General features: G+C 66.7%; 98 protein-coding genes. 66 read left to right on the forward strand and 32 right to left on the reverse strand.

Annotation, left to right across the window (positions count from 1 at the left end):
- Positions 1-149: 149 nt before the first annotated feature.
- Positions 150-1,067, reverse strand: coding sequence for an AEC family transporter (locus ACTJLF_RS25565; protein WP_440884195.1), 918 nt, complete (start codon positions 1,065-1,067; stop codon positions 150-152).
- 103 nt (positions 1,068-1,170) lie between these two features.
- Between ACTJLF_RS25565 and ACTJLF_RS25570 the strand changes: the two genes are divergently transcribed.
- The 7 genes from ACTJLF_RS25570 to ACTJLF_RS25600 all read left to right on the forward strand — a co-directional run bounded on the left by ACTJLF_RS25570 (position 1,171) and on the right by ACTJLF_RS25600 (position 7,586).
- Positions 1,171-2,145: a tripartite tricarboxylate transporter substrate binding protein BugE gene (locus tag ACTJLF_RS25570; RefSeq protein ID WP_019655958.1), complete on the forward strand. Its 975-nt coding sequence runs from the start codon at positions 1,171-1,173 to the stop codon at positions 2,143-2,145.
- A 73-nt stretch (positions 2,146-2,218) separates the two neighbouring features.
- The gene (xerD, locus tag ACTJLF_RS25575) at positions 2,219-3,133 is read left to right on the forward strand and encodes a site-specific tyrosine recombinase XerD (protein ID WP_019655959.1); all 915 of its coding nucleotides are present in this window, start codon (positions 2,219-2,221) and stop codon (positions 3,131-3,133) included.
- Positions 3,134-3,182: 49 nt separating this feature from the next.
- Complete coding sequence (locus ACTJLF_RS25580; RefSeq protein WP_440884138.1) at positions 3,183-4,154, forward strand: Bug family tripartite tricarboxylate transporter substrate binding protein; 972 nt, start codon at positions 3,183-3,185, stop codon at positions 4,152-4,154.
- 56 nt (positions 4,155-4,210) lie between these two features.
- Positions 4,211-5,203 (forward strand): Bug family tripartite tricarboxylate transporter substrate binding protein, encoded by a 993-nt coding sequence (locus ACTJLF_RS25585; protein ID WP_440884139.1) that lies wholly within the window; start codon positions 4,211-4,213, stop codon positions 5,201-5,203.
- Between the two features lie 80 nt (positions 5,204-5,283).
- On the forward strand, positions 5,284-5,859 hold the full coding sequence (locus tag ACTJLF_RS25590; RefSeq protein WP_440884140.1) for a TetR/AcrR family transcriptional regulator: 576 nt from the start codon (positions 5,284-5,286) through the stop codon (positions 5,857-5,859).
- 94 nt (positions 5,860-5,953) lie between these two features.
- Positions 5,954-7,087, forward strand: coding sequence for a thiolase family protein (locus ACTJLF_RS25595; protein WP_440884141.1), 1,134 nt, complete (start codon positions 5,954-5,956; stop codon positions 7,085-7,087).
- Positions 7,088-7,139: 52 nt separating this feature from the next.
- Entirely contained in the window at positions 7,140-7,586 is a 447-nt protein-coding gene (locus ACTJLF_RS25600) for a MaoC family dehydratase (RefSeq protein WP_019655964.1), read from the forward strand.
- Positions 7,587-7,598: 12 nt separating this feature from the next.
- Here the strand turns inward: ACTJLF_RS25600 and ACTJLF_RS25605 are convergent, their stop codons facing one another.
- Positions 7,599-8,423 (reverse strand): ferritin-like domain-containing protein, encoded by an 825-nt coding sequence (locus tag ACTJLF_RS25605; protein WP_440884142.1) that lies wholly within the window; start codon positions 8,421-8,423, stop codon positions 7,599-7,601.
- Positions 8,424-8,464: 41 nt separating this feature from the next.
- Between ACTJLF_RS25605 and ACTJLF_RS25610 the strand changes: the two genes are divergently transcribed.
- Both ACTJLF_RS25610 and hslO read left to right on the forward strand, forming a co-directional pair.
- Positions 8,465-8,989 (forward strand): gamma carbonic anhydrase family protein, encoded by a 525-nt coding sequence (locus tag ACTJLF_RS25610; RefSeq protein WP_019655966.1) that lies wholly within the window; start codon positions 8,465-8,467, stop codon positions 8,987-8,989.
- Between the two features lie 97 nt (positions 8,990-9,086).
- On the forward strand, positions 9,087-10,085 hold the full coding sequence (gene hslO, locus ACTJLF_RS25615; protein WP_019655967.1) for an Hsp33 family molecular chaperone HslO: 999 nt from the start codon (positions 9,087-9,089) through the stop codon (positions 10,083-10,085).
- A gap of 51 nt (positions 10,086-10,136) precedes the next feature.
- On the opposite strand, the gene ACTJLF_RS25620 is transcribed toward hslO, so the two are convergent.
- From ACTJLF_RS25620 to ACTJLF_RS25655, 8 genes are all read right to left on the reverse strand, one after another.
- Positions 10,137-10,358 (reverse strand): hypothetical protein, encoded by a 222-nt coding sequence (locus ACTJLF_RS25620; protein ID WP_440884143.1) that lies wholly within the window; start codon positions 10,356-10,358, stop codon positions 10,137-10,139.
- Between the two features lie 118 nt (positions 10,359-10,476).
- A complete protein-coding gene (locus ACTJLF_RS25625) occupies positions 10,477-11,454 on the reverse strand; it encodes a hypothetical protein (RefSeq protein WP_440884144.1) in 978 nt (325 codons plus the stop codon).
- A gap of 33 nt (positions 11,455-11,487) precedes the next feature.
- Positions 11,488-12,159: an AAA family ATPase gene (locus ACTJLF_RS25630; RefSeq protein WP_440884145.1), complete on the reverse strand. Its 672-nt coding sequence runs from the start codon at positions 12,157-12,159 to the stop codon at positions 11,488-11,490.
- A complete protein-coding gene (pnuC, locus tag ACTJLF_RS25635) occupies positions 12,156-12,758 on the reverse strand; it encodes a nicotinamide riboside transporter PnuC (RefSeq protein ID WP_440884146.1) in 603 nt (200 codons plus the stop codon). The genes ACTJLF_RS25630 and pnuC overlap by 4 nt, the downstream gene beginning before the upstream one ends.
- 165 nt (positions 12,759-12,923) lie before the next feature.
- Entirely contained in the window at positions 12,924-13,202 is a 279-nt protein-coding gene (ftsB, locus tag ACTJLF_RS25640) for a cell division protein FtsB (RefSeq protein ID WP_019655972.1), read from the reverse strand.
- A gap of 18 nt (positions 13,203-13,220) precedes the next feature.
- Entirely contained in the window at positions 13,221-14,504 is a 1,284-nt protein-coding gene (eno, locus tag ACTJLF_RS25645; protein WP_019655973.1) for a phosphopyruvate hydratase, read from the reverse strand.
- A 64-nt stretch (positions 14,505-14,568) separates the two neighbouring features.
- Positions 14,569-14,859: a DUF1330 domain-containing protein gene (locus ACTJLF_RS25650; protein ID WP_440884147.1), complete on the reverse strand. Its 291-nt coding sequence runs from the start codon at positions 14,857-14,859 to the stop codon at positions 14,569-14,571.
- Between the two features lie 61 nt (positions 14,860-14,920).
- A complete protein-coding gene (locus tag ACTJLF_RS25655) occupies positions 14,921-16,603 on the reverse strand; it encodes a CTP synthase (RefSeq protein WP_126184919.1) in 1,683 nt (560 codons plus the stop codon).
- Between the two features lie 124 nt (positions 16,604-16,727).
- Between ACTJLF_RS25655 and coaBC the strand changes: the two genes are divergently transcribed.
- The 4 genes from coaBC to ACTJLF_RS25675 all read left to right on the forward strand — a co-directional run bounded on the left by coaBC (position 16,728) and on the right by ACTJLF_RS25675 (position 19,538).
- Positions 16,728-17,951: a bifunctional phosphopantothenoylcysteine decarboxylase/phosphopantothenate--cysteine ligase CoaBC gene (gene coaBC / locus ACTJLF_RS25660; protein WP_019655976.1), complete on the forward strand. Its 1,224-nt coding sequence runs from the start codon at positions 16,728-16,730 to the stop codon at positions 17,949-17,951.
- Complete coding sequence (locus ACTJLF_RS25665; protein WP_132751560.1) at positions 17,951-18,409, forward strand: hypothetical protein; 459 nt, start codon at positions 17,951-17,953, stop codon at positions 18,407-18,409. The genes coaBC and ACTJLF_RS25665 overlap by 1 nt, the downstream gene beginning before the upstream one ends.
- On the forward strand, positions 18,410-18,856 hold the full coding sequence (gene dut / locus ACTJLF_RS25670; protein ID WP_019655978.1) for a dUTP diphosphatase: 447 nt from the start codon (positions 18,410-18,412) through the stop codon (positions 18,854-18,856). It begins immediately after the preceding gene.
- A gap of 181 nt (positions 18,857-19,037) precedes the next feature.
- Complete coding sequence (locus ACTJLF_RS25675) at positions 19,038-19,538, forward strand: glycine zipper 2TM domain-containing protein (RefSeq protein WP_440884148.1); 501 nt, start codon at positions 19,038-19,040, stop codon at positions 19,536-19,538.
- A 69-nt stretch (positions 19,539-19,607) separates the two neighbouring features.
- Here the strand turns inward: ACTJLF_RS25675 and ACTJLF_RS25680 are convergent, their stop codons facing one another.
- On the reverse strand, positions 19,608-20,132 hold the full coding sequence (locus ACTJLF_RS25680) for an FKBP-type peptidyl-prolyl cis-trans isomerase (protein WP_019655980.1): 525 nt from the start codon (positions 20,130-20,132) through the stop codon (positions 19,608-19,610).
- 14 nt (positions 20,133-20,146) lie between these two features.
- On the opposite strand from ACTJLF_RS25680, the gene ACTJLF_RS25685 reads away from it, so the two are divergent.
- The 3 genes from ACTJLF_RS25685 to ACTJLF_RS25695 all read left to right on the forward strand — a co-directional run bounded on the left by ACTJLF_RS25685 (position 20,147) and on the right by ACTJLF_RS25695 (position 22,157).
- On the forward strand, positions 20,147-21,289 hold the full coding sequence (locus ACTJLF_RS25685) for a JmjC domain-containing protein (protein ID WP_440884149.1): 1,143 nt from the start codon (positions 20,147-20,149) through the stop codon (positions 21,287-21,289).
- The gene (locus ACTJLF_RS25690; protein ID WP_132751558.1) at positions 21,279-21,782 is read left to right on the forward strand and encodes a hypothetical protein; all 504 of its coding nucleotides are present in this window, start codon (positions 21,279-21,281) and stop codon (positions 21,780-21,782) included. The genes ACTJLF_RS25685 and ACTJLF_RS25690 overlap by 11 nt, the downstream gene beginning before the upstream one ends.
- 93 nt (positions 21,783-21,875) lie before the next feature.
- Positions 21,876-22,157 (forward strand): hypothetical protein, encoded by a 282-nt coding sequence (locus tag ACTJLF_RS25695; RefSeq protein WP_440884150.1) that lies wholly within the window; start codon positions 21,876-21,878, stop codon positions 22,155-22,157.
- 80 nt (positions 22,158-22,237) lie between these two features.
- Here the strand turns inward: ACTJLF_RS25695 and ACTJLF_RS25700 are convergent, their stop codons facing one another.
- The 7 genes from ACTJLF_RS25700 to ACTJLF_RS25730 form a co-directional block, all read right to left on the reverse strand.
- Positions 22,238-23,014, reverse strand: a complete 777-nt coding sequence (locus ACTJLF_RS25700) for an MBL fold metallo-hydrolase (RefSeq protein ID WP_132751557.1) — start codon at positions 23,012-23,014, stop codon at positions 22,238-22,240.
- A gap of 5 nt (positions 23,015-23,019) precedes the next feature.
- Positions 23,020-24,099 carry an outer membrane protein assembly factor BamC gene (gene bamC, locus ACTJLF_RS25705; protein WP_019655985.1) on the reverse strand — a complete coding sequence of 360 codons (1,080 nt, stop codon included), beginning with the start codon at positions 24,097-24,099 and terminating at the stop codon, positions 23,020-23,022.
- A gap of 143 nt (positions 24,100-24,242) precedes the next feature.
- Positions 24,243-25,133 carry a 4-hydroxy-tetrahydrodipicolinate synthase gene (gene dapA / locus ACTJLF_RS25710; protein ID WP_019655986.1) on the reverse strand — a complete coding sequence of 297 codons (891 nt, stop codon included), beginning with the start codon at positions 25,131-25,133 and terminating at the stop codon, positions 24,243-24,245.
- Positions 25,134-25,211: 78 nt separating this feature from the next.
- Positions 25,212-25,781, reverse strand: a complete 570-nt coding sequence (locus tag ACTJLF_RS25715) for a class I SAM-dependent methyltransferase (protein WP_440884151.1) — start codon at positions 25,779-25,781, stop codon at positions 25,212-25,214.
- 13 nt (positions 25,782-25,794) lie between these two features.
- Entirely contained in the window at positions 25,795-25,935 is a 141-nt protein-coding gene (locus tag ACTJLF_RS25720; protein WP_019655988.1) for a hypothetical protein, read from the reverse strand.
- 31 nt (positions 25,936-25,966) lie between these two features.
- Complete coding sequence (locus ACTJLF_RS25725) at positions 25,967-27,193, reverse strand: MFS transporter (protein WP_440884152.1); 1,227 nt, start codon at positions 27,191-27,193, stop codon at positions 25,967-25,969.
- A gap of 110 nt (positions 27,194-27,303) precedes the next feature.
- Complete coding sequence (locus ACTJLF_RS25730; RefSeq protein WP_440884153.1) at positions 27,304-28,515, reverse strand: MFS transporter; 1,212 nt, start codon at positions 28,513-28,515, stop codon at positions 27,304-27,306.
- Between the two features lie 122 nt (positions 28,516-28,637).
- On the opposite strand from ACTJLF_RS25730, the gene ACTJLF_RS25735 reads away from it, so the two are divergent.
- The 7 genes from ACTJLF_RS25735 to ACTJLF_RS25765 are packed head-to-tail and all read left to right on the forward strand — an operon-like array spanning position 28,638 to position 36,783.
- Positions 28,638-29,528 carry a LysR family transcriptional regulator gene (locus ACTJLF_RS25735; RefSeq protein WP_440884154.1) on the forward strand — a complete coding sequence of 297 codons (891 nt, stop codon included), beginning with the start codon at positions 28,638-28,640 and terminating at the stop codon, positions 29,526-29,528.
- Between the two features lie 57 nt (positions 29,529-29,585).
- Positions 29,586-31,583 (forward strand): DNA topoisomerase IV subunit B, encoded by a 1,998-nt coding sequence (locus tag ACTJLF_RS25740; protein WP_440884155.1) that lies wholly within the window; start codon positions 29,586-29,588, stop codon positions 31,581-31,583.
- Positions 31,584-31,613: 30 nt separating this feature from the next.
- A complete protein-coding gene (locus ACTJLF_RS25745; protein WP_440884156.1) occupies positions 31,614-32,075 on the forward strand; it encodes a hypothetical protein in 462 nt (153 codons plus the stop codon).
- A gap of 19 nt (positions 32,076-32,094) precedes the next feature.
- Positions 32,095-33,003 carry a lytic transglycosylase domain-containing protein gene (locus ACTJLF_RS25750; protein WP_440884157.1) on the forward strand — a complete coding sequence of 303 codons (909 nt, stop codon included), beginning with the start codon at positions 32,095-32,097 and terminating at the stop codon, positions 33,001-33,003.
- Between the two features lie 23 nt (positions 33,004-33,026).
- The gene (locus tag ACTJLF_RS25755; protein ID WP_440884158.1) at positions 33,027-34,148 is read left to right on the forward strand and encodes a Kelch repeat-containing protein; all 1,122 of its coding nucleotides are present in this window, start codon (positions 33,027-33,029) and stop codon (positions 34,146-34,148) included.
- 44 nt (positions 34,149-34,192) lie between these two features.
- Entirely contained in the window at positions 34,193-36,589 is a 2,397-nt protein-coding gene (parC, locus tag ACTJLF_RS25760) for a DNA topoisomerase IV subunit A (RefSeq protein WP_019655995.1), read from the forward strand.
- Positions 36,590-36,591: 2 nt separating this feature from the next.
- The gene (locus tag ACTJLF_RS25765; protein ID WP_440884159.1) at positions 36,592-36,783 is read left to right on the forward strand and encodes a hypothetical protein; all 192 of its coding nucleotides are present in this window, start codon (positions 36,592-36,594) and stop codon (positions 36,781-36,783) included.
- A gap of 28 nt (positions 36,784-36,811) precedes the next feature.
- On the opposite strand, the gene ACTJLF_RS25770 is transcribed toward ACTJLF_RS25765, so the two are convergent.
- The gene (locus ACTJLF_RS25770; RefSeq protein ID WP_440884160.1) at positions 36,812-37,933 is read right to left on the reverse strand and encodes an MBL fold metallo-hydrolase; all 1,122 of its coding nucleotides are present in this window, start codon (positions 37,931-37,933) and stop codon (positions 36,812-36,814) included.
- A gap of 199 nt (positions 37,934-38,132) precedes the next feature.
- Here ACTJLF_RS25770 and ACTJLF_RS25775 point away from each other — a divergent pair, with 199 nt between their 5' ends.
- A complete protein-coding gene (locus tag ACTJLF_RS25775; RefSeq protein ID WP_440884161.1) occupies positions 38,133-39,728 on the forward strand; it encodes an esterase/lipase family protein in 1,596 nt (531 codons plus the stop codon).
- Between the two features lie 124 nt (positions 39,729-39,852).
- Positions 39,853-40,389 (forward strand): cysteine hydrolase family protein, encoded by a 537-nt coding sequence (locus tag ACTJLF_RS25780; RefSeq protein WP_126184904.1) that lies wholly within the window; start codon positions 39,853-39,855, stop codon positions 40,387-40,389.
- 6 nt (positions 40,390-40,395) lie between these two features.
- On the opposite strand, the gene ACTJLF_RS25785 is transcribed toward ACTJLF_RS25780, so the two are convergent.
- The gene (locus ACTJLF_RS25785) at positions 40,396-41,145 is read right to left on the reverse strand and encodes a metallophosphoesterase family protein (protein WP_354422029.1); all 750 of its coding nucleotides are present in this window, start codon (positions 41,143-41,145) and stop codon (positions 40,396-40,398) included.
- 103 nt (positions 41,146-41,248) lie between these two features.
- Positions 41,249-41,731: a MarR family winged helix-turn-helix transcriptional regulator gene (locus ACTJLF_RS25790; protein WP_354422027.1), complete on the reverse strand. Its 483-nt coding sequence runs from the start codon at positions 41,729-41,731 to the stop codon at positions 41,249-41,251.
- 311 nt (positions 41,732-42,042) lie between these two features.
- Between ACTJLF_RS25790 and ACTJLF_RS25795 the strand changes: the two genes are divergently transcribed.
- The 4 genes from ACTJLF_RS25795 (at position 42,043) to ACTJLF_RS25810 (ending at position 45,626) form a co-directional block, all read left to right on the forward strand.
- A complete protein-coding gene (locus ACTJLF_RS25795) occupies positions 42,043-43,689 on the forward strand; it encodes a tannase/feruloyl esterase family alpha/beta hydrolase (protein WP_440884196.1) in 1,647 nt (548 codons plus the stop codon).
- 396 nt (positions 43,690-44,085) lie between these two features.
- Positions 44,086-44,421, forward strand: a complete 336-nt coding sequence (locus ACTJLF_RS25800; RefSeq protein ID WP_440884162.1) for a hypothetical protein — start codon at positions 44,086-44,088, stop codon at positions 44,419-44,421.
- A gap of 375 nt (positions 44,422-44,796) precedes the next feature.
- Entirely contained in the window at positions 44,797-45,378 is a 582-nt protein-coding gene (locus ACTJLF_RS25805; protein ID WP_440884163.1) for a hypothetical protein, read from the forward strand.
- Positions 45,357-45,626: an ATP-binding cassette domain-containing protein gene (locus ACTJLF_RS25810; protein WP_440884164.1), complete on the forward strand. Its 270-nt coding sequence runs from the start codon at positions 45,357-45,359 to the stop codon at positions 45,624-45,626. The genes ACTJLF_RS25805 and ACTJLF_RS25810 overlap by 22 nt, the downstream gene beginning before the upstream one ends.
- A 29-nt stretch (positions 45,627-45,655) precedes the next feature.
- Here the strand turns inward: ACTJLF_RS25810 and ACTJLF_RS25815 are convergent, their stop codons facing one another.
- Positions 45,656-47,356, reverse strand: a complete 1,701-nt coding sequence (locus tag ACTJLF_RS25815; protein WP_440884165.1) for a hypothetical protein — start codon at positions 47,354-47,356, stop codon at positions 45,656-45,658.
- Positions 47,357-47,500: 144 nt separating this feature from the next.
- On the opposite strand from ACTJLF_RS25815, the gene ACTJLF_RS25820 reads away from it, so the two are divergent.
- The 8 genes from ACTJLF_RS25820 (at position 47,501) to ACTJLF_RS25855 (ending at position 54,488) form a co-directional block, all read left to right on the forward strand.
- Entirely contained in the window at positions 47,501-48,172 is a 672-nt protein-coding gene (locus ACTJLF_RS25820; protein ID WP_019656003.1) for an amino acid ABC transporter permease, read from the forward strand.
- Positions 48,173-48,211: 39 nt separating this feature from the next.
- Entirely contained in the window at positions 48,212-48,865 is a 654-nt protein-coding gene (locus ACTJLF_RS25825) for an amino acid ABC transporter permease (RefSeq protein ID WP_019656004.1), read from the forward strand.
- A gap of 62 nt (positions 48,866-48,927) precedes the next feature.
- Positions 48,928-49,725 (forward strand): transporter substrate-binding domain-containing protein, encoded by a 798-nt coding sequence (locus ACTJLF_RS25830; protein WP_019656005.1) that lies wholly within the window; start codon positions 48,928-48,930, stop codon positions 49,723-49,725.
- A gap of 137 nt (positions 49,726-49,862) precedes the next feature.
- The gene (locus ACTJLF_RS25835) at positions 49,863-50,618 is read left to right on the forward strand and encodes an amino acid ABC transporter ATP-binding protein (RefSeq protein ID WP_126184895.1); all 756 of its coding nucleotides are present in this window, start codon (positions 49,863-49,865) and stop codon (positions 50,616-50,618) included.
- Between the two features lie 11 nt (positions 50,619-50,629).
- Entirely contained in the window at positions 50,630-51,373 is a 744-nt protein-coding gene (locus ACTJLF_RS25840; RefSeq protein WP_354324130.1) for a sugar phosphate isomerase/epimerase family protein, read from the forward strand.
- 16 nt (positions 51,374-51,389) lie between these two features.
- A complete protein-coding gene (locus tag ACTJLF_RS25845) occupies positions 51,390-52,343 on the forward strand; it encodes a sugar kinase (RefSeq protein WP_132800663.1) in 954 nt (317 codons plus the stop codon).
- A gap of 5 nt (positions 52,344-52,348) precedes the next feature.
- Entirely contained in the window at positions 52,349-53,338 is a 990-nt protein-coding gene (locus ACTJLF_RS25850) for a 2-hydroxyacid dehydrogenase (protein WP_354422020.1), read from the forward strand.
- A gap of 124 nt (positions 53,339-53,462) precedes the next feature.
- Entirely contained in the window at positions 53,463-54,488 is a 1,026-nt protein-coding gene (locus ACTJLF_RS25855) for a LacI family DNA-binding transcriptional regulator (protein WP_126184891.1), read from the forward strand.
- Positions 54,489-54,793: 305 nt separating this feature from the next.
- On the opposite strand, the gene ACTJLF_RS25860 is transcribed toward ACTJLF_RS25855, so the two are convergent.
- Positions 54,794-56,533, reverse strand: coding sequence for a methyl-accepting chemotaxis protein (locus ACTJLF_RS25860; RefSeq protein WP_440884166.1), 1,740 nt, complete (start codon positions 56,531-56,533; stop codon positions 54,794-54,796).
- Positions 56,534-56,749: 216 nt separating this feature from the next.
- On the opposite strand from ACTJLF_RS25860, the gene ACTJLF_RS25865 reads away from it, so the two are divergent.
- The 10 genes from ACTJLF_RS25865 (at position 56,750) to ACTJLF_RS25910 (ending at position 67,891) form a co-directional block, all read left to right on the forward strand.
- A complete protein-coding gene (locus ACTJLF_RS25865; protein ID WP_416490575.1) occupies positions 56,750-57,454 on the forward strand; it encodes a response regulator in 705 nt (234 codons plus the stop codon).
- Positions 57,451-60,006: a hybrid sensor histidine kinase/response regulator gene (locus tag ACTJLF_RS25870; RefSeq protein ID WP_440884167.1), complete on the forward strand. Its 2,556-nt coding sequence runs from the start codon at positions 57,451-57,453 to the stop codon at positions 60,004-60,006. The genes ACTJLF_RS25865 and ACTJLF_RS25870 overlap by 4 nt, the downstream gene beginning before the upstream one ends.
- Before the next feature lie 440 nt (positions 60,007-60,446).
- On the forward strand, positions 60,447-61,478 hold the full coding sequence (locus ACTJLF_RS25875; RefSeq protein WP_126184887.1) for an ABC transporter substrate-binding protein: 1,032 nt from the start codon (positions 60,447-60,449) through the stop codon (positions 61,476-61,478).
- Positions 61,479-61,484: 6 nt separating this feature from the next.
- Positions 61,485-62,267 carry an ABC transporter ATP-binding protein gene (locus tag ACTJLF_RS25880; RefSeq protein WP_440884168.1) on the forward strand — a complete coding sequence of 261 codons (783 nt, stop codon included), beginning with the start codon at positions 61,485-61,487 and terminating at the stop codon, positions 62,265-62,267.
- Between the two features lie 10 nt (positions 62,268-62,277).
- Positions 62,278-63,147: an ABC transporter permease gene (locus ACTJLF_RS25885; protein WP_126184886.1), complete on the forward strand. Its 870-nt coding sequence runs from the start codon at positions 62,278-62,280 to the stop codon at positions 63,145-63,147.
- A 90-nt stretch (positions 63,148-63,237) separates the two neighbouring features.
- Positions 63,238-64,620, forward strand: coding sequence for an FAD-dependent oxidoreductase (locus tag ACTJLF_RS25890; protein ID WP_354324112.1), 1,383 nt, complete (start codon positions 63,238-63,240; stop codon positions 64,618-64,620).
- Positions 64,617-65,786 carry a CaiB/BaiF CoA transferase family protein gene (locus ACTJLF_RS25895; RefSeq protein ID WP_019656018.1) on the forward strand — a complete coding sequence of 390 codons (1,170 nt, stop codon included), beginning with the start codon at positions 64,617-64,619 and terminating at the stop codon, positions 65,784-65,786. Before ACTJLF_RS25890 ends, ACTJLF_RS25895 begins: the two co-directional genes overlap by 4 nt.
- Positions 65,783-66,559, forward strand: coding sequence for an enoyl-CoA hydratase-related protein (locus ACTJLF_RS25900; protein WP_440884169.1), 777 nt, complete (start codon positions 65,783-65,785; stop codon positions 66,557-66,559). Before ACTJLF_RS25895 ends, ACTJLF_RS25900 begins: the two co-directional genes overlap by 4 nt.
- A 27-nt stretch (positions 66,560-66,586) precedes the next feature.
- Positions 66,587-66,922: a ferredoxin gene (gene fdxA, locus ACTJLF_RS25905; protein ID WP_354324108.1), complete on the forward strand. Its 336-nt coding sequence runs from the start codon at positions 66,587-66,589 to the stop codon at positions 66,920-66,922.
- Between the two features lie 54 nt (positions 66,923-66,976).
- A complete protein-coding gene (locus ACTJLF_RS25910; protein ID WP_019656021.1) occupies positions 66,977-67,891 on the forward strand; it encodes a LysR family transcriptional regulator in 915 nt (304 codons plus the stop codon).
- A gap of 162 nt (positions 67,892-68,053) precedes the next feature.
- Here ACTJLF_RS25910 and ACTJLF_RS25915 read toward each other — a convergent pair whose 3' ends face one another.
- The 6 genes from ACTJLF_RS25915 to ACTJLF_RS25940 form a co-directional block, all read right to left on the reverse strand.
- The gene (locus ACTJLF_RS25915) at positions 68,054-69,064 is read right to left on the reverse strand and encodes a CbrC family protein (protein ID WP_440884170.1); all 1,011 of its coding nucleotides are present in this window, start codon (positions 69,062-69,064) and stop codon (positions 68,054-68,056) included.
- Between the two features lie 118 nt (positions 69,065-69,182).
- Positions 69,183-69,641 (reverse strand): RidA family protein, encoded by a 459-nt coding sequence (locus ACTJLF_RS25920; RefSeq protein ID WP_019656024.1) that lies wholly within the window; start codon positions 69,639-69,641, stop codon positions 69,183-69,185.
- Positions 69,638-70,606 carry a transglutaminase family protein gene (locus ACTJLF_RS25925; RefSeq protein ID WP_132800688.1) on the reverse strand — a complete coding sequence of 323 codons (969 nt, stop codon included), beginning with the start codon at positions 70,604-70,606 and terminating at the stop codon, positions 69,638-69,640. Before ACTJLF_RS25925 ends, ACTJLF_RS25920 begins: the two co-directional genes overlap by 4 nt.
- Positions 70,607-70,643: 37 nt before the next feature.
- Positions 70,644-71,465, reverse strand: a complete 822-nt coding sequence (locus ACTJLF_RS25930) for a basic amino acid ABC transporter substrate-binding protein (protein WP_132751530.1) — start codon at positions 71,463-71,465, stop codon at positions 70,644-70,646.
- Positions 71,466-71,592: 127 nt separating this feature from the next.
- The gene (locus ACTJLF_RS25935) at positions 71,593-74,397 is read right to left on the reverse strand and encodes a circularly permuted type 2 ATP-grasp protein (protein WP_440884171.1); all 2,805 of its coding nucleotides are present in this window, start codon (positions 74,395-74,397) and stop codon (positions 71,593-71,595) included.
- Between the two features lie 62 nt (positions 74,398-74,459).
- Complete coding sequence (locus ACTJLF_RS25940) at positions 74,460-77,987, reverse strand: transglutaminase family protein (protein WP_132751528.1); 3,528 nt, start codon at positions 77,985-77,987, stop codon at positions 74,460-74,462.
- A 141-nt stretch (positions 77,988-78,128) separates the two neighbouring features.
- Between ACTJLF_RS25940 and ACTJLF_RS25945 the strand changes: the two genes are divergently transcribed.
- The 9 genes from ACTJLF_RS25945 (at position 78,129) to ACTJLF_RS25985 (ending at position 98,066) form a co-directional block, all read left to right on the forward strand.
- Positions 78,129-80,576, forward strand: a complete 2,448-nt coding sequence (locus ACTJLF_RS25945; RefSeq protein WP_440884172.1) for a DNA internalization-related competence protein ComEC/Rec2 — start codon at positions 78,129-78,131, stop codon at positions 80,574-80,576.
- A gap of 160 nt (positions 80,577-80,736) precedes the next feature.
- The gene (locus ACTJLF_RS25950; protein WP_440884173.1) at positions 80,737-81,597 is read left to right on the forward strand and encodes an oxepin-CoA hydrolase, alternative type; all 861 of its coding nucleotides are present in this window, start codon (positions 80,737-80,739) and stop codon (positions 81,595-81,597) included.
- A 98-nt stretch (positions 81,598-81,695) separates the two neighbouring features.
- Positions 81,696-83,192, forward strand: coding sequence for a circularly permuted type 2 ATP-grasp protein (locus ACTJLF_RS25955; RefSeq protein WP_019656031.1), 1,497 nt, complete (start codon positions 81,696-81,698; stop codon positions 83,190-83,192).
- Positions 83,193-83,203: 11 nt separating this feature from the next.
- A complete protein-coding gene (locus ACTJLF_RS25960; protein ID WP_019656032.1) occupies positions 83,204-84,160 on the forward strand; it encodes an alpha-E domain-containing protein in 957 nt (318 codons plus the stop codon).
- A gap of 270 nt (positions 84,161-84,430) precedes the next feature.
- A complete protein-coding gene (locus ACTJLF_RS25965; RefSeq protein WP_440884174.1) occupies positions 84,431-94,009 on the forward strand; it encodes a hemagglutinin repeat-containing protein in 9,579 nt (3,192 codons plus the stop codon).
- Positions 94,006-94,737 carry a hypothetical protein gene (locus ACTJLF_RS25970; protein ID WP_132800705.1) on the forward strand — a complete coding sequence of 244 codons (732 nt, stop codon included), beginning with the start codon at positions 94,006-94,008 and terminating at the stop codon, positions 94,735-94,737. Before ACTJLF_RS25965 ends, ACTJLF_RS25970 begins: the two co-directional genes overlap by 4 nt.
- A gap of 25 nt (positions 94,738-94,762) precedes the next feature.
- Complete coding sequence (locus ACTJLF_RS25975; protein WP_132800708.1) at positions 94,763-95,365, forward strand: hypothetical protein; 603 nt, start codon at positions 94,763-94,765, stop codon at positions 95,363-95,365.
- Between the two features lie 44 nt (positions 95,366-95,409).
- The gene (locus tag ACTJLF_RS25980) at positions 95,410-97,131 is read left to right on the forward strand and encodes a ShlB/FhaC/HecB family hemolysin secretion/activation protein (RefSeq protein ID WP_132800710.1); all 1,722 of its coding nucleotides are present in this window, start codon (positions 95,410-95,412) and stop codon (positions 97,129-97,131) included.
- Positions 97,132-97,241: 110 nt separating this feature from the next.
- Positions 97,242-98,066: a hypothetical protein gene (locus ACTJLF_RS25985; RefSeq protein ID WP_295984638.1), complete on the forward strand. Its 825-nt coding sequence runs from the start codon at positions 97,242-97,244 to the stop codon at positions 98,064-98,066.
- Between the two features lie 333 nt (positions 98,067-98,399).
- On the opposite strand, the gene ACTJLF_RS25990 is transcribed toward ACTJLF_RS25985, so the two are convergent.
- Complete coding sequence (locus ACTJLF_RS25990; RefSeq protein ID WP_440884175.1) at positions 98,400-100,037, reverse strand: phosphoethanolamine transferase; 1,638 nt, start codon at positions 100,035-100,037, stop codon at positions 98,400-98,402.
- Between the two features lie 210 nt (positions 100,038-100,247).
- Between ACTJLF_RS25990 and ACTJLF_RS25995 the strand changes: the two genes are divergently transcribed.
- Positions 100,248-100,712, forward strand: coding sequence for an SH3 domain-containing protein (locus tag ACTJLF_RS25995; protein ID WP_019656038.1), 465 nt, complete (start codon positions 100,248-100,250; stop codon positions 100,710-100,712).
- 24 nt (positions 100,713-100,736) lie between these two features.
- Here ACTJLF_RS25995 and glpK read toward each other — a convergent pair whose 3' ends face one another.
- Both glpK and ACTJLF_RS26005 read right to left on the reverse strand, forming a co-directional pair.
- Positions 100,737-102,236: a glycerol kinase GlpK gene (gene glpK / locus ACTJLF_RS26000; RefSeq protein WP_440884176.1), complete on the reverse strand. Its 1,500-nt coding sequence runs from the start codon at positions 102,234-102,236 to the stop codon at positions 100,737-100,739.
- Between the two features lie 25 nt (positions 102,237-102,261).
- A complete protein-coding gene (locus tag ACTJLF_RS26005) occupies positions 102,262-103,032 on the reverse strand; it encodes a DeoR/GlpR family DNA-binding transcription regulator (RefSeq protein ID WP_019656040.1) in 771 nt (256 codons plus the stop codon).
- A 122-nt stretch (positions 103,033-103,154) separates the two neighbouring features.
- Between ACTJLF_RS26005 and glpD the strand changes: the two genes are divergently transcribed.
- The 9 genes from glpD to ACTJLF_RS26050 all read left to right on the forward strand — a co-directional run bounded on the left by glpD (position 103,155) and on the right by ACTJLF_RS26050 (position 113,273).
- Positions 103,155-104,798 (forward strand): glycerol-3-phosphate dehydrogenase, encoded by a 1,644-nt coding sequence (gene glpD, locus ACTJLF_RS26010; RefSeq protein WP_126184871.1) that lies wholly within the window; start codon positions 103,155-103,157, stop codon positions 104,796-104,798.
- A gap of 63 nt (positions 104,799-104,861) precedes the next feature.
- Positions 104,862-105,935 (forward strand): ABC transporter ATP-binding protein, encoded by a 1,074-nt coding sequence (locus ACTJLF_RS26015; RefSeq protein ID WP_416490589.1) that lies wholly within the window; start codon positions 104,862-104,864, stop codon positions 105,933-105,935.
- A gap of 2 nt (positions 105,936-105,937) precedes the next feature.
- On the forward strand, positions 105,938-107,008 hold the full coding sequence (locus ACTJLF_RS26020) for an ABC transporter ATP-binding protein (protein WP_440884177.1): 1,071 nt from the start codon (positions 105,938-105,940) through the stop codon (positions 107,006-107,008).
- Positions 107,009-107,069: 61 nt separating this feature from the next.
- The gene (locus ACTJLF_RS26025; RefSeq protein ID WP_019656044.1) at positions 107,070-107,960 is read left to right on the forward strand and encodes a carbohydrate ABC transporter permease; all 891 of its coding nucleotides are present in this window, start codon (positions 107,070-107,072) and stop codon (positions 107,958-107,960) included.
- Entirely contained in the window at positions 107,957-108,769 is an 813-nt protein-coding gene (locus ACTJLF_RS26030) for a carbohydrate ABC transporter permease (RefSeq protein ID WP_019656045.1), read from the forward strand. The genes ACTJLF_RS26025 and ACTJLF_RS26030 overlap by 4 nt, the downstream gene beginning before the upstream one ends.
- A 12-nt stretch (positions 108,770-108,781) precedes the next feature.
- Entirely contained in the window at positions 108,782-109,090 is a 309-nt protein-coding gene (locus ACTJLF_RS26035) for a DUF2160 domain-containing protein (RefSeq protein ID WP_019656046.1), read from the forward strand.
- Positions 109,091-109,199: 109 nt separating this feature from the next.
- Complete coding sequence (locus ACTJLF_RS26040) at positions 109,200-110,933, forward strand: ABC transporter substrate-binding protein (RefSeq protein WP_019656047.1); 1,734 nt, start codon at positions 109,200-109,202, stop codon at positions 110,931-110,933.
- Positions 110,934-111,145: 212 nt separating this feature from the next.
- The gene (locus ACTJLF_RS26045; RefSeq protein WP_051127614.1) at positions 111,146-112,147 is read left to right on the forward strand and encodes a hypothetical protein; all 1,002 of its coding nucleotides are present in this window, start codon (positions 111,146-111,148) and stop codon (positions 112,145-112,147) included.
- Positions 112,137-113,273 (forward strand): beta-ketoacyl-ACP synthase III, encoded by a 1,137-nt coding sequence (locus tag ACTJLF_RS26050; RefSeq protein WP_440884178.1) that lies wholly within the window; start codon positions 112,137-112,139, stop codon positions 113,271-113,273. Before ACTJLF_RS26045 ends, ACTJLF_RS26050 begins: the two co-directional genes overlap by 11 nt.
- The last annotated feature ends 107 nt before the right edge of the window (positions 113,274-113,380 follow it).

Raw genomic sequence — 113,380 nt, forward strand, 5'->3', positions numbered from 1 at the left:
CGAAGCAAAGAAAAGTAGGTCGGCCGCCGGGCCGAGACCCGGCCCCGGGAAGCAACCGCACAGCAGCACCTAACAAGAGGCACAGCCAACGCAATGAGGCAGCACAGGGACAAGAGGCGGCTGACGAGGCACCCATCCCACCCAACTCCTCAACCAGGCAACGCCAACGCAAACGGCAAACTGACAACCCCCAGCAAGGTAGACAAGGTCACCAGCCCCGCCACATAAGGCCCGTTGTACCCCATGCGAGCAGCCAGCACATAAGCACTCGAAGCAGTAGGCACAGCAGAAAACGCCATCAACACAGCCCCCTGCGCAGCATCGAGCCGCAGCATCCGGGCCAGTCCCCAGGCCACCAACGGCAGGAACAGATGCCGTATCGCCAGCACTGAAACCGCCAGCACCTTCCCCGCCCCAAGCGTAGAGAACTTCATCCCCGCCCCCGCGGCCAGCAGCCCCAGCGCCAGCGAAGCAGCCCCGATCCGCGTCAGCGTGGGCGTCGCCCATGCAGGCACGGTGAGCCCCAGCACATTGGCGAGCAGTCCCGCCACGGTCGCGACGATGAGTGGGTTTCGCACCAGCTGCCGCACGAACCCGGTCTGCGCATGCCGCGTCATCGGCCACACGGCCGCGATGTTGAAGATGGGCACGCACACGCCGATGAGCACGGCGATCAGCAGCAGGCCCTCGGAGCCTGCGAGCCTTTCGGCCAGCGCCAGGCAGATGAATGAGTTGAAGCGGAACGCGATCTGCGTGCTGGCGGCGTGGTCGCGGCGGTCGATATGTGTGCGCAGGCCCGGTACGAAGGGCAGGGCATAGGCCAGCGCGATGCCGCAGGCCCCGATGCACAGGCCCGCCGTCAGAAGGTTCGACGTGGCGCCGAAGTCGAGCGGGCTGCGCACGATCGAGTGGAAGAGCAGTACGGGAAATAGAAAGTAGTAAACGAGACTCTCGACCTGGTCCCACACGCGGCGGTCGAGGGCGGTGTAGCGGCAAAGGAGCCAGCCGATGGCGATGAGGGAGAAGTCGGGGAAGAGCAGCTGCGCGTAATTCACCGCTTCGAGGATAAACCTCCCTGACCATGGGTAATCCAGAGCACGGATACGGCCCCCGAGCCGCTAGCATCCGGGCTTCGTTTTTTCGACATACAGCCAGAACAAGGAGTTTTTGATGCAACGTCGTCAATGGAGCGCGATGGTGGGAGCCGCGGCATTGTTTGCAGTCGCGGGTCAGAGCTTTGCGCAGGGTTATCCCAACAAGCCCGTCGAACTGAGCGTGCCGTTCGCACCGGGCGGCACGACGGACATCGTGGCGCGCGTGATTTCCGATCCGCTGGGCAAGGTGCTGGGCCAGCCGGTGGTGGTAATCAACCGCGCCGGCGGCGGCGGCATCGTGGGTGCGGCCGAGACCGCCCGTGCCACGCCCGACGGCTACAAGCTCGGCATCGCCACGGTGTCGAGCACGGCGGCCAACCCGGCCATCAACCCGAAGACGCCCTACGACCCGATCAACGATTTCACGCCGATCATCAACATCGCGGCCACTCCGAACATCATCGCGGTCAACCCGAGCTTCCCGGCCAAGAACTACGCCGAGTTCGTGGCCGAGCTGAAGAAGAACCCCGGCAAGTACTCGTACGCCTCGTCGGGCACGGGCGGCATCGGCCACCTGCTGATGGAGCTCTACAAGAGCCTGACCAACACCTTCGTCACGCACATCCCGTACCGCGGCGCGGGCCCGGCGCTGAACGACGTGGTGGCCGGCCAGGTGCCGATCATGTTCGACAACATCCCCTCGGCCATGCCCTTCATCCAGAGCGGCCGGCTGATCCCGATCGTGGTGTCGGCGCCGCAGCGCCTGGCTGCGCTGCCCAACGTGCCGACCTTCAAGGAAGTGGGCCTGGAGCCGGTGAACCGCATGGCCTACTACGGCATCCTCGGTCCGAAGGGCCTGCCCAAGGAAGTGGTCGACAAGATCAGCGCGGGCGTGAAGAAGGCCGTGGAAGAACCGGCGGTGCGCAAGCGCATCGAGGACACGGGCTCGCTGATCGTGGCGAACACGCCCGACCAGTTCGCAGCGCAGATCAAGGCCGAATACGACGTGTACAAGCAGGTCGTGAAGAAGCAGAACCTGAAGCTCGACTGAGACAGGTCGCTCGCGCGACGAAGCAAGCCGCCCGCCTGCCGGGCGGCTTTTTCTTTTTGTTATCTTGCAAGGCATGAGCACAGAGGCAGCCACGCAGACGACACCCGAGATCGACGATTTCATCGACGCCCTGTGGCTCGAGGACGGGTTGTCGAAGAACACGCTGGCCGCCTACCGCCGCGACCTCGCACTGTTCGCGCAGTGGCTCGGCGCGCAGCGCAGCGGCACCGCACTCAACGCCGCGAAGGAGACGGACCTGCAGGCCTACATGGGCGCACGGCTGTCGAGCAAGGGCAAGGCCACGTCGGCCAACCGGCGGCTCACGGTGTTCAAGCGCTACTACCGCTGGGCGCTGCGCGAGCGGCGCATCGCGGCCGACCCGAGCATCCGGCTCGTGCCGGCGCGGCAGATGCCGCGGGCCATCAAGACGCTCTCCGAAAAGCAGGTCGACGACCTGCTGGGCGCGCCGGACGTCGAGTCGCCGCTCGGCCTGCGCGACCGCGCGATGCTGGAGCTGATGTACGCCAGCGGCCTGCGCGTGAGCGAGCTGGTGGCGCTCAAGGTCACCGACATGAGCCTCAACGACGGCGTGCTGCGCGTGCTCGGCAAGGGCAACAAGGAGCGGCTGGTGCCCTTCGGCGCCGAGGCGCGACGATGGATCGAGCGCTACCTGGAAGAGTCGCGCCCCGCCATCCTCGATGGCCAGCAGACCTCCGACCTGTTCGTCACTGCGCGCGGCGCCGGCATGACGCGCGTGATGTTCTGGATCATCGTGAAGAAGCACGCGGCCGCGGCGGGCATCCATGTACCGCTGTCGCCCCACACGCTGCGCCACGCCTTCGCCACGCACCTGCTGAACCACGGCGTCGACCTGCGCGCGGTGCAGTTGCTGCTGGGGCACGCGGACATCTCGACGACGACCATCTACACACACGTGGCGCGCGAGCGCCTGAAGCAGCTGCATGCGCAGCACCATCCGCGCGGTTGATCGAGGGCGCGCGGTTTTCTTTCCTCAGAAAAACCAGGAGACACCATCCATGAATAAAACGACTGCAACCATGGTCGCGGCGGCAATGCTGGCCGTCGGCGGCGCAGCTTTCGCGCAGGCATTTCCGAGCGCCAAGCCCATCCGCCTGATCGTCGGCTATCCGCCCGGCGGCGGCATCGACTTCGCGGCGCGCACCGTGCAGGTGCCGCTGCAGGAGGCGCTCAAGCAGCAGCTGGTGGTCGACTACAAGCCCGGCGCGAGCGGCATGATCGCGGCCACCGAGCTCACGCGCCAGCCGGCCGACGGCTACACGCTGCTGCTTGCCAACACGGGGCCCTTCGCCATCGCGCCGTACCTGCAGAGCAAGCCGCCGTACGACCCGATCAAACAGTTCACCTACATCGGGCAGATCAGCCAGGGCAGCTACATCGCGGTGACGCGGCCCGACCATCCGGCGAAGAACCTCAAGGAGTTCGTCGCCTGGGCCAAGGGGCAGCCGGGCAAGGTGAACTTCGCCTCCGGCGGCAACGGTACCTCCACGCACCTCAACGGCGAGCTCATGAACCAGGTGACCGGGCTCGACATGACCCACGTGCCGTACAAGGGCAGCGCCCCGGCGGTGCAGGACCTGATCGGCGGGCAGACGCAGATCCTCATCGATGCGGGCAGCGTGCTGCTGCCGCAGGTGAAGGGCGGCAAGCTCAAGGCGCTGGCCGTGACCGGCCCGGCGCGCGATCCGCAGCTGCCCGATGTGCCGACGGTCAAGGAGCTGGGACTCGCGGGCATGGAGTCGGTCGGCTTCCAGGGGCTGGTGGGGCCGGCCAACATGCCGAAGGAGGTGGTCGATCGGCTTTCCGGCGAGCTCGCGAAGGCGCTGGCGCAGCCCGAGATCAAGGCCAAGTTCTCGACGGCAGGCGCCGAAGTGCATTCGCTCGGGCCGGCCGAGTTCGCGGCTTTCGTGAAGGCGGACAATGAGAAGTGGTCCAGGCTGATCAAGGAGCGCAAGCTGCAGCTGGACTGACACCCTCCATCACGCAAGCAAGCAGGCAGACGACAAGGGCTGCCACACACGACACCATGAATTTCCTCGCTTCCTCGAAGCCCTCGCGCCGCACGGCGACCCGACTCCTCGCCGCCGCCGCGCTGTGCGCCGCATCCGGTGCCATCGCGCAGACCGTGCCAAAGACCGTGCGCCTCATCGTCGCCTACCCAGCGGGCGGCGTCAGCGACGTGGTCGCGCGTGCGCTGGGCGATCGGCTCGCGGCGCAGATGGGCGTCACGGTGGTCGTGGACAATCGCGCGGGCGCGAGCGGCGCCATCGGCATGGACGCCGTCGCCAAGGCCGCGCCCGACGGTGCGACGCTGGGCTTCTCGGCCATCAGCCCGCTGGTGCTGAGCCCGCACCTGGGCAAGCTGCCCTTCGATCCGCTGAAGGACGTGGCGCCCGTGGCCAGCGTGATGTATTCGCCGGTGCTGCTGATCGCCACCCCGGCGAGCAAGGCCAAGGACTTCAAGGCGCTGATCGACGATGCCAAGGCACATCCGGGAGCGGTGCGCTGGGCGACCTCGGGTTCGGCCTCGCTCGGCCACATCGTGCTCGAGCAGCTGCGCGCCGCGGCCGGCGTCGACATCACGCACGTGCCCTACAAGGGCGGCGGCCAGCAGCTCAACGACGCGATCGGCGGGCAGTTCGAGATCCTTTCCACCAACGCGAGCCCGACGCTCTCTTCGCACATCCAGTCGGGCAAGCTGCGTCCGCTGGCGGTGGGCGCGCCCGCGCGGCTCGACAGCCTCCCGCAGGTGCCCACGCTGGGTGAACTGGGCTACAAGGCGGCGAACATCAACTCGCTGTTCGGCGTGTTCGCACCCGCTGCCACGCCGCCGGCGCTGGTCGCGAAGTACAACGCAGAGATCAACAAGGCGCTCGCCACGCCCGAACTGCGCGCCAAGCTGACGGCCACCGATAACGTGCCTACCGGCGGCATGCCGGCCGCGTTCGCGAAGGAAATCGCCAGCGAGTTCGAGAGCAACGGGCGCATCGTCAAGGCGGCGGGCATCAAGGCCGATTGAGAAGGCCGATTGACCGGGCGGCTGACGCCTTCATGACACCCCGGCTTGTGGGTTGATCTTCCCTACCTTATAGTAGGTAGATGACCAACGCCACAGCCCTGGCCACCGGCAGCACCCGCGAGCAGATCCTCGCGGTGGCGCGGGGCCTGATCGAAACGCGCTCCTACCTGGGCTTCAGCTTCCAGGACGTGGCCGATGCGGTCGGCGTGCGCAAGGCCAGTCTGTACCACCACTTCCCGACCAAGGAGGCGCTGGGCGTCGCGGTGATCCGCGGGGCCACGCAGGGCTTCAAGGACTGGGACGCTGCCCGGGCGCGCGAGCCGAAGGACGCACTCGAATCGTATTTCCGCATGTACCGCAACACGCTCAGGGCCGGCTCGGCGATGTGTCCCGCAGGGGCGATGGCGCCTGGCTGGGGCGTCGTCAACGACGAACTGCGCATGGCGGTACAGGAGTTGCGCAACACTCAGGTGATGTGGCTCACCGGCGTTCTGAGCGCGCTGATGCCCGAGCGCAAGACCGGCGCCTCGGTGGCCTCGCTGGCCGCCTACGTGTTTTCCGTGTGCCAGGGCGCGCTGCTGTCGGCGCGCATGACGGGCCGCGTCGAAGATTTCGACGACGCCATCGCCCAACTCAGGAGTTCCTTGCCGGGCTGAGCGCCCGGCCTCGTGCAGGCACGCTTCGGCGTGCTTATTTTTCGACCTCGAAGCCTACCGATTGGAAGGTAGTCAAACCTGCTGGAGAGCATTCATGAAAGCCGTCATTTCCGCCTACGCCCGTTCCCCGTTCCATTTCGCGAAGAAGGGCGCGCTCGCCGAGGTGCGCCCCGACACGCTCGCCGCCGGCGTGGTGCGCGGCCTGCTGCAGCGCACCGACCTCGATCCCGCGCTGCTCGAAGACGTCGTCCTCGGCTGCGCCTACCCCGAGGCCTCGCAGGGCAACAACCTCGCGCGCATCGTCGGGCTGCTGGCGGGGCTTCCGCATGAAGTCGGCGGCATGACCGTTAACCGCTTCTGCGGCTCCTCGATGCAGGCCGTGCACATCGCCGCAGCGCAGATCGAAGCGGGCATGGGCGATGCGTTCCTGTGCGTGGGCGTGGAGTCGATGACGATGGTGCCGCAGGGCGGCTTCAACTTCTCCCCAAGCCCCGAGCTCAAGGAGAACACCGACGCCTACATCTCGATGGGCGAGACCGCCGAGAACGTCGCGCAGCGCTGGAACGTGAGCCGCGCCGACCAGGAGGCCTTCGCGGTGGAGTCGCACCGCAAGGCGGCCGAGGCGCGCGCGCAGGGGCGCCTGGCCGGCGAGATCGTGCCGGTACGCCTCGCCTCGGGCGACGTGGTCGACGCCGATGGCTGCATCCGACCGACCACCTCCGCCGAGGCGCTGGCGAACCTCAAGCCCGCGTTCCGCCCTGACGGCGTGGTGACGGCCGGCACCTCCTCGCCGCTGACCGACGGCGCTGCGGCGGTGCTCGTCACCAGCGACGAATTCGCGGCGAAGCACGGCCTGAAGGCGCTGGCGCGCATCCGCTCGTTCGCGACGGTGGGCGTCGACCCGGCGATCATGGGCATCGGCCCGATCCCCGCCACGCGCAAGGCGCTGGCACGCGCGGGCCTGAGCGCGGCCGACCTCGACGTGATCGAGATCAACGAAGCCTTCTCCTCGCAGGCACTGGCCTGCATCCGCGACCTGGGGCTCGATCCGTCGAAGATCAACCTCGACGGCGGCGGCCTGTCGATCGGCCATCCGCTGGGCGCCACGGGCGCGCGCATCACCGGCAAGGCGGCGTCGCTGCTGGCGCGCGAGAAGGGCCGCTATGCGCTGGCCACGCAGTGCATCGGCGGAGGGCAGGGTATCGCGACGATCCTCGAGCGCGTCTGACGCGGCGCAGCCCGCGAGAATGACGATCGCCACTGACGACAAAGGAGACCCCATGGCCAAGCTGTATCTCGAGGACCTGAAGGTCGGCGACCGTTTCCGCAGTGCCGAGCACGCACTCGACGCGGCGCAGATCAAGGCCTTCGCGCAGCAGTTCGACCCGCAGCCCTTCCACACCGACGAAGAGGCCGCCAAGAGCACCTTCTTCGGCGGCCTAGCCGCGAGCGGCTGGCACACGGCCGCGCTCACGATGAAGCTGCTGGTCGAGAGCGGCATCCCTCTGGCCGACGGCATCATCGGCTCGGGCGGCGAGCTGCAATGGCCCAAGCCGACACGCCCCGGCGACGTGCTGCACGTGGAAAGCGAGATCGTCGACATCGTGCCCTCGCGCTCCAAGCCCGGCCGCGCGATGGTGCAGATGCGTTGCCAGACGCTCAACCAGCATGGCGACGTGCTCCAGCACTTCACGCCGAAGCTGGTGGTGCATGCCCGCCCGGCCTAGGGCGGCGGACCTTCAGGCCTTGTCCTGGGCGCTGGAGAGCTGGCGCAGCTCCTCGCTGCTGAAGCCGGCACGGCCGCGCGCCTCGAGGTTGAAGGGCGGCTTCAGCCGCGGCGCCTCGTAGCGCGCCACCAGCGCGGGGTAGGTGGCCTCGGGGTCGATGCCTTCGCGCTCGCACAGCCAGCGGTACCAATGGTTGCCGATGGCCACGTGGCCCACTTCGTCGCGCAGGATGATGTCGAGGATCTCGACCGCGCGCAGGGCGTCGGGCGTGTTCACGCGCTTGAGCTTGCCCTGGATCAGCGGCGTGGCGTCGAGCCCGCGCGCCTCCAGCGTGCGCGGCACCAGCGCCATGCGGGCGAGCACGTCGTCCTTCGTCTTCTCGCACATGTTCCACAGGCCGTCGTGGCCGGGGAAGTCGCCGTAGCGCCAGCCCATGTCCTGCAGGTGCGCGTGCAGCAGCGTGAAGTGCAGCGCCTCCTCGTCGGCCACGCGCAGCCAGTCGCGGTAGTAGGCCTCGGGCATGCCGTCGTAGCGCCAGACGGCGTCGAGCGCGAGGTTGATCGCGTTGAACTCGATGTGGCAGATCGAGTGGATCAGCGCGGCGCGGCCTTCGGTGGTGAAGGGCGAGCGCTTCTGCACGGCGGTGGCGGCCACGCGCAGCGGGCGCTCTGGGCGGCCCGGCACGCCGAGATCGTCGCCGGCTGTGCGGATGGGGGCGGCTGCTATGGATTCGGTAGCGCCGTCCATAGACATGGCGCCAATGGCACGGGTGGCGGCCACCTTTTCATCGGGATCCGTAAGGCGAAGCGCGGCCAGCGCGCTCAATCGGGGGTGCATCCCTACAATTCTAGGTTTTGACCTTGCAGGGACCGGAAACAATGGCGCTCTACGAACTCGACGGTGTGGCACCCCAGGTGGGCGAAGGTGCATGGGTGGCCGACAGCGCGGAGGTGATGGGCAACGTCAGGCTGGCGGACAACGCCAACGTATGGTTCGGCGCAGTACTGCGCGGCGACACCGAGACGCTGAGCATCGGGCGCAACAGCAACATCCAGGACCTGTCGGTGCTGCACGCCGACATCGGCTGTCCCCTGACCGTCGGCGACAACGTGACCGTCGGCCACCAGGTGATGCTGCATGGCTGCACCATCGGCGACAACACGCTGATCGGCATCCAGGCCGTGGTCTTGAATAACGCGAAGATCGGCCGCAATTCGATCGTTGGCGCCGGCAGCGTGGTGACCGAAGGCAAGGAGTTCCCCGACAACTCGCTCATCATGGGCTCGCCCGCCAAGGTGGTGCGCACCCTCGACGACGAGGCCGCCGCCAAGCTGCGCCAGGGCGCGGAGAACTACGTGGCCAACGCCCGGCGCTTTGCCAAGGGGCTGAAGAAAGTTGCCTGACCCTCAGGCTTGCCCACTTCGTATGGCCGCCGGCCCGGCGAAGCCGGTTTCGCGGTATTCCGTGCGAAGACTGTTTTATTGAGAGAGGACCGATGTTTTGAGCGAGCTGCACAAATTCCTGTTCGATGGCCTGCCGGTGCGCGGCATGATCGTGCGCCTGACGGACGCGTGGCAGGAGATCCTCGCGCGGCGCGCCTCCAACACCGCCACCGGCGCCTATCCGCAGCCGGTGGTCGAACTGCTCGGCGAGATGACGGCTGCCGCCACGCTGATGCAGGCCAACATCAAGTTCAACGGCGCGCTGATCCTGCAGATCTTCGGCGACGGCCCCGTCAAGGTGGCGGTGGCCGAGTCCAAGCCCGACCTGAGCCTGCGCGCCACCGCCAAGGTGATGGGCGAACTGCCCGCCGACGCGCGCCTGCCCGATATGGTCAACGTGGGCAACAAGGGCCGCTGCGCCATCACGCTCGACCCCAAGGACAAGCTGCCCGGCACCACCCCCTACCAGGGCGTCGTGCCGCTCTTCGGCGACGACGGCGAGAAGCTCGGCAAGCTCAGCGACGTGCTCCAGCACTACATGCTGCAGAGCGAGCAGCTCGATACCACGCTGGTGCTGGCCGCCGACGACAAGGTCGCTGCCGGCCTGCTGATCCAGCGCCTGCCGGTGAAGGGCGAAGGCAACCTCGAAGGCACCGCCGACAAGGACCACGACCAGGCGAATGAAGACCAGATCGGCCGCAACGAGGACTACAACCGCATCTCGATCCTCGCGTCGAGCCTGACGCGCGAAGAGCTGCTCACGCTCGACGTCGAGACCATCCTGCGCCGCCTGTTCTGGGAAGAGAAGCTGCTGCGCTTCGAGCCGCAGGCCGGCATGCTCGGCCCGCACTTCGCCTGCACCTGCGGCCGAGAGCGCGTGGCCCAGATGATCCGCGGCCTCGGCGAGCAGGAGGCCGAGAGCATCCTCGCCGAGCGCGGCAACATCGAGGTGGGCTGCGACTTCTGCGGCAAGCAGTACCGCTTCGACGCGGTCGACGCTGCGCAGATCTTCACGCCGGCGGGCGACAGGGCGCCGGGCAGCCAGGTCGTGCAATAGAAGAAGCCGGCGGCGGTGGCGGCCGCCCATCGCTGCCGCTTCTCTCGTTGTTCAGCGCAGCACCTTGACCATCGCCGCGAAGCGCCCGTCGGCGTAGCCCGCAGGCATCGCGGGGCCTAACATCCCGGTCAGGTACACCGGAAAGCTTCCGTTCAGCCCGGGTTCGTGAGCCTGTTTCAAGAACAGCCGGCCCGAAGCCAATCGCGCCGACCATGCGGCCGAACCCACGCCCAGTCCCTCTGATTCGCAGATGCGCGTCGTGGAAAAAGCCACTCGTCGCGCCGGACATGCACGACAGCACTGCCGGTGCACGAGTAAGTGGTGCTCGCCGCGATGACGGAGCGCTCGGCCTGCGCCGAGTGCTCGGCGTCTCGCCGGGCGAAGTGCTGACTCAGCGGGAGTCGTCGTCGAAGCCACCGAACGCGATGTCCGGCGCGCTCGTGTTGTGCTTCGAAGGCAGGCTGCGCCCGAAGCGCACCTGCGTGGCCTGGAGGCTCTTCACCTCCGGCAGCGGCAGCACCTGCTGCGCCGCCTGGGGCGACGCCTGCCAGCGCACCTCGCTCACGTCGGCGTTGTCGGGCGTGACGTACATCGAGCGCAGCACCGCGAAAGGCTGGGCGTTCGCGGTCGGCTTCGACAGCGTGACGTCGAGCGCGGTGCGTACGCGGCTGATCTCGTCGACCTTCACCGCGGCACTGCCGCCGTCGGTGAAGCGCACATGGATGGCCAGCGGCCGGGGCACGATGCGGATCGACGCGATGTTCACCACCGGCCGTGCGGCGGCCTCGACCGGGCCGAGCAGGAAGGACGAGCCGTACACCCCGTCGCCGAAGCGCGCCTCGGGCAGCGGCTTGATGCGCCAGTAGCCGTCGGACGGATAGAGCACGATGGCCTCGAGCGGCTTGCCGTTCTCCTTCCTGAAGACCTGCAGCAGGTGGAAGCCGCGGTCCTTGCGCTTGCCCACCTGCACGGGCACGCGCTGCGGGCGCCAGAAGCTCGGCAGCGTCATGCCGACGACGCGCCACTGTGCGTTGTCCATCAGCACCACGGTGCGCTTGCGGAAGCGGTAGGCCGGGTCGGTGGGATGCTCGCCGCCGTCGAAGTTGCAGCCTGAGAAGTCGGGCGCGGTGACGTCGTTGCCGATCTTGTCGAGGTAGTCGGGCTGCAGCGCCTCGATGCGCATGTGGCGGATGCCTTCGCCGCGCAGGGTGAGCGAGACGTTGTCTTCCTCGGCGCAGGCGGTGGTGGTGGTGCCGTTCTCGACGGTGGCCGCGACGGGCGCCGCGTGGGCCGCACCGGCCGCCGAGAGCAGCAGAGCGGCAGGAAGAAGAGGAAGCGTGGCGATGCGCGCGAGGGTCAAAAAGGGCATCGGGTCTCCGGTAAGGGGCAGGGGGCGAGCGCGCTACTCCCGGCGCGCGATGAGATCGCTGAAGAGCCTATGTTCGCATTCCGGGTCGGAGCATTTCTCGCAAGGCCACGACCAGGAGGCGGGTTTCGCGTCGGACTTGACGCGCGTGCGCGGCCGGCCCTCGTTGCCCGCGATGGAGACGATGGCGTTCCAGGCATTGGCCAGCCGCTCGGCGCCGCTGCCGTGCACCACGGCATACGAGAGCTTCGCGCGCGCGAGCGCGGCACGCACCAGCGTGTCGGTCGGCTGCTGCGCATGCGGGCCGTCGCGCATGCCGTCGGCGACCCAGGGCAGGTCGAGCGCGGTCAGCAGCGTGATGGCGTAGCCGCGCTGGGCAGCCAGGGCGTCTTCGTAGAGCGACGTGTCGGCGAAGAGCTGCTCGCTGTAGACGGCCGTCATGAGCGCGGTGGTGTCGGCCACCACCACGCCGACGGCGGCGGCGCTCGCGATGCGGCGGGTCTGCTCGTCGGCGATGGCCTGCTGCTCGTCGGGGCGCGGCGTGCGGTTCTCGCGCTCGCACCATTCGCGCAGGTACTCGCCCACCAAGGTCGTCGGAACGCCGCGGTCCTGCAGGCGCTGCGCGATGGCGCGGGCCAGCTCGGTCTTGCCGGTGCTCTCGGCACCCACCAGGGCGATGACGCAGCCGGTCGGGAGCACGGGTGTCATGCGCGCGCCGCTTCGACGGCGGTGGATGGCATGCGCTGGCGCCAGGCAAGGTAGCCGGCCACGCTGAGCACCGCGAACACCGCATACAGGCCCACCGTGAGCCACAGGCCCTTGTGGATGAAGAGGCCCACGCTCACGACGTTCACCGCCAGCCAGATCAGCCAGTTCTCGATGAACTTGCGCCCGAGCAGGAACTGCCCGACAAGGCTCAGGCCGGTGGCGAAGCCGTCCCACCAGGGTACGTCGGTGTCGGTGAAGCGGCGCAGAAAGAGGGCGACCGCCGGCCATGCCACCGCACAGGCCAGCAGCGTGAGCGCGATGCCGCGCGACGAAAGCCGGCTGACGCGCAGCGCGCTGCCGTCGGCCCGGTGGCCGCTCAGCCACTGCGCCCATCCCCAGAGCGCGACGAGCGCGAAGAAGACCTGCAGCGAGGCGTCGCCGTAGATGCGTGCCTTGGCGAACACCGCCACGTAGAGCACGGAGCTGACGATGGCCAGCGGCCATCCCCAGTGGATCTCGCGCATGTTGCAGCCCACCATGGCGAGCGCCAGTGTCGACGCGACGAGCTCGAGCCAGCTCACGGGAGAGCCCCAGAGCATGAACGCGGGGGCCGAGAGAAGCTCGAGAATCAGATCCGCCCCCGGAGGGTGCTGTCGCGGTCTGTTCGTGGGACACCGCGGAACCGGCTTTGCCGGGCCGCTGGTGTCGCCCCCTGGAAGGGGGTTGGCGAAGCGACACGAAGTGCGCGAAGACTGGGGGTCATCCTAATGTGCTATCTGCACGAAGACCTCGTTCGGCTTCACCATGCCGAGTTCCGCGCGCGCGCGCTCCTCGACCATCTCGAGGCCGTCCTTGAGGTCGTTGACCTCGGAGGTGAGGCGTTCGTTGTTCAGCGCGGCCTTGGCGTTGGCGTCCTTCTGGTCGGCCAGCTTGGTCCGCAGCTGGGCCACGTCGCGCACGCTGCCGCGCCCGTTCCACAGCTGCCACTGCAGGATGGCCAGCAGGAGCAGCAGGACGATCGGTGGAACGAGGCGGGCGCGCATGCCGCGTGGCGTCCGGCGTTACTTCAGGTTGTAGAACGCGCCGCGGCCGGGGTACACGGCGATGTCGCCCAGATCTTCCTCGATGCGCAGCAGCTGGTTGTACTTGGCGATGCGGTCGGAACGCGAGAGCGAGCCGGTCTTGATCTGGCCGGCGTTGGTGCCCACGGCGATGTCGGCGATGGTGCTGTCTTCCGTCTCGCCCGAGCGGTGCGAGATGACGGCGGTGTAGCCCGCGCGCTTGGCCATCTCGATGGCGGCGAAGGTCTCGGTCAGCGTGCCGATCTGGTTGATCTTGATCAGGATCGAGTTGGCGATGCCCTTCTCGATGCCTTCCTGCAGGATCTTGGTGTTGGTGACGAACAGGTCGTCGCCCACCAGCTGCACGCGCTTGCCCAGGCGTTCGGTGAGCAGCTTCCAGCCGTCCCAGTCGCCTTCGTGCATGCCGTCCTCGATGCTGATGATCGGGTACTTGTCGACCCAGGTCGCGAGCATGTCGGTCCAGCTCTCGGCGGTCAGCGAGAGGTTCTCACCCGACAGCACGTACTTGCCGTCCTTGTAGAACTCGCTGGCCGCGCAGTCCAGGCCCAGGGCGATCTGCTCGCCGGCGGTGTAGCCGGCCTTGTCGATGGCTTCCAGGATCAGCTGGATGGCAGCCTCATGGCTCTCGACGCTGGGAGCGAAGCCGCCTTCGTCGCCCACCGCCGTGCTGATGCCGCGGTCGCCCAGGATCTTCTTGAGCGCGTGGAACACCTCGGCGCCGTAGCGCACGGCCTCGCGGAAGCTCTTGGCGCCCACGGGAATGATCATGAATTCCTGCAGGTCGAGGCTGTTGTTGGCGTGGGCGCCACCGTTGATGACGTTCATCATCGGCACCGGCAGCTGCATGCCGCCCATGCCGCCGAAGTAGCGGTACAGCGGCAGGCCCGATTCCTCTGCCGCGGCGCGGGCCACGGCCATCGAGACGGCGAGGGTGGCGTTGGCGCCCAGGCGGCCCTTGTTGTCGGTGCCGTCGAGGTCGATCATCGTGCGATCGAGGAAGGCCTGCTCGCTGGCGTCGAGGCCCAGCACGGCTTCCGAGATCTCGGTGTTGATGTTCTCGACGGCCTTCAGCACGCCCTTGCCGAGATAGCGGCTCTTGTCGCCGTCGCGCAGCTCGATGGCTTCGCGCGAGCCGGTCGATGCGCCCGAGGGCACGGCCGCGCGCCCCATGGTGCCCGACTCGAGCAGCACGTCGCATTCGACGGTGGGGTTGCCTCGGCTGTCGAGAATTTCGCGGCCGACGATGTCAACGATTGCACTCATCTTCTGTCTTTCTCTTTCTGGTCTCTTTGGGCGGATGAATAGATGTGAAAAGGGATCGGAAGGCTCAGAGGCCCTCGACGGCGATCATGTTCATGACCGCGGCGCCGGCACGGGCCTCGCGCGCCTTGAGGTACTCGGGCGTCTCATAGAAGGCCTTGGCCTTCTCGAAGCTGGGGAACTTGAGGATCACGACGCGCGTGGGCTTCCAGTCGCCCTCCAGGGGCTGCACCTGGCCGCCGCGCACGCACACCTCGGCGCCGTGCGCCTGCATGGCGACGGTCGACCACTTCTTGTATTCCTCGTACTGCGTCGGGTTGGTTACCTCGACGTGGGCGATGACGTAGCCGCTGCTCATTCGAATACCTCCGTGCTCCGCACTGCGGTGCGAGCTTGCCTGGCGCGGTCCGGCGCGCCGTTCATGCCACGGCCTTCAGCGTCTTGTTGGTGCTGCCCGAGCCCTTTTCCTTGTGCTCGAGCGCGGCCTTGATGAAGGCGTTGAACAGCGGGTGGCCGCCCCAGGGGGTCGACTTGAACTCGGGGTGGAACTGCACGCCCATGAACCACGGGTGCACGTCCTGCGGCAGCTCGACGATCTCGGTCAGGTGCTCGCGCTGGGTGAGCGCCGAGATCACGAGGCCGGCCTTGCGCAGCTCGTCGAGGTAGTTCACGTTGGCTTCGTAGCGGTGGCGGTGGCGCTCGGTGACCACGTCGCCGTAGATGCTGTGGGCCAGCGTGCCCGGAGCCACGTCGGAGCTCTGCGCGCCCAGGCGCATGGTGCCGCCGAGGTCGGACTTCTCGTCGCGGATCTTCACGGTGCCGTCGGCGTCCTTCCACTCGGTGATCAGCGCGATCACGGGGGTGGGCGTCTCGGGGTCGAACTCGGTGCTGTTGGCGTTCTTCAGGCCGGCCACGTGGCGGGCGTACTCGATGGTGGCGACCTGCATGCCCAGGCAGATGCCGAGGTAGGGCACCTTGCTCTCGCGGGCGAAGCGCGCGGCCGAGATCTTGCCTTCCACGCCGCGCTGGCCGAAGCCGCCGGGCACCAGGATGGCGTCGTACTTGGCCAGGCGGGACACGTCCTGCGCCGAGATGGTCTCGGAGTCGATGTAGTCGATCTTCACGCGGGCATGGTTCTTCATGCCGGCATGGCGCAGCGCCTCGTTGAGCGACTTGTAGCTGTCGGACAGGTCGACGTACTTGCCGACCATGGCGATCGAGACTTCCTTCTGCGGATGCTCGACCTCGTAGACCAGGTCGTCCCAGCGCTGCAGCTTGGCCGGCGGCGTGTTGATGCGCAGCTTGTCGCAGATCAGGCCGTCCAGGCCCTGCTCGTGCAGCATGCGGGGCACCTTGTAGATGGTGTCCACGTCCCACATCGAGATCACGCCCCATTCGGGCACGTTCGAGAACAGCGAGATCTTGGCGCGCTCGTCGTCGGGGATGCGGCGGTCGGCGCGGCACAGCAGGGCGTCGGCCTGGATGCCGATCTCGCGCAGCTTCTGCGCGGTGTGCTGCGTGGGCTTGGTCTTGAGCTCGCCGGCGGCGGCGATCCAGGGCACGTAGCTCAGGTGCACGAAGGCCGAGTTGTTCGGACCCATGCGCAGGCTCATCTGGCGCACGGCCTCCAGGAAGGGCAGCGACTCGATGTCGCCCACGGTGCCGCCGATCTCGACGATGGCCACGTCCACCTCGTGCGCCGTGCCGATGCCGGCGCCGCGCTTGATGTATTCCTGGATCTCGTTGGTGATGTGCGGGATCACCTGCACCGTCTTGCCGAGGTAGTCGCCGCGGCGTTCCTTCTCGAGCACGGACTTGTAGATCTGGCCGGTCGTGAAGTTGTTGGCCTTGCGCATCCGCGTGTTGACGAAGCGCTCGTAGTGGCCGAGGTCGAGGTCGGTCTCCGCGCCGTCGTCGGTGACGAACACTTCCCCATGCTGGAAGGGCGACATCGTGCCGGGGTCGACATTGATGTACGGATCGAGCTTGATGAGGGTGACTTGGAGGCCGCGCGATTCGAGGATCGCGGCGAGCGAGGCGGAGGCGATTCCCTTGCCAAGGGAAGAAACGACACCACCGGTGACGAAGACAAATTTGGTCATGCCAGTTCCGGATGCTGTGAATCCGGGCAGTGGGAAATTGCGATTATAGGTGTGCCCTTCGCGACACCTTCCGCCAAGGGCTTGTTGGCGTGGGGCCGATGGCATGTGAGCAACAATACGTCCCATGCAAGATCTCGCCGGCAAACACATCGTTCTCGGTCTCACGGGCGGCATCGCCTGCTACAAGTCGGCCGAACTGTGCCGGCTGTTCGTCAAGGCGGGCGCGACCGTCCAGGTCGTCATGACCGAGGCGGCGGAGCAGTTCATCACCCCGGTGACCATGCAGGCGCTCTCGGGGCGCACCGTCTACACCTCGCAGTGGGACACCCGCGAGCCCAACAACATGCCGCACATCAACCTGAGCCGCGAGGCCGACGCGATCGTGCTGGCGCCCTGCAGCGCCGACTTCATTGCCCGGCTGGTGCAGGGCCGCTCCGACGACCTGCTGAGCCTGATGTGCCTGGCCCGCCCGATGGACCGCATCCCGCTGCTGATCGCCCCGGCCATGAACCGCGAGATGTGGGCCCATCCGGCCACGCAGCGCAACCTGATGCAGGTGGCCGCCGACGGCGCGACCGTGCTGGGCGTGGGCAACGGCTGGCAGGCCTGCGGCGAGACCGGCGACGGCCGCATGCTCGAGCCGGCGCAGCTGCTGGAGGACGTCACCGCCTTCTTCAGCCCCAAGCTGCTGGCGGGGCAGAAGGTGCTGGTCACGGCGGGGCCGACCTTCGAGGCGCTGGACCCGATCCGCGGCATCACCAACCATTCGTCGGGCAAGATGGGCTTCGCCATCGCCCGGGCAGCCCGCGAGGCCGGCGCCGAGGTCACGCTGGTGGCCGGCCCGGTGCACCTGCCCACGCCGCGAGGCGTGACGCGCGTCGACGTGCTGTCGGCGCAGCAGATGCTCGACGCGACGACCCGTGCAGCGCAGAGTGCTAGCATTTTCGTAGCTACGGCTGCCGTCGCCGACTGGCGCCCCGCCACGCAGAGCGAGCAGAAGATCAAGAAGGACGGCAGCGGCAGGACGCCGGTGCTCCACTTCACCGAGAACCCGGACATCCTCCTTTCCGTCGCGAAGAGCGAGCGGGCCCAGTCGAAGAAGCTTTTCTGCGTAGGCTTCGCCGCCGAGAGCGAGAATCTCGCCGAACATGCCAAGGCCAAGCGCGAACGCAAGGGCATCCCGCTGCTGGTGGGCAACATCGGTCCGCTGACCTTCGGGCAGGACGACAACGCGCTGCTGCTGGTCGATGCCAATGGCGTGCGCGAGCTGCCGCGCGCCCCCAAGCTCACGCTGGCGCGCGAGCTCATGACCGAGATCGCAGCCCGTCTTCCCGACTGGAGGGTCTGATGAATCCCCAATGGAACACGCCGCCGAACGGCGATTTCGCCCGCTATGTCGAGCGGCTGTCCGCGCAGGCGGCGTTGCCGAGGCGAGCCGCTTCGCCCGGCGAGCATGGCCTCGACGTCGGCATGACGACGACTGCCGGCCCCAATGCACAGGGGCCGGTCTCGGCCGCGATGCAGCGCGCCGAACTCCCCAACGGCGAGGTGCCGAAGAAGGAGCCCGGCTCCTTCGACCCGGCGCTGCTCAAGGTGCTGGGCATCTTCGGCGCGGTGGCATTCCTGGTGCTCTGGGCGGCGGGCGTGCCGTTCGGCGTTCTGATCGTCCTGGCGGCGGCTGCCGCCTGGTTCGGCAGGAAGTTGAAGGGCCTCAAGCTCACCCCCGGCGTCGCCAAGTGGCAGCAGGTGCTGGAAGAGGCGGCCCGCAAGCAGAGAGAACAGCAACAGAAGCAAGGCAACAACTAAGTGAAAGTCGACGTCCGCATCCTCGATCCGCGCATGGTGGATCAACTGCCCGCATATGCCACCCCCGGAAGCGCCGGCCTCGACCTGCGAGCCTGCCTCGATGCCCCCATCACGCTGGAGCCCAACGGCTGGCAGCTGGTGGGCACCGGCATCGCGATCCACCTGGCCGATCCGGCCTATGCGGCGCTGATCCTTCCTCGCTCGGGGCTGGGCCACAAGCACGGCATCGTGCTGGGCAACCTCGTCGGCCTGATCGATAGCGACTACCAGGGCGAGCTGAAGATCAGCGCCTGGAATCGCAGCGACACGCCCTTCGTGCTGAATCCGATGGAACGGCTCGCGCAGCTCGTGATCGTGCCGGTGGTGCAGGCGCAGTTTCGTGTGGTCACAGAATTTGCACCCACGCAACGCGGCGAGGGTGGCTACGGCTCCACAGGCAAGCATTGAGCGAATCCTGAAGACCGGCCGGTTTCCGGGCGGTAAAGAACGGAACCGGCTGGGGCCGCCCACCTCGAAGGTTTCAGTGTGTGAACGGCGTCATCGCGGCCGATGCTGCGGCGTTAGTCAGGCACACGCAGGGTGCATGCATACATCATCCTTGCACCGTTCTTTCCGAGGAGCCTCCAACATGAAGATCTCAATGCGCTTTGTTTCCGTCATCGCTTCCGTGCTGGCCCTGGCCACGCTAACGGCTTGCGTGGCACCGGCGCCGGTCTACACGACCTCGCGCTATCCCTACCAGGCGCCTCCGCAGGCCATTCCCTACCAGGAAGCCTCCTATGTCGAATACGGCCACGTGGCCAACATCGAGGTGCTGCGCAGCGAAACTGCCGGCACCGGCACCACGGGCGGCGGTGCCGTCGCGGGTGGCGTGATCGGCGGCGTGGTGGGCAACCAGTTCGGCCGAGGCAATGGCCGGGCCGCGGCGACAGCGCTGGGCATCGTGGGCGGCGCCCTGCTGGGCAACACCATCGAGGCGCAGCAGAACGGCCCGCGCGTCTACGAGATGTACCGCGTGTCGGTGCAGACCGACCGCGGCGGCTACCGCGCCTTCGACGTGCAGAGCCCCGGCGACCTGCGCATCGGCGACCGCGTGCGCATCGACAACGGCCAGATCTCGCGCATGTGAGTTGTTCCCACATTGGGCATGAAAAAAGCCGGGCAATGCCCGGCTTTTTTCATGGGGCGGGCGCGGCAGTCAGTGCAGCGTCTGGTTGCCCGGCGCCATCGGCGCAATCTTGAAGAAGCCCGTGCCCGCCGTTCCGCGGCCGACTTCCTCTTCGGTGGCCTCGCGCACCGAACGCACGGTGATGTCGAGACGGATCGCGATGCCGGCCAGCGGATGGTTGCCGTCGAGCACCAGGTGGTCGGGATAGATCTCGGCCACGGTGTAGATCGCATCCTTGGGAATGTCGCCGCTCACGCCCTTGGGCAGGGCGGAGCCGTCGAAAGTCATGCCTTCTTCGGTGCCTTCGGGGAAGAGCGAGCGGGGCTCCAGGAAGAGCAACTGGTCGTTGAAGTCGCCGAAGCCTTGCTCCGGCTCGATCTGCAGCTGTACCCGGGCGCCGGGCTCATGGCCCTGCAGGGCCGCTTCGATCACGTCGAAGAGGTCGTCGCCGCCGACCAGGAATTCCACAGGCTCCTCGAGCACGTCCAGCACGTCACCGAGCGTGTCCTTCATCGTCCAGGTCAGGCCGACCACGCATTGTTCAGAGATTTCCATTGCAGAATTCTCCCATGGAGATCAACAAACCGCTGCCCCTGCTGGGCGGCCTGAGCGCCGCGCAGTTCATGCGGCGACATTGGCAGAAAAAACCCTTGCTCGTGCGGCAGGCGATACCCGCGATGGTGCCACCGATCGAGCGTTCCGAGCTCTTCGCCCTGGCCGAGCGTGAGGACGTCGAATCGCGCCTCATCCGCCACGGCAAGAACGGCTGGTCGCTCAGGCACGGCCCTCTTGCCCGGCGCGCCCTGCCGTCGCTGAAGCAGCCGGCGTGGACGCTGCTGGTGCAGGGTGTCGACCTGCACCATGAGGGCGTGCACGAGCTGATGAGGCAGTTCCGCTTCCTTCCCGATGCGCGCCTCGACGACCTGATGATCAGCTACGCGAGCGACACCGGCGGCGTGGGCGCGCATTTCGACAGCTACGACGTGTTCCTGCTGCAGGCGCACGGGCGCCGGCGCTGGTCCATCGGCAAGCAGAGCGATCTGCGGCTGCAGCCGGGCCTGCCGCTGAAAATCCTCGAGAACTTCGAGCCCGAGCAGACCTTCGTCCTCGAACCCGGCGACATGCTCTACCTCCCGCCGCGCTACGCCCACGACGGCGTCGCAGTCGGCGGCGACTGCATGACGTATTCCATCGGACTGCGCTCGTCGGCCCTGGGCGAACTCGGCGCCGACCTGCTGGCGCGCATGGCGCAGGCCTACGCCGAAGACCTGGAAGACGCCGGGCCGGCCGAGCTCGCGCGGTATCGCGATCCTGCGCAGCCCGCCGTCGATGCGCCGGCAGCCATGCCCGCGGCCCTGCAGGCCTTCGCGCGCAAGGCCATCGAGGCCGCGCTGCGCGACGCGGATGCCGTCGACCGTGCACTGGGTGAATCGCTCACCGAACCCAAGGCCAATGTCTGGTTCGGCGAAGGCGGCGAGACGCCCGCGGCCATGCAGCAGGTGAAGCTCGACCGCCGCACGCGCATGCTCTACGACGCACGTCACATCTACATCAATGGCGAGAGCTTTCGCGCAGGCGGTGCCGATGCGACGCTGATGCGCAGGCTGGCAGATCGCCGCGAACTCGGTCCGCGCGAACTCGCACGCGCCAGCGAGGGCGCGCTGGCGTTGCTGGCGGAGTGGTGCGAGGCGGGGTGGCTGCATGCCGGATGAAGCAGCCGCTTCGCCGCTGCCCGAAGGGCGCTTCGATGGTCGCGAGGCCTTCGACGTACTCCTGCGCAATGCGTTCGCGGCTGCAGCGCGCGAGGGCTGGAAGGAAATGGTCTTCAGCGACCTCGACTTCGCCGACTGGCCGCTGGGCGAACGCGCGACCATCGACGCGCTGCAGGCCTGGGCCGCGAGCGGCCGCCGTCTGATGCTGTTCGCGCAGCGCTACGACGTTCTCGAGCGCGGCCATGCGCGCTTCGTTGCATGGCGCCGCATGTGGGACCACATCATCGAATGCAGGGCCGCAGGCAAGGCATCGGGCACGGAAGTGCCGAGCGCCATATGGACGCCCTCGTGGTTCGTGCATCGCATCGACCCCGAGCGAAGCAGGGGCGTGAGCGGCGCAGAGGCACGCGCTCGCCGCGAATTGCGCGAGGCCATCGAAGAGTGCTGGCGCAACGGTCGACCTGCGTTTCCTGCATCGACACTCGGCTTGTAAGCCAATGCCGCGAATGCGGCCGCGAGACATATTCGGACGGATATGCAGGTCTAGAATTTTTTTGTCCAGACCTTCATAGCCAAAGGAGATTCCATGAAGAAGTCATCGTCCGTCCTGATCGCCTCACTGATTGCCGCTGCCGCGCTCGTCGCCTGCGGCAAGAAGGAGGATGCAGCGCCGGCTGTCGTGACGCCGCCTCCTGCGCCCGTGACTGAACCCGCGCCCGCACCTGCTGCTCCGGCTCCTGCGCCATCGGCCGATCCGGGCGCATCGTCCTCGTCGTCGACTGCCCCGTCTGCGGGTTCTCAATCGGCACTCGATGCTGCGAATGCAGCCACCGAGGCCGCGAAGAAGAACGAAGCGCCGAAGCAGTAAACAGACCCTGCATCAGCCATGCATAAAGCCGCCGTGAGGCGGCTTTATTTCTTAGCAGAGCGTGAGGCTGGCGGAAGTGCTCAGACGTCGAGCCAGGGCGAGCCGGTGGCGGCCGTGGCGGTCAGCATCTCGGCCTCGTTGCCGCCCAGTGCTTCGGCCATGAGGCGCCGCACGATCTCGGGCCGGTTGTTCTGCTCGCTCAGGTGTGCCGCGACCACGTGCCTGAGGCCGTCATGCAGCAGTGCGCGTGCGATGTCGGCCGCGGCCATGTTCGACAGGTGCCCGTAGTTGCCGCCCACGCGGTGCTTGAGGAAAGGCGGGTAGCTCGAGTTGGCCAGCAGTTCGCTGTCGTGGTTGAACTCCAGCAGCAACGAATGCACGCCGCCCAATCGGGCCAGCACGTGGGCCGTGGCATGGCCGAGGTCGGTCAGCACGCCCAGCGTCCGATTGCCGTCGGTGCAGCGCAGTTGCAGCGGCTCGCGCGCATCGTGCGGAACGGTGAAGGGCTGCACGCAGATGTCGCCGACCGTGAACTCGGCATCGTCGCGCGCGAGGTTGAGCCGTCCCTCAAAATCGCGCCCGCCGGTGGCGAGCCAGGTGCCTTCGCTCATCCAGACGGGAATGCGGTTGCGCCGCGACAGCGAATGGGCACAGCCGATGTGGTCGCCGTGCTCGTGTGTCACGAAGACCGCGTCGATGTCGCTGGCTGCAAGGCCCGCCTGGGCCAGGCGCAAGTCGAGCTGCTTGAGGCCGAAGCCGCAGTCGACGAGGAGGCGGGAGGTGCGGCCGGCGCTGGTCGTCTCGACCAGCGCGGCGTTGCCCGTGCTGCCGCTGCCGAGGCTTCGGAAGCGGAGCATGCGGGTTATCTCAGGTCGTCTGCGATGACCTTGACGATGCGCTCGGCGTTGACCGAGGTCTCGGGCGCGCCGGCTTCGTTGAGCACGGACACGGTGGTGGATTCGCCCTGGCCCTTGACCGAGATGCGGAACTTCGCGGGCGCTTCGGCCTTGCTCGAACCGCCGAACAGCTTGCCGAAGAAGCCGGGCTCCTTCTTGTCGGGATTCGGCGGCACGTAGCGCACGAAGTAGACGCCGGCGCTGCGGTCGCGGTCTTCCACGGTGAAGCCGGTGCGGTCGAGCGCGAGGCCGACGCGGCGCCATGCGCGGTCGAAGCCTTCGCTGATCTGCACGACCGGCTGGTTGCCGACCTTGGCGATGGTGGCGGTCTTGGGCGTGGAGTTGGTCGCGGCCAGGATCTTCGACTGCTCCTGCGAGACGCCGAGCTTGACCATCAGGCGGCGCAGGAATTCGGTCTCGAGCTCAGGGTCGCTGGGGCGGGGCTGCCACACGGTCTGGTCCTGGCGGGAGTTGTTGTAGACCTCCTGCATGCCGCGGTGGCTGATGAAGATCTCGGTGCCGGTCGACGTGCGTTCCAGGCGGGTGCGGAAGCGGTCGAGTTCGCCGGTGGAGTAGACCGAATCGACCAGCTTGCCCAGCGTGCCCCGGATGATGTCCTGCGGCAGCTTGGCGCGGTTCTCGGCCCAGTCGGTTTCCATGATGCCCAGGTTGCGCTGGTCGGTGGTCAGCAGGAAGCCGTTCTCCTGCCAGAAGTCCTTCACCGGGTCCCAGAGCTGGTCGGGCGTGCGGTTGACGACGATCCAGCGCTGCGTGCCCGAGCGTTCCATGCGCACGTCGCCGATGTTGGCCACCGCGGTGGGAATGCCCGGGGCGTTGGCGATGCCTGCCTGGTACGAGTTGGCGCTCACGGCACCGCCGGGGATGGCGTAGCGGTTGTCGCGCGAAAGCTGGGAGAGATCGGGTGGGACTTCGAGCGTCGGGGCCTTGCCGGCGCTCTTGTAGTCGATCTTGTCGCTCTCGAGCACGGAGCAGGCGGCGAGGCTGGCAACGAGGGCCAGCAGAGCAAGTCGCGAAAGGTTCTTCAACGTCGTCTTCCTTGTTGGAATGGTTCGGTCAATCTAGGGGCCGCAGTGCCCGCCGCCATCTCTGAGCGCGGTTCGGGCAAAAGGTTGCTTAACCTTGCTGCGGCCGGGGGAAAGGCAGGTCCGGGACGTGCTGGAAGAGGCGTTCAGCCCTTGAGCAGGCCGGTGGCGCGCAGGGCGCCCTCGACCGCCGGGCGGCTCGCTTCGCCGAGTTCGGTGAGCGGCAGGCGCAGCGTACCGCCGCACAGGCCGAGCCTCGCCATCGCCCACTTCAGCGGGATCGGGTTGGGCTCCACGAACAGGTTGCGATGCAGCGGCATGAGCTCGAACTGGATCTGCATGGCGCGCTTCACGTCGCCAGCCAGCGCAGCGACGCACAGCTCGTGCATCTTGCGCGGCGCGATATTGGCCGTGACGCTGATGTTGCCCTGGCCGCCGCAGAGCATGAGCGCGACCGCGGTCGGGTCGTCGCCGGAATAGACGGCGAAGTTCTCCGGCACTTCGCGGATGAGCCACTGGGCCCGCTCGATGTTGCCGGTGGCTTCCTTGATGCCGATGATGCCGGGCACCTGAGCCAGGCGCAGCACGGTGTCGTGCGCCATATCGGCGACGGTGCGGCCGGGCACGTTGTACAGCACGATGGGCAGGTCGCCCACGGCCTCGGCGATGGCCTTGAAGTGCTGGTACTGGCCTTCCTGCGTGGGCTTGTTGTAGTACGGCACGACCTGGAGCTGCGAGTCGGCGCCCACGCCCTTGGCGAACTTGGCGAGCTCGATGGCTTCCTTGGTGGAGTTCGCGCCGCAGCCGGCCATCACGGGCACGCGGCCCTTGGCCTGCTCGACCGAGACGCGGATGATTTCGCAGTGCTCTTCGACATCGACCGTCGGCGATTCGCCGGTGGTGCCGACCACGCCCAGGCAGTCGGTGCCTTCTTCGATATGCCAGTCGATGAGCCGCCGCAGGGCGGGGTAGTCGACACTGCCGTCGTCGTGCATCGGCGTGACGAGCGCGACGATGCTGCCTGTCAGTTGCTCCAAGGGGAATCTCTTTGTCGGTGGACGAAAGCGCCGATTCTACTTACTCCGGCGCCAGGCCAGACAGCAGCCCCGGGCCCCCTAGTTTCCCTTAAGGACGCGGCGCGCCGGCAGCCCGGAATCGGCCGCGTCCGGGCGGACGGCGGCGATGCGCTGCACGAAGCGTGCGGGCTGCCCGATGAAGCCGTCCTCGTAGGCCACGACGCGCAGCCCGTCGCACGCCGCCAGCAACTCACCCGGCTGCAGCAGGAAATCGGGTCGCGAGGGCTTGCCGACGGTCTCGTTGCCGACGGCGAAGGTTTCGTAGAGCAGCACGCCGCCCGGCGCCACCGCGGCCACGATATCGGCCATGCGCGGACGCCAGAGGTAGTTGGTGACGACCACGGCGCCGAAGGCCTGGCGGGAGAAGGGCCAGTGACCGGATTCGATGTCGGCCTCGACCACCTTGCCGAACGCGCCGGCGGCCTCGACGGCTTCGGGAGAACGGTCGACGCCGGTGACCGCGTGCCCGCGTCCCGCGAACCACTTCATGTGCCGGCCGGCGCCACATGCCACGTCCAGCACCGACGCGCCGGGCGCAAGCAGGTGAGACCACCGGACGACCCACTCGGAAGGTGCCCCCAGGCCGTGTACCGGTGCTATCTCTTTCATAGCGATCCGAGGCTCAGAAACAGGACCAGATCTGGTCGACCAGCGTCACGAGGAAATCCGGATGCACGTACAGGGTGAACACGCCGCCCAGCACCGCGAGCGCGGCGGCCAGCCAGCCGGCGTGGACGATGTGATGGCGCATCCGGGGAGTCATGGTCCTGTTTTACACGCAAACCGGCTGCGGATCAGCCTGCGGCGCCCACGGGTTGCGGACCGCGCGGAATGGCGCTTTCCTTCACCGGCAGGTTGACCAGCGCCGCGAACACGCCCAGGGCGATCGCGATGTACCAGACGATGTCGTAGCTGCCCGTGGTGTCGTACAGGTAGCCGCCCAGCCACACGCCCAGGAAGGAGCCGACCTGGTGGCTCAGGAACACGAAGCCGCTGAGCATCGAGAGATGCGCTACGCCGAAGATGCCCGCCACGATGGCGTTGGTGGCCGGCACCGTGGACAGCCACAGGAAGCCCATCGCCGCGGAGAAGAGGTACACGCTCATCGGCGAGATCGGAGCGATCAGGAAGAGCGCGATCGACACCGCCCGCGCGAAGTAGATGGCCGCCAGGATCTTGCGCTTGGCCAGCTTCTGCCCCAGCAGCCCCACCGTGTAGGTGCCGAACACGTTGAAGAGGCCGATGAGCGCCAGCGCGTAGCCCGCCACCTCGGCCGGCAGGCTGCGGTCGCGCAGGTAGGTCGGCATGTGGATGCCGATGAAGGCCAGCTGGAAGCCGCAGACGAAGTAGCCCGCCATCAGCAGGCCGAAGCTCGGATAGCGGAATGCCTCGCCCACCGCCTGCATCACCGACTGCTCGCGGTGGCCGGTCTGCGCCGCCGTCTTCGGCTCGCGCAGCCCGAAGGCCAGCGGAACGATCACCAGCGCCAGCACCGCCACCACGGCCAGCGCGGTCTGCCAGCCCAGGTGGCCGATCAGCCGGCCCTCGACGGGCGCTAGGAGGAACTGTCCGAACGAGCCTGCCGCCGCCGCCACGCCCATGGCCCACGAGCGCCTCTCGGCCGGGATCTGCCGGCCGATCACCCCGTAGATCACCGCGTAGGTCGATCCCGCCTGCGCCGCACCGATCAGGATGCCCGCACTCAGCGTGAAGAGCAGCGGCGTCGGCGAATGCGCCATGCCGAACAGGCCCGCCGCATAGAGCAAGGAACCGCCGATCAGCACCCGGAACGCACCGAACCGGTCGGCCAGCATGCCCGCGAACACGCCGAAGATGCCCCACGAGAGGTTCTGCACCGCCAGCGCGAAGGAGAAGGTCTGCCTGCTCCAGTCCTGCGCCTGCGTGATCGGCTGCAGCCACAGGCCGAAACCGTGGCGTATGCCCATCGACAGCGTGACGATCATCGCCCCGCAGAAAAGGACTTGCTTGACCGAGAGGGCGGGGGTGGCTGGGGATTGCATGACTTCGAATGTAACTATTCGCCTGCTCGAGCAGGTGGCGCGCCGGCCAAAGCCATTGATGATTTATCGGCCGGCTTTCGATGCGGCGGACGCATCAAAAGCCGCAGGCTTCAGCGTGCTGTCGCGCCGGCGACAGACCGCGTTCCAGGAAAGCCGTACGCGCAGGCTCGCCAGGTCAGCCACAGCGCCGGCGCCAGCAGCATGAGCAGCGACCAGGGCAGCGCCCCGGCACCACCGGCCTGCAGCAGCAGGCCGCCGATCAGCCCTCCGCCCGCGATGGCGATGTTCCACACCGTGACCACCATCGACTGCGCCACGTCGGCCGATTCACCCGCCGCCTGCGCAGAGGCGGTCTGGAACAGCGTGCCAGCGCCGCCATAGGCCAGGCCCCAGATGGCCACGCCCAGGTACACCGCTGCCGCCGATCCGGTGGCCGACCCGAGCAGCAGCGCCGTCAGCCCGAACGCTGCCGTGCTCGCCAACACCAGTTCGCGCAGCCAGCGGTCGATCAGCACGCCCGTCACCCAGATGCCCGCCAGCGAGGCCGTGCCGAAGACCAGCAACACCAGGTCGACCCGCGCTCCCAGCCCGGCGTGCACCAGGAACGGCGCGATGTAGGTGTAGAGGATGTTGTGGGCCAGCACGAAGGCCAACATCACCCCGAGCACCGGCCGCACGCCCGGCAGCAGGAACACGAGCCTCACGCTGCGGCGCCGCGCGGCTTCCTGGCCGGGAAAGTCGGGCACCTTCCAGCGCACCCAGCCGAGCAGCAGCACCGACAGCGCCGACATCACCAGGAAGGCCGGACGCCAGCCCACGCCGGTGCCCAGCAGCGTGCCCGCCGGAATGCCCAGCGACAGCGCCAGCGGAGCGCCCAGCATCGCGACCGCGATCGCGCGGCCCTGCATCGACGGCGGCACCATGCGCCCGGCGTGTCCGGCCACCAGCGCCCAGAGCAGCCCCGCGAACACGCCGGCGAAGAAGCGCGCGGCCAGCGTCAGCGGATAGCTGTGCGAGAGGGCTGTGATCGTGTTGACGACCGCGAAACCGCCGATCGCCAGCATCAGCAGCGGACGCCGCCGCCAGCCGCGCGTGAGCGCCACCAGCGGAATGGCCGCGACCAGCGAGCCCAGCGCATAGACCGTCACCAGCTGCCCGACCAGCGCGGGCGTGACGGCGAGGCTCGCGCCTATCTGCGGCAGCAGGCCGGCCGGCATGGCTTCGGTGAGGATCGTGATGAAGCTGGCGGCCGCCAGGGCAAGCAGGCCGGACAGCGGCAGCCGTGCCCGGGACGAGGATGGATTCGGATGAATGAGTGACATGCGGTCGACGATAGGAAGAAGCCAACTCCGGAAAAAGGGGGATACAGTTCCGCTCAATGCGGACATCGGATTCCGCAATACGGCCATCCCGGCTTCCTCTTCTCTTCCATCCTTCTTTTTCCATGGACAGCCTCAGCGGTTTCACCGTCTTCATCCAGGTGGCCGAGACCCGCAGCTTCGTCACAGCCGGCCGCGTGCTCGGCGTTTCCGCGTCCGCGGTCGGCAAGCGCGTGGCGCGGCTCGAGGAGCGGCTGGGCGTGCGGCTGTTCCACCGCAGCACCCGCAGCATCACGCTCACCGCCGAGGGTGCGCTGTTCCTAGCGCGCAGCCGCCGAGTGCTGGCCGAGATCGAGGCCGCGGAGCAGGAGCTCTCCTGTTCGGCCGGTTCGCCGCGCGGCAAGCTGCGCGTGAGCCTGCCGCTGGTCAGCTCGCTGGTGCTGCCGCTGCTTGCCGACTTCATGTGCGAGTACCCGGATGTCGAACTCGACCTCGACTTCAGCGACCGGCTCGTCGATGTCATCGAGGAGGGCTTCGACGCAGTGGTGCGCACCGGCGAACTCACCGATTCACGGCTCTCGGTGCGTCGGCTGGGACAGTTCTCGCAACTGCTGGTGGCTTCGCCCGATTACCTGGCGCGCCGCGGCGTGCCTCTGGTGCCGGCGGACCTGGCGCAACACGCCTGCCTGCATTACCGCTACCCGGCCACGGGCAAGGTGGAAGTCTGGCCGCTCGTGCCGGGGCCCGACGGTGCGGAGGTGAAGCCACCGGTCTCCATGATCTGCAACAACATGGAAACCCGCCTGTGCTTCGCGCTGCGCGGACGCGGCATCGCCTTGCTGCCCGACTTCTGCGTGCGCGAGGCGCTGACCACGGGCGGGCTGTGCAGCGTTCTGGCGGAACACGTGCGCCCGCATGCCATCGACCTCGGCGTTCTGTGGCCTTCGGGGCGCAATCCGGCGCCGAAGGTGCGCGCCTTCATCGACTTCCTGGGTGCCCGCATGTTCGTGTCGTAGGAGCCCTCCTGTATGGGTATCCAGTTGTTTGGCGGCGACTGACTACAATCCGCCCCCATGGCGACTCCCCCCAAGACTCCCCCCAGTTCATCGTCCGCCTCCTCCGGCTATTCGGAAGGCTCCATCCGCGTGCTCAAGGGCCTCGAGCCCGTCAAGCAGCGCCCGGGCATGTACACCCGTACCGACAACCCGCTGCACATCATCCAGGAAGTGCTCGACAACGCCGCCGACGAGGCGCTCGCGGGCCACGGCAAGAAGATCAAGGTCACGCTGCACACCGACGGTTCGGTCAGCGTGGAAGACGACGGCCGGGGCATTCCCTTCGGCCTGCATCCGGAAGAGAAGGCGCCCGTGGTCGAGCTGGTCTACACCCGGCTGCATGCCGGCGGCAAGTTCGACAAGGGCTCGGGTGGCGCCTACAGCTTCTCGGGCGGCCTGCACGGCGTGGGCGTGTCGGTGACCAACGCGCTGTCGAAGCGGCTCGAGGTGGCCACGCACCGCGAGGGCTCGGTCGCGAAGCTGGCCTTCAGCGGCGGCGACGTGATCGAGGCGCTTGAGGTCCGCAAGCTGGAGTCCGGCGAGCGCAAGCAGGGCACCACGGTTCGCGCCTGGCCCGACGCCAAGTACTTCGAGACCGCCGCGCTGCCCATGGGCGAGCTCACCCACCTGCTGCGCAGCAAGGCCGTGCTGATGCCGGGCGTGAGCGTCACGCTCATCAACGAGAAGACCAAGGAAACGCAGCAGTGGCTCTACAAGGGCGGCCTGAGCGACTACCTGATGCAGACGCTCAGCAGCGACCCGGTCATTCCGCTGTTCGAAGGCAGCGGCCACGCCGACAAGAACGCCGACAACTTCGCCGAGGGCGAGGGGGCCGACTGGGCCGTCGCCTTCACCGAGGAAGGCCAGCCGGTGCGCGAGAGCTACGTCAACCTGATCCCCACCAGCGCCGGCGGCACGCACGAAAGCGGCCTGCGCGACGGCCTGTTCAATGCGGTGAAGAGCTTCATCGAGCTGCACTCGCTGCTGCCCAAGGGCGTGAAGCTGCTGCCCGAGGACGTGTTCGCGCGCGCCTCGTACGTGCTGAGCGCCAAGGTGCTCGACCCGCAGTTCCAGGGCCAGATCAAGGAGCGCCTGAACTCCCGCGACGCAGTGCGCCTCGTGTCCAGCTTCGTGCGCCCCGCGCTGGAGCTGTGGCTCAACCAGCACGTCGACTACGGCAGGAAGCTCGCCGAACTGGCTATCAAGGCTGCCCAGACCCGCCAGCGCGCCGGCCAGAAGGTCGAGAAGCGAAAAGGCTCGGGCGTGGCCGTGCTGCCCGGCAAGCTCACCGACTGCGAGAGCAAGGACATCAGCCACAACGAAGTCTTCCTGGTCGAGGGTGACTCGGCCGGCGGCAGCGCCAAGATGGGCCGCGACAAGGAAAGCCAGGCCATTCTTCCGCTGCGCGGCAAGGTGCTCAACACCTGGGAAGTGGAGCGCGACCGGCTGTTCGCCAACACCGAGATCCACGACATCTCGGTCGCCATCGGCGTCGATCCGCACGGCCCCGACGATTCGCCCGACCTCAGCGGCCTGCGCTACGGCAAGATCTGCATCCTCAGCGATGCCGACGTGGACGGCTCCCACATCCAGGTGCTGCTGCTCACGCTTTTCTTCCGGCACTTTCCGAAACTCATCGAAGCCGGCCATGTGTATGTCGCGAAGCCGCCATTGTTCCGGGTCGATGCACCCGCGCGCGGCAAGAAACCGGCGTCCAAGGTCTATGCTCTGGACGAAGGCGAACTGACCGCCACGCTCGACAAGCTCCGCAAGGACGGCGTGCGCGAAGGCGCCTGGAGCATCAGCCGCTTCAAGGGCCTGGGCGAAATGAGCGCGGAACAATTGTGGGAAACCACGCTCAATCCTGACACCCGGCGCCTGATGCAGGTCCAATTGGGCCGCTTCGATTTCACGTCCACCCAGGGCGAAATCACCAAGCTGATGGGCAAGGGCGAAGCGGCGGCGCGGCGCGAGCTCATGGAACTGCGCGCCGATGACGTCGATATCGACGTCTGATTCCGGCTGGAACATTTCTCACGACAGGGCATGAACGGGCACAAGATCATTTGCGGTTCGCTGGCATGGGTCTGCGCTGCTGGCGCGGCAGGACTGCTGCTGGCTCAGCGCGACCCGGTCGGGCAGGTCGCGAACATGTTCCTCGCCGGCGTCTGCATCCTGCTGGCATTCGTGTTCGTCTGGATGGGCTGGTGGGACGACGCGGTCAACGACAACGCCGAACCCAGCTGCGTCGAACGGGTTGCCGCCACCACGTGGCTCTGGACGCGCCGCATCATTTGCTGGAGCGCTGCGCTGGTCTTCCTTGGACTGGCCGTGTCGATGATCTTCACCGGCGTCGAGCTCGAGCACGTGCCCGTCTTCCTCTTGGTGCTCGCACTGGGCGGCATGTCGCTCTGGGTGGGACTGAAGGGGGGCGGACATGCACAAAGCATGAGCGACGACGCTGCAGTCCACGCCGAGCGCCGCAAGCGCTATGGCTGGTGGTTCTGAGGACGGAGCCCGCATCGCCATGAAACGCTGGTTCCGCCCATTCATGCTGTCCGCAGCCCTCGTGCTGCCGCTGCAGGCCGCGCACGCCACCGACATCTACGGCTACATCGACAGCAAAGGCAATGCGCACTTCGCCTCCGAGAAGATCGACGAGCGCTACCAGATCTTCTTCCGCGGCGGCCAGAGCTTCGATACCGCCAACGGCATCTCGCCGCTGGGCCGTGGCGCTGGCAGGCTCGACGGCAAGGTGCCGCCCGCCTCGCAGAGCCTGCTCGCCATGTTCGAGGCCTCGCCCAGCTACAAGACCGCCAAGTCGGCGCTGCGCGACGCGGCGAGCAAGCACGCGATCGACTACGAGCTGCTGCAGGCGTTGGTCGCCACCGAGTCGGGCTTCGACGCGCAGGCCGTCTCGCCCAAGGGCGCGATGGGCCTGATGCAGCTGATGCCCGCCACCGCGCAGCGCTATGGCGTGTCGGCGGACAAGCGCGCGACCATCGAGAAGAAGCTGTTCGACCCGCGCATCAACATCGCCGCCGGCTCGCGCTACCTGCGCGACCTGATCGCGATGTTCCCTGGGCAGATCGAGCTCGCGCTGGCCGCCTACAACGCCGGCGAGGGCGCGGTGCAGCGCGCGGGCAACAAGATCCCGAACTACAAGGAAACGCAGAACTATGTGCAGACCGTGCTGCAGCTGTATGCGTACCTCAAGCCCTCGGTTGCCTCGGGCAGTGGCAGCGGCGCCGTGCGAGGCGGCAAGACGCCGGGACGCATCCGCATGGAACTGACCGTGCCGCAGGGCGGCGCGCTCGGCCGCGGCAACATGCCGTCGGATGGCCCGCGCAACATGCCGGCCATGCCCGACATCCCCGAGCCATCGGCAGTGCCTACGGGCGCGGCCGATGCGCCACCGGGCACGCCGCTGTCCTGATCGGCAGGAGGAGGGAGGAGGCCATGGATCGTCGAAGCTTCGTTCTCGCGACCGCCGCCGGCATGGTGACGGGCGGCGCACGCGCGCAGCATCCAGCCACGCACGACACGCTGCCGCCCGTGCCTTCCTCGGCCGAGCCCTATGCGCGTCTGCAGGGCGGTGTGCCGCACCACATGACGCCCGAGCAGGAGGCCCAGCGCTTCACCGACAGCTCCGCACCGCCCGGTCCGCAGGGTCGATGGGAGCCGCGCGCCGCATTGCCGATTCCCCGCAGCGAGATGGCCTGGGCCACCGCGGCGATGGGCCGCATGCATGTGGTCGGCGGCTATGGCGAAGGCAAGGTCAACCGCGACTACCACCACATCTACGACCCCGAGGCCGACCGCTGGCTCGACGGCGCGCCGCTGCCCCGCGGTGCCAACCACGTCGCTGTGACCGCCGATGGCGGCCGCGTCTACGCGCTCGGCGGCTTCGTCGAGCAGAACCGGCGCTCGGACACCAACGCCTACGTCTACGACATCGCCGCCAATCGCTGGAGCGCGATCGCGCCGCTGCCGCGTCCGCGCGGCGCTGCCGCCGCCGTGATGCTCGACGGCGCGCTGCACCTGATCGGCGGCGCTTCCGAACCTGCCGCGGAGCGCGCTAGCGTGGGCTGGCACGAGGTCTACGACCCGAAGGCCGACCGCTGGTCCGCCCGCAAGCCGCTGCCGGGTGCGCGCGACCACGTGGGCTGCGTGTCGCACGGCGGCCGGATCCACGTGATCGGCGGGCGCTTCAACACCTTCGAATACAACACCGACCTGCACCACGTCTACCTTCCCGCACGCGACACCTGGGAGCTGCGCTCGCCGCTGCCCACCGCGCGCTCGGGCCATGGGCTCGTGGCGTATCGAGGCCGCTTCTTCGCCATGGGCGGGGAGGGCGGCATCCTCGTCGACGGCGTGCCGCGCCAGGCGAAGGTGTTCGGCCAGATGGAAAGCTACAACCCCGTCGACGACACCTGGCAGCGGCATGCCCCGATGACCACGCCGCGCCACGCGGTGGGCGCGGCCGTCATCGGCGACTGGATCTACGTGGCCGGCGGCGGCGCGGTGCTCGGCGGCGCCGTACAGTCCGCGGTCCACGAGGCTTTCACTCTTGGCTGAACGCCCAGCCAGCAACAACAAAAGTTTTTCTCACCAGCTCTTTCATGGATTCCCAACCTCCGCTCGATCTCCAGGGTCCCACCGACGGCGACACGACCCTGACCCTTGCCGACTACGCCCAGACTGCCTACCTCGAATACGCGCTGAGCGTGGTCAAGGGCCGTGCGCTGCCCGATGTGTCCGACGGCCAGAAGCCGGTGCAGCGCCGCATCCTGTATTCGATGTCGCGCATGGGCCTGGGCTTCGGTGGCACCAACGGCACCGTGGGCGCCAAGCCCGTGAAGAGCGCGCGCGTGGTCGGCGACGTGCTCGGCCGCTTCCACCCGCACAGCGACCAGGCCGCGTACGACGCGCTGGTGCGCATGGCGCAGGACTTCTCGCAGCGCTATCCGCTGGTCGACGGCCAGGGCAACTTCGGCAGCCGCGACGGCGACGGCGCAGCCGCCATGCGCTACACCGAAGCGCGCCTGGCGCGCATCACCAGCCTGCTGCTCGACGAGATCGACGAAGGCACGGTCGACTTCATTCCCAACTACGACGGCAGTACCGAAGAGCCGCGACTGCTGCCTGCGCGGCTGCCGTTCACGCTGCTCAATGGCGCGAGCGGCATCGCGGTCGGCCTGGCCACCGAGATCCCGAGCCACAACCTGCGCGAGATCGCCGATGCCTGCGTGGCGCTGATCAAGTCGAACGGCAAGCTCAGCGAGGAAGAACTCTTCGCCATCGTGCCCGGCCCCGACTATCCGGGCGGCGCGCAGATCATCAGCAGCGCGGCCGACATCGCCGACGCCTACCGCACCGGCCGCGGCTCGCTCAAGGTGCGCGCGCGCTGGAAGATCGAGGAACTGGCGCGCGGCCAGTGGCAGCTGGTGGTCAACGAGCTGCCGCCGGGCGTGAGCTCGCAGCGCGTGCTGGAAGAAATCGAGGAAATCACCAACCCCAAGGTCAAGGCCGGCAAGAAGGCGCTGAGTGCGGAGCAGACGCAGCTCAAGGCCTCGATGCTGTCGGTGCTCGACGTGGTGCGCGACGAATCGAGCAAGGACGCCCCGGTGCGCCTGGTGTTCGAGCCCAAGACCTCGCGCATCAGCCAGGAAGAGTTCATCACCACGCTGCTCGCGCAGACCTCGCTGGAAACCTCGTCGCCGGTCAACCTCACGATGGTCGGCATCGACGGCAAGCCCACGCAGAAGTCGCTGCGCCAGATGCTCAACGAGTGGATCGCCTTCCGCGAGATCACCGTCGAGAAGCGCTCGCGCTTCCGCCTGGGCAAGGTGCAGGACCGCATCCACATTCTCGAAGGCCGGCAGCTGGTGCTGTTGAACATCGATGAGGTGATCGCGATCATCCGTGCGGCAGAAGACCCGAAGGCCGCGCTCATCGCGCGCTTCAACCTCAGCGAACGCCAGGCCGAGGACATCCTTGAAATCCGGCTGCGCCAACTCGCGCGGCTCGAGGCCATCAAGATCGAACAGGAACTCTCCAGCCTGCGCGACGAGCAGAAGAAGCTCGAAGACATCCTCGCCAGCCCCGCCGCACTGCGCCGCCTGCTGGTGAAGGAAATCGAAGCCGATGCCAAGAGTTTCGAAGACCCGCGCCGCACGCTGATCCAGGCCGAGAAGCGCGCCGTGGCCGAGGTGAAGGTGGTCGACGAACCCGTCACCGTCATCGTGTCGCAGAAGGGCTGGGTACGCACGCAGAAGGGCTGGGCCAGCGAGAAGGCGGCAGGCGCCGCGAACGGCTCTGCGCCCGAGTACAGCTTCAAGTCGGGCGACTCGCTCTACGGCGCCTTCGAGTGCCGCAGCGTCGACACGCTGCTGGTGTTCGGCAGCGCCAAGGACAAGAGCGTGCGCGTCTACACGGTGCCCGTGGCCTCGCTGCCGGGCGGTCGCGGCGACGGCCAGCCCGTCACCACGCTCATCGACCTGGACGCCGGCACGCACGTCACGCACTTCTTCGCGGGCCCGGTCGGCGCCAGCCTGCTGCTGGCCAACACCGGCGGCTACGGCTTCATCGCCACGGTCGAGAACATGATGTCGCGCCAGCGCGGCGGCAAGGCCTTCGTCGACGTGGGCGAAGGAGAGCAGCTGTGCCGCCCCTCGCTGGTGGGCGGTGCGAGCGGTGCCGAGCCGATGCCGGCGGCCACGCACGTGGCCTGCGCCTCGACCGGCGGACGCATCCTGACCTTCGACATCGCCGAGCTCAAGAGCCTGCCCAAGGGCGGCCGCGGCCTCACGCTGATCGACCTGGAAGCCAAGGACACCCTGGCCGGCGCCGCCGCCTACACGCGCAGCGTGAAGATCGAGGGCATCGGCCGAGGCGGCAAGGAACGCGAGGAAACGCTGGAGATCCGCACGCTGAACAACGCCCGCGGCAGCCGCGCGCGCAAGGGCAAGGCGGCCGACCTGGGCTTCAAGCCCACCAGCATCGTCCGGGTGCAGTAGCCATGGGCGGCATCGACATCAGCGTCATCGGCGTCTTCATCGCCGTGGTCACCGGCATCGGCAGCTATGTGCTGGGCCGGCGCATGCGCGAGAAGCGGGCTCTGAAGAAGCGCGAGAAGGACCGCATCGCCTCGCAGGCCAACGAGACGCGCCAGGTGCGGCGCGCCCGGGAGCGCAAGGAGCGCGGCGAGTAAGTCCGCCCTGCCTGGGGGGAGAGGGGCGTCAGCGCAGGTCGACCCACCAGCGCGTGTTGGTCCGCGCTGCTCCCACCGTCACCACTTCGCCGATCACCGGCGTGGCCAGTTCGATCTTCCTGGCCTCCGTGAGGGCCGCGATGCGGTCCAGCGGATCGCGCCAGGCGTGGAAGGCGAGGTCGAAGGTGCTGTTGTGCACCGAGAAGAACACCTTGCCGCGCAGGTCCTCGAAGGCCTTCACGCTCTGCTCGGGCGTCATGTGCACGGCAGGCCACATGCTGTCGTAGGCGCCGTTCTCCATCAGCGCGATGTCGAAACCGCCGAAGCGCTCGCCGATCTGCTTGAAGCCCGGGAAGTAGCCCGAGTCGCCGCTGTAGAAGATGCGCTGGTCGCCGCTTTGCACCACCCATGAGGCCCACAGCGTGCGGTCGCGGTCGCCGAGCGTGCGGCCCGAGAAGTGCTGTGCGGGCGTGGCGGTGAGCTTCACTCCGTCGTGCTCGGCGGACTGCCACCAGTCGAGTTCGGTCACGCGGTCGGCCGGCACGCCCATCGCCAGCAGCCGCGAGCGCACGCCCAGCGGCACGAAGTAGCGCTTCACTTCCTTCGCGAGGTATTCGATGGTCGCCACGTCGAGGTGGTCGTAGTGGTCGTGCGAGAGGATCACGCCTTCGATGGGCGGCAGATCCTCCAGCGCGATCGGCGTCTTGTGGAAGCGCTTCGGCCCCGCCCACTGCACGGGCGATGCGCGGTCGCTGAACACGGGGTCGATGAGCCAGTACTTGTCGCGCAGCTTCAGCAGGTGCGACGAATGGCCCAGGCGCACCACGTGGTTGGTTCGGGTGTCGAGCGCGTCGAGGGTGGGCCTGTCCAGCGGCTTCACGGGAATGGGGTCGACCGGCACCGTGTCGATCTTGCTGCCCACGATGAAGCGCGACCAGATGCGCCATGCGCTGGCCTGCTGGGGCAGGTCGGGGTTGGCCATGTTGTGGAAGCCGCCGTCCTTGAACTGGGGCGAGTTCTCGTAGCGGGTCTCGCCGCCGCCTGCGGCGCTGCAGCCCGCGACGAAGGCGCAGCCGGCCGCGGCGAGCGCGGTGCCGCGGCGCAGGAGTTGCGGCAGGTAGGAGCCTTGCGAGTCCGGGTTTTCAGCCATGGGAAAGCCTTCTGGATTGTGTTTGTCGGATGGCCGGAGACTATCGAAGGCGCATGTTTCAATGGTTTCAGCGATAGAAACATTCAGGCAGGAGGGGCATTCCAGGCTCTATGCCATGCGCCGTATGGCGGGCGCGGGGCTGGCCCGGCACACTGCCGGACTTCATCGGTTCGACCGAAGCTGAGGAGGCTGAAGATCCATGAGCACCAACCGCTATCCCATCATCTACGTGCGCGGCTACGCCATGACCGAGTCGGAGCGCGACGAGACCGCGGCCGACCCGTTCTGCGGCTTCAACATCGGCTCCACGGTGTATCGCGCGACCGTGAAGAAGGAAGCGCCGGCGCAGAAATTCGTCTTCGAGTCGCCCATGGTGCGGCTGCTGGCCGACTTCCAGTACCAGAGCGTCTACCAGAACGGCCTGGACATCCTCGACCCCGACTGGAAGCCCTCGCCCGATGCGAACGGCAACGACGTCGACGGCATTCCCTCGGCCTCGGTCATCATCTACCGCTACTACGACTCGGGCTCCGAACTGCTGGGCGACGGCAAGGCGAAGGACGTCAAGGTGTACGCGCAGGGCCTGAGCCAGCTGATCCTTCGCGTGCGCGACCTCGTGGTGCAGCGCGAAGGGCCCTCGGGCTTCACGGCCGACGACTTCCGCTGTTACCTCGTCGCGCATTCGATGGGAGGCCTTGTGGTGCGCGCCTTCCTGCAGAACCCCGGGCTGGGCGACGCGGCCGCGCGCGCCTGCGTCGACAAGGTGTTCACCTACGCCACGCCGCACAACGGCATCGACATGGGCGGCATCAATGTGCCGGCTTGGCTCACGGTGAACGAGATGAACACCTTCAACCGCGAGAAGATGTCCGAGTTCCTGGCCACGCCCGCCGTCAACGGCCGCATGGACTACCTGCCGGCCGCCGCCTTCCCGCCCGAGCGCTTCTTCTGCATGGTCGGCACCAACCGCGGCGACTATGAAACCGCCAAGGGCCTCTCTCGCATGTTCGCGGGCCACGGCAGCGACGGGCTCGTGCGCATCGAGAACGCATCGCTCTGGGCCATGGACGACGCTGGCAAGACGCAGCCGGTGGCCACCGCGTACACCTATCGCTCGCATTCGGGCTACTTCGGCATCGTGAATTCCGAGGAGGCCTACCAGAACCTCACGCGCTTCCTGTTCGGCGACGTGCGCGTGGACCTGTGGTTCGACGTCGACGGCGTCACGCTGCCGCCCGACCTGCCCAAGGACGCCGACATCGACGCGCTCTACCAGGTCGAACTGCTGGCCGCGCCGCGCGGCAAGCGCTGGTACCTGAGCCGCCGCATCGCCGAGGAAGACTCGCCCGCCTGCCGCACGCACAAGGAACTCACAGACCCGGCCACGGCCGGCCGCCGCTCGATCTATCTGTCGACCGTTTTCCTCGCCAACAGGGCGCGGGTGAAGCAGGACCGGCCCACGCTGGCCTATGCCATGACGCTGGGCGTGCGCGTGCCCGACTACCAGGTCAACAACAAGTTCTGGCTCGACGGCCACTACGAAGGCAGCTCGCTGTTCCGCGACACGCTGATCATCGAGATCGCGCCGCCGCAGCCCGACGACGCGGCGCAGAACTGGAACGTCAAGTACGGCTGGCAGACCGACACCGCCGGGCGCGCCTCGCTGCCCATGAGCCCCAAGCAGCTCGCGAGCGGCAAGCTGCAGTTCGTGGTGCCGCTGTCGAGCCTGGGTGCCGCGCCGGCCGCGCCCGGCATCAGCGGCAAGGTGAGGCTGGAAGTGAGCGCCTGGCAATAGAGGCGCCTGGAAGCAGGGGGCAGCAGGGGAGGCAGTGAGGGCGGCAGTGAGGGCGGCAGTAGGGCGCCCGTCAGGAACGGTCGGGCACAATCGCGCCGGTCAAGAACCCGCCGATTCCGGACCCATGAAAACTGCCGTTCTCGTCATCGATGTCCAGCGTGGCCTTTGCGACGATCCGCCGCGCCCCCATGAGGCCCACGAGGTGATGCAGCGCATCAACGCGCTCACCGGGCGCGCCCGCGCTGCTGGCGCGCCGGTGGCCTTCATCCAGCATGAGAACGCGATCGACCTCGAATTCGACTCCGAGCGCTGGCAGCTTGCGGGCGCCCTCGACACCGACTCGCGCGACGCGCGCATCCGCAAGACCACGCCCGATTCCTTCCTGCGCACGCCGCTGGAAGCCTGGCTCTCGGAGCATGGCGTGAAGCGCGTGGTGGTCTGCGGCTATTCGTCGGAGTTCTGCGTCGACACGACTGTGCGCCGCGCCGCCGCACTGGGCTACCACGTGGTGCTCGCGGCCGATGCGCACACCTCGCACGACAAGCCGCACGCCACGGGCGCGAAGATCCGCGAGCATCACAACGCCACGCTCGCGGACATCACGAGCTTCGGCGTGCCGATCCGCGCAATCGCCAGTGCGGAAGTCGTCTTCGGCGACTGAGTGAGATCAGCCCTGGGGAAGGCGGCCGGTGGCGAGGGCACTGGCCCAGTCCGGCCTGCCGTTGGCCATCGCGAGCGCCGCCATGCTCGCATGGTCGTAGGGCACCGAGATCAACGTGGAGGCCCAGCCTCCAGCCAACCGCTCCACGATGGCATAGCGCGCATCAGGCGCCCCGGTCTCGACGACATGTGGATGGGGATGGATGTCGTCATAGGCCTGCAGCCCCACGCTGCCTGGATTGACGATCAATTGCCCGCTCGAGGCACGAACCACCCGCGGCACATGCGTGTGCCCGCATGCGACGAGCTGCACCTGCGCATCGATCCGGCCCAGCCGCGCATCGATCTCGGCCATCTCGGCCGGCCTGAGCAGCGACGGTTCGACCGTCTCCAGGAAGTAGTGCAGGTCGCTGTCCGGCGTTCCGTGGCACAGCAGCACTTCGGCATTCCAGCGCAGGCTGGGCCCTAGCGAGGCCATCCACGCGAACTCCTGCGGTCCAAGCCGGGCATGGGTGAATTCGTCCGATGCGCCGCGCCTGCCGGCGGGCAGTGTGAGCAGTTGGCGCTCGTGGTTGCCCGCGAGGTGAATCCAGTCCTGCGCCATCAGGAAGCGTGCCGTTTCCAGCGGCATCAACGGGCCCGAGAGGCTGTCACCGAGGTTGACGACGGTGCCCACACCACGGCGACCGATGTCCTCGACGACGGCTTCCAGTGCGGGAAGGTTCCCGTGGATGTCGGAGACGATGGCGATGCGCATCGTGCCTATTCTGGCGGAATCACGAGCACAGCCTGCACCCACCGCGCGGCACTCGCGCGTGTCCGCGGGCGAAAGGCCCTGCATAAGAGGGATGCCTGAACGCTCACACGCCGCGCGACACGGCAACCTTGTGCAGAAGCTCGACCAGGATCAATTGCTCGCCCTTGGAGAGGTTGCCGAGCGCGAGCTGCTCTCCTTCGATGACCGATCGCGTAGCGCTGCTCGCAAGAGTGGCGCCGGTCGGGGTGGTGCGTAGGTATTGCGCCCTTCGATCCGTTGCGTGCGGCGTGCGGCGGATCAACTCTCGCCTTTCCAGCCGCTCGAGCCATGCCGCGATGTTGGGCGCGGTGACCGCGAGTGCCTTCGCCAGGCGGGCGGCCGACACGTCGGGATTTTCGTGGATCAGGCACAGCACCGTGAACTCGACGGGGCGCAGGTCGAAAGGTGTGCCGACTCGCTCGGCGAACACCGCGTCGGTGACGATCGTCGCCTGTGCGAGCTGGTAGCCGAGCACGTGGTGCAGGGACGCTTCGACCAGCCGGCCGGCTGGTGTGGCATCTACCGGATTGCTTCTGTTCTTGGGCATTCCGGGCATTGTCGTTCGCCCTCCAACTGATTCACTGCCTGATCTAAATGGATTGCTTCGACATCGGAAGAGTGAAAACTGCTTAATGGAAAACCATAAATGGTTATCTTTGATAGTTAAGTAGATTAACCAATAGGCGCCGCATCCAGGCGTCGAAGGAGACACGCTTGAAGACCCCTGTATCCCTGTTCTTCGTCGCTTCACTGCTGGCCGCCTGCGGCGGAGGAAGCGGCGGTGGCGGCGGCTTCGTTGCCTCGCTTCCCACGACCGGCACTCCGTCGGGCACACCGCCGGCCGGCAACGGCAATCCCGTGACGCCTCCTCCCGACAATCCGGCGCCGCCCGTGGAGACACTGCCCGTGCTTGGCGCGGCCACTGGCGCGGCGCTCATCGATTGCGCCTCGCTTGCCGGCTTCACCTTTGCCAACACGACGATCACTGCAGCCAATTCGATCGCCGCCGGCACCCTGAGCGTCGCGGGCAAGCCGGTGGGGGCGCATTGCCAGGTGCGCGGATCGATGTATCAGCGCACGAGCCCGGTCGACGGGCAGAGCTATGCGATCGGCTTCGAGATGCGTTTGCCGGTGAACTGGAACGGGCGCTACTTCTACCAGGCCAACGGAGGCCTCGACGGCAGCATCGGTACTGCCACCGGGCCGGTGGGCGGAGGCGGCGTTCTGGACAACGCCCTGAACAAGGGCTTCGCCGTGATCAGTTCCGACGCGGGGCACCAGGCGCCCACGCCCTTCTTCGGCATCGATCCGCAGGCCCGCCTCGACTACGGCTACCAGGCCGTCGGCAAGCTCACGCCGATGGCCAAGGCGCTGATCGCGTCGGCCTACGGGAAGGGCCCGGACCGCTCCTATATCGGCGGCTGCTCCAACGGCGGGCGCCACACGATGGTTGCCATGTCGCGCTACGCGGACGACTACGACGGCTTCCTGGTGGGCGACCCCGGCTTCCGCCTCCCCCTCGCGGCTTCCGCAAACATCGTCGGCGCCCAGAACTACAACGCCCTGGCAACCACCCCCGGCGATCCGGGCACGGGCTTCACGCTCGCCGAACGTACCCTGGTCTCCAATGCAGTCCTTGCCAAGTGCGACGCCCTCGATGGCACGACCGACGGCATCGTGCAGGACACCGGCGCATGCCAGGCGGCCTTCTCGCTCGACCGCGACGTTCCCACCTGCAGCGGTTCGCGCGATGGCACATGCCTGTCGGCAGACCAGAAGCTTCGCATCGGGCAGCTCTTCGCGGGTGCGCTCGACGGCGGCGGGAAGAAGTTCTATGCGAGCTTCCCCTTCGATGCGGGCCTGAACACGACCGGCTGGTCGTCGTGGAAGTTCTCGAATTCATTGAACCTCGATTCGGGCGCGGTCGCCTTCGTCTGGCAGGTCCCGCCTGAAAACACGGCCGGCTTCAATGGGCCCAACTTCACGCTCACGGCCAACATCGATTCGATCCTCGCGAAGATCACCTCGACCAACGGGCTCTACACCGAGAACTCGCTTTCGTTCATGACGCCGCCCAACCCGACCAATCTGAGCCGCTTGAAGAAGCGTGGCGCCAAGGTCATGGCCTACCACGGGACGAGCGACCCCATCTTCTCGAGCGACGACACGCAGCACTGGTATGACCAACTGGCCGCAGCCAACGGCGGCGATGCCTCCAACTTCGCACGCTTCTATCGGGTGCCCGGAATGAATCACTGCTCCGGCGGGCCGACCACCGACCAGTTCGACATGCTCGCACCGCTCGTCAACTGGGTGGAGAAGGGCGAGGCCTCCGATGCCGTCGTCGCTTCGGCGCGCGGTGCAGGCAACGCAGGCGGCGTGAACGGGGATGTGCCCGCGGGCTGGTCACCCACCCGCACCCGGCCGCTCTGCGCCTACCCGAAGGTCGCGCGCTACAAGGGCACGGGCGATATCGAGAAGGCCGAGAATTTCAGCTGCCAATGAAAGGCTTTTGAGGCTGGCTTGAACTCCAGCCTGTCGTTCGACCGCGTGGCGATGCAGTGCGAATCTTGTAGATCGTTAGCCACGCCGTTGCGACAAACACCGGGCCGAACCACTCGGTCGTGAGCGAACTGCGTGGCTATACTGCGCCCGTCACGTCGAACAAGGCGTGATCGGGTTTGACAGCCTGAAGCAATCTCTGCGACGTGAGCCGCAGTTTCCCGCAGGATCTGCGGCTTTTTCGTTCGCGCCTCCAGTTTTGGCGGCTCGGATGGGAGGGCTCGCGCCCTGCCGGTTTCTCGCAAGAGGTTGCCCGGTCTGTCAACCCGTCCGAGCTGCCGCCCTTGTTTGACAGCGAGAGCAGCAGTTTTTGCAAATCGCAACCTCTGGAGGTCGTCCGTGACCAAGTCTGCTCGCGTGCCCAAGCACCCGCCGAAAACCGATACCGCTTCAACGCCGAAGCCGGTTCATCCCCATTCAGATGCAAACGCCGAGTCGGCTGCCCTGCAGGCAGGCGACGATGTCGAGGGCATTCGCCAGGTGCACAGCGCCTATGTGTGCCTCGAAAAGCTCGTCGTTCCGATGCAGGTGAACGAGCGCGAGGAGATCTACCCGACGCGATCCGAATTCGGCGCACTGTTCCGCCTGGTCAACGAGGAGATGCATCGGCGAATCGAAGCTGCGGACAGCACGATTGGTGCGTTGCGCGACGCTCTGAGCAAGCAAATTCTCTGAGCCTTATCGATGACGGGATCGGCGCAAGCGTCGGTCAATCCGCCCCAGGTCGCCACACCATCGTCAGCGCGAACGCGTCGGACGGTCCTCGCCGGTACGGGGCATTGTCAGCAGCTATCTCGATGCACGATTCGCTTTTAATTGTGAACAATGAATTGCATTCATAGAACATTCGGATGCACGCAATAAGGTCACAAGGATTGCGTTGACAGCGGCAATTGGATTGCATTTAATCCGTGTCGGCAAATAACCTCACTCACGATGAACTGACCCGAATCGGGCGTATGGCGGCGGTCCCGCATGCGAGTGCATGCAGGAGACCACTGCTGATGTCGAAATCGGATTTCTTCGGAGAGATGCAGGGAAGGATTTGCAATGGAGTTTCGCCAATGCAGCGCGGCAATCTTTGCTGCCGCCGTGGTGCTTGTGCCCGCCTCGAATGCCCGATCCATACAACGGGCCGAGTTGATGCTCGAAGTCGGAAGGTGGAAGGTATTCCGGGCGGATGCCAAAGAAGGCTCCGGATCAAGTTGTTTTGCCATCTACGGGCGTGAGGCGGATGTCCAGATGTGGCCCATCGGCCTCTTCCTGAAATTCCCCGAACCTGTGGATCAGGTCGATCTTGCTTTTGACCACGGCGCATTTCGCGGATTGCGGCATACGTCTGCGGTGGAGCGAAAATTCAATCTGGTTCGGCTCGCGGATGAGGAACTCAAAAGCCTCCTCGGAGCGACGGAAGTGCGGGTAAGGATATTGACCGAGAGCAAGCAAAAGCTCAGCCGCACGCTCGAGGTCTCGGGGGCCAACGAGGCGCACGCGTACCTTGTTTCCGGCTGTCCCGGCAAGTCGCCGCAGGCCACGCCCAAAGGATGTGAGGCGGGACTGGAGCAAACGCTGCGAGGTCAAGGCGTATCCGAAGACGATATCGCTGGACTTTGCGGCGAGCCGTCTGTGTAGGCGTCTCGAACCTTTCCGGACAAAAGCAGAGGATTCTTCTGGCGCGTGCGCTCTACAAGAAGCCGACCCTGTTGGTCATCGATGAAGGAACGGCACACCTGGACGCGAAGACCGAGGAAATCGTCTCGAACAATATCGCGAAGCTCGGCATCACGAGGGTCATCGTCGCGCATCGACTGGAAACGATCCGCGCAGCGAAAAACGTGCTCGAGTTCTCAGCCGGCAGATTGACGCCTCGTGAGTCCTGAAATGCATGGCTGGAATCGACAGCGCCTGTTCAGTCTTCCCCCGGCCGCCACACCTTCGCCAGCGCCGCCAGCTTGCCCCTGAACCCCAGCCTGTCGTTCGACAGTGCATCGATGAAGTCCGAAAGGCGCTGCGACTTCACCATCGTGTAGATGGTGAGCCAGGTCGTCGCGACGAACACCACGCCGAACCACGCGGCCTTTCGCCACAGCGGCGCCTCGGCCTCGGCCAGCAGGTTCATGCCGAGGAAGCCGGTGGTGATGGTGCCGATGAGACCGAAGAGGGTGACCACGGTGAGCCGCACCACGGTGGCGGCCTGGCGGCGAAGGCTGTCGGCGTCGAGGTACGTGTTCATGTCGGCGATGCGCGCCTTGACCTCATCGTAGAGCGGATCGAGCCCGAGGTGCGTGGCGCACATGTGGGAAAGGGCGCGCACCTGCGCCTGCTCCGAGATCTCGTGGAACCAGTAGCGGTGCGTGAAGCGCAGAAAGCGCTCGAAGCTCGCGCGGATGGCGCGCTTGAACTGCTTCACGCTCGGCGTGCTGCGGATGTCCAGCCGCTTGAGCGCCTCCACCAGCTGGTCGGAGAACATCAGCAGCGAGGCCTTCTGGAAGTGCGCGATGAGGAACAGCAGGAAGTGCTGGTGCCTGAACTGGGCGAGCACGCCGCGGTCGCGGCAGCAGAAGAACTCCGAGCGTGCGTCGCCCACCACGATGAGCGCATGGCCGTTGCACAGGTAGCGCGTGTTGGGCGCCGCGCCGGCGTTCACCCAGAAGCGGTCGTAGCAGTACTTGTGCTCGAAGTCGGCGAGGTGGTGCTCCGCATACGGAAGATGCGCCTCGCTGGTGCCCGAGCCCACGCCGGTGACGAGCGCGAGCCGAACGAAGTCGTCGCGCCTGAGGCGGCGCGGGTCGTCGAGCGACAGATAGGCCATGACCGGCATGCGGTAGTACTCGATCTGTCGGTAGCGCAGCACGCCTGCGTCTTCGGAATGGTCGCTCACCAGCGGCTGCATCAGATAGGCCCAGTGCGCGGCGATGCGCGGCGCGCGGTGCTGCGCCACGTGCGAGAGGAAGGCCTCGCGCTGCTGCGCGTCCGAGCTCGCGAGCACGCGGCCGTCGGCGCCCAGCCATTCGACGCTGGCCATGCAGTGCAGCGCCGAGCCGTCGGCCTCCCAGCCCGAGGGGTAGGCGCGGCCGAAGCGGTAGAGGATGTCCTGCGCCTGCGCGAGGCTCAGGTCGCTCGCGCCGACTTCGAGGTTGAGCATCACCACGTCGACGTCGAAGAAGAAGTACAGGTCGCAATGGATCACGTCGAGCGTGACCGGCGCATCGCCCGGCTTCGATACGAGGCGCACCGCGGCGACGTCGTGGCGGCGGAAGATGCGCATCGGCGAGTCGCCGTCGCTGTCGGTGCCGCCTTTGCGCGAACGCCCCTCGCCGTAGAGGAAGCGCTGCACGTACGGCAGGAAGCTCACGAACTCGTTGTAGTGGCGCTCGTGGAAGCGGCTGCTGTCGCCGGTGTATTCGTCGACTTCCTCCCGCCAGGGCGATGCGTCGCCCATCTCGCGCAGCACATGCCAGGGGCCGTGGTGGTGTCCGGGCTGCGCGCCCGGCGGGGGCATCAGGCGCAGCGGCCAGAGCAGCGCCTGCCTGAAATGCTGCACGGTGGGAGCGCTCGTGGAGAGCGCGTTCGCCTCTGAGGGGATGTCGGCCGCGGGTGGGTTCAGCATGACATTGAAGTAGGCAGAAGGTGGGACAAAACGACCACCTAGGGGAATCCCTATGAAATCCTGAAACCGGTTTCATATAAGCTGCAAGCATTGCTTTAAGGGTATGCGCGCGTCCGCGCCGCGCAGCTTCAGGGCCCGCCCACCATGAACTACCAGTTTCAATTCGACGCCGTCTTCGCCGCGTGGCCGCTGCTGCTCAAGGGCACGTGGATCACGATCCAGCTCTCGCTCGTTGCCACGGTGCTGGGGTTGGTGGTGGCCATCTTCTGCGCCTGGGGCAAGACCTCGGGGCCGGGCTGGCTGCGCTTCATCATCAATGCCTACATCGAGGTGATCCGCAACACGCCCTTCCTCGTGCAGCTGTTCTTTTTCTTCTTCGCGCTGCCGGCCATCGGGCTGCGCTGGTCGCCGCAGACGGCCGCGCTGGTGGCCATGGTGGTGAACCTGGGCGCCTACGCCACGGAAATCATCCGCGCGGGCATCGAGTCGATTCCCAAGGGGCAGATCGAGGCGGGCAGGGCGCTCAACCTCAAGCCCTGGGAGATCTTCCGCTTCGTCATCATCAAGCCGGCGCTCAAGGCCATCTACCCGGCGCTCACGAGCCAGTTCATCTTGCTGATGCTGAGCTCGGCGGTGGTGTCGGTCATCTCGGCCGACGACCTCACCTCGGTGGCCGCCAACCTGCAGTCGCAGACCTTCCGCAGCTTCGAGATCTACATCGTCGTGGCGGCCATCTACCTCGCGCTGGCACTGGCCTTCTCGGCCATGTTCAAGCTGATCTACAAGCGCACGCTCGACTATCCGGACCGCCGGTAATCCACCAGAGACAGAGACGACGGACGGAGCAACAACACCATGCGCACCTTCGGCTTTCCCGAATTCCTTTTCATCCTCGAAGCGGCCAAGTGGACGCTCGCGCTGTCGGCCATCGCCTTCGTGGGCGGCGCGATCCTGGGCCTCGCCATCGCGCTGATGCGCACGTCGGAATCGACGTGGGCGCGCGGCATCTCGACCACCTTCATCCAGATCTTCCAGGGCACGCCGCTGCTGCTGCAGCTGTTCCTGGTGTTCTTCGGCGCGCCTGTGCTGGGGCTGGACATCAACCCGTGGATCGCCGCCGGCGTCGCGCTCATCCTCAACAGCGGCGCCTTCCTCGGCGAGATCTGGCGCGGCTGCATCCAGGCCATTCCGCGCGGCCAGTGGGAGGCGGCGCAGGCGCTGAACCTCCGGTACTTCGACCGCATGCGCGACGTGGTGCTGCCGCAGGCCTTCAAGATCGCGCTCGCACCCACCGTGGGCTACCTGGTGCAGATCATCAAGGGCACCTCGCTGGCGGCCATCATCGGCTTCGTCGAGGTCACGCGCGCGGGTCAGATCGTCAACAACGCCACCTTCCAGCCGCTCATCGTGTTCTCGGTGGTGGCGGCGATCTACTTCGCGATCTGCTGGCCGCTGTCGCTGCTGGCCGCGAGCATGGAGCGCAAGCGCGCCCGGGCCCTGGCCCGCTGAACCCTTTCGGTTTTCTTCGTTTTTTCGTTCTTCGTTTCTCTTTCTTCATCAGGAGACATCCAATGACCCGTACCTCCACCCGTCGCGTCGCGCTCGCAGCTCTCGGCCTCGGCGCCGCCCTCACCGTGTTCGCTCCCTTCGCCTCGGCGCAGAGCGTGGCCGACATCAAGAAGAAGGGCGAGATCACCATCGGCATGCTGGTCGACTTCCCGCCCTACGGCACCACCGACGCGAAGAACCAGCCCGACGGCTACGACGCCGACGTGGCCAAGCTGCTGGCCAAGGACTGGGGCGTGAAGGCCAACATCGTCCCCGTGACCGGCCCCAACCGCATTCCCTTCCTGCTGACCAACAAGGTCGACCTGCTGGTCGCTTCGCTTGCCATCACGCCCGAGCGCGCCAAGCAGGTGCAGTTCTCGCAGCCCTACGCGGCCGCCACCATCGTGCTGTACGGCGCGACCAAGACCCCCATCAAGGCCGCGGGCGACTTGAAGGGCCTGCGCGTGGGCGTGGCCCGCGCCTCCACTCAGGACGTGGCCGTGACCAAGGCCGCCCCCGAAGGCACCGAGATCCGCCGCTTCGACGACGACGCCTCGGCCATGCAGGCGCTCATCTCGGGCCAGGTCGACGCCATCGGCTGCTCGGTGACCGTCGCGGCCCAGATCGCCAAGCGCGTGCCCGCCAACACCTTCGAGAACAAGTTCACGCTGGTGCAGCAATCGATGGGCATCGCGATGCGCCCCGGCCAGGAAGAGCTGCACAAGGCAGTGAACGACTTCGTCCAGAAGAACACCGCCAACGGCGAACTGAACAAGCTCTACCAGAAGTGGCTGCAGGCCGACCTGCCGAAAATGAACTGACCACCAGGCTTCGCGCACTTCGTGTCGCTACGCCAACCCCCTTGCAGGGGGCAACACCTGCGGACCGGCAAGGCCGGTTCCGCGGTGTTTCTTGAGAAGGCGCAGGGCGCCCCACAGTGAGTATCGGAACAACGAGCATGACGACGGAATCGATCATCCGCATGGAAGCGGTCAACAAGTGGTACGGCGAATTCCAGGTGCTGACCGGCATCGACCTGAGCGTGCGCCAGGGCGAGCGCATCGTGATCTGCGGGCCTTCGGGCTCGGGCAAGTCCACGCTGATCCGCTGCATCAACCGGCTCGAGACGGTGCAGAAGGGCCGCATCGTGGTCGACGGCATCGACCTCACGGCCGGCGGCAAGAACGTCGATGCGGTGCGTGCCGAGGTGGGCATGGTGTTCCAGCAGTTCAACCTGTTCCCGCACCTCACCATCCTCGAGAACTGCACGCTGGCGCCGATGCGCTCGCGCGGCATGACGAAGGCGCAGGCCGAGGAGGTGGCGATGAAGTACCTCAAGCGCGTGCGCATTCCGGAGCAGGCCAACAAGTACCCCAGCCAGCTCTCGGGCGGCCAGCAGCAGCGCGTGGCGATCGCGCGGGCGCTGTGCATGGCGCCCAAGATCATGCTGTTCGACGAGCCCACCTCCGCGCTGGACCCCGAGATGGTCAAGGAAGTGCTCGACACCATGATCACACTGGCCGAAGACGGCATGACCATGCTGTGCGTGACGCACGAGATGGGCTTCGCCCGCAGCGTGGCCGACCGCGTGATCTTCATGGCCGAAGGAAAGATCGTCGAGCAGGCGCCGCCGCAGGAGTTCTTCGGCAACCCGAAGGACGAGCGCACGCGCCAGTTCCTCGGCCAGATCCTGAGTTCGCACCAAAACCACTGACCTGCCCACTGATGTCCTTCGAGGTTCTCGTTTCCCTTTCGTCCTTCGGCGCGGCCGAGGTGGGGCGGCACGGCCAGCTCTGGTGCTCGCAGCTCTCTCGCGCGGCAGGCGCCGACTCGGTGGAAGTGCGCGGCGAGATGCTGCGCGACGCCGATGCGGAGCTGCCTGCGCTCAACGGTCTGGCTTCGGTCTACTCCAGCCCCGAGGGCTTGTGGGCCGAAGGCGGCTGGCTCGACAGCGCCGCGCTCAAGCGCGGCATCTCCGCGGCCACGCGCGTGGGCGCGAAGCGGCTGAAGATGTCGATCGGCGACTTCCGGCCTTCGTCGCACGGCTCCCTGTGGGGCCTCAAGGTGGAGCTGGCCGAAACCCGCGTCGAGCTCCTGATCGAGAACGACCAGACCGTGCGCGCCGGCACGCTGCCCGCGCTGCAGGCCTTCTTCGATGCGGCCGACCGCGCCGGCCTGACGCTGGGCATGACCTTCGACATGGGCAACTGGCACTGGCTCGGCGAGTGCCCGCTGCAGGCCGCGCAGGCGCTCGGCCATCGCGTGCGCTACGTGCATTGCAAGGGCGCGCAGCGGCTGCCGCACAAGTGGGTGGCGGTGCCGCTGGGCGATTCGGTCGCGCCGTGGCGCTCGGTGTTGCGCGCACTGCCGGCCGACGTGCCGCACGCCATCGAATACCCCCTGGTGGGCGACGACCTGCAGGCCGTCACCCGCGCACAGATCGACTTCATCCGCGCCGCGCGCGCATAAGCACACAAGAAAACACATGACGGAACCTGCTGCCTTCGACGTCGCGCTCTTCGGCGAGGCCATGCTGCTGCTGGTGGCCGACCGGCCCGGCCCGCTGGAAGACGCGCAATCGTTCTACAAGCGCACCGCCGGCGCCGAGACCAACGTGGCCATCGGCCTCTCGCGGCTCGGCCTCAAGGTGGGCTGGGCCAGCCGCCTCGGCACCGACTCGATGGGCCGCGCGCTGCTGGCCGCGATGCGCGCCGAGGGCATCGACTGCTCGCACGTGATCACCGATGCGACGCAGCGCACCGGCTTCCAGTTCAAGGGCCGCGTCACCGACGGCAGCGACCCGCCCATCGAATACCACCGCAAGGGCTCCGCCGCGAGCCACATGGGCCCGGCCGATGTCGACGAGGCATGGCTGCGCTCGGCGCGCCACCTGCACGCCACCGGCGTCTTCGCCGCCATCTCCGACACCAGCCTGCAGGCCGCGCTCAAGAGCATGGACGTGATGCGGGCCGCCGGCCGCACCATCTCCTTCGACACCAACCTGCGCCCGACCCTGTGGTCGTCCACCGAGACCATGCGCCACTGGGTCAACGAGCTCGCCGCGCGCGCCGACTGGGTGCTGCCCGGCATCGAGGAAGGCCTGCTGCTCACCGGCCACAGCAAGCCGGAAGACGTGGCGAAGTTCTACCGCGAGCGCGGCGCGAAGCTGGTGGTGGTCAAGCTCGGCGCCGAGGGTGCCTACTACGACAGCGACGTGGCCGGCACCGGCCGCATCGACGGGTTCCCGGTGAAGGAAGTGGTCGACACCGTGGGCGCCGGCGACGGCTTCGCGGCCGGCGTTGTGAGCGCATTGCTCGAGGGCCGCAGCGTGCCCGACGCCGTGCGCCGCGGCGCATGGATCGGCGCGCGCGCCGTGCAGGTGCTGGGCGACACCGAGGGCCTGCCGACGCGGGCGCAACTCGACGAAGCGGGGCTCTGAACGCCATGGCGAACGCATCGAAGAAAAACGTCCTCGTCTTCCGTCCGCTGCCGCCGGACCAGCTCGCGCGCCTGCAGGCCGTGCACCATGTGGTGGTGGCCGATCCGCGCAAGGAGCCCGAGGCCTTTGCCGCCGCGCTGCGCACCGCGCACGGGCTCATCGGCTCCAGCCACCCGGTCGATGCCGCGCTGCTCGACGCCGCGCCGCAGCTAGAAGTGATTTCGAGCGTGTCGGTCGGCGTCGACAACTACCCGCTGGCCGAACTGCACAGGCGCGGCATCGTGCTGTGCCACACGCCCGACGTGCTCACCGAGACGGTGGCCGACACGGTGTTCGCGATCCTCATGGCCACGCAGCGCCGAGTGGTCGAGCTCTCGACCATGGTGCGCGAAGGCCGCTGGACCAGGAACATCGGCGAGGAACTCTTCGGCACCGACGTGCACGGCAAGACGCTGGGCATCCTCGGCTTCGGCCGCATCGGCCAGGCCGTGGCGCGCCGTGCTGCGCTGGGCTTCGGCATGCCGGTGCTGTATCACTCGCGCCGGCCGGTCGACCTGGCAACGCAGGCGCCCGAGCTGCAGGGCCGCGCCACGCACACGCCGCTGGACGACCTGCTCGCGCGTTCCGACATCGTGCTCGCGATGCTGCCGCTGACCGATGCCACGCGCGGCATGATCGACGCCGCCTTCTTTGCGCGCATGAAGCCCGGCGCCGCCTTCATCAACGGCGGCCGCGGCGCCACGGTGAACGAAGGGGCGCTGTTGAATGCGCTGGACCATGGCACGCTGCGCGCCGCCGGCCTCGACGTGTTCGCGAAGGAGCCGCTGCCTTTCGATTCGCCGCTGCGCACGCACCCGCGCGTGACGCCGCTGCCGCACATCGGCTCGGCCACGCACGAGACTCGGCATGCGATGGCCGAGCTGGCGACAACCAATCTGCTGCAGGTGCTGGCCGGCGAGAAGCCCACGGCGCCGTACGACACGGCAAGCGCATGACCGGTGCCAGGCTTTTCTCCCTCCCCCGCTGGGGGAGGGCAGGGGTGGGGGCAAGCGGCGCATCCTCCGAGCGCTCTGCCTGCCCCCATCCCGACCTTTCCCCAGAGGGGGAAGGAGAAAGACCATGAAGCCCACCGGCCGCGCCACCATCGCCGACGTCGCCGAAGCGGCCGGCGTCTCCAAGGCCACCGTCTCGCGCTTCTTCAACCATCGCGAGCGCCTGCTGAGCCCCGACATCGCCGCGCGCGTCGAGGTCGCGATCGCCAAGCTGGGGTACTCGCCCAGCCCGATGGCGCAGGCGCTGAGCCACGGCCGCTCGCGGCTGGTCGGCCTGATCGTTGCCGACATCACCAATCCCTATTCCGTCGCGGTGCTGCGCGGTGCCGAGAAGGCCTGCCAGGACGCCGGCTACCTCGTGATGCTGTTCAACCTCGGCAACGAGAGCGAACGCGAGCGCGAGGCCATCGACGCGCTGGCGGGCTACCAGGTCGACGGCTTCATCCTCAACACGCTGGGGCGCGGCAGCAACGTGGTCGACGCGGTCACGCTGCACGGCAAGCCGGCGGTGCTGGTGGACCGTCGCCATGCGGGCATGCACACCGACTTCGTCTCGCTCGACAACGATGCCGCGATGGCTGCCACCTGCGGCCACCTGGTCGAAGGCGGCTATCGCGAGCTGCTCTACGTCACCGAGCCGCAGAAGGGTGTGAGCTCGCGGCGCGAACGCACGGCTGCCTTCGGTACCTGCGTGGCCGCACACGAGCCGCGCGTGGCGGGCGAGGTGTTCGAGAGCGTGGAAGGCGAGACCGACGCGCTCGACGAGGCCCTGCGAGCGTTGCGCCGGCGCGCCAGGCGCGGCCGCCGCGCGGCGGTGGTCGCGGGCAACGCGGTCGTCACGCTGCGCATTGCGCAGGCGATGGCGCGGCTGGGCTGGCAGTTCGGTGCCGACCTCGGCTTCGTGGGTTTCGACGATCCCGAATGGGCCTCGCTCATCGGCCCCGGCCTGAGCACCGTGGCGCAGCCCACCGATGCCATCGGCCGTGCGGCCGCCACATGCCTGATCGAACGGCTGCGGGGGCTGGATGCACCTGCGCGCCAGCTGCTGCTGCCTGGAGAACTGGTGGTGCGAGGATCTTCGCGGGTCGTCTAGCGTCGAGCTCCGCACGAAGGAAGGTGAGCGGGGCGCACTCCTGGCATCCGCCCGTGGGCTGCCGTTGCGCAGCCTGTGTCTGTGTGTTGGTCGAATGACGACAGAAGCGCTCGATCCAAGAGTCTTCTGGAGCAGCCGGTGGATCGACAGCCCACGATTGCGCGTCGTGCATGCACCGATGACGCTACCGAGCGGGCAAGAGTCACCGCTCGACACGCGCGGTGTCACGCCGCGCAGGCGTACCTGACAAGGACGTCGGCCTGTGGGAAGGGGCAGTCTCTATCGAGTTCGCACCGGCTCCTCTACTAGGTGTTGAGCTCGGGCATCGCATGCATGGCCGATACGCCGTCGATACGCGGCGCCCGGGCGGGCGCTGGCATTCTCAGTTCGCCGATGAGGGATATCTGGTTGTCGGCGTGATGTGCTCGCGAGGACGCATTCCCCAGTTGAAAGAACTCGACAAGCGAAAAGAGCCGGTCCGCCTGGCCCTTGAGGCTCGCCGCGGCGGCCGCCGATTCCTCGACGAGCGCTGAGTTTTCCTGGGTCATCCGCTCCAGTTGTGCCACCACCGAATTGATCTGGTCGATTCCGGCCGCCTGTTCGATCGCGCCTGCGCTGATCTCTCCGACCGTGCTGGAGACGCGTTGAACGCTCTCGACGATTTTGCTCATTGTGGCGCCTGCGTCGTTGACCAGCTGGGAGCCCGATCCCACCTTGTCGACCGATGCTTCGATGAGGATCTTGATCTCCTTCGCCGCGACCGCGCTGCGTTGCGCGAGATTGCGAACCTCGCTGGCCACCACCGCGAACCCGCGGCCCTGTTCACCCGCCCTGGCCGCCTCCACGGCGGCGTTCAGCGCCAGGATGTTGGTCTGGAATGCGATGCCGTCGATCGTGCCGATGATGGCTGCAATCTTCTGCGAGCTGCCGTGGATGTCGCGCATGGTCTCGACCACTTCGGAGATGACCTCGCCGCCGCGTACCGCGATCTTCGATGCGGACAACGCCAGCTGGTTCGCCTGAGAGGCGGCCTCTGATGCCGTCTTGACGGTGGAAGTGAGTTCCTCCATCGACGCCGCGGTCCGCTGCAGGCTGCTCGCCGTCTGCTCCGTGCGGCTGGAAAGGTCGGAGTTGCCCGAGGCGATCTGGGCGCTCGCAGTGGCAACGGAGTCACTGCTCTCCCGCATGCCGGTCAGCGTCTTGACGAGGTTGCCGCGCATCGCTGCGAGTGCCCTGAGCAAGTCGCCAACCTCGTCCTTGCTGTCGGAATTCAGGCGCTGGGTGAGGTCTCCGCCCGCCACGGCCTCCGCCAGGCGAACCGCGTCTTTCAGCGGCACCACTATTCCCCGGGCGACGCCCCACGAGAGCAGCACGGCCAGCAGGAAGGCAAGGCCGGTGCCCGAGGCGATCAGCATCGACCCGGTGGTGAACGTCGCGTTGCTCTCTTCTGCCTCGATCTGGGCGCGGTCCTCATTGTGTTTGACCAGCTGGGCCAGCGGCTCCTTCAATGCCAGGAAGGCCTCGCGGGCTTCGCCGTTCAACAGGTTCACGGCGTCGGTACGGCGGTCTTCCTCGACCAGCTTCAGGATCTTGGCATGCGCCGCAGTCCATGCCGGATGCCGCGCCTTCACCCGGTCGTAGATGGATTGCTCGGTCGGATCGCCGATCGAAGCGGGATAAGCCTTGTCGACGGCGTCGTATGCCTTCAGGGTGTCTGCGATGGCACGCTGGGTTTCTGCGGCTTCGCTTGCCGGACTGGTGGCCATGCGGAACTCGAGCATGCGCACCCGGTTGACGGACTCGCTCATCTGGCCCGCATCGCGAACGCTCGCCATGCGCGCGGTCACCATGAAATTGGTCTGGTCATTCAGGCGATTCAAGCGATGGACCGAGAAGACGGCCATCGCGATCATCAGCAGCACGATGCTGAGAAAGGCGATCGCCAGCTTGGTGGAGATTCTGAGATTTCTGAAAGATGGCATGACGATTGAGTCCAGGTTTCGAAGGGAGGTCGGCACGGCATCTGGCGACGCGCCCGTGTCCATTGCTTCTCATCTATCGGCGGCGGAACTCCGCAGCGCACCTGACATATGTCATGGCTGGTGAGGGATTCGAGTGGGATGCCCTGATAACTGTCATCCGGCCCCTGGTGCCCTGCTAGAGTCTTCGCGGTTCGCGCGTTCGCCGCGACAGAGGTGCCCCGCGTGGCCAGGCGGGGGTAATCGGTGGCTCAGGTGGCGACGGCGATGGCGCCGAGGAAGATGGAAAACGGAAACTTCGACCGGCAGACGATGGCCGACGTGCTGATCGTCGAGGACCAGGCGCTCGTGAGTGCCGGTATGCGGGCCCTTCTGCAGAAGGCGGCACCGCATTACCGGGTCCATGAGGAACCCTCCAGCCAGGGGGCGATTGCACGGCTGGCGGCAGGTTCGTTCCAGTTCGTCTTCATCGACATCCACCTTGGATCGGGAGCTTCCGGTCTGGACGTCTTGCGCTTCGTGCGGGAACGCGAAATGCCTTGCCACGTCATCATGCTGTCGGGTGACGATGACCTTGCGACGGTGCGTGCCTGCATCTCTCAGGGCGCGTCGGGCTACATCACGAAGGCGGCGGGGGATGGGAGCGTCTTCTCTGCCGCCATCGAGACCGTTCTCGACAACCGGGTCTATCTGCCAGCGTCGATCCTCGAACGCGCTCCCCGCAACGACGCCGCCGCAGGCGCCTACGGCCGTAGCGCCGCCTCCCTGGGGCTGACGCCAAGGCAGTGCGAGGTTCTCTACTACCTGTGCCAGGGCCTGCCCAACAAGGCCATCGCCAACCGCATGGGCATCAGCGAGGGCACCGTCAGAAAAGGCTATGTGTCCGAACTGCTGCGATTCTTCGGCGTGGCCCGGCGCACGGAACTGCTGATCGAGGTGTCTCGCCGAGGGATACGGATTGCCGCAGCGGGCTCGGAGGGGCCGTGACCGCAGCGATCGCGAGACTCCTGCTTCTGCATTGCTTCGGTGCGGGTCTTCTTAGGGCTCTGTGCTGCGCCGTGCTGGCGCTTGTCTGCGGCGCCGCATCGGCGCAGGGCGATCGGGGCACCCTGCCGCTGGTGCCGGAGGTGGGCGTCGAGGGGCACAGATTGCTGCAGGGGGACTACCTGGTCGAAGACGGCGTTCCGCTGTCGTTGTCCGACGTCACCGCGCTCCCCGGGAGTGCCTGGAAGCGCAGGCCCGTGTCTTCCGCCAGCTACGGCTTCGCGACGGCTCCCCATTGGTTCAGAAGCGACCCCTTGACCGCGAGTCCCGACGGATCTGGAACCCTGCTGATCGAGGTGGGCGACCCCTTGCTCGATCACCTCGATCTGTATGTCCGGATCAACGCGGCCGCCTCCTGGACCCGGTGGAAGCTCGGAGACAAGCAGGTCTTCGAGCGACGCCCCTACGCCGCACGTAGCTTCGTGGTCCCCGTTGCCGTGCAGCCCGGCGACAAGGTCGAGATTCTCGCGAGGGTCCGGACCGGAGGCGCGATGCGCTTTCCCTTGAGCATGTGGGAGCCGCAGCAATTCGAGAAGGCCGAACGCCAGTCGCTGCTGGCCAACGGTATCTGCATCGGGCTGATGGGTGGCATCTTCCTCTATCACCTCATCGTCTTGCTGCTCGTTCGCGAGCGCATCTATCTGTACTACATCGGCTGGGTCCTTGCGACCGCGGGATTCTTCCTGAGCTACAGCGGCATCGCATTCCAATACGTCTGGCCTCGGGCGACGGCATGGAACGACTGGTCCCAGATCGCTTTTCTCTTTCTCGCGGCCGGGCTGTTCACGTCCTTCGCCATCCAGTTCAATCCCGCGCCCGCCCCGAGGCGATGGCACGCAGCGCCCGTGCTGCTGGCGGTCGCCTTGGCCGTGGGATCGAGCTGGCTGACCTTTCCGCAAGCCATGCGCGTGGCGCTTCTGTTCCAGTTCGCGGGCGCCCTGGTCGGTTTCGGTCTCGCCATCGGTTCCGTCCGGGCCGGCCATCCTTTCGCCCGCATTTTTCTTCTGGCGTTCTCTGGCGTCCTGATCGGCGTTGCCCTGCAGGCGCTGGACATGCTGGGCGTCACGGCGTACTTCGGGGCTTCGATCGATTTCGGGGCGGCAGCCCAGGCGGACTTGGCCGTCTCGGTCCTGCTGCTCTCGCCGGCGCTGGCTCGCGGCGTCCTCGATGCGCGCCGCCAACGCGCCATTGCGACGGAACTCGCGCAGGCCAACGTCGAACTGGCGGCCTCCACGCGCCTGGCGCAGGAGCGAGCCGAGTTCCAGCTGAAGATCAACGAACGTTTGCGCACGGATGCCGAGCGCCGGGACCGGGACAAGTCCCGATTCCTGGCCAATGCCGTCCACGACTTGCGCCAGCCGCTGCAAGTGATCGGGAATGCACTCGATCTCACCGGCGAAGCGATTCAGGCAGGTCGCACCGACAACGCCCTGGGCCTGGTGCGGATGGCGACCCGTGCAACCGGCAACATGCGGTCCCAGCTGACTGCCATCCTGGATCTCTCGAGGCTGGAGTCGGGCTTCGTGCGGGCGCAACTGTCCGACTTCGACCTGGTGCCGCTGATCAGGGATGCGGTCGAGCAGACCAGAGGCATCGCCCACGCAAGCGGCACCTCCGTCGAATTCGAACCGCTCCTCGACAAGCCGGTCTTCGTGAGAAGCGACCGTCACTTTCTTCAGCGCATTCTTCTGAATCTGATCAGCAACGGCGTGAAGTATCGGTCTGCGCAAGGAGGGCGCCGCAGCCACGTGCGGCTTCTGCTGACGGGGCATGGCAGTCTCACGCGCCTGGCCGTCGAGGACAATGGCCTTGGAATCTCCGAGGAAGCTCTGCGCAGCGCCACTATCTTCAAGCCCTTCTTCCAGTTGAACAGTCGGCATGCGGAGGCGGACGCGGGAATGGAGACGGAGAAGGGCGTGGGTCTGGGGCTGTCCATCGTCTCGGCGATGCTCGGCCTGCTCGACGGCCACAAGCTTTCCATCCAGTCCGAGGTGGGCGTGGGAAGCACCTTCACGCTGGAGATCCCGGCATCCGTCGTCGCGCCGGTCTTCGAAGCCATTCCGGCCGTTGACTTCAAGGCAGCCGGCATCGAGGCGGTACGCGGAAAGTACGTCGTGCTGCTCGAGGACGACGAGCTGGTGAGGGCGACGCTCGCCGCGGTCTTCGACGTGCACGGCGTCCTGTACGAAGCGTGGGGATCGATCGAGGAGATGCGGCAACAGTTGCCTTTCACCGAGAGGGCGCCCGACGTCCTGCTGAGCGACTATCGCTTGCCGGATGGAAAGACCGCGCTGGATGCGATCGAACTGATGCGTGCGCACTGGAGCGACGTGCCCACGCTCATCCTGACCGGGGAATCGCTGAATTCGTATGCGGTCGCGTCATTGCGAGGCGCTGCGATCTGCTACAAGCCCGTCGCCCCACTCGACCTGCTCCAGCGCATTGCCGCGAGTGCGATGCGAACGGCTGCGCCGTCGAGCTTCGGGGTGTTCTAGCACCGCGCACGCGGCGTTCGTTCACCAACGCGAGGCGCATGAGACCGCTTCCGCGCGGCATCGGCCCCCTTGCTGGTGCATCGTTCTTCGAGGCCGTCGGGCGCGCGGCGCATGAGGACGGCCGCGCCGCTGCTGCTCCAGCTGCATGAGGCCGCATCGCTCGCTGCAGGACGCCTGAGCGTCACTTCGCGTTCCTGTTCCTTCCTATCGTTTTCCCGAAGATGGTGCGCGCCGCAATGGCGCATGCACCGCGATGTCACGGGAACGCGCGTGGAGGACTATTTTTTAGTTCGCCCGTTGCGAAAAACGGTGCTTGGTGCGCTCGCACCCCGCTTCTAGCATTCGCTCGCCAGCCTCATCGACGCCCGCTGCATCGCAGGCCGGCACACAAGCACAGCCGAATGCCTTCACCTCATCGCATCGAAGAAAAGGAATCCGCCATGGCCCATCTCCGCGATCCCGGTCGCCGAAGCCTGCTCAAGACATCTCTCATCGCCGGCGGGCTCTCCGCCGGTGGCCTGCTCTCGGTCGACGCCTTCGCGCAGGGCAAGGCGCGCATCAACATGCAGCTGGGATGGATCGTCGGCGGCAACCAGATCGGGGAGGTGGTCGCCAAGCGCATGGGCTTCTATGAGCAGGAAGGCATCGACTTCGCGATCCAGCCGGGCGGGCCGAACATCGACGGCGTGGCCATCATCGCCTCGGGCCGCTACGAGATCGGGCAGGTGTCGTCGAGCCCTTCGATCATGCTGGCCGTGTCGCAGGGCCTGCCGATCAAGTGCTTCGCGGTCGGCGCGCAGAAGCATCCGTACACCTACTTCTCGCTCGCGAAGAACCCGGTGCGCAAGCCGGCCGACCTGGTGGGCAAGCGCGTGGGCATTCCGTCGACGGCGGCCATCCTGCTGCGCGCGCTGCTCGCGAAGAACAAGATCGCCGAGAAGGACGTGAAGGTGGTCACCATCGGTGCCGACATGTCGCCGCTGCTCACGGGGCAGGTCGACGTGGTGACGGGCTGGCTCACCAACACCACCGCCATCAAGGTGCTGGGCCCCGACATCGCCACGCTCACGCAGTGGGACGCGGGCGTGCGCCTCTATGCGCTGCCTTACTACGCATCGACGAAGACGCTGGAGACCCAGCCCAAGGTGATCGAGGCCTTCCTGCGCGCCACCGCCAAGGGCTGGCACCACGTGCGCGCCAACCGCGACCAGGCGGTGGACATGCTGGTCAAGGAGTACCCGAACCTCAAGCGCGACGACGAGCGCGTGGCGCTCGATGCGATGCTCGAATACGCCTTCGGCGGCGCGGCGCAGACCCAGGGATGGGGCGCGATGGACACGGCCGTGTGGCAGGAGCAGATCAACACCTACGCGGAGCTGGGCCAGTTCACCGCGCGCACGCCGAAGGTGGAGGACCTGATCTCGCTCGACGCGCTGAAGGCCACCGCCGCAGTGCGGGCCATGAAGGGCTGACGCGCGATGTCCGCCGTTCTCTCCGCTGCGCCGGCCATCGCCTGCCGCGACATCGGCGTGCGCTTCTTCACCGAGCGCCGCGACGTCACCGCCATCAAGAGCCTCGACCTCGAGGTGGCGCAGGGCGAGTTCCTCACCTTGCTCGGGCCCTCGGGCTGCGGCAAGTCGACCTTCCTGCGCGTGGTGGCCGACCTGCTGCCGCCCAGTCGTGGCAGCATCGAGGTGCTTTCCTCGACGCCGCAGGCCGCGCGCAAGAACCGCGACATCGGCTTCGTGTTCCAGGACGCGGCGCTCCTGCCCTGGCGCACCGCGCTGCAGAACGTCGAACTGCCGCTGCGGGTGGGCGGCGGAGCGGGGCGCAAGGGCCGCCGCTCGCCGCAGGAGCTGCTGGAGCTCGTGGGGCTGAAGGACCGCATCAACGCCTTTCCGCATGAGATGTCGGGCGGGCAGCGCCAGCGCGTGTCGATCGCACGCGCACTGGCGAGCGACCCGAAGATCCTGCTGATGGACGAGCCCTTCGGCGCGCTCGACGAGATCACGCGCGACCGGCTCAACGAGGAGATCCTGCGCGTGTGGCGCGAGACGGGCGTGACCATCCTCTTCGTCACCCACAGCATCCACGAGGCGGCCTTCCTCGGCCAGCGCGTGCTGATGCTCGCGGCCAACCCGGGGCGCGTTCGCGAGATCGTGCCGGTGGATCTGCCCGCGCAGCGCACGCTCGACGTGCGCGAGACACCCGAGTTCGTCCGGCTCACGAGCCATCTGCGGCGCGTGCTGGAAACCTGCTGAGGCCGAGGTCATGAATACACGTTCCATCGATACGGCAGTGCCTGGCACAACGGGCGCGCTCGGTGCGCCGGCTGCATCGGCCGATCCCGAGTACGTCGCCTGGGCCGCCGCGCGGCAGAAGCGCATCTGGCGCAGGCGCATCCTTCCGGCGCTGGGCATCGTCGGCCTCATCGCGCTCTGGTGGCTGGTGATCGTCGCCTTCGGGGTCAAGCCCTTCATCGCGCCCACGCCATGGGCGGTGCTGGAGACGCTCTACGCCAAGCGCGACGTGCTGCTCGACAACCTGCTGCCCACGGCCTTCGAGGCGGCCGGCGGCTTCGTGCTGGGCAACCTCGCGGCCATCGTCGTCGCGACCATCTTCGTGCACAACAAGACGCTGCAGGACATCTTCTTCCCCGTGGTGCTGATGTTCAATGCCGTGCCGCTGGTGGCGAAGGCGCCCGTGCTGGTGCTCATCATGGGCAACGGCGTGGAGCCCAAGATCACCATCGCCGCCCTGGTGTGCTTCTTCCCCACGCTGGTGAACATGGTGCGCGGGCTGGAGTCGGTGAACCCGCAGGCGATGGAGCTGATGCGGGTGCTCTCGGCCAGCAGGACAGAGATCTTCTTCCGCCTGCGGCTGCTCAACGCGCTGCCCTACCTGTTCTCGGCACTGCGCATCGCGGCGTCGATGTGCGTGATCGGCGCGGTGGTGGGCGAGTGGGTGGGCGCTACGGTCGGCATCGGCGCAATGATCCTGCAGGCTACCTTCAACTTCGACTCGCCGCTGCTCTACGCCGCGATCGTGATGAGCGCGACGCTCTCCGGCCTGTTCTTCCTGCTGGTGACGCTGGCGGAGCGCTGGGTCATCCGCTGGCAGCCGGAAGAGGGCGCGCACTGAGTTCGCAGTGAACACGACAGGCGACCGGCGGGCGACGGACCCGGCCGGCGCATTCCAGACACATCCAAACATTTCAAACAGGAGATTTCTATGAGCCGTATTGGCGACTGGATGCAGGAGCCCGCGCACGACGTGCGCGTGGCAGCCGAATCGGACGTGGTGGTGGTCGGCGGCGGCCCCGCCGGGCAGGCGGCGGCGCTGGCCGCGGCGCGCAACGGCGCGAGCGTGACGCTGCTGGAGCGCTACAACCACCTGGGCGGCCTGGCCTCCGGCGGCATGGTGCTGGTGCTGGACGACATGTGGGACAGCCACCAGCAGGAAATCTCGGTGCGCGGCATCTGCCTGGAGATGATCGAGCGCATGTCGGCGCTGGGCCTGGCCGAGTACCCGCGACAGCACGAATGGGGCACGCTGCCCGAGTCGGTGCGGCGCTGGAAGCGCTGGGGCACCTACGACTTCCACAGCAAGACGAAGCCGCACCCCATCTGCTTCGCCGCCGCCTTCGACCCCGACGCATGGAAGCGCACCTCGCTCGAGATGGTGCTGCAGGCCGGCATCGAACTGCGGCTGCACTCCTGGTTCTCGCGCACGCTGGTGGAGGACGGCAAGGTCAAGGGCGTGGTCTGCGAGACCAAGGGCGGGCGCGAGGCCATCCTGGGCAAGGTGGTGATCGACACGACCGGCGACCTCGACGTGGCCGCCTCGGCTGGAGCGCCGCACATCAGCGGCAGCTACATCGTGACCACCGTGTTCCGCCTCGGCGGCGTCGACACCGAGGAGGCCGAGCGCTTCGAGCGCGAGGAGCCCGAGGCCTGGCAGGCACTCGACCGCGAGATCAAGCACATGCTCGGCGGTGCCTGGGAAGCCTGGTGGCTCAAGACGCCGCTGCCGGGCGTGGTGTGGTGCAACTGCCCGCACATGCCGGGCCTCGACGGCCTGAAGGTGAGCGACCTCACACGCGCCGAGGTGCTGGGCCGCGCCACCATCCAGAAGGTGATCGACTTCGTGCGCGCGAAGCTGCCGGGCTTCTCGAAGTGCACGCTGATCGACATGGCGCCGCAGACCGGCATCCGCCAGACCCGCCTGCTCGAAGGCGCGTACGTGATGACCAAGGAGGACGTGGCCCAGCGCACCCGCTTCGAAGACAGCGTGGCGCGAGGGCGCGACTACTACTACCCCTACCGCACGCTGCTGCCGCGCAGCGTCGAGAACCTGCTGGTGGCCGGCCGCCACTACTCGGCCACCTCCGCAGCGCAGAAGATCTCGCGCGAGATCCCGCCGTGCATGGCGATGGGCGAGGCCACGGGCACCGCCGCCGCGCTGGCGCTGGATGCCGGCGTGACGGTGCGCGAGGTCGACATCGCGAAGCTGCAGAAGACACTGCGTGCGCAGGGCGCCGACCCCGGCGACCAGAAGGGGCCGAACGCCGATGTGCCGACCATCGCCCGTTCTTTCACGAAGGAGGCCGCATGAGCACCGGCACCGACGCACTGCCGCTGGACGGCATCCGCATCATCGACTTCACGCAGGTGATGATGGGTCCGGTCTGCACGCAGATGCTGGCCGACCATGGCGCCGACGTCGTCAAGATCGAGCGCAAGGGCGCGGGCGACCTCAGCCGATCGACCTTCGCGCCGGTGGCCGGCGAGGACAACCCCATCTTCTGCAGCCTCAACCGCAACAAGCGCAGCGTGGAGATCGACCTGCGCGACGCCGCGCAGATGGACTTGGTGAAGGCGCTCATCGCCGGTGCCGACGTGGTCACCAACAACTTCCGCGCCGGCGTGATGGAGCGGCTGGGCCTGGGCTACGAAGACTGCAGGCGACTGAACCCGCGCATCATCTACGCGGTGGGCACCGGCTACGGCGAGACCGGCCCCTACGCCCACAAGGGCGGGCAGGACGTGCTGGCGCAGGCGCTCACCGGCGTGATGGCGCGGCGTGCCGATGCCTCGGTGCCGGTGTCGATCTACCCGACTGCGCTGGCCGACTACACCGCCGGCATGCACATGGTGCAGGGCATCCTGCTGGCGCTGCTGCAGCGCGAGCGCACGGGCGAGGGGCAGAAGATCTCGGTGTCGCTCTACAACTCCATGCTGGCCATGCAGATGCAGGAGGCGGCCATGGTGATGATGGAGGACTCCGAGGTGAACTGGGCCGCCATGCCGCTGTCTGGCGTGTTCGACACGCGGACCGGGCCGCTGGTGCTGGTGGGCGCCTTCAAGGCCAACCCGCTGCGCGACATCTGCACCGCGCTGGGCATCGACGACCTCTCGCTCGACGCGCGCTACGCCACGCTCTCGGCGCAGTTCGAGAACAAGGCCGCGCTGCACGCCATCTTCCGCGAGCGCTTCGCAAGCGATACCCGCGAGCACTGGCTTGCGAAGCTGGAAGAGCAGGACCTGCTCTCGGCCCCGGTGCGCGACATGCGCGAGGCGCTGGTCGATCCGCAGACGCTGCACAACGCAATGATCCTGGAAGGCGGCACACCCTCGGGCCGTGCGCTGAAGTTCATCGGGAGCCCCATCCACATGTCGGGCGCCAGGGCCGGCCTGCGCCGGGCACCGCCACGGCTCGGGCAGCACACGGCCGAGGTTCTCGCCGAGGCGCGCGCGCTGATCGAGGAGGCCGGCGCATGAGCGTTTTCCTCGAAGTCGCGGGCCATGTCGCGACGGTCACCATCGACCGGCCCGAGGTGCTCAATGCCGTCGACCTGCCCACCGAGGCAGAGCTGCAGCGCATCTGGAGCGAGATCGAGTCGCGCGACGACATCCGCGCCGTGGTGCTCACCGGCGCCGGCGAGCGCGCCTTCTGCGCCGGCGCCGACCTGAAGAACACCTCCAGCCTCAAGGGCGTGGAGTACTGGGCGGCGGCGCGTCCGGGCGGTTTCGGCGGCATCGCGCTGCGCGAGACGCTGGACGTGCCGGTGATCGCCCGCGTCAATGGCCTTGCCCTGGGTGGCGGCTTCGAGATGGTGCTGGGCTGCGACATCGTGGTGGCCTGCGAGGAGGCCAGCTTCGGCCTGCCCGAACCGCTGGTGGGGCGGCTGCCGCTGGACGGCGGCATGCTGCTGCTGCAGCGGCAGATTCCCTACCGCCAGGCCATGGGCATGATGCTCACCGGCCAGCGCGTGAAGGCGCAGCGCGCGCTGGAGATGGGCCTGGTCAACGAGGTGGTGCCCCGCACGGAGCTCGATGCGGCCGTCGACCGCTGGGTGCAGCAGATGCTGGCCTGCGCGCCGCTGTCGCTCAAGGCCATCAAGCAGGTGGTGCGGCGCACCGGCACCCTGGCGCCGGCCGAGGCGCATCGCATGCGGCTGCCGGCGCTGGTGGCGGCGCTGCAGTCGCAGGACGCCGACGAGGGTGTGCTGGCCTTCCAGCAGAAGCGCAAGCCGCAGTGGCTGGGCCGCTAGACCGGCCCGCCAGCGAAGGTGCATGCCATGCCCCACGTCATCACCGGTGCCTGCATCGACATCAAGGACGGCGCCTGCGTCAAGTGCTGTCCTGTCGATTGCATCTACGAAGGCGCGCGCACTCTGTACATTCACCCGGATGAATGCATCGACTGCGGCATTTGCGTGTCGGCCTGCCCCACGCAGGCGATCTACGAAGACCTTCGGCTGCCGCCCGAAATGGCACATTTCGCGGCCATCAACCGCGACTTCTTCGCCGCCGAGGTCAGCGGGCTGGGCTCGCCCGGCGGCGCGGCGGACGCCGGCCCCGTGGCCTGCGACCACCCCGCCATCGCAAAGGAGGGCGCGCGGCTGGCCGGATGAGCCCCGGGCCACGCGCATGCGTATGCGCATGCGCATGCGTGGGAGGACCGGCTGATGCACGCCAGCATCCTCAAGTACTTCATCGAGGTGGCGAGCTGCGGTTCGGTGCGCAAGGCTTCGGAACGGCTCTACGTGGCCGCCAGCGCGGTCAACCGGCAGATCCACAAGCTGGAGGACGAGCTCGGCGTCGAGCTGTTCGACCGCATGCCCAACGGCCTGCGGCTGAATGCGGCCGGCGAGCGCCTGCTCAAGCACGCGCAGGAGACGCTGCACCAGTACCAGGTGATGCGCACCGAGCTCGATGCGCTCAAGGGCGAGCGCACCGGCCACGTGAAGGTGGCGGCGATGGATTCGTTCTTCGAGGAGCTGCTGCCCTCGGCGGTGGAAGACTTCCTGCAGGTGTTCCCCGCCGTCACATACACCATCACCGCGGTGCAGCCCATGGACGTGCCGCAGATGGTGATGTCGGGCCAGGTGGACGTGGGCATGACCTTCGTGAGCCGGCTGCCGGGCGGCGTGGCGGCGGTGGCGCTGGCGAAGCTGCCCATCGGGCTGGTGATGGCCCCGGGCCACCCGCTGGCCAAACACGCGAGCGTTTCGCTCAAGGAATGCGCGCGCTATCCGTTCCTGCGCTCCAGTTCGCACCCGGTGATCAGCGCCGCGCTGTCGCCCGAGTTCGCATCGTTCTGGGACGACATGGAGCCGGCCGCCACCTGCAACTCGACGCCGATGCTCAAGCGGCTCATCATGGCCGGCAAGGGCATCTCGTGCTTCTCGAAGATCGCCTTCATCGAGGACTTGAAGCGCGGCGACCTGATCTGGCGGCCCTTCGAGCTGCCGGCGCTCGACCAGCTGCAGGTCGGCATCGTGGTGCCGTCGCAGCGCGTGCTGCCGCATGTGACGCAGAACTTCGTCGGCCGCATGGCGCGGCGGCTCGCCCAGCTCGAAGTCGCAGCCGCCGCCGTGTGAGCGCGGCTGGAACGACCTGAAGGACGAGGCGTTGCCGGGCGCGGGCATCGGCGCGGTGGTGGGCGACGCGCATGCCGGCCTGCGTCCCGTCGTCGAGACGCATCGCCGTGGCGAGACAGGCGCGGCGTTCTTGCGCTGACAGAGCTGGCAGCGCTGGCTGCGTCAGCTGTGGTCGACGTAGCCGCCGAGCTTGCCGCAGTGCAGGCAGCCGAAGACGAACACCGCGAAGCTGCGCTCACCCGAGGGCGTGTCCAGCAGCGACTGCCAGCCTTCGCCGGGTTCCAGGCGAACCGCCTCGCATGTCTCGCGCACGAAGTCGGCGGCATTTTCCGATGCGAGCAGCGTCCGGTCGACATGCTCGATCTCGCCGAGGAAGCGGGCCGCGTCGTTGCAGTGCGCCCACCATTGCTCCTGCTGCCAGCTGAAGAAGCTGGGCGTGCGCTGCGACACCTCCTCGATGATGGGCGAGGGCAGCTCGACCTCGCCCATGCCCACGCCGGCTGCGTCGTTGAATTCGCCGTCGAACTTCGCCGCCGCCGAGCCGTCGGCGATGCACCATGGGCAGAAGTGCGATTCGCTGCCGACGGCGTAGAAGCTGCCGCCGTAGATGTAGCCGGTGGCCTTGCCGCAGCACTCGCAGGTTTCGCTCGAAACGCGCATCACGCCCGATTCGAACGGGTCGGCGTAGTAGCGGAACACGGGCAGCGCTCGTGCGGGGTCGGGCTGCACGGCTTCGGGAATGCGGTCCTGGTCGATGGCCGCCTGCAGGTCGGCGGCGTAGGGCGCACACCACTGGCCGGTGAAGGCGTCGAACAGGAAGACCTGGTCGGAGATGGCACCGCTTGCCTCGTCGCGCAGCACCAGCAGCTGGCGCGCCAGCGTGTAGTCGTGCGCGATGCTGATGCCATGGCGCGGAAAGCGCTCGTCCTTCAGCGCCAGCTTCGTGTAGTGGACGATGTCCTCGCCGGTGCGCTTCATCTGCTTGCGGTCGGTGGCGTCGAACACGGGGTGGAGCTGCCATTCGCAGTCGCGATTGCGCGGATCGCCGAACCTGCCGCCGTTGCTCGTCGCAAAGCAGGCCCTGAGAACCGGCGGCAAGGCAGCGCCGAGCTTGGCTTCGAGCGCGCGCAGGGCGCTCTCTGGGGCGGGCGGTGGCGGAACGTGTCTGGACATGCGTGAGGGCCCGGAAGAGAAAAGGCCCGACGGCCATCGCCGTCAGGCCTCTTGCATGGGGTGCCGCGGATGCGGCCGGTTGCGGGTGCGCGCGTGGATGTGCGCGGATGTGCGAGCTTCAGCCGATCTCGGCGATCAGCTCGATCTCCACGCAGGCGCCCAGCGGAATCTGTGCCACGCCGAAGGCGCTGCGCGCATGCGCGCCCTTCTCGGGGCCGAAGACTTCGGCGAAGAACTCGCTTGCGCCGTTGGTCACGAGGTGCTGCTCGGTGAAGGTGCCGACCGAGTTGACCAGGCTCATCACCTTGACGATGCGCTTGACCTTGTTCAGGTCGCCCACGGCCGCGTGCAGCGTGCCCAGCAGGTCGATGGCGATGGCGCGTGCGGCCTGCTTGCCTTCCTCGGTGCTGATGTTGGCGCCGAGCTGGCCGGTCCAGACCTTGCCGTCCTTCTTGGCGATGTGGCCCGAGAGGAACACGAGGTTGCCGGTCTGCACGAAGGGCACGTATGCGGCGGCGGGTGCGGCGACGGGCGGAAGGGTGATGCCGAGGCTGGAAAGTTTGTCGTAGACGCTCATTGGGACTCCTTGTCTTGGGAAGGCGATTGTGTCTGTGTTTGCGGCAGGCCCTCGACCACTTCCCCCACCGGCTGCACGGTCACGCCGACGCTCAGCGTGTGCCTTGCGCCGCCATGCAGTACGCCGCGCATCGGCGAGACGTCGGAGTAGTCGCGGCCGATGGCCAGCGTGACGTAGTCCTCGCCGGGCTGTCGGCCGTTGGTGGGGTCGAAGTCGACCCAGTCGCCGGGGCTGCCGCCGGTGCCGTCGTCCTCGCCGGGCAGGTACACCGACACCCAGGCATGCGAGGCGTCGGCGCCCACCAGTCGGGGCTGGCCGGGCGGCGGCTGCGTCAGCAGGTAGCCGCTGACGTAGCGTGCGGGCAGGCCCATGGTGCGGAAGCACGCGATCATGATGTGGGCGAAGTCCTGGCACACGCCCTTGCGCTGCGCGAGGGCCTCGACGGCGGGGGTGTTGATCTCGGTGCTGTCGGCGTCGTAGATGAAGTCTTCGTAGATGCGCGTGGTGAGGTCCATCGCCACGTCGAAGGCGGCGCGCCCGGGCACGAAGCTGGCGCGGGCATAGGCGGCGAAGTCGTCGTGGCGCGGCACGTAGGGCGAGGGAAAGACGAACTCCGACGCCGCGTCGAAGGTGGCGTCCTTGCGGAAGCGGAAGCGCTCTCGCACGGCCTCCCAGGGCAGGTCGCGCGCCACGGCGGGCGAGAGCACGGGCTGCGAGGTCTCGACCACGCTCTCGGCCGTGACCACCAGCCGGTCGTGCGTGGCCTCGAGCGCGAAGAAGGCACGCGCGTTGCCGTACAGGTCGGCCTGCTCGCTGCGCTGTGCCGGCGCGGGCTCGATGGAGAGCTTGTGGCTCACGAGCTTCTGCGAGCCTGTGACCAGCGGCTTCAGGTGCGCGAGATGCTGCGCCGTCTCGACCGGCGGCGAGTATTCGTAGCGTGTTTCGTGGGTGACGTGCAGCAGCATGGCGAAGCCAGTCGGGTGAGTGCGTCGCTCTGGCCGCCTACTTCGACTCTGCGCCGAAGTACGAGGCGTAGATCTTCGCGTAGGTGCCGTCGGCGCGGATCGCCTCCAGGCCCTGGTTGATCTTGGCGAGCAACTCGGCGTTGCCCTTCTTCACGGCGATGCCGTACTTCTCGACCGGGAAGCTGGTGTCGCTCACCGTCTTGAAGCCGCCGGCGGTGTTGTTGGCGAGGTAGTGCACCACCACGCCGTTGTCGGCCACCACGGCCTGCACGCCGCCGGCTTCCAGTTCCTTGAGCGCCAGCGGCGTCGACTCGAAGCGCTTGATGGCGGTGCTCGATTTGCCCAGCAGCTTGCCCACCACCTCGTCGCCGGTGGTGCCGTTCTGCACGCCGACCTTCAGGGGCTTGAGGTCCTCGAAGCTGTTGATGGGCGCGTCGTTGCGCACGGCGATGAGCTGGCGCGCGTCGAAGTAGGGCTGCGAGAAGTCCATCGTCTGGCGGCGCTCGTCGGTGATGGTGATGGCCGACACCAGCAGGTCGCGGTCGCCCTGGGCGAGCGAGTTGAAGATGCCTTCCCATGGCGTGTTGACGAACTTCACCTCGAAGCCGGCTTTCTGCGCGACCGCCTTCACCACCTCGATGTCGAAGCCCACGATCTCTCCCCGGTCGTTCTGCGACTCGAAGGGCGTGTAGGCGGCGTCGGTGCCCACCACCAGCACGCGCGCTGCTGCCGGCGGTGCCGCGGCAGCGGCCGGCGCCGATGCGGGCTCCTGCTTGCCGCAGCCGGCGATGGCCAGGGCCGCGAAGACGCTCGCGGTGGCGAGTGCGAAGCGGCGGTTGATGGTGATATGGCGAGGCATGGCGGTGGTTCTCCTTGAACTTATTGTGGAACGCCGCGGAACCGGCTTTGCCGGGCCGCAGGCGTTGCCCCCGGCGAGGGGGTGTGCGTAGCGACACGAAGTGCGCGAAGCATGGGGGAGTACCTGTTCAGGCGCCGACCGAGCGCAGCGACTCGGAGGTCAGCGTGAAGTAGCGCGTGCCGATGGCGTCGGACACGTGGTAGGCCGCCGTCTCGCAGCCGGCGAGCAGCTTCACGAGCTCCGGGTAGTCGGCGTCGGGCCCGGCGGCGCAGAGGTGCTCGAGCGTCCAGCCGGACGGATCGGGCAGCTCGTACGAAAGGGCCGTCAGCTTGCCCGGCGCGCTGCCGGCCAGCCGCGCGATGCGCCCGCGCAGGGTCTGCGTGACCCAGGCCAGCGAGCGCGGGTTCTCGGCGTCGAGCACCAGCAGGTCGACCATGGTGGCGACGTCGCGGCGCTGCTGGTAGCGGGCGTGGAAGGTGATGGTGCTGTCGAAGAGGGCCACCATGGCCTCGAAGCCGCTCACCTCGTGCACCGCGCCGTTGTCGAAGCCGGCCTCCAGCGCATTCGCGAGGAAGCCCAGCCGCTCGATGTGGCGGCCGATGGACAGGAGTCGCCAGGCGTCGTCGCGCGTCATGCGGTCGGTCTGCGCGCCGGTCATGGCGGCGAGGGCGTTGCTGGCGGATTCGAGGGCGCGCAGCGCAGCGCTGGCGGCGAAGCTGCCTTCGTCGGCCTGCTCGGCGCAGCGGCGCAGGAAGTCGGCCTCGGTGCGCACGATCTGGTTCCAGGTGTCCTGCGAGAGCCGCTCGCGCACCGCGGCCGCGGCCTGTCGGATGCAGCGCAGGCTGAAGCCCACGCTGCCGCCGCGCGCCACGTCGCCCAATTCGGCGATGAGCGCGCGCTCGAACACGCGTCGCGACTGCGGCGCGCTCGGCACGCCGGCGGGCACCAGCGCATTGCGCAGCGCCATGCGGTGCAGCCATTCGAGCAGCGGGCGTGAGGACTGGTCTTCGCTGCCCAGCAGGCTCAGCGTGAGGCGGGCCAGGCGCACCGCGTTCTCGGCACGCTCGGTGTAGCGGCCCAGCCAGAACATGTTCTCGGCCGCGCGGCTGGTGACCGGCGCGCGATGCCGCGCGAGCGACGCCGGCGTGCTGTGCGGCTGCAGCAGCGTGGTTCGGTCGACCTCGCCGTGCGTCTGCACCCACACGTCGGCACTGCTGCCGCCGCGCTGCATCGAGGCGAACTGCGCGTCGGGCTCGGTGAGCCGCGCCAGGCCGCCGGGCAGCACGCGCCACGACTGCGCGCCATCGCTCACCGCGAACACGCGCAGCATCACCGCGCGCGGCGCGATGTGGCCCGGGCCGAGGTCGTTGGCCCAGGTGGGCATCTGCGACAGCGGCATGTAGCCCTGCACGGTGTGGACGTCGCCCTCGCGCACGATGCGGCCGGCCCATTCGTCGAGCTCGCGCCGGCCGAGGTGGCTGCCGAGCACGGCGTCGAAGCTCGCGCGGCCGTCGAAGCCGGGGTAGGTGGGCTTGATGGCGCAGTCGCCCAGCTGCGGCAGCACCGATTCGAGCGCGGCGCGCTCGCCGCACCACCAGGTGGGCAGGGCGGGGAGCATGAGCTTCTCGCCGATCAGCCGGCGCGCCAGCCCGGGCAGGAAGCCCAGCAGCGCGGGCGATTCGAGGAAGGCCGAGCCCGGCATGTTGGCCACCAGCACGTTGCCGGCGCGGATGGCCTGCAGCAGGCCGGGCACGCCGAGCGTGGAGTCGGGGCGCAGCTCCAGCGGGTCGAGGAACTGGTCGTCCAGCCGCTTGATGAGGCCGTGCACCGGGCGCAGGCCCTGCAGCGTCTTCAGGTAGAGCCGCTGGTCGCGCACCGTGAGGTCGCTGCCCTCGACCAGCGTGACGCCGAGGTAGCGCGCGAGGTAGGCGTGCTCGAAGTAGGTCTCGTTGTACGGGCCCGGCGTGAGCAGCGCGATGTGCGGCGGCACGCCGGCCGGGCACATGCGCTGCAGGCCTTCCATCATGGCGCTGTAGGTGGCGGCCAGCCGCTGCACGTGCAGCGCCTCGAAGGCCTGCGGAAACTGCCGCGTGATGGCGAGGCGGTTCTCCAGCAGGTAGCCCAGGCCCGAGGGCGCCTGCGTGCGCTGGGAGACGACCCACCAGTTGCCGTCGGGGCCGCGCGCCAGGTCGAAGGCGGCGATGTGCAGCCAGGTGTCGCCCGGCGGCTTCACGCCGTGCAGCGCGCGCAGGTAGCCGGGGTGGCCGCGTACCAGCGCGGGGGGAATGAGGCCCTCGGCCAGCAGCTGCTGCGGGCCGTAGGCGTCGGCCATCACGCGGTCGAGCACGCGCACGCGCTGCAGCACGCCGGCCTCGATCCGGCTCCAGCTCTCCGGCGAGACGATCAGCGGGAACAGGTCGAGCGACCAGGGCCGCTGCGGGCCGTTGGCGTCTGCGTACACGTTGTAGGTGACGCCGTTGTCGCGGATCTGCCGCTCCAGGCTGGCCGCGCGACGGGGCAGGTCGTTGAAGCCGCCCGGGCCCAGCTGCTCGAAGAAGGCGTTCCAGGCCGGGGTGAGCGGCGGTGGCTCGCCGGAGACCTGTGTCTGCGCCTGGGATTGCGACTGGGTGGTCGGCTGGGAGGGCGACTGCGTGGGTGACTGCGTGGGTGACTGCGAAGGGGGCTGGGGATTGGGCTGTGCCTGGGATTGGGACTGCGACTGGCCCGCCGCGGCATCGTAGAGCTGCGGGGCGGCCGGGGCTGGGGCCGTTGTCGAAGGCCCGGGCGCCGGCCGGAGCGGCGCCGCCGGCGTGGCCAGCCCGCGCATTTCGTCGAAATGGCCGGGCAGGGCGGGCGGGGCGAGCGCCGACGCCAGGGCCGCCGGAAACTCCAGTGCCTGGGCGTCGAACAGGGATTCGTTCAAAGGTTCCACAGGGGGGTAATTGTCACACTGCCGTCACGGGGGGCCGTTCGGGCAGTGTGACGGATGTCCCCTCAGCGCCGCAGATCGAGCGTGAACGGGAATTCGCGGCTGCCCGGCAGCTCGATGGTGGCCGGCGGCGTGCGCAGCAGGCCGGGAGTGTGGCCGGTGCGGGTGAAGCGCGAATGGCGGCGGCTTTCGGCCTCGTAGGCATTGACCGGGAAGGTCTCGTAGTTGCGCCCGCCCGGGTGGGCCACGAAGTACTGGCAGCCGCCCAGCGAGCGCTTCATCCAGGTGTCGACCAGGTCGAAGGTCAGCGGTGCATGGGCCTTGATGCTCGGGTGCAGCGACGAAGGCGGGTTCCAGGCCTTGTAGCGCACGCCGGCAACGAATTCGCCGGTCACGCCCGTGGGCTGCAGCGGCAGCACCTTGCCGTTGACGGTGACGACGTGGCGGCTCTCGTTGAGGCCGGTCACGCGCACTTCGATGCGCTCCAGCGACGAATCCACATAGCGCACCGTGCCGCCGACCGCGCCTTCCTCGCCCATCACGTGCCAGGGCTCGAGCGCATTGCGCAGCGACAGCTCCACGCCCATCGCCTGAACCTGGCCCACCAGCGGGAAGCGGAACTCGAAGTGCGGCGCGAACCAGTCGGGATCGAAGGCGAAGCCGGCCTGGCGCATCTCGCTGATGACGTCGTCGAAGTCCATCTTCACGAAGGTCGGCAGCAGGAAGCGGTCGTGCAGCTCGGTGCCCCAGCGGGTGACGGGCGCCTTGTAGGGCTCGTCCCAGAAGCGGGCCACCAGCGCGCGGATCAGCAGCTGCTGCGCGATGCTCATGCGCGCGTGCGGCGGCATCTCGAAGGCGCGCAGTTCCAGAAGGCCGAGGCGGCCGGTGCTGGAGTCGGGCGAGTAGAGCTTGTCGATGCAGAACTCGCTGCGGTGCGTGTTGCCCGTGACGTCGATCAGGATGTTGCGCAGCGTGCGGTCGACCAGCCAGGCCGGCATGTTCTGGCCGTAGATCTCGCGGTTCTTCGCGATCTCCTTCAGCGCGATCTCCAGCTCGTAGACCTGGTCGTTGCGCGCCTCGTCCACGCGCGGCGCCTGGCTCGTCGGGCCGATGAACATGCCCGAGAACAGGTAGCTCAGCGATGGATGGTTGTGCCAGTACAGCAGCAGGCTGGCCAGCAGCTCGGGCCGGCGCAGGAAGGGGCTGTCGGCCGGCGTCGCGCCGCCCAGCACGAAGTGGTTGCCGCCGCCGGTGCCGGTGTGGCGGCCGTCGGTCATGAACTTCTCGGCCGACAGGCGGGTTTCGAAGGCGGCGTTGTAGAGGAACTCGGTGTGGTCGACCAGTTCCTTCCAGTTGTGGGCCGGATGGATGTTGACCTCGATCACGCCCGGGTCGGGCGTGACCTGCAGCAGCTTCAGGCGCGGATCGCGCGGCGGCGGATAGCCTTCCATCACGATGCGCACGCCCAGGTCGCGCGCGGTGGCTTCCACGGCGGCGACGAGGTCGAGGTAGTCCTCCAGGCGCGCAAGCGGCGGCATGAAGACGTAGAGCACGCCCGAGGCGCTGCCCTTCTTCTCGGCGGCGGGGCCGTTCGCGCGGCGCGGGTCGCGCACTTCGACGCACAGCGCGGTGCGGGTGATCCAGTGGGCGGATTCGCCGCGCCGTGGCTGGCGGTTGACCGTCGGATCGACGGAGTTGGCGGTGTCGTTGTCGTCCACGCCATGGCCTTCGCCGTCGCTCGCGGCGCCCGGCGTCTGCATGCGCAGCGAAGAGGGCACGGCGGGCGGAGCGCCGAAGGTATAGGGAACGGCACCCAGCCCCGTCGCGGCGCCGCCGGCATCGCCCGCGGCCATGGCGTAGCGCGCCTGGTAGTCGGCCCCGCTCGGCAGCGCGCCGCGCTGCGCGTTCGGGTCGCGCTCGATCATGTAGGGGTAGTCGCCCTTGCTGGCCCACGGTTGCGAGTCGAGCGGCAGGCGGTAGCCCATGGGCGAGTCGCCCGGAATGAGGTAGAGCCGGTCGTCGCGCAGGAACCACGGGCCGGTCTTCCAGGCCGGGCCTTCGAGCGCGGGGGCGTCGCGGTTCGCGTTGCCGGGTTCCAGCGGCAGCATGTAGCCGATCACCGCGTCGAGCTTCTGCGTGAACACGCGGCGCAGGCGCATGCGCTCCAGCTCGTCGTCGAGCTTGGAGTCGAAGGGGTCGACGTTCACCGGCAGGCGGCGTTCGCGCCAGAGGTAGTAGTAGATGTCCTCGTAGCCTGGCTGGATGTAGCGCTCGGTCAGGCCGAGCTTCTGCGCGAGCAGGTTGGTGAAGCGGCGCGCGTCCTCGCTCGTGTAGTGCGTGGGAAAGCGCTCGTCGGCGAACAGGTCGGGGTCGTGCCAAAGCGGCTGGCCGTCGGCGCGCCAGAAGATCGACAGCGCCCAGCGCGGCAGCTGTTCGCCCGGGTACCACTTGCCCTGGCCGAAGTGCAGGAAGCCGCCCTTGCCGTATTCGGCGCGCAGCTTGTGCACGAGCTCGGTGGCGTAGCCGCGCTTGGTGGGGCCGAGCGCGTCGGTGTTCCATTCGGGCGCGTCGCGGTCGGTGGTGGCCACGTAGGTGGGCTCGCCGCCCATGGTCAGGCGCACGTCGCCGGCCTTCAGGCGGGCATCCACTGCCTCGCCCAGCGCGAGCACGTCGGCCCACTGGTCTTCGGTGTAGGGCTTGGTGACGCGCGGCGATTCGTAGATGCGCGTGACCTTCATGTCATGGCTGAACTCGACCTCGGATTCGTCGACGCCGCCCTCGATGGGCGCGGCGCTCGAGGGCGTGGGCGTGCAGGCCAGGGGGATGTGGCCCTCGCCGGCCAGCAGGCCCGAGGTGGCGTCGAGGCCGATCCATCCCGCGCCGGGCAGGAACACCTCGCACCAGGCGTGCAGGTCGGTGAAGTCGACCGTGGTGCCGCTCGGGCCGTCGAGCGCCTTCACGTCGGGCGTGAGCTGGATCAGGTAGCCCGAGACGAAGCGTGCGGCCAGCCCGCAGTGGCGCAGCAGCTGCACCAGCAGCCAGCCCGAGTCGCGGCAGGAGCCGCTGCCGTTGGTGAGCGTTTCTTCCGGCGTCTGCACGCCGGGCTCCATGCGGATGAGGTAGTTGACGTCCTTCTGGACCTGCTGGTTCAGCCCGACCAGGAAGTCGATGGTGCGCTGCTCCTTGCGGTCGATCTTGTCGAGGTAGGCCTGCAGCAGCGGCGTGACCGGGTCGGCCACGAGGTAGGGAGCCAGTTCCTCGGCCTGCGAGGGCGTGTACTTGAAGGGAAAGTTCTCGGCCTGCGGCTCGAGGAAGAAGTCGAAGGGGTTGTAGACCGCCATCTCGACCACGAGGTCGACGGTGACCTTGAACTCGCGCGTCTTCTCTGGAAACACGAGCCGCGCCTGGTAGTTGGCGAACGGGTCCTGCATCCAGTTGACGAAGTGTTCGGCCGGCTCGACCCGCAGCGAATACGAGATGACGTTGCTGCGGCAATGCGGCGCGGGCCGCAAGCGCACGACCTGCGGGCCCAGCTGCACCAGGCGGTCGTACTTGTAGTGGGTGACGTGGTGTAGAGCGGCGTGAATGGACATGCGTTTTTTTGTGCTGTGCTGGCAGATTGCATCGAGAAGATGTCTCTGGTGAGACGCATACTAGCCGAGATGCTTAGCAATTAACGCGCCATTGAGCGCGGGTTCGGGGAGGGTTTGCATCATGGGTTCGGGAGTTGTCTGATGACGCGGAATCGCGCGTCACGCCGGGCCGTGGGCGCTGCCGGCGCATTCGCGGCGCTGGGCGGTTCGCTGTTGGGAGCGGCCTTGCAACTGCAGCAACCGGTGCTGTGGCCGGCATGGGTCTATGCCGGTTTGCTATGGGCCGCAACGGCCGGAATGTGTTGGCGGCTGCTGCCGGGAAGGGCGCTTCTGCTCATCGCCCTGGCCTGCGGGGCGATGGCCGGCGCGGGGCTCGCGGGGTGGCGTGCCGTGGCCTACGCCGCAGGCGCACTGGCCCCTGCGCTCGAAGGGCAGGACCTGCGCGTCACGGGGGTCGTGTCCGAGATGCCCCAGCGCAACGAGGCCGGCACGCGCTTCACGCTGGATGTCGAATCCGCCCGTTGGGCCGATGCCGGCATGCGGGGCCTGCCCGTCGTCCCCGATCGCATCGCGCTCGGCTGGTATGCCGAGGGCTCCAGCCTCTGGAGCCGCGCACCCCGGGCCGTCGCCGACGTCGCCTTGCTCCATGCGGGCGAGCGCTGGAGCCTGACGGTGCGCCTGAAGGCGCCGCACGGCAACCGCAACCCGCATGGCTTCGACGGCGAACTCTGGATGTGGGAGCAGGGCCTGCATGCCAGCGGCCATGTGCGCAGCGGCACGCGCGACGTGGCGCCGGTGCTGGTCGACTCCACCTGGCGCCACCCCATCGAGCGGGCCCGCGAGGCCGTGCGCGATGCGATCTTCGAGCGCGTGCCCGACCGCGCCCGCGCAGGCGTGATCGCGGCCCTCGTCACCGGCGACCAGAACGCCATCGACCGCGCCGGCTGGGACGTGTTCCGTGCCACGGGCGTGGCGCACCTGATGTCGATCTCGGGCCTGCACGTCACGATGTTCGCCTGGCTCGCTGCGCACGTGGTCGGCCTGCTCTGGCGCCGCAGCGCAAGGCTGATGCTGAGGCTGCCCGCCCAGCAGGCGGCGCTGGTCGGCGGCGTGCTGCTGGCCGCACTCTATGCGCTCTTCAGCGGCTGGGGTGTGCCGTCGCAGCGCACGGTCTGGATGCTCGCGACGGTCGCGCTGCTGCGTCTCACCGGTCGGCGCTGGCCATGGCCTAACGTTTGGCTGCTGACCGCCGCCGTGGTGGTCGCGCTCGATCCGTGGGCCCTGATGCAGGCTGGCTTCTGGCTGAGCTTCGTCGCGGTGGGCGTGCTCTTCGCGACGGACGCCGGAATGCCGGGCGAGCAGCAGGCCGCCGGGGCCGCTCGGCTGCTGCGCTTCTTCCGCGAGCAATGGACCATCACGCTGGCCATCACGCCGCTGAGCCTGCTGCTGTTCCAGCAGGTGTCGCTGATCGGGTTGGTGGCCAATGCGGTGGCGATTCCCTGGGTCACGCTCGTGATCACGCCGCTGGCGATGCTCGGCGTGGCGGTGCCGCACCTGTGGGACGCTGCTGCCTGGGCCGTGCATGCGCTCGCACTCCTGCTGCAATGGCTGGCCGGCCTGCCGCATGCCACGCTGTCGATGGCAGCGCCTCCGCTGTGGATGGCTGCCTGCGGCGTGGGCGGCGGCGTGTTGCTGGCGATGCGGCTGCCGTGGTCGCTGCGCAGCCTTGGCGTTCCTCTGCTCCTGCCGGTGCTGCTGTGGCAGGCGCCCCGGCCTGCTGTGGGCGAGTTCGAGCTGCTCGCCGCAGACATCGGCCAGGGCAACGCGGTGCTCGTGCGCACCGCCACACACAGCCTGCTCTACGACGCCGGCCCGCGCTACAGCCTCGAAAGCGACGCGGGCCACCGCGTGCTGGTGCCGCTGCTGCGGGCCTACGGCGAGCGGCTCGACACGCTGGTGGTGAGCCATCGCGATGCCGACCACATCGGCGGCGCGCCCGCGGTGCTCGCGATGCAGCCCGAGGCCGAGCTGCTGAGCTCCATCGAGGCCACGCACCCGCTGCAGGCGATGCGTGCGTCGAAGCGCTGCGAGGCAGGGCAGTCGTGGAGCTGGGACGGCGTGCGCTTCGAGGTGCTGCATCCCTTCGAGAGCGATTACCGCAGCTTCGGCAAGCCCAATGCGGTTTCGTGCGTGCTGCGCGTCGACAACGGACGCGCGGCGGCACTGCTGGCCGGCGATATCGAGCGGCTGCAGGAAGCGGCGCTGGTCGTGCGCACGCCCCAGCTGCTGCATGCCGACGTGCTGCTGGCGCCGCATCACGGGAGCAAGACTTCCTCGGGGGAGGCTTTCCTCGACCAGGTCAGGCCGCGCATCGTGCTCGTGCAGGCGGGGTACCGCAACCGTTTCGGCCATCCGGCCCGGGAGGTGGTCGCGCGCTACCTCGACCGGGGCGTGCGGCTGATCGAGAACACCCGTTGCGGCGCCGCGCATTGGAGCAGCCTGCATCCTGCCGACGTCGCCTGCGAACGGGAGCGGCGTGCCCGGTACTGGCAGCACCGCCTGCCCCCTTCGGAGCTCCCGGGCTCTTGAAACTGTGAATTAATTGTCAAAAGTAGCTTAAAGGTATTCATTTTCACGAATCCAAGCCGAAGAATCCTGCGTTTTACTGGGTAGCTACAACTCGGCAACAAGGGGGCAACATGTACAAACGTCCACGCTCGCAGCGGGGCGTGACCGCAGGGCGGGTTTCATGACGACAGCGGTTGCGGCCATCACCAGCGCGAGCGCCGCGCCCGCGTCGGGCGCCAGGCTCGACATGCACCGCGAAGGCCCGGTGCTCATCCTGACGCTCAGTAACCCGGAGGCGCGCAACGCCATCAATCCCTCGGTCTACCGTGCGGCGGCCAAGGCGATACGCGCCACCGCGGGCTTCCGCACGGTGCGCGCCATCGTGCTGCGCGGCGAGGGCGATCACTTCAGCGGAGGCGGCGACCTGCGGCGGCTGGCCCGCCAGCGAAAGCTGCCGGCCGCCGAGCAGCGCGGCCACATCGACGCGCTGCACGAATGGCTCATGGCGATCGAGGAGGCGCCGCAGCCCGTGATCGCCGCGGTCGAGGGGGCGGCGATGGGCGGCGGCTTCTCGCTGAGCCTGGCCTGCGACCTCATCGTGGCCGCCGAGGACGCGAAGTTCGCGATGTCGTACATCAACGTCGGCCTCTCGCCCGACGGCGGCGGCACCGATTCGCTGGCCCGCGCTCTGCCGCCTCAGGCCGCGCTGGAAATGCTGCTCGACGGCACGCCGTGCACTGCCCGGCGGTTGCATGAGCTGGGCGTGGTCAACAAGGTGGTGCCGCACGGGGAAGCCGGTGCCGCCGCGCTCGCCTGGGCGCAGCAGCTTGCGCGCGGGCCGTTCGAGGTGCAGGCGCGCATCAAGCAGCTCGTGTATGCGGCGCGCGGACGCAGCCGGCGCGAGCAGCTGGAGGCCGAACGGGAGTCCTTCCTGACGAGCCTCTACAGCGACGAGAGCGGGGAGCGCATCAAGGGATTCCTGTCGCCCCGCAAGAAGCAGGAAGCGAGCGAGGCGGGGAGCGAGGAGGGCTCCGCCGGCTGAGCGAGGAAAGATCATCCGGCCCGTCTCCGGCCTTGGCATCAGGGGTTCTACTGGCCCTGAACTTGCTAAGCTACGAGCTCAAGGAGATTGGTCGTTCCATGCACAAATTTGACGAGATGTACGAGCAGCTTCCCTACGCTGGAGCTGCGATTCGACAGCATTACAAGCGCTACGACCAATGGCTCGCGAAGCAACCCGGTGAGGTGATGCGTTCGCGACGCGAAGAGGCGGAAATGATCTTCCGCCGGGTCGGCATCACCTTCGCGGTGTACGGCGCCAAGGACGAGGACGGCTCCGGCACCGAGCGGCTCATACCGTTCGACCTGCTGCCTCGCATCATTCCCGCCCACGAGTGGGACAGCATGGAAAAAGGGCTGGTGCAGCGCGTGACGGCGCTCAACCGCTTTCTTCACGATGTCTACCATGACCAGGAAATCATCAAGGCCGGCATCATCCCGGCCGAGCAGATCCTGAACAACGCCCAGTTCCGCCCCGAGATGATGGGCGTGAACGTGCCGCACAACGTCTACTCGAACATCTCGGGCATCGACATCGTGCGGGCGCCCGACGCCTCGGGCAACGGCGAGTACTACGTGCTCGAAGACAACCTGCGCGTGCCCAGCGGCGTGAGCTACATGCTCGAGAACCGCAAGATGATGATGCGGCTCTTCCCCGAGCTCTTCAACCAGAACCGCATCGCGCCGGTCGCGCACTACCCCGACCTGCTGCTCGAAACGCTTCGCGCCAGCGCGCCGCCGGCCACGGCCGAGCCCACGGTGGTGGTGCTCACGCCGGGCATGTACAACAGCGCCTACTTCGAGCACGCCTTCCTCGCGCAGCAGATGGGCGTGGAGCTGGTCGAGGGGCAGGACCTTTTCGTGAAGGACAACTTCGTCTACATGCGCACCACGCGCGGGCCGAAGCGCGTCGACGTCATCTACCGCCGCGTGGACGACGACTTCCTCGACCCCGAGGTGTTCCGCCCGACTTCGACCCTGGGCTGCGCGGGCCTGATGCGCGCCTACCGCGAAGGCAACGTCGTCATCTGCAATGCGGTGGGCACCGGCGTGGCCGACGACAAGTCGATCTACCCCTACGTGCCGAAGATGGTGGAGTTCTACCTCGGCGAGAAGCCGATCCTGAAGAACGTGCCCACCTACATGTGCCGCAACAAGGACGAGCTGCAGTACACGCTCGACAACATGAAGGACCTGGTCGTCAAGGAAGTGCACGGCGCCGGCGGCTACGGCATGCTGATCGGCCCCGCCGCGACGCAGGCGGAGATCGAGGACTTCAAGAAGGCCGTGATCGCCAAGCCCGACGGCTACATCGCCCAGCCCACGCTGAGCCTGTCGACCTCACCCACCTTCGTCGACGCCGGCATCGCGCCGCGCCACATCGACCTGCGCCCCTTCGTCCTCTCGGGCAGCGAAGTGCAGATGGTGCCCGGCGGCCTCACGCGCGTGGCGCTCAAGGAAGGCTCGCTGGTGGTGAATTCGTCGCAGGGCGGCGGCACCAAGGACACCTGGATTCTCGAAGCCGACCGTGTGCCCAAGTCCAAGGCTCCCGCACAGTCGCAAAGCCAATCGCAGTAGGAGCACGAACGATGCTGTCCCGCACCGCAGACCACCTCTATTGGATGTCCCGCTACACCGAGCGCGCCGAGAACACGGCGCGCATGCTGGACGTCAACTACCAGACCTCGCTCCTGCCGCAGTCCGCCGAAGTCGCCAAGTACGGCTGGCAGGGCGTGCTCTCCATCAGCGAGCTGCTGCCCTGGTACAACCAGAAGTACGACCAGATCGCGCCCAAGGAGGTGATGGAATTCATGGTCAAGGACGAGAGCAACGCCTCGTCCATCGTCTCCTGCCTCAAGGCCGCTCGCGAGAACGCACGTGCCGTGCGCGGCGCGCTCACCACCGAAGCCTGGGAAACGCAGAACACCACCTGGCTCGAAGTCAACCGCATGCTGCGCTCGGGCGACTTCGAGCGCGACCCCGGCCAGTTCTTCGAGTGGGTCAAGTTCCGCTCGCACCTGTCGCGCGGTGTCACGCTGGGCACCATGCTGCAGGACGAGGCCTTCTACTTCTCGCGCCTGGGCACCTTCCTGGAACGTGCCGACAACACAGCGCGCCTGGTGGACGTGAAGTTCCACGCCCTCAACAGCGAGTTCTTCGGCGCCGCCACCGAGGAAGATCAGGAATACGACTTCTATCACTGGAGCGCCATCCTGCGCAGCGTCTCGGCCTTCGAGGTCTATCGCAAGGTTTACCGCGATGTGATCAAGCCCGAGCGCGTGGCGGAGCTGCTCATTCTTCGCGCCGACATGCCGCGCTCGCTGCACGCCAGCCTGGTCGAAGTGGTCAACAACCTTGCGAAGGTGCAGAACGAGCAGAGCGCTGAAACCCAGCGCCGTGCCGGGAAGCTCCTGGCCGATCTGCAATACGCGCGCGTCGACGAAATCCTGGCGACGGGTCTGCATGCGTATCTCACGCAATTCCTCGATCGGGTGAATGAGCTGGGGGTGCGGATCAGCCAGGATTTTCTGGTTCCGGCGCATTGATCTTCTAGCGAAATGAGGGAGCATCGCCCTTCTGGCAAAGGCGATGCTTTGCCTGTTTCGCATCAATTTTTGACAATTGTTGACGTTGTGAAATATCAACAATATTTAATCCATAAGAATTAATCTTTCTGATAAGGCTAACCTAAGTCGTTGAAAAGCATGTATTAATTCCTTGAACGCAAGCGCCGCTCTTTCATAATCGCGCCCCGTAGCTTTCATTTCGTCACAGATTTGAATGTGACGTGACAACTATCAGGGAGCGTCAGAACAATGAATCGGCACTTGCACCGCGTGGTCTTCAACGCGGCCAGAGGGATGCGCATGGTGGTCCAGGAAACGGCCGCCAGCACTGGAAAGGGCGCCAGCAGGGCGACGACCGCCGCAGGCGCTGCCGCCCTCGCAGGTGTGCTAATCGCAGGAGCCGCACACGCCCAGATCGTCGGTGCCCCGAACGTCCCCGGCAACCTTCGCCCGACCGTACTGATGGCACCCAATGGCGTGCCGCTGGTCAACATCCAGACGCCTTCCGCCGCGGGCGTCTCGCGCAACGTCTACAACCAGTTCAGCGTCGGTTCGAACGGCGCCATCCTGAACAACAGCCGGGTGAACGTGCAGACCCAACTGGGTGGGTTCGTTCAGGGCAACCCCAATCTGGCCACGGGCACGGCGCGCATCATCCTCAACGAGGTCAACGGCGGAACGCCCAGCCAGCTTCGCGGCTACATCGAAGTGGGCGGCCAGCGCGCGGAAGTGATCATCGCGAACCCGGCGGGCATCAGCGTCGACGGCGGTGGCTTCATCAATGCCAGCCGCGCCACGCTCACCACCGGCACGCCGCAGTTCAACGCCGTCGGGGGGCTCGACAGTTTCCTGGTTCGTGGCGGAACCATCACCATCGACGGCGCGGGCCTCGATGCAAGCAAGACCGACTACGCTGCCATTCTTGCGCGTGCTGTGCAGGCCAACGCGAGCATCTGGGCGAGCGAACTCAAGGTGGTGACCGGCGCGAATCAGATCAGCGCCGACCATAGCCAGGTCACACCGACGACGGGCACGGGTACCGCCCCGACCTTTGCGCTCGACGTTGCTGCCTTGGGTGGCATGTACGCAAACAAGATCGTCCTGATCGGAAGCGAAGCCGGGCTGGGCGTGCGCAACGCGGGCAGCATCGGTGCTGGTGCGGGGGGGCTTGTCGTTACGGCAGCAGGCCGCCTCGAGAACATCGGCACGCTGGAAGGGCAGCGCGTTGAACTGACCACGCCTGGCGATATATCGAACCGCGGCGGCACGATCCGCCAGGGTAGTTCGGCGGGCCTGACGATTGCCTCGCCGGTGCTGAGCAATACCAATGGCGGGGTAATCGGTGCCGAGCCTGTGAGTGCTGGTGCAAGCGGTGGGGGAACAGCAAGTCCTGGGACTTCGACGCCGAGCAGCGGTGGAGGCACGGCCACGGCCCCGACAACGGATTTGGGGGGCACCAGTACCGGGGGTAGCTCCACCCCCGCGACCTACACACCTCCCGCACCAGGCTTCATCACTGCTGGTGGCACCATCTCGAACGACGGGGGCAAGATCTACGCGGGCGGTCCTATCACGCTCAATACACCGCAGGTCAACAACGCGGGTGGCTCGCTCAATGTGGCGACGATGGCTGTCGCAGGACCGAGCTTCAGCAATGCGGGCGGTACGTTGAATGTCAGCCAGAGCTTCGGCGCGAACGTCGGCTCGTTCGACAACACTGGCGGCAAGCTCAATGCGGGCAGTTTGAGCATTACCACCACTGGCGATCTGCTCAACGTCGACGGTGCGCTCACGAGCGCGTCCGATACCAATCTGGCGGTTGGTGGCATTGCCGATAACACACGCGGTGCCATCTCGGCCACGGGTGCTCTGACCGCCAACGTTGCTGGCGCGATCCAGAACACCTCCGGCACGCTGGCCTCGAACCAGAACCTCAATGTCACCGGTCAGTCCCTGAACAATAGCCAAGGCAACACCTCTTCAGCAGGCAGCAATCTTCAGCTCAACGTCGGCCAACAGTTGCTGAACACTAGCGGCCATATCTCCAGCGGCGGGACGCTTGCGATCCAGACCGGCAGCCTCGACGGCAGCGGCGGCAACCTGCAAAGCACCGGCGACATGACCATCACGGCCAGCCAGGCGCTGACCTCCACCGGCACCAACGTCGCGGGCGGCAACGCCACATTCAAAGGGGCCTCCGTCGACCTCTCCGGCAGCCAGACCGGTGCAACCAACATTGCGATCACAGCCGCTCAGGGCAACGTGACCACCAGCGGTGCCACTGTCGCGACGCCGGGCACGCTCGCCATCTCGGCCAATGCACAGCCCGGCCAGACGCTGGTCAACAGCGCAGGCAAGCTCAATGCGGCCCAGTTGCAGATCGACGCCTCGAACATCGCCAATACCAACGGCGGCCAGATCGTGCAGACCGGCACCGGCGCGACCGTCCTTGCCGTCAGCGGCAGCATCGACAACTCGAACAGCCAGATCGCAACCAACGGCCAGAACCTCACCTTGCAGGCCGCGTCCATCACGAATATTGCCGGCAAGATCGACCATGCCGGCACCGGTACGTTGACCATCGCCGGTGGCAGCTTCAACGGTGCGCGCGGCGCGATCACCGGCAACGGCGCATTGGCCGTCAATCTGTCCGGCGCGTTCAATCAGGACGGCGGCACCACCTACGCCAAACAGATTGACATCACGGCGGGTTCGTTGAGTAACCAAAGTGGCGGCAGCATCGTGCAGGACGGCACCGGCACCACGACGCTCAATGTCGGCGGCGCTCTTTCCAACAACGCGGGAACCATCGCCAGCAATGGCGCCATCACCGCCGGTGCGGGCTCGATGGCCAACCAGGGTGGCAAGCTGCAGGCAGCAGGCGAGTCAGACCTGAACCTCACCGTTGCCGGTCAACTCGACAACTCCGCAGCCGGACAGATTCTGGTGGGCGGCAATGCCACCGTCGCGGCCAGCAGCCTCAAGAACGACGCGGGTAACCTGACCGCCGTCGGCAATCTCAATGCAACCGTCTCGGGTGCAGCCACGAACGCAGGCGGCACACTGGCCGCGAACGGCAACACCACGGTCACCTCCGCCAGCCTGGACAACAGTGCAGGTACGACCGCGGCCGTCAATGGCAGTCTGGCCGTCACGACCACGGGCACCACGACCAACACTGGTGGCACGCTGCAAGCCGGTGGCGCCACGACGCTGAGCACTGGCGGTCTGAGCAGCGCCGGCGGCAAGGTCTTCGGCAGCAGCCTGAGCATCGACACCCACGGGGGAGCACTGGACAACAGCGCCAAGGGGACCATCGCCGCAACCACCACCGTCGACGTGAAGTCTGGTGCGCTGAACAACGACACCGGTCTCATCCAGTCGGGCGCAGCGATGGTCATCGACACGAATGGCCAGGCACTCACCAACACGAACGCCGCCGGGTACATCAATGGCCAGGGCGGTATCACTAGCGCCGACACCCTGACGCTCAACGCTGGCGCTGTGAGCAGCAGCGCGGGCTTCATAGGCGCAAAGGGAGTCCTCACAGCCAACACGCAAGGTGTCTCAAACACCGCCGGCGGACAAGTCATCGGACAGGCCGCGGTCACGATCAATACCAACGGCGCGACCTACGACAACAGTGGCGGCAAGACGCAGGCGGTCGGTGCTCTGACGATCAATGCTGGTGCAGTCAAGAACGTCGGCGGCCTGCTGCGCTCCAGCGACACGACGACCCTGAATGCGGCGAGTGTCGACAACGCCAACACCAGCGGCACGAATCAGGGCATCGAGGGCACGAACGTCACGATCAGTTCCGGGGGGCTCGGGAACCAGACCGGAGCCATTCGCGCCACCCAGAACCTCACTGTGACCAGCGGCGGGACAGTGGACAACTCTGCGGGTGGTCTTCTGTCGGTGGGCGATGCCCTCAAGATTGTCGATCCGAACGCAGGGAACCCAGGCGCCAAGACGCTCAACGTCGTGAACACCGGGGGTACGCTCACAGCCAGCAACAGCCTCCAGATCGACGCCGCCAAGTTCAGCAACGACGGCACCTTCACGACGGGCAAGGACATGTCCGTGGCGCTGACGCAGGACATCGTCAATAACCGCGACGTTAGCGTCAGCGGCAATCTCACCTACGGCACGACCGGCAACCTGACCAACAACGCGAAACTGCTCGCAGGCCAGACGCTCACGGTCAACGGCAATGTGGTCGGCAACACAGCTACGGGCGAGATGTCGGGCACGAACACCGTCGTTAACGCGGGTACGCTGAACAACCGTGGCCTGATCGACAGCCAAGGCAACACGCAGGTCAATACGGGCACGCTGAACAACATCGGCACAGGGCGCATCTACGGCAACGCCATCTCGATCAGCACTGGCACCCTGCTCAACGACACCGAGACAGTCGGTGGCACGACAACCGCCGCGACCATCGCTTCGCGTGGTGACCTCGACATCGGCGCGACCAACATCACGAACCGCGAGCATGCGCTGATCTTCGGCAGCAACAACATGGCCATTGGTGGTGCGCTTGATGCGAACCGCAAGGCCACCGGCCAGGGCGGCACGCTCGACAATCTGAGCGCGGACATCCAGTCGCTGGGCAACATGTCCATCTCGATGGCCAACGTCAACAATCGCGACGTGCACATCCAGTTGGGCACGCCCACTTCGGTCTCGAGCGTCATGGTCGGCGTGGCCCCTGTCACCCCGATGGGCAGTGGCATTGGTCGGACCACCCAGTACACGCTCGCCGAAGTCAACCTCGATCCGGCCAACGGTTTTGTCTACCGCAAGGACACCGGCGAGTTGGTAGGCACGGGCGGCTACGGTCTCTGGACCAACAACATCACGACGGTCACAGACACCGCCATCAATGCCGATCCCGCACACCTGATAGCAGGCGGCAACATGACGGTCAATGGCCGTCTGTACAACCAGGACAGCCAAGTGCTGGCTGGAGGCACGATCACCGCCAGCGACTACCAATCCAGCCAGCTCACCGGTTCGGTGAACGTGTCGGGGCTGGCGAGCGTGATCAACAACCAGGGCCAGGTGCAGGGCACCAACATTCCCATCGTGCTCGCTCCGGTGAGCATCCCGCTGGGCGCCTACAAATACCAGCCGAACCTCAATGCGACCACCGGCTACAACGCTGGTACTGCGGCCACAGGGTCCGGTAGTGCGACCGGTGGCGGCGCCAGTGGTGCAGCCGGCGGTCCTGGCGCGGGCGTCATCGTGGAGGTGGCGGCCAACGTAGGCACGGTCGTCGGCGCGGGCGGTAACGGGGCCGGCGCATCGGGCGGCACGAATGCCGGAAGTACCCGGACCGTCCCGACGGTGGTGCGCACCAGCACGCCGAACCTGAACGTACCGCAGGCAAGCCTGTTCCGCACGCAGGCCGGCGGCCACTACCTGATCGAGACGGACCCGAGGTTTGCGAATTACCGCAACTGGCTGTCCAGCGACTACCTCCTGAGCAACCTCGGGCTCGATCCGAACAACATCCTCAAGCGCCTGGGCGACGGCTTCTACGAGCAGAAGCTCATTCGTGAGCAAGTCGCTCAGCTCACGGGCTATCGGTATCTGGACGGATTCAACAATGACGAGGACCAGTACGCCGCATTGATGAATGCGGGGGTGACCTTCGCGAAGCAGTATGGCCTGCGTCCGGGCGTGGCCTTGAGTGCAGCCCAAATGGCACAACTCACCAGCGACATCGTGTGGCTGGTCGAGCAGACCGTCACGCTGCCGGATGGCTCTACGCAGCGAGTGCTCGTTCCGCAGGTCTATGTGCGGGTGCTGCCGGGTGATATTGATGGGTCGGGGTCGCTGCTTAGCGCAGACGCTACGGTCATCAAGAGCGCGGGTGATGTGATGAACAAGGGAACCATCGCTGGGCGCACGATGGTGTCGATCAGTGCCGACAACGTCAATAATCTCGACGGCGGTCGGATTGCGGGCGGCGGCATCGGTATCAATGCCCAAAATGACCTAAACAACATCGGAGGAAGCATCACCGCGCGAGACGCGATGACCCTCAAGGCCGGGCGAGATCTCAACATCCGGACGACGGTACAAACAGCCGCCGGCAACACGGCAATTGATCGTGTTGCTGGGGTATATGTCACCAATCCGGGCGGTGAATTGATCGCTTCGGCCGGACGTGATGCCAATCTTATCGGCGCGGCAATGGTCAGCGCCGGAAGCGTGTCGATGGGGGTGGGCCGCAACATCAATCTCGGCACCGCCACCGAGGGATACACCATTTCGTTCGCCAACAAGAACGTTGCAGGTATTTCGTCGCAGAGCCGGGAGGTGGGTTCGGTCATCCAAGGTCAAGACAATGTACGACTTGCGGCTGGCAATGACCTGAACATCCGGGCGGGCGCGGTCGCCAGCGTGGACGGCGCCTTGGTCGCTACAGCCAAGAACGACATCAACATCACCGCAGGCCAGGCGACGAGCAGCGTGGCCGCGGTCGCACAGAAGTCTTCCCATGGCCTGTTCAGGAAGAGCAGTTCCAGCACCATGGCCAGCACCAGCACCGTGGACGTGCTGTCCAGCAGCCTGAATGGCAAGACCGTGGCTCTGGTCGCGGGCAACGACATCAACGCCCAGGCTGCGCAACTGAGTTCGCAAGACGCGATGAGCTTGTCGGCCGGACGAGACATCAACCTCACCACCGCCGATCGGACCACTCAGGAACTGCACGCAAGTCAGCAGCGCAGCAGCAGCACAGGGTTGTCCAGGGCTTGGGCACTGGCCTCCGATGCCGGAGGACCGGTCGGCGGCTACGGCAATCGCCAGTTCTCGGGGAACAGCGCCAGCGCCGACATCAAGACCCAAGCCGTCGGCACCACCATCTCGGCGGGCAGCCTGCAAGCCGTCAGCGGTCGTGACACGACTCTACAAGCGGCCACCGTCGTGGCCGACAAGGACATCACTATGATGGCCGGGCGCAATCTCACCATCGAGAGCGCTCAGAACACTGAACTCAGCAGCAGTTCCTCGGCCAACGGCAAGAGCGGCTTCATTGGCTCTTGGTCGCAACCTGGATTGGGCAACATCAAGGACTTCGGTGCCCAGGCGACCATCAGCACTACCCAACAGGCCAGCCAGGTGGCCAGCCTCACAGGTGATGTGACTCTGGTGGCCGGCAACGAATACCGCCAGACGGCCAGCAGTGTGATGGCTGCGGGACAGGCCGGTCCGCTCGCGGGCGGCGATGTGAACATCTTCGCGAAGAACGTCACCATCAACGAGGCCTACAACACCGAGCAGAGCGTGAGCATGCAGCGCAGCTCCAGCACCAAGTTGGGCGGCAGCGCGAGCTTCATGGGCGTAAGCACTGACAGCCTTCGCAACGCCCAAAGCACCGTGCGGGCGATGGGAGACACCGGTGGCGATGGCCGCATGCAGGCCCTGGGCGCAATCAATCTTGCTATGAGCGGCAAGCAGGCGTATGACGCTGTGCAGGCCATCGGTGGCACGGGTCCACTGAGCTATGGCGTCAGCGTGAGCCTGAGCCGCAACACCAGCCAGGGCACCAGCTTCACCAACAGTTCCACGGCTGTGGGTTCCAGCGTCACGGGGGCCAACAACGTCAACATCGTGGCCACCGGCGCTGGCGCTGGCTCCAACATTCATGCTGTGGGCTCCACCATCGCGGCGGGCAATACCGTCAACATGGCGGCGGACAACGACATCACGCTGGAGGCCAGCAAGAACACAAGCGTGACCGTAGGTCAGAACACCAGCCATGGTGCCAATGTAGGGGTGACCTTCGGCGCCGGCGCGCAGAACGGCTTTAGCATCCAGTTGGGCGTGCAAAACGGCAAGGGCAGTGATAACCAGAACGAGACGAGCTACAACGCCACCCAGGTTTCTGGCGGCAACGCAGTGAACGTCTCCAGCGGCCGCAATCTCACGCTCAACGGGGCGACGATCGAAGGCAACCGGGTGACGGCGGATGTCGGTGGCGACCTGAACATCACCACCTTGCAGGACGTGAGCGTGGGCCAGAGCCGTCAGTCCAGCAGCGGCTTCGGGGTGAGCCTGTGCATCCCGCCAATCTGTTATGGGGCAGTGGCTACCGTCAGCGCCAGCGCCGCAGGAGCCAAGGCCGATGGCGTCTTTATCAGTCCGAGCACTCAGGCAGGCATCAAGGCGGGGGATGGCGGCTTCGATGTGAAGGTCGCGGGCAACACGAATCTGACTGGTGCGGTGATCGAGAGCACCCAGGCGGCCATCGACAACAACAAGAACCGCTTCTCTGCCGGTGGCACGCTCACGATGCGCGATTTGCAGAACGTGAGCCAATCAAGCGGTAGCAGCTATTCAGCCAGCGGAAGTGTGGGCATCGGGTACACCGTGGCGCCAAACGCTGCCACCGGTGCTACCACGCAGGTGGCATGGAGCGGGCCTAACAATACGCCAGGTGGAAGTGCTGGGGTCGGCAGCTACTCAGGCAACAATCAAGCGAGCACGACCAAGTCTGGCATCAGCGGAATCGCGGGTGATCAAAGCGTAAGAACTGGAGACAACTCCAGCGCAGGCACCTTGATTAAGGACTGGAACACCCAGAGCGTCATTAAGAATGTACAAGCGCAAGCGCAGCTCACGCAGCAGTTCAATCAAGATGCCGCCCGCGAGATCGGGACTTACGCAAACAAGAAATACAACGAGCTGAAAAATAGTGACCCGATCGAAGCCGCGAAATGGGCAGAGGGTGGCGAATACAGAGTGGCCGCACATGCTGCCGCGGGCCTATTGAGCGGCGGCATCACAGGGGCGATTGGCGCTGGTGCGAGTGCGGCACTCATGCCCCGGATCGGTGAGGCTATTGACGGAATGGGGCTACCGGTGCCTGTAGCTCAAGCGGTTGGAGCCGCGACGGCTGCGGCTGTGGGAGGCCTCGTCGGCGGACCAGCTGGAGCAGCAAGTGCATACAGCGTCGACATCAACAATCGGCAATCAACGCCGGCTGAACAACGTCGGCTCCAAGCCCTAAAGGAAGGCAAATCCGCCGCTGACCAGCAGCGCCTTGATGACGCCGCCTGCGCGTTGACCCATTGTGCATACGGAAAGAGCCCCGACGATCCAGATTATGGCGCTGCAATTTCATCGCAAAATCGGGGCGCCGACTACCTCGCTGAACAGACAGCTTTGAAAGCCACTGGACTGTTTAAGTACAGTTTATGGGATACGCTTACTGATAGTACAGACGCAATAGGACGTGCGACGTCACTTACTCTCGGCAAGGAATTGAGCTCAGCTGGACGAGGCGCGGTTAATCTAGCTGAAACAATTGCTCAAAACGGCCCCTATGCCCCGAATCTCCCGTCTAATGACGAAGGAAGCGGTCCTAGTACGGGTGGAGGGGCCGTAGCCACAGTCGTGCCCGTGGCGGTCTGTTTACCGCCCATCTGCGTTCCAGTGGGCGTACCAGTCGTTAGTGTTACGCCGGGCAATGTAATGATGTCGACCGGCAGTGGATCCGACGACTCTAATGGTGAACCAGCGACGCCCGCAGCGCCGCCCGCAAAAGGTCCGAAGCCGGACTTCACTCCGCGAAATGAGAAGTTGACAGTTCAGGTGGCTCGAGACGGGACAGGTGTGCCTCGGATCGATCCAGCTACAGGGAGGCAAACTGTGTGGGAAGGAAGAACCTATCCCGAGTGGACGGGGGCCGTGGAATATTCGATACCTGGGTTGGATAACAATTTTCGATATCTTGAGCTGACTAAACCTGATGGCACGATTGTGCGGGGGTATAGCTTCAATCATTACAAGAAAATAATTACTTTAAAATGATGCAAATAGGTCAATTATCCATTCGCGACGAAACGGCAGAAGATGGTGCTCTTTTGGGGCTCGATCTAGTTCAAGGACTTCCAGAATTCGCGGGAGACGGCGATTTTGACGGAGGGGGTTTTATTGTTTCACTTCACGGACTCAAACTGCCTTATGTCGGATTCACGCTTCCTGATGGCCGTGTATTTTCGTTGCTCATTGATATAAACGGTCGACCTATTCAGATCGCCAACTTCTATTGTGTCAAACTTCTCTCTATCAAAAATGATGTTCATCGATATTTGATGCAAATAGGTCGAACAAGTCTGCCGAAATTGAGAATTTTTGAAGCATGGGCCGATGGAGATGCCTTAAGTTGGCAGGACCTCGACGTTCGATATTCCGATTTTTGGATTGATGCATGCATGGACTTGGCAAATCCTAGCGATTGGGTGCAAGAATGCGTTGTCAGTGGTGAAATCCATTTAAATTCTGATGGCTTGCGCTCCGAATCGGATTTTTACTGCCTTCTTGGAGAAAAGATTTTTGGATATCGAGGATACGCGGGCAGCAACCTGGCAGCACTATTCGACGTGCTAATGGTTAACAAAGTCAAGAAGAAATTTTTATTTGAAGATGAAGGGAAATTTTCGAATTTTTTGAGCATGATTTCTGGCGAAGCAGATTATTTTTCGAGGTTTAAATCCGTCTTGCTGGATTCAGGTTCCAGTTTTGCTGAAGGTGCTTAATCAAATTCATTTGGATTGAATATCAATGAAAAGATCGCACATTTCAACGTGCCGCATCACGGTCATTGCAACGATTGCCGCCACAGCCGCGAGTTTGATGGGCTGTGCCACCAAGCTTCCCCAGCCGATCACCGGCTACACCTGTTGCAACCTGCGCCCGGACTACGGCTGGGTTTCTAGCGCCAACATGTTGGGCGGTGCCATCGTGCCCGCCGGCGAGCCCGTGGTGATCGACACCATGAAGCGCGATAAATACGCTTACGGCACGATTGGCGGCGACTACGTCTCTCTGCGAGATGACACAGCTCGCAGCAAGGAAGACATGCAGCGTTGGATGCGCCAGATCGTTGTTCCGACAGACCCCAAGCAGACGCTTGCAAGCTGGAGTTCCGACGTACAGAAGGCTATCTACTCGGCCAAGGTCGTGGTCGGCATGACCCGACCTCAGGTGCTGATGTCGCTGAGCTACCCATCGCGCAACGACACCAAGGACCTGAACGCCAACGCATGGCGGTACTGGACGACCCAGGAAGATGAGCCGGTGGACATCCTCTTTGGCGCCGATGGCGCCGTGAGCGGCTTCTCCGGCAAGCCGTCTGCTGTCCGCACGGTCGAGTTCAAGCGCTGATCATGATTCGTCCCGCTGGCGTGCCTCGACGCACGCGCTTGGCTATGGCCGCGGCCGCAGCCCTTGTCGTCTCCCCGCTGATGGCGCTGGCCCAGCAGTCACCCACCACACCGCAACCCTTCGTCGAGCAGCAGCGCCAGCAAGAGCGCGAGCGAGCCCTGCGCGAACAGAACGAGCGCACTGTCGACCAGCGTCCGCAGGCCGCGCCTCCGGCGCCGGCGGCTCGCATCCCCAATTCCGAGTCTCCGTGCTTTCGCATCGAGCGTGTGCTGCTCGTTGGCGAACAGTCTGAGTCTTTCCAATGGGCTGTTGCCGATCTGTCCGGCCCCCAGGGCAACGATTCCCCGGTTGACCGCTGCCTTGGTACTGTCGGCGTCAATGTCGTGTTGGCGCGTGCGCAGCAGGCCGTCATTGCTCGTGGGTTTGTCACCACCCGGGTGCTGGCCGCCCCGCAGGACTTGTCGACTGGCACGCTGACACTCTCCCTGGTGCCCGGCCGCATCGCAGCCATCCGCACGACGCCTGATTCTTCCTCCACGCTGCTTGGCAACTCCGCCTTGCTGGCCACATCCATTCCTGCGCGCCCAGGCGATCTCCTGAACTTACGCGACGTTGAGCAAGGCTTGGAGAACCTCAAGCGCACCCCCACCGCCGAAGCCGACATCCAGATCGAACCCTCGACCGCCCCCAACGCCAAGCCCGGCGACAGCGACCTCGTCGTCAAGTACGTCCAATCCAAGAAGTGGCGCGTCACTCTCAGCCTCGACGACAGCGGCACCGAAGCCACCGGCCGCTATCAGGCCGGCGCCACCCTGTCCCTCGACAACCCCTTCGGCCTGAACGACCTGTTCTACGTCAGCGCCAACCACAACATCAACAACCACCTCTTCGGCGACCCGGCCAAGGGCACCGAAGGCCAGACTGTTCACTATTCGCTGCCGTACGGCTACTGGCTGCTGGGCCTCACGGCTTCCAACAGCCAGTATCACCAGAGCGTGGCCGGCCTGAACCAGAACTACGTCTACGCCGGTAAGACCAACAACGCCGAGGTCAAGCTCTCGCGCCTCATCTACCGCGACCAGAGCCGCAAGACAACGGTGGCGATCAAGGGCTGGCGCCGGGAATCGCGCAACTTCGTCGACGACACCGAGGTCGAGGTGCAGCACCGTGTGGTTGGCGGCTGGGAGCTCAGCCTCAATCACAAGGAGTACATCGGCGAGGCGACGCTCGAAGGCACGCTGGCCTACAAGCGTGGCACCGGCGGCCTCGGTTCGCGCACCGCGCCGGAAGAGGAGTTCGGCGAAGGCACGTCGCGGTTGAAGCTCTACACCGCCGACATCAGCTTCAACGCACCGTTCAAGCTCGGCGAGCAGAAGATGCGCTACTCCGGCCTGATCCGAGCCCAATGGAACCGCACGCCGCTGACGCCGCAGGACCGCTTCGCCATCGGCGGGCGCTACACGGTGCGCGGCTTCGACGGCGAGACGAGCCTGATGGGCGAGCGCGGCTGGCTCATCCGCAACGACATCGGATGGGCTGTTGGGCAAAGCGGGGCAGAGTTGTACGTCGGCGCAGACTACGGTCGTGTCGGTGGTCGTTCCACAGTCGACCTGCTTGGCCGCAGCCTGGCCGGCGCCGTCATCGGCGTGCGCGGCCAGTGGACCAAGCTGAGCTACGACTTCTTCGTCGGCGCGCCGATCAGCAAGCCCGAGGGCTATCGCACTGCGAAGGTCACGCTCGGGTTCAACTTGAATGCGAGTTTCTAAGCAACTGGAAGTCCATTGCGCTGTACTGCATCGAGAAAAAGAACTCTGCCGTCGATATCGACAACCTGTTACGCCAAGAATTCCCGCATCTTGATAGGACGCGAATACCCATGAAAAAAAGAACCTTATGCCTGCTCCTCAGCACGCTGCTGACCGCGTGTGCGAATCAACGGGAGGTCGTGCCCTCCGCAGACACTGAAAACTTGGCAAGCAAGCTCGTCGGGATTTGGCAGATGGCTCCGTTGCGCAACGGCATTGCCAATGTCGTCGAGTTCACCCAAGGAGGTGAGAGCAAGCTCTACTCATTCAACTGCATAACCTCGTCCTCGGAGGTGCCAGAGGTCAGTCGCTACACGGTAGATGGCGCAAAGAAGCAGATCAACCTTTCCACCGACGGCACTGAGCAGTCGCTCAAGATAGTGAATATCACGCCAACCAGCATGATGCTCAGTCAAAAGGTCGGTGAGGAAAACCTTCGATTCTTGTATCGGCGCAGCGATCGAGTTGCGCCGCTGTGTGGCTCGGAGAACAAATGGGCAACGGAGAAATCGAGAAGAACACCGTTCTCGCCTTCAGATTTCGACACTAACCCCTACATACCTGCCAACCCAAACATCGAAAGATATGCGGGCAAGTGGGCGAACGAGCGTGGGGTTATTCAGATCGAGGTTCTACAAGACGCCGCTGGCGGGAAATACAAGCTGAATCACGACCCCAGTGAGAACTGGCGATATCTCTACGGGTCAGTGACATGGCGAGGTGACGAGCTTCACTTCAGGAGCTTTGCATACTCTGAGAAGAAGGAGTTGTTTGATCATCCATATCACAAGTCGGAGTCACCAGCTTTCCTCACTCCACTCGCAGACCCAAATAGGATCAAGTGGACGTTTTTCACCAATGGTAAGCCGTCCGAGTACACGTTGACTAAAAAATAAGTCTTGCTGAAAGTTCTACACGAGTGGCGGAATGTGAAACCTCCGTTGGGGCAGTCATCTACAACTTCGGCTGGGCAATCTCCTAGCTGCGGGGCCGAGTTCTACGCAAATATGGGCTGCGGATAGGTCGGTGGCGCTTCATCATCGACCTGCTCGGTCGCAGCCTGGCCGGCGCAGTCATCGGCTTGCGGGGCCAGTGGAGCAAGCTGAGCTACGACTTCTTCGTCGGTGCGCCGATCAGGAAGCCCGAGGGCTATCGCACTGCGAAGGTCACGCTGGGCTTCAATCTCAACGCAAGCTTCTGAGGCGGCAGGGGATCGTGCGGCTTGCCAACTATCGCAAGAACGACTCAACCTTCACCGGAATCCCCGGCTCCTCCCACCGATAGGCATCCCCCAGCACATCCCGCTCCGGCTTCTGCCCAGTCCATCGAATATTGAGCAGATCCATCAAGGTCCACCCCGTCCAGTCCGCGCGAAACGGCTGCATTGCGGCAGCCTGCGAAAGCGGCTGCCCGTTGCGCCACACCACTGCCGGAATGCGGTAGCCCGAGGCCGTCGACGGGCTATGCCCCGCGCGGTCGCTCACATGACCGACCTCCTGCCCGTGGTCCGACAAATACATCCACGCCCGGTACTCGCCCGGCTTGCCCGGGGCACGCGTCTGCTGCAGCAACTCCGACACCACGAAGTCGTGATACAGCAGCGCTGCGTCGTACTCCTGCCGAAAGCGCCGCACCCAGGCCGAGCGACCGTCCTTCACCAGGCCGTTCTCCACCGCATCGACGTTGTCGTCGAACGGATTGGCGTTTGCGGGAAAGCGCAGGCTGTAGTGCGGGTGCGCGCCCATCAGGTGGACGACGATGAGCTTGCGGTCCGTGCTTGTGTCGGCCAGTGCTTCCTGCACGCAGTCGAGGATCTCGCCGTCGAGTGAAGCACTCGCGCGGCCCGGCGTGCGGTTGACCATGTCGACGACGTCGGCGAGGCGTGCGTGCTGCTGTTCGATGGCGAGGTCGTCGTGGTTGCTGATCCACCAGACCTTGTAGCCGGCGGCGCGTGCGAGTGCCAGCACGTGGGGCGGGTTCTCGGCCTCGGGCAGGCCGAAGTGGAACATGTTGCGCAGCGCGGGCAGGGTGCTGGCGTCCACCGACCATGCGTTCTTCAGCACCGCCATCTGGTCGCCGGTCTGCGCCTTGTGCGCGAGCAGGCGCGGCGTGGTCGGGCGGCCGTAGCCGTAGAGGGCCATGTTGTCGCGGTTGATGCTGTCGGTGATGACGAGCACCACGGTGGAGGGGCCGGACTGCGTGATGACGGGCGCGATGGCCTTGGCCTGCGCCATCAGGCGGTCACGCTGCTTCTGCTGGTCGGCCCAGGCGGAGCGCAGCGTGTGGAGGGAATCGAACCATTGGGTCCAGAAGATCGCCGGGTGCAGCCTGCGCCAGGGCTTGCTGGCGTAGGCCACGCAAGAGAGCAGGAGCAGCAGCGCGATCAGCGCCACCATCCATCGCGAAGGCCGGGCCGACGGGGGCGCGCCTGCCGCAGCACCGCGCCGCGCGAACATGCCCACGAGCACGCCCGTCACCACCAGCACCGCGCCCCACACGGCGGCCGAGCGCCAGTGCATCCACAGGTATTCGGTGCCTTCGCGCGCGTTGGTGTTGGCCGCTGCGCCCAGGACCATCGCGCCGTCTGGCGCGGCCTGGTAGGTGTCGAGCAGGTAGGCGCGCACCGTCCCGTCGATCGCGAAGCCCATCGCCCAGAGCCACACGAGCATCGTGCGCACGCGACGCATGCGGGCGCTGCGCAATGGCCACGCGAGCCACAGCACCATCGGCAGGGCGAGCACCGCGAGCTGCGCGATGCGACGGCCGTCATGGCCCAGCGCGATGAGCGCCAGCAGCGTCGCGCCGACCACGCCGCAGGCGAGCAGCGCGTTGCGCGACGGAGAAGCTTGTGGGGTCAGAGTGGTCAAGCAGGCGGCGCAGCGAGGCGAATCGGGGGAACGGGGGAGGGGAGGGCGCGCGCATTCTGCCCCGGGCCCTGCGCTGAGGCCTCCAGTGCCCCGATGGCGACGAGGCCCTTTGGCCGGCCGGTGCGCTCAGGGATATCCCCGCGGAACTTATCGGGCCTCTGGTGCCCAGACGGGCTTTTCCATCAATCCACAGAAAGGAATTTCCGCTCCATGCTCAGATTCAGCCGGCTGCCCGCGCTTTTGCTCGCTTTCGTTCTTTCCTGGGTGGCTTTGCTGCCGTCCGCGACTGCCGCCCAGACACAGATGGTCAGCGCGGCGGTCAAGACGCTGAACATGCGAACCGGTCCCGGCCAGCGCTACGAGACGCACTGGACGGTCAGCAGGGGCTATCCGTTTCGCGTGATCGGCAGGAAGGGCGCCTGGCTGCACGTCAGCGACTTCGAGGGGGACAAGGCCTGGGTCTTCCGTTCGATGACCGACAAGACGCCGCACTACGTGGTGAAGGCGCAATCGGCCAACCTGCGCCGCGCGCCCGGCGCGCGCAGCCCGGTGGTGAAGCGGGCGGGCTATGGCGACGTGCTGCGCACCATCGAACGGCGCGGCAACTGGGTCAAGGTGCGGCACGAAGGCGGCGCCACCGGGTGGGTGCAGCGCAGCCTGGTCTGGGGCTGGTAGGGCGAGGGCGGCCCTGCGAGCGGTTCAGGTCGCCGTGGCCTGGCGCACGGCGCGCTCCCAGCGCGCCATCGATTCCTCGGCCTGCGCGCGGCCCATGGTCGGCATGAAGCGCCGCTCGATCTTCCACAGCTTCGACAGCTGTCGTGCGTCGGTGTAGACGCCGGTCGAAAGGCCGGCGAGGTACGCGGCGCCCAGCGCGGTGGTCTCGATCACTTCGGGCCGCACTACCGGAATGCCCAGCAGGTCGGCCTGGAACTGCATCAGCAGATCGTTCACGCTGGCGCCGCCGTCCACGCGCAGCTCGGCCACGGGCTTGCCGCCGGCGGCCACCGCGTCGCGGCTCATGGCCTGCAGCAGCGCGGCGCTCTGGTAGGCGATGCTTTCCAGCGCGGCGCGCGCGATGTGCGCCACGGTGGTTCCGCGCGTGAGGCCGGTGATCGTGCCGCGAGCTTCGGCATCCCAGTAGGGCGCGCCGAGGCCGGTGAAGGCCGGCACCATCATCACGCCGCCCGCGTCGGGCACGCTCTCGGCGAGGGACTGCACCTCGGCGCTGCCCTTGATGGCCTTGAGGCCGTCGCGCAGCCACTGCACCACGGCGCCGCCGACGAACACGCTGCCTTCCATGGCGTACTGGGGCTTCGCGTCGGTCTGCGCCGCGCTGGTCACGAGCAGGCCGTTGTGCGAGGGCTGGAACTCGCCGCCGGTGTGCATCAGCAGGAAGCAGCCGGTGCCATAAGTGTTCTTGGCCATGCCGGCCTCGAAGCAGGCCTGGCCGAAGAGGGCGCTCTGCTGGTCGCCGGCCACGCCGCCGATGGGCAGCGCGTGGCCCAGCAGCGCTGCGTCGGTATCCGCGAAGTGCGAGCTCGAGGGCTGCACCTTCGGCATCAGCGAGGCGGGAATGTCGAGCGCCTTCAGCAGGTCGGCGTCCCACTCGTTGGCGTGCACGTTGAAGAGCATGGTGCGCGAGGCGTTGCTCACGTCGGTCACATGCACCTTGCCGCCGGTGAGCTGCCACATGAGCCAGCTGTCGACGGTGCCGAAGGCGAGTTCGCCGCGCGCGGCCTGCGCGCGCGCGCCGGGCACGTTGTCGAGCAGCCATCGCAGCTTGGTGCCGGAGAAGTAGGCGTCGATGACGAGGCCGGTCTTTTCGCGGATGGTGTCGGTCATGCCTTCTTCGCGCAGCTGCGCGCACAGCGGCTCGGCGCGGCGGTCCTGCCAGACGATGGCGTGGTGCACCGGCTGGCCCGTCCTGCGGTTCCACAGCACGGTGGTCTCGCGCTGGTTGGTGATGCCGATGGCGTGGATGTCGGTGGGCTTGAGCTTGGCCTTCACGAGCACTTCGCGCGCGGTGGCGAGCTGGCTGCGCCAGATTTCCATCGGGTCGTGCTCGACCCAGCCCGGCTGCGGATAGATCTGCGTCAGCTCCTTCTGAGCAATGGCGACGATGTGCCCCTCGCGGTCGAAAACGATGCTGCGCGAGCTGGAGGTGCCCTGGTCGAGGGCGAGCAGGTAGGTGGTCGTCATTCGTTCTTGTTCCTTCTGTTCGTCTTCAGTTGTCGCGCGCGATCTCCAGGCGCACCTGGGCGGCGTTCAGCAGGTCGCTGAAGGGCGCGGGCGGCTCGGCGTCGGTGAAGAGCCGGTCGATCTGCGAGAGGGTGCCCAGCTGGATCATCGCCGGCCGGTTGAACTTGCTCGCGTCGGCGGCCAGCCACACTTCGCGCGCCTGCGCGATGATGGTCTGCGCCACCTTCACCTCGCGCAGGTCGAAGTCGCGCAGCGAGCCGTCGGCCTCGATGCTCGACACGCCGATGAGGGCGATGTCGACCTTGAACTGGCGGATGAAGTCGATGGTGGCTTCGCCCACCACGGCGCGGTCGCGCGGGCGCACCGAGCCGCCCGCCACGATCACCTCGCAGGATGCGTTGCCGCTGAGGATGGTGGCCACATTCAGGTTGTTGGTGATCACGCGCAGCCCCGTGTGGCGCAACAGCGCCTTGGCGATGGCCTCCGTGGTGGTGCCGATGTTCAGGATCAGCGAGCAGTCGTTGGGCACCAGCTGCGCCACGCGGCGGGCGATGCGCGCCTTGCCTTCGGCGTGCAGCGTCTCGCGCTGCTGGTAGCCGATGTTCTCCGTGGTCGAGCTGGGCACGCGCACGCCGCCGTGGAACCGGGTGAGCAGCCCCTCGTCGGCCAGCCGCTGCACGTCGCGCCGCACGGTCTGCAGGGTCACGCCGAGCATGTCGGCCAGTTGCTCGACGGTGACGGAACCGCGCGCGCGCACGGTGTCCAGGAGGTTGATCTGTCGGGGGTTGGAGTTCACGGAGGCGTCGTGGAAAGCGGGAAGACTGAGGCCAAGAGTACTCGGCGCGCCACTTTAAAGCGAACAAAAACGAATCGACCTAAGGGAAAACTCGGAGGAAAATCGCGCCAAAAGGAATCCAAATGAAAAAACTCGAAAATACAATGGCCGCCGTCAGTGACCAAAGTCACGCATCAACGGACCCAATTCCTGTGAGCGCTTCTTCTTCCGCATCGCCCGCGCCTGCCACCGACTGCGACGTTCTGATCGTCGGCGGCGGCATCAACGGCTGCGGCATCGCGCGTGACCTTGCCGGCCGCGGCTGGCGGGTGGTGCTGTGCGAAAAGGACGATCTCGCCTCGCACACGTCGTCTTCGTCCACCAAGCTGATCCACGGCGGCCTGCGCTATCTCGAGTACTACGAGTTCTCGCTGGTGCGTAAGGCGCTGCAGGAGCGCGAGGTGCTGCTCAAGAGCGCGCCGCACATCATGTGGCCGCTGCGCTTCGTGATGCCGCACGACCCGTCGATGCGCCCGGCCTGGATGATCCGCATCGGCCTGTTCATGTACGACCACCTCGCCCGCCGCGAGGTATTGCCGGGTTCGCGCAGCGTCGACCTGCGCGCGCATGCGGCCGGCAAGCCGCTGAAGGCGCAGTACAAGCGCGGCTTCATCTATTCCGATGGCTGGGTCGACGACGCCCGCCTGGTGGTGCTCAACGCCCTCGACGCGAAGGCGCGCGGCGCCGAAGTGCTGACGCGCACCCGCTGCGTGCATGCCCAGCGCGACGCCGACGGCTGGACCGCCACCCTGCTGGGCGCCGACGGCACCAAGCGCACGCTGCGTGCCCGCGCGGTGGTCAATGCCGCAGGGCCGTGGGCCGAATCCTTCCTGCGCGGCGTGGCCCGGTCGGCCAAGGGCGAGGCGCTCGCCACCAAGAGCCTGCGCCTGGTGAAGGGCAGCCACATCGTGGTGCCGCGCCTCTTCGAGCACGACCACGCCTACATCTTCCAGAACCCCGACAAGCGGATCATCTTCGCCATTCCCTACCAGGACGAGTTCACGCTGATCGGCACCACCGACATCGAACTCACCGGCGACGACCCCGGCGCCGCGCGCATCGCCGAGGAGGAGGTCGAGTACCTCTGCACCCAGGCCAGCCGCTATTTCGAGAAGCCCATCGCGCCTTCGGACGTGGTGTGGACCTATTCGGGCGTGCGCCCGCTGCTGGACGACGACTCGGGCGACCCTTCCGCCGTCACGCGCGACTACATGCTGGAGTCGAACACCGCGGCCGCGCCGCTGCTGTCTGTGTGGGGCGGAAAGATCACCACCTTCCGCAAGCTGGCCGAGGACGCCGCCGACGAGGTAGGGCGGATGCTGGGACAGTCTGCGCAACAGCGCCCGGCCTGGACCGACGGCGCGTTCCTCGCAGGCGGGGACCTGTCGTCCTGGATCGGCCCCGCCAGGCGCCCCGACGAGGATTTCGAGCGCTTCGTCGAAGCCGTGCAGGCAAGGTATCCGTGGCTCGGCAGCCAACTCGCGCGCCGCCTCGCGCGGGCCTACGGTGCGCGCATTGCCGATCTGCTGGGCGACGCGAAGGCCATGGCAGACCTGGGCCTCGAGGTTGCGCCCGGCCTGCACGAGCGCGAGCTGCGCTTCCTGCAGGACAACGAATGGGCCGTGAGCGCCGACGACGTGCTCTGGCGCCGCTCCAAGCTGGGGCTGCACTACACGCCGGAGCAGCGCGAGCAGGTCGCGCGCTGGCTGCAGCAACAGCAACATTGACAACAAGCCCGTGCCGGCGACAGCCGGGCCGGACGCAGGGACGAGAGAAGGGGAAGAGCGCCAATGCAATTGACACTCGAGCGCGTCACCAAGAAGGTGGGTGCGCAGACATGGCTCTACGAGCAGAGCATCGCGCCGAAGAGCGGCGCGGTCACCGTGCTCCTGGGCGCCACGCAGGCCGGCAAGACCAGCCTGATGCGGCTGATGGCCGGGCTCGACACGCCCACCACCGGCAAGGTGCTGGTCGACGGCAAGGACGTGACCGGCATGCCCGTGCGCGAACGCAACGTCGCGATGGTCTACCAGCAGTTCATCAACTACCCGTCGCTCAAGGTGGCGGACAACATCGCCTCGCCGCTCAAGCTGCGCGGTGAATCGAACATCGATGCGCGGGTGAAGGCGCTGGCCGACAAGCTGCACATCGGCATGTTCCTCGACCGCTATCCGCAGGAGCTGTCGGGCGGCCAGCAGCAGCGCGTGGCCCTGGCGCGCGCGCTCGCCAAGAACGCGCCGCTGATGCTGCTCGACGAGCCGCTGGTCAACCTCGACTACAAGCTGCGCGAAGGCCTGCGCGAGGAGCTCACGCAGCTCTTCGCCACCGGCGATTCGACCGTGATCTACGCGACCACCGAGCCCGGCGAAGCATTGCTGCTGGGCGGCTACACCGCGGTGATGGATGCCGGCGAACTGCTGCAGTACGGCCCCACGGCCGAGGTCTTCCACGCGCCGCAATCGCTGCGGGTGGCGCGCGCCTTCAGCGATCCGCCGATGAACCTGCTGGCCGGTACGGCCAGCGCCGGCCGCGTGCAGATGGCTGGAGGGCCCGCGCTTTCGCTGGCGTTGCCCGAAAGCGTCTCGGGCCCCGTCACCGTGGGCCTGCGTGCGAGCGCGCTGAACGTCGATGCGGGGGAGGGCGACATCGCCCTGACCGGCAAGGTGGAGCTGGCCGAGATATCGGGCTCCGACACCTTCGTGCACGTGGAGACGGCCGTCGGCGAGCTGGTGGCGCAGCTCACCGGCGTGCACCGCTTCGAGCTAGGGGCCTCGCTCACGCTGTATTTCAGCGCGTCGCAAGCCTATGTGTTCGATGCCAGTGAAAAGCTGGCGCTGGCGCCCGCGTGGCGCAAGGGAGACTAGCCATGGCACGCATCGACCTCGACCTCGCCCACGCCTACCGCCCGAACCCCACGCAGGACAGCGACTACGCGCTGCTGCCGCTGAAGATGAGCTTCCGCGACGGCGGCGCGTACGCCTTGCTCGGCCCCTCGGGCTGCGGCAAGACGACCATGCTCAACATCATCTCGGGCCTGCTCGTGCCTTCGCAGGGCACCGTGACCTTCGACGGCCGCGACGTGACGCGCGCCACGCCGCAGGAACGCAACATCGCGCAGGTGTTCCAGTTCCCGGTGATCTACGACACCATGACCGTGGCCGAGAATCTCGCGTTCCCCTTGCGCAACCGCAAGATGCCGGCCGACCAGATCAGGAAGCGCGTCGGCGAGATCGCCGAGATGCTCGACATGAGCGGGCAGCTCAACCAGCGTGCGGCGGGCCTCGCTGCCGACGCCAAGCAGAAGATCTCGCTCGGTCGCGGGCTGGTGCGCAGCGACGTGTCGGCGGTGCTCTTCGACGAGCCGCTCACCGTGATCGATCCGCACCTGAAATGGCAGCTGCGCCGCAAGCTCAAGCAGATCCACCGCGAGCTGAAGCTCACGCTGATCTACGTGACGCACGACCAGGTCGAGGCGCTCACCTTCGCCGAAGAGGTGGTGGTGATGACGCGCGGCAAGGCCGTGCAGGTGGGCAGCGCCGACGCGCTTTTCGAGCGGCCGGCCCACACCTTCGTCGGGCATTTCATCGGCTCGCCGGGCATGAACTTCCTGTCGGCGCAAAGCGACAACGGCACCATCGAAGTGGCGGGAACGCCGCTGGTGCCCACGCGCGAACTGCCGCACGGTCCGCTGAAGATCGGCATCCGCCCCGAGTACCTGCGCCTGTCGAACGCGGGCGCGGCCGGCGCCGTGCCTGCCGTGGTGAAGCAGGTGCAGGACGTGGGTACGCACGTGATGCTGACGGTGGAGGCCGGTGGCAGCCTGCTGAAGGTGCGGCTGCATTCGGACGACCGCCCTCCGGCGGTGGGAGACACGGTGTGGGTGCGGGTGCTCGACACGCACACCTGCTATTACAAGGATGAGGAGCTGGTCGCATGAGCGCAGTGCCGGGCCGCCCCAAGCAAGCTCGCACCGGAGTGCGAAGCACGGAGGTATTGCAGTGAACGCTACCAACAAGCCGATCAACCAGAAGGCATGGTGGCTGGTGCTGCCGGTGCTGGTCTGCGTGGCCTTCTCGGCCATCGTGCCGCTCATGACGGTGGTCAACTACTCGGTGCAGGACATCATCTCGCCCGAGCGGCGCGTGTTCGTGGGAACCGAATGGTTCGCCGCGGTGATGCGCGACGACGAGCTGCACCAGGCGCTGTGGCGCCAGCTGGGCTTCTCGCTGTCGGTGCTGCTGGTGGAGATTCCGCTGGGCATCGGCCTGGCGCTGTCGATGCCGGCCAAGGGCTGGAAGTCTTCCGCCGTGCTGGTGGTGGTTGCCCTGTCGCTGCTGATTCCCTGGAACGTGGTCGGCACCATCTGGCAGATCTACGGCCGCGCCGACATCGGCCTGCTGGGCCACGCGCTGCAGAAGCTGGGCATCGACTACAACTACACCGGCAGCGCCGCCGACGCGTGGCTCACGGTGCTGGTGATGGACGTGTGGCACTGGACGCCGCTGGTGGCGCTGCTTTGCTATGCGGGCCTGCGCTCCATTCCCGACGCCTACTACCAGGCCGCGCGCATCGACGGCGCGAGCAAGTTCGCGGTGTTCCGCTACATCCAGCTGCCCAAGATGCGCGGCGTACTCATGATCGCGGTGCTGCTGCGCTTCATGGACAGCTTCATGATCTACACCGAGCCCTTCGTGCTGACCGGCGGCGGGCCGGGCAACGCCACCACCTTCCTGAGCCAGTACCTCACGCAGAAGGCCGTGGGCCAGTTCGACCTGGGGCCGGCGGCGGCGTTCTCGCTGATCTACTTCCTCATCATCCTGCTGCTGTGCTTCGTGCTCTACAACTGGATGCAGCGGGTCGGCACGCAGGAAGCGGAGGTGGAGAAATGAACGAGAAGAGATTTCACAAGCGCAGCATCTTCCTGGTGCTGTACATCCTGTTCGCGCTGTTGCCCATCTACTGGATGATCAACATGAGCTTCAAGACGAACGAGGAGATCCTGTCGAGCTTCTCGTTCTTCCCGCAGCAGCTCACCTGGGCGAACTACGCGCGCATCTTCACCGACGAGTCGTGGTACTCGGGCTACATCAACAGCCTGATCTACGTGGCGATCAACACGGTGATCTCGCTCACCGTGGCGCTGCCGGCGGCGTACGCCTTCTCGCGCTATTCGTTCCTGGGCGACAAGCACGTCTTCTTCTGGCTGCTGACCAACCGCATGACGCCGCCCGCGGTGTTCCTGCTGCCGTTCTTCCAGCTCTACAGCACGGTCGGGCTGATGGACACGCACCTGGGCGTGGCGCTTGCGCACCTGCTGTTCAACGTGCCGCTGGCGGTGTGGATCCTCGAAGGCTTCATGAGCGGCATTCCGCGCGAGATCGACGAGACGGCCTACATCGACGGCTACTCGTTCCCGCGCTTCTTCCTCACGATCTTCCTGCCGCTCATCAAGGCCGGCGTGGGCGTGGCGGCGTTCTTCTGCTTCATGTTCAGCTGGGTCGAGCTGCTGCTGGCGCGCACGCTCACCAGCGTGAACGCCAAGCCCATCGTGGCGACGATGACGCGCACCGTGAGCGCATCGGGCATGGACTGGGCGACGCTGGCCGCGGCCGGTGTGCTCACCATCGTGCCGGGAGCCATCGTGATCTGGTTCGTGCGTCACTACATCGCGAAGGGTTTCGCGATGGGTCGTGTTTGAGGAGGCACGGATATGTTCGATTGGATGGTCTGGACCACTCCGGTGGCCGTGTTCTTCATCTGCATCGCGCTGATGCTGGTCGGCATGACGATCTGGGAGTTCAAGTCGCCCACCACGCTGCGGCGCGGCTGGCTGCCGATGGCCACCACGCGCGGCGACCGGCTCTTCATCGGGCTGCTGTCGGCGGCCTACGTGAACCTGATCTTCGTCGGCCTGGCGGGCAAGTTCCAGGAGTGGTTCAGCCTCGAGGCCGAGCCCTCGGTGTGGATCAGCTTCGTGCTGTCGATGGGCCTGCTCGCGCTCATCATGCGCAAGGGCTGAGGGGCCCGTTCCGCTTCTTTCCTGATTCCAAAAGCGTTCCGGCTCTCCGCCTCCCCGGAGCCGTGATCGGACAAAACACCGGGGAAGCAACAACCGAGGAGACAGTTCCATGAAGATGCGCTACACGGCATTGGCACTTGCGGCGGCGATGTTCGCCGCGCATGGTGCGGCAACGGCCGGCGAGGCCGAAGCCAAGAAGTGGATCGACAGCGAGTTCCAGCCATCGACCTTGTCCAAGGACAAGCAGATGGACGAGATGAAGTGGTTCATCGAGGCAGCCAAGAAGCTGCAGGCCAAGGGCGTGAAGGAGATCTCCGTCGTCTCCGAGACCCTGACCACCCACGAGTACGAATCGAAGACGCTGGCCAAGGCCTTCGAGGAAATCACCGGCATCAAGGTCAAGCACGACCTGATCCAGGAAGGCGACGTCGTCGAGAAGCTGCAGACCTCGATGCAGTCGGGCAAGTCGATCTATGACGGCTGGGTCTCCGACTCCGACCTGATCGGCACGCACTACCGCTACGGCAAGATCATGTCGCTGACCGAGTACATGGGCGGCGCCGGCAAGGAGTTCACCAACCCCGGCCTCGACCTGAAGGACTTCATCGGCACCAGCTTCACCACCGCGCCCGACGGCCAGCTCTACCAGCTGCCCGACCAGCAGTTCGCCAACCTGTACTGGTTCCGCGCCGACCTGTTCGCGCGCAAGGACCTGCAGGACAAGTTCAAGGCCAAGTACGGCTACGACCTGGGCGTGCCGCTGAACTGGAGCGCGTACGAGGACATCGCCGAGTTCTTCAGCACCGACGTGAAGACCATCGACGGAAAGCCGATCTACGGCCACATGGACTACGGCAAGAAGGACCCGTCGCTGGGCTGGCGCTTCACCGACGCATGGCTGTCGATGGCCGGCGCGGCCGACAAGGGCATCCCCAACGGCATGCCGATCGACGAATGGGGCATCCGCGTGGCGGCCGACAAGTGCACGCCCACCGGCGCCTCGGTGGCCCGTGGCGGCGCGACCAACTCGCCGGCCGCCGTGTATGCGCTGACCAAGTACATCGACTGGATGAAGAAGTACGCGCCCAAGGAAGCCATGGGCATGACCTTCGGCGAATCCGGCCCGGTGCCCGCGCAGGGCCAGATCGCCCAGCAGATCTTCTGGTACACGGCCTTCACCGCCGACATGACCAAGAAGGGCCTGCCAGTGGTGAACGACGACGGCTCGCCCAAGTGGCGCATGGCCCCCGGCCCGAACGGCCCGTACTGGAAGCAGGGCATGCAGAACGGCTACCAGGACGTGGGCTCGTGGACCTTCTTCAAGGGCCACGACGCCAACAAGACGGCCGCCGCATGGCTCTACGCGCAGTTCATCACCGCCAAGACCACCTCGCTGAAGAAGTCGATCACCGGCCTGACCTTCATCCGCGACAGCGACATCCGCTCGGATTACTTCACGCAGAACGCCAACAAGTACGGCGGCCTGATCGAGTTCTACCGCAGCCCCGCGCGCGTGGCCTGGACCCCGACCGGCACCAACGTGCCCGACTACCCCAAGCTGGCCCAGCTGTGGTGGAAGAACGTGGCAGAGGCCGTGACGGGCGAGAAGACGCCCCAGAAGGCCATGGACAACCTGGCCGACGAGATGGACAACGTGATGGCCCGCCTGGAACGCGCCGGCATGGCCAAGTGCGCGCCCAAGCTCAATCCGAAGGGCGATCCGGCCAAGTACCTGAGCGACGACCACGCTCCGTGGAAGAAGCTGGCCAACGAGAAGCCGAAGGGCGAGACCATCGACTACAACAAGCTGCTGACCGCCTGGAAGGAAGGCAAGGTGCGCTGAGCGCCCGGCGACTTGCTCGTCCGGCAGCAACAGCCGGCAGCAACCCGGCAGACAGGGCCGTGCCGCGAGGCGCGGCCCTTTTTTTGCCTGTTTTCCGCATTGCCGGCCTTTCCGGTGCAATTTGGCCGCTTCGAGCGTCTGATTGCCGCGACGCCATGACCATTGGCAGATGCGCTAGCCCAAGGCTTCGCTTACATTCGACGGCCCCCGAAATGCCCGAGCCAGTGAATTCCAGTCTTTCCAGCCCTTCCAGCGTGCCTGCGAGCGTCAAGCGCGTCCTGGTCCTGCGCTATTCGCAGTCCGGCCAGCTCGACGAGGTGGCCGACCGGATCGTCGCGCCGCTGAAGGCGGACCCGGCCATCCAGGTGCACGAGGAGGTGCTGCGGCCCCTGAAGCCGTACCCCTTTCCCTGGCCCTTCCTGACCTTCTTCGACGCCTTCCCCGAATCGGCTCACATGAAGCCGCAGCCGCTGGCGCCGCTCTCGCTTACGGGCGACGAAGACTTCGACCTCGTCGTGCTGCCCTACCAGGTGTGGTTCCTGGCGCCTTCGCAGCCGGTGGCGGCCTTCCTCAAGCATCCGGTTGCGGCCCGGCTGCTCAAGGGCAAGCCGGTGGTCACGGTCATCGCCTGCCGCAACATGTGGCTGCTGGCCCAGGAAAAGCTCAAGGGCATGCTCGACGACGTGGGCGCGCGGCTCATCGACAACGTGGTGCTCACCGACCCCGGCCCCACGCTCGCCACCTTCTTCACCACCCCCGCCTGGCTGATCTGGGGCCGCAAGCGCGGCTTCTGGGGCATGCCCGACGCCGGGCTCAGTACCGACCAGATCGCGGGTACGGCCCGTTTCGGCCGGGCCCTGCGCGACGCGCTGCACCAGGGCCTGGAGCGCGGCACGCAGCCGCTGCTGGCCGGCCTCGGGGCGGTGCAGGCCGATGCCCGCCTCCTCATCAGCGAGAAGGCCGGCACCCGCAGCTTCTACCTCTGGGGCAAGCTCATCATGGCCGCGGGCGGCCCCGGCGCCTGGCAGCGCAAGCCGCTGCTGCTGCTGTACGTGCTGTTTCTGCTGGTACTGATCATTACGGTGGTGCCCGTGAGCCTGAGCCTGCAGGCGCTTCTGCGACCGCTGTTCAGGGGGTGGCTGACTAGAATGACGGCCAAATTCGAGTGCCCGTCGGGCTCAGCCACGGACCGCACCCCTCTCTATGACGACTGATGTCTTCCTGACCCGTACTGCCGCTTTCCTGCCCTTTTCCCCGGTCAGCAATGAAGACATCGAAGACGTCCTCGGTCGCATCGGCGGCAAGGCGTCCCGTGCGCGGCGGCTGATCCTGCGCAGCAACGGCATCCAGTCGCGCCACTACGCCATCGACCGCGCCATCGGCGAGCTGGCGATGACCAATGCGCAGCTCACGGCCAGCGCCATCCGCGCGCTGGGCGACGTGGGGCAGGTCGACTGCCTCGTCACCGGCACCTCGCTGCCCGACCAGCTCATGCCCAACCACGCGGTGATGGTGCATGGCGAGCTCGGCTGGCCGCGGCTCGAAGTGGTGGCCTGCGCGGGCATCTGCCTGGCCGGTGCCGCGGCGCTGAAGCATGCATGGCTGTCGGTGCGCGCGGGCGACGCACGCCGCGCGGTGGCCACCGGCTCCGAGCTGGCCTCGGCCGTGATGCGCGGCTCGCGCTTCGAGGCCGAGTTCGAGCACAAGATCGAGGCGCTGGAGGCGCGGCCCGAGCTCGCCTTCGAGAAGGACTTCCTACGCTGGATGCTCTCCGACGGTGCAGGCGCCGTGCTGCTGGAGAACGCGCCACGCGGGCCGCTGTCGCTGCGCATCGACTGGATCGATCTTTCCTCGGCCGCGCACGAACTGCCGGCCTGCATGTACGCCGGCGCCGAGAAGAACGCCGAAGGCGGCCTCGACGGCTGGGCGCGCAAGTCGCCCGACGAGTGGCGCAGCGAGTCGACCTTCGCCGTGAAGCAGGACGTGCGCCTGCTCAACGAGAACATCGTGCGCGCCACGCTGTCCGAGCCGCTGGCGCAGGTCATCGAGCGCAGGGGCCTCAAGCCGGCCGACGTCGACTGGTTCCTGCCGCACCTCTCGTCGCAATACTTCGTGGAGCCGGTGAGCCGGGCGCTCGAGGCGCTGGGCTTCCCGATCCCCCGCGAGCGCTGGTTCAGCAACCTCGCGACCAAGGGCAACACGGGCTCGGCGTCGCCTTACATCATGCTCGACGAGCTGTTCCGCTCAGGCCGCATCAAGCCCGGCCAGAAGCTGCTGATGTTCGTGCCGGAAAGCGGTCGTTTCTCCAGCGGCTTCATCCACATGGAGGCGGTGGCATGAAGTACTCCCCCGGGCTTGCCCACTTCGTGTGGCCTCCCACTCCCTCGCCGTGGGCAACGCCGGCGGCCCGGCAGAGGCGGTTCCGCGGTGCTCCCGGACCAAGGCCT

The sequence above is a fragment of the Variovorax sp. 22077 genome (genome assembly GCF_052044195.1).
GTDB classification, from domain to species: Bacteria; Pseudomonadota; Gammaproteobacteria; order Burkholderiales; family Burkholderiaceae_C; genus Variovorax; species Variovorax atrisoli.

Excerpts from the sequence above, each read along its gene's own strand:
- ACTJLF_RS25570 (WP_019655958.1), top strand. The coding sequence starts at position 1,171 with ATGCAACGTCGTCAATGGAGCGCGATGGTGGGAGCCGCGGCATTGTTT.
- xerD (WP_019655959.1), top strand. The coding sequence starts at position 2,219 with ATGAGCACAGAGGCAGCCACGCAGACGACACCCGAGATCGACGATTTC.
- ACTJLF_RS25580 (WP_440884138.1), top strand. The coding sequence starts at position 3,183 with ATGAATAAAACGACTGCAACCATGGTCGCGGCGGCAATGCTGGCCGTC.
- ACTJLF_RS25585 (WP_440884139.1), top strand. The coding sequence starts at position 4,211 with ATGAATTTCCTCGCTTCCTCGAAGCCCTCGCGCCGCACGGCGACCCGA.
- ACTJLF_RS25590 (WP_440884140.1), top strand. The coding sequence starts at position 5,284 with ATGACCAACGCCACAGCCCTGGCCACCGGCAGCACCCGCGAGCAGATC.
- ACTJLF_RS25595 (WP_440884141.1), top strand. The coding sequence starts at position 5,954 with ATGAAAGCCGTCATTTCCGCCTACGCCCGTTCCCCGTTCCATTTCGCG.
- ACTJLF_RS25600 (WP_019655964.1), top strand. The coding sequence starts at position 7,140 with ATGGCCAAGCTGTATCTCGAGGACCTGAAGGTCGGCGACCGTTTCCGC.
- ACTJLF_RS25605 (WP_440884142.1), bottom strand. The coding sequence starts at position 8,423 with ATGCACCCCCGATTGAGCGCGCTGGCCGCGCTTCGCCTTACGGATCCC.
- ACTJLF_RS25610 (WP_019655966.1), top strand. The coding sequence starts at position 8,465 with ATGGCGCTCTACGAACTCGACGGTGTGGCACCCCAGGTGGGCGAAGGT.
- ACTJLF_RS25625 (WP_440884144.1), bottom strand. The coding sequence starts at position 11,454 with ATGCCCTTTTTGACCCTCGCGCGCATCGCCACGCTTCCTCTTCTTCCT.
- ACTJLF_RS25630 (WP_440884145.1), bottom strand. The coding sequence starts at position 12,159 with ATGACACCCGTGCTCCCGACCGGCTGCGTCATCGCCCTGGTGGGTGCC.
- pnuC (WP_440884146.1), bottom strand. The coding sequence starts at position 12,758 with ATGCTCTGGGGCTCTCCCGTGAGCTGGCTCGAGCTCGTCGCGTCGACA.
- ftsB (WP_019655972.1), bottom strand. The coding sequence starts at position 13,202 with ATGCGCGCCCGCCTCGTTCCACCGATCGTCCTGCTGCTCCTGCTGGCC.
- eno (WP_019655973.1), bottom strand. The coding sequence starts at position 14,504 with ATGAGTGCAATCGTTGACATCGTCGGCCGCGAAATTCTCGACAGCCGA.
- ACTJLF_RS25650 (WP_440884147.1), bottom strand. The coding sequence starts at position 14,859 with ATGAGCAGCGGCTACGTCATCGCCCACGTCGAGGTAACCAACCCGACG.
- ACTJLF_RS25655 (WP_126184919.1), bottom strand. The coding sequence starts at position 16,603 with ATGACCAAATTTGTCTTCGTCACCGGTGGTGTCGTTTCTTCCCTTGGC.
- coaBC (WP_019655976.1), top strand. The coding sequence starts at position 16,728 with ATGCAAGATCTCGCCGGCAAACACATCGTTCTCGGTCTCACGGGCGGC.
- ACTJLF_RS25665 (WP_132751560.1), top strand. The coding sequence starts at position 17,951 with ATGAATCCCCAATGGAACACGCCGCCGAACGGCGATTTCGCCCGCTAT.
- ACTJLF_RS25675 (WP_440884148.1), top strand. The coding sequence starts at position 19,038 with ATGAAGATCTCAATGCGCTTTGTTTCCGTCATCGCTTCCGTGCTGGCC.
- ACTJLF_RS25680 (WP_019655980.1), bottom strand. The coding sequence starts at position 20,132 with ATGGAAATCTCTGAACAATGCGTGGTCGGCCTGACCTGGACGATGAAG.
- ACTJLF_RS25685 (WP_440884149.1), top strand. The coding sequence starts at position 20,147 with ATGGAGATCAACAAACCGCTGCCCCTGCTGGGCGGCCTGAGCGCCGCG.
- ACTJLF_RS25690 (WP_132751558.1), top strand. The coding sequence starts at position 21,279 with ATGCCGGATGAAGCAGCCGCTTCGCCGCTGCCCGAAGGGCGCTTCGAT.
- ACTJLF_RS25695 (WP_440884150.1), top strand. The coding sequence starts at position 21,876 with ATGAAGAAGTCATCGTCCGTCCTGATCGCCTCACTGATTGCCGCTGCC.
- ACTJLF_RS25700 (WP_132751557.1), bottom strand. The coding sequence starts at position 23,014 with ATGCTCCGCTTCCGAAGCCTCGGCAGCGGCAGCACGGGCAACGCCGCG.
- ACTJLF_RS25715 (WP_440884151.1), bottom strand. The coding sequence starts at position 25,781 with ATGAAAGAGATAGCACCGGTACACGGCCTGGGGGCACCTTCCGAGTGG.
- ACTJLF_RS25720 (WP_019655988.1), bottom strand. The coding sequence starts at position 25,935 with ATGACTCCCCGGATGCGCCATCACATCGTCCACGCCGGCTGGCTGGCC.
- ACTJLF_RS25725 (WP_440884152.1), bottom strand. The coding sequence starts at position 27,193 with ATGCAATCCCCAGCCACCCCCGCCCTCTCGGTCAAGCAAGTCCTTTTC.
- ACTJLF_RS25730 (WP_440884153.1), bottom strand. The coding sequence starts at position 28,515 with ATGTCACTCATTCATCCGAATCCATCCTCGTCCCGGGCACGGCTGCCG.
- ACTJLF_RS25735 (WP_440884154.1), top strand. The coding sequence starts at position 28,638 with ATGGACAGCCTCAGCGGTTTCACCGTCTTCATCCAGGTGGCCGAGACC.
- ACTJLF_RS25740 (WP_440884155.1), top strand. The coding sequence starts at position 29,586 with ATGGCGACTCCCCCCAAGACTCCCCCCAGTTCATCGTCCGCCTCCTCC.
- ACTJLF_RS25745 (WP_440884156.1), top strand. The coding sequence starts at position 31,614 with ATGAACGGGCACAAGATCATTTGCGGTTCGCTGGCATGGGTCTGCGCT.
- ACTJLF_RS25750 (WP_440884157.1), top strand. The coding sequence starts at position 32,095 with ATGAAACGCTGGTTCCGCCCATTCATGCTGTCCGCAGCCCTCGTGCTG.
- ACTJLF_RS25755 (WP_440884158.1), top strand. The coding sequence starts at position 33,027 with ATGGATCGTCGAAGCTTCGTTCTCGCGACCGCCGCCGGCATGGTGACG.
- parC (WP_019655995.1), top strand. The coding sequence starts at position 34,193 with ATGGATTCCCAACCTCCGCTCGATCTCCAGGGTCCCACCGACGGCGAC.
- ACTJLF_RS25765 (WP_440884159.1), top strand. The coding sequence starts at position 36,592 with ATGGGCGGCATCGACATCAGCGTCATCGGCGTCTTCATCGCCGTGGTC.
- ACTJLF_RS25770 (WP_440884160.1), bottom strand. The coding sequence starts at position 37,933 with ATGGCTGAAAACCCGGACTCGCAAGGCTCCTACCTGCCGCAACTCCTG.
- ACTJLF_RS25775 (WP_440884161.1), top strand. The coding sequence starts at position 38,133 with ATGAGCACCAACCGCTATCCCATCATCTACGTGCGCGGCTACGCCATG.
- ACTJLF_RS25780 (WP_126184904.1), top strand. The coding sequence starts at position 39,853 with ATGAAAACTGCCGTTCTCGTCATCGATGTCCAGCGTGGCCTTTGCGAC.
- ACTJLF_RS25785 (WP_354422029.1), bottom strand. The coding sequence starts at position 41,145 with ATGCGCATCGCCATCGTCTCCGACATCCACGGGAACCTTCCCGCACTG.
- ACTJLF_RS25790 (WP_354422027.1), bottom strand. The coding sequence starts at position 41,731 with ATGCCCAAGAACAGAAGCAATCCGGTAGATGCCACACCAGCCGGCCGG.
- ACTJLF_RS25805 (WP_440884163.1), top strand. The coding sequence starts at position 44,797 with ATGGAGTTTCGCCAATGCAGCGCGGCAATCTTTGCTGCCGCCGTGGTG.
- ACTJLF_RS25815 (WP_440884165.1), bottom strand. The coding sequence starts at position 47,356 with ATGCTGAACCCACCCGCGGCCGACATCCCCTCAGAGGCGAACGCGCTC.
- ACTJLF_RS25820 (WP_019656003.1), top strand. The coding sequence starts at position 47,501 with ATGAACTACCAGTTTCAATTCGACGCCGTCTTCGCCGCGTGGCCGCTG.
- ACTJLF_RS25825 (WP_019656004.1), top strand. The coding sequence starts at position 48,212 with ATGCGCACCTTCGGCTTTCCCGAATTCCTTTTCATCCTCGAAGCGGCC.
- ACTJLF_RS25830 (WP_019656005.1), top strand. The coding sequence starts at position 48,928 with ATGACCCGTACCTCCACCCGTCGCGTCGCGCTCGCAGCTCTCGGCCTC.
- ACTJLF_RS25835 (WP_126184895.1), top strand. The coding sequence starts at position 49,863 with ATGACGACGGAATCGATCATCCGCATGGAAGCGGTCAACAAGTGGTAC.
- ACTJLF_RS25840 (WP_354324130.1), top strand. The coding sequence starts at position 50,630 with ATGTCCTTCGAGGTTCTCGTTTCCCTTTCGTCCTTCGGCGCGGCCGAG.
- ACTJLF_RS25845 (WP_132800663.1), top strand. The coding sequence starts at position 51,390 with ATGACGGAACCTGCTGCCTTCGACGTCGCGCTCTTCGGCGAGGCCATG.
- ACTJLF_RS25850 (WP_354422020.1), top strand. The coding sequence starts at position 52,349 with ATGGCGAACGCATCGAAGAAAAACGTCCTCGTCTTCCGTCCGCTGCCG.
- ACTJLF_RS25855 (WP_126184891.1), top strand. The coding sequence starts at position 53,463 with ATGAAGCCCACCGGCCGCGCCACCATCGCCGACGTCGCCGAAGCGGCC.
- ACTJLF_RS25860 (WP_440884166.1), bottom strand. The coding sequence starts at position 56,533 with ATGGACACGGGCGCGTCGCCAGATGCCGTGCCGACCTCCCTTCGAAAC.
- ACTJLF_RS25865 (WP_416490575.1), top strand. The coding sequence starts at position 56,750 with ATGGAAAACGGAAACTTCGACCGGCAGACGATGGCCGACGTGCTGATC.
- ACTJLF_RS25875 (WP_126184887.1), top strand. The coding sequence starts at position 60,447 with ATGGCCCATCTCCGCGATCCCGGTCGCCGAAGCCTGCTCAAGACATCT.
- ACTJLF_RS25880 (WP_440884168.1), top strand. The coding sequence starts at position 61,485 with ATGTCCGCCGTTCTCTCCGCTGCGCCGGCCATCGCCTGCCGCGACATC.
- ACTJLF_RS25885 (WP_126184886.1), top strand. The coding sequence starts at position 62,278 with ATGAATACACGTTCCATCGATACGGCAGTGCCTGGCACAACGGGCGCG.
- ACTJLF_RS25890 (WP_354324112.1), top strand. The coding sequence starts at position 63,238 with ATGAGCCGTATTGGCGACTGGATGCAGGAGCCCGCGCACGACGTGCGC.
- ACTJLF_RS25895 (WP_019656018.1), top strand. The coding sequence starts at position 64,617 with ATGAGCACCGGCACCGACGCACTGCCGCTGGACGGCATCCGCATCATC.
- ACTJLF_RS25900 (WP_440884169.1), top strand. The coding sequence starts at position 65,783 with ATGAGCGTTTTCCTCGAAGTCGCGGGCCATGTCGCGACGGTCACCATC.
- fdxA (WP_354324108.1), top strand. The coding sequence starts at position 66,587 with ATGCCCCACGTCATCACCGGTGCCTGCATCGACATCAAGGACGGCGCC.
- ACTJLF_RS25910 (WP_019656021.1), top strand. The coding sequence starts at position 66,977 with ATGCACGCCAGCATCCTCAAGTACTTCATCGAGGTGGCGAGCTGCGGT.
- ACTJLF_RS25915 (WP_440884170.1), bottom strand. The coding sequence starts at position 69,064 with ATGTCCAGACACGTTCCGCCACCGCCCGCCCCAGAGAGCGCCCTGCGC.
- ACTJLF_RS25920 (WP_019656024.1), bottom strand. The coding sequence starts at position 69,641 with ATGAGCGTCTACGACAAACTTTCCAGCCTCGGCATCACCCTTCCGCCC.
- ACTJLF_RS25925 (WP_132800688.1), bottom strand. The coding sequence starts at position 70,606 with ATGCTGCTGCACGTCACCCACGAAACACGCTACGAATACTCGCCGCCG.
- ACTJLF_RS25930 (WP_132751530.1), bottom strand. The coding sequence starts at position 71,465 with ATGCCTCGCCATATCACCATCAACCGCCGCTTCGCACTCGCCACCGCG.
- ACTJLF_RS25940 (WP_132751528.1), bottom strand. The coding sequence starts at position 77,987 with ATGTCCATTCACGCCGCTCTACACCACGTCACCCACTACAAGTACGAC.
- ACTJLF_RS25945 (WP_440884172.1), top strand. The coding sequence starts at position 78,129 with ATGACGCGGAATCGCGCGTCACGCCGGGCCGTGGGCGCTGCCGGCGCA.
- ACTJLF_RS25950 (WP_440884173.1), top strand. The coding sequence starts at position 80,737 with ATGACGACAGCGGTTGCGGCCATCACCAGCGCGAGCGCCGCGCCCGCG.
- ACTJLF_RS25955 (WP_019656031.1), top strand. The coding sequence starts at position 81,696 with ATGCACAAATTTGACGAGATGTACGAGCAGCTTCCCTACGCTGGAGCT.
- ACTJLF_RS25960 (WP_019656032.1), top strand. The coding sequence starts at position 83,204 with ATGCTGTCCCGCACCGCAGACCACCTCTATTGGATGTCCCGCTACACC.
- ACTJLF_RS25965 (WP_440884174.1), top strand. The coding sequence starts at position 84,431 with ATGAATCGGCACTTGCACCGCGTGGTCTTCAACGCGGCCAGAGGGATG.
- ACTJLF_RS25970 (WP_132800705.1), top strand. The coding sequence starts at position 94,006 with ATGATGCAAATAGGTCAATTATCCATTCGCGACGAAACGGCAGAAGAT.
- ACTJLF_RS25975 (WP_132800708.1), top strand. The coding sequence starts at position 94,763 with ATGAAAAGATCGCACATTTCAACGTGCCGCATCACGGTCATTGCAACG.
- ACTJLF_RS25980 (WP_132800710.1), top strand. The coding sequence starts at position 95,410 with ATGGCCGCGGCCGCAGCCCTTGTCGTCTCCCCGCTGATGGCGCTGGCC.
- ACTJLF_RS25985 (WP_295984638.1), top strand. The coding sequence starts at position 97,242 with ATGAAAAAAAGAACCTTATGCCTGCTCCTCAGCACGCTGCTGACCGCG.
- ACTJLF_RS25995 (WP_019656038.1), top strand. The coding sequence starts at position 100,248 with ATGCTCAGATTCAGCCGGCTGCCCGCGCTTTTGCTCGCTTTCGTTCTT.
- glpK (WP_440884176.1), bottom strand. The coding sequence starts at position 102,236 with ATGACGACCACCTACCTGCTCGCCCTCGACCAGGGCACCTCCAGCTCG.
- glpD (WP_126184871.1), top strand. The coding sequence starts at position 103,155 with ATGAAAAAACTCGAAAATACAATGGCCGCCGTCAGTGACCAAAGTCAC.
- ACTJLF_RS26015 (WP_416490589.1), top strand. The coding sequence starts at position 104,862 with ATGCAATTGACACTCGAGCGCGTCACCAAGAAGGTGGGTGCGCAGACA.
- ACTJLF_RS26020 (WP_440884177.1), top strand. The coding sequence starts at position 105,938 with ATGGCACGCATCGACCTCGACCTCGCCCACGCCTACCGCCCGAACCCC.
- ACTJLF_RS26030 (WP_019656045.1), top strand. The coding sequence starts at position 107,957 with ATGAACGAGAAGAGATTTCACAAGCGCAGCATCTTCCTGGTGCTGTAC.
- ACTJLF_RS26035 (WP_019656046.1), top strand. The coding sequence starts at position 108,782 with ATGTTCGATTGGATGGTCTGGACCACTCCGGTGGCCGTGTTCTTCATC.
- ACTJLF_RS26040 (WP_019656047.1), top strand. The coding sequence starts at position 109,200 with ATGAAGATGCGCTACACGGCATTGGCACTTGCGGCGGCGATGTTCGCC.
- ACTJLF_RS26045 (WP_051127614.1), top strand. The coding sequence starts at position 111,146 with ATGCCCGAGCCAGTGAATTCCAGTCTTTCCAGCCCTTCCAGCGTGCCT.
- ACTJLF_RS26050 (WP_440884178.1), top strand. The coding sequence starts at position 112,137 with ATGACGACTGATGTCTTCCTGACCCGTACTGCCGCTTTCCTGCCCTTT.